The organism is Bradyrhizobium sp. Pha-3 (genome assembly GCF_042258325.1).
In the GTDB taxonomy this organism is placed as follows: domain Bacteria; phylum Pseudomonadota; class Alphaproteobacteria; order Rhizobiales; family Xanthobacteraceae; genus Bradyrhizobium; species Bradyrhizobium elkanii.
Map to the genome: position 1 here is coordinate 7,973,418 of NZ_CP170151.1, position 111,562 is coordinate 8,084,979.

The window sequence follows — 111,562 nt, forward strand, 5'->3', positions numbered from 1 at the left end:
GTAGAGCTCCTTGTGCCAGAGCGGATGCTGCTGCGCGCGCTCATAGGCGAAGCGGCCGGTGTCGAGCACGCGGTCGAACGGGACCTTGGCGAAAGTCGCCTCGACGATGTCGGCCTCGGGATTGAGCGCGCGCACGATGGTGCGGGCGGCCTCACGCTCTGCCTGCGTCGCGGCGTCGATCTTGTTCAGCACCACGACGTCGGCGAACTCGATCTGCTCGACCAGCAAATCGACCAGCGTGCGCTTGTCGCCGTCGAGCGCTTCGCCGCGCTGGCTGAGGAAGTCGGTCGAGGCGTAGTCCTTCAACAGATTGGCAACGTCGACCACCGTGACCATGGTGTCGAGCCGCGCGACGTCGGAGAGGCTCTGGCCATCTTCATCGCGAAACTCGAAGGTCGCGGCGACCGGTAGCGGCTCAGAGATGCCGGTCGATTCGATCAGCAGATAGTCGAAGCGGCCGCTCTCGGCGAGCGCGCGCACCTCCTTCAGCAGATCGTCGCGCAGGGTGCAGCAGATGCAGCCATTGCTCATCTCGACCAGTTTCTCGTCAGTCCGGGACAGGTTCGCACCGCCATCGCGCACGAGGTCGGCGTCGATGTTCACCTCGCTCATGTCGTTCACAATCACCGCAACCTTCAGGCCGCGGCGGTTGTTCAGGACGTGGTTCAGCAAAGTGGTCTTTCCAGCCCCGAGGAAGCCGGACAAGATGGTGACGGGGAGTTTTTGCATCGAGATCAAACAGTTGCTGGAGGGATGGGCGGCGGCGGGACATAGGGCATTCGCTTGATGTTATGTTATAACATAACATGAATGAACCATGGCGTGTCAAGCGCCGGAATGCGGCGCAGTCAGCCTGCCAGTTTTAGGAATGCGTAGCCCGGATGGAGCGCAGCGAAATCCGGGGCCGCGCTATCCACGGATGGATCTGTCCCGGATTACGCTTCGCTCCATCCGGGCTACGAGCTGCCTACTTCCCTAATCCACGCAGCACGAGCTGGTTCATGCGACCAGCGAACGCGGCGGGGTCGTCGGGCATCTCGCCGTCGAGGATCTGCGCCTGCTCGAACAGCAGCAGCGACAGGTCTTTCGCCTGCGCGGTATCGGTCGCGAGCGCCGCGACCAGCGGGTGGCGCAAATTGATCTCGAGCACCGGCTTGGTGATCGCGCCGCGGCTCTGCTGGGCGAGCAGCCGCTCCAGCGCGCGGTCGCGCGCATCGCCGCCGGCAACGAGGCACGACGCGCTCGCGGTCAGCCGCTGCGAGGCGCGGACGTCGGAGACGCGCTCGCCGAGCGCATCCTTGATCACGGCGATCGTGGTCGCGGCGTCGGCCGCAGGTTCGTCCTTCTTGTCGTCCTTGTCGTCGGCAAGCGGGATCAGGCCGAAATCGACATCGCCCTGGCTCAGCGACTTCAGCGGCTTGCCGCCGGAATCGAGCGGCGCCGACGTCCAGAACGCATCGACCGGATCGGTCAGGAGCAGCACCTCGATGCCGCGGGCGCGCGCCGATTCCAGCTTCGGGTTCGACTTCAGCCGCTCGACGCTGTCGCCGACCAGATAATAGATCTCGGTCTGGTTCGGCTTGAAGTCGTCGACAACCTGCTTCAGCGAGCGGTTCTCGCCCGACGTCGTGGTGAAGCGCGCCAGCGCCAGGAGCTTGTCGCGGCGCTCGAAGTCCTCCCACAGGCCTTCCTTGATCACCGGGCCGAACGCGTCCCAGATCTTTGCAAAGGTCTCCGGCTCCTTCTCGCCGAGCGTCTCCAATTCGCCGATCACGCGGCCGGTCACGGCCTTGCGGATCTGCGCGAGCTGCGGATTGTTCTGCAGCATCTCGCGCGAGATGTTGAGCGGCAGATCCTCGCTGTCGATCACGCCGCGGATGAAGCGCAAGTAAGCCGGCAGCAGCTCGGCGTCGTCGGCGATGAAGACGCGGCGGACATAGAGCTTGACCTTGCCCTTGCGCTCGACCTGAAACAGGTCGAACGGCTTTTGCGACGGCGCGAACAGCAGCACGGCGTAGGACTGCCGGCCCTCGGCGCGGTAATGCAGCGTCATCGCCGGCTCGTCGAAGGCACCGGCGATCTGCTTGTAGGCCTGCGCGTAATCCTCCGGCTTGAGCTCCGATTTCGAGCGCTGCCACAGCGCGCTCGCCGAGTTGATCTGGCGCGGCTCGCCCTCTTCCGGCACCAGGAGGATCGGAAACTGGATGTTGTCGGAATATTCGCGGACAATGCGCTCGATCTCGTAGGCCTCGAGATACTTGGCGGCGTCCTTCTTCAGATGCAGCACGATCTCGGTGCCGCGCGCGACGCGCTGGGCGGCCTCCTCGCTCGCCGGTGCGATCTCGAAGCCGCTGCCGCCTTCCGACGTCCACACCCACACCTCGCCCGAGCCGGCGCGGCGGCTGGTGACGACGATCTTCTCGGCGACCATGAAGGCGGCATAGAAGCCGACGCCGAACTGGCCGATCAGATTGGCGCCGTCCTTGGCCTCGGTAAGCTTCGACAGGAACGATCTGGTGCCGGAGCGCGCGATGGTGCCGAGATTGTCGATCAGCTCCTGGCGCTCCATGCCGATGCCGGTATCGACCACGGCAAGCGTGTCGGCCGCCTTGCTCGGGACGATCCTGATCTCCGGCGGCGTGCCGTCCGTGATCAGGGACGGATTGGCGATCGCCTCGTAGCGCAGCTTGTCGCAGGCGTCCGACGCGTTCGAGATCAACTCGCGCAGGAAGATATCGGTCTCGGAATAGACCGAATGCACCATCAGGTGCAGCAATTCGGCAACCTCGGCCTGGAACGGCTGGGATTCGGCAGCGGCAGTTGTGGTCATGCGGAAACTCGGACAATCGGTAAGTGGCGGGAAAGCCCTGATATAGCGCGATCGCGCCGCGTGGCAAGATTGCCAAAAGCGGCCGGAACCGTCAGTCCGAGATCGCCGCGATATAGCGCTGCACCGAACGTTCGAACGCCGCCTTGGCATCGGAGGCGATGTTCTTGCCCCACCAGGCGCCATAGATCCGATCATAGGCCAGCGGCTCGACCGCCCGCGCGACGCGGCGGACCGCCGGTGCATTGAGCGGGATATAGTTCGGGTAAGAATACATGAAGCTGACCGAGCGGCGGTCCATCGCCACCATCGCGATATCCCCGGTCAAGAGCGCGCCGCGCCCGTCGGCGCCCTTGCGCCAATGCAGCATGGTGGCGCCGGCGAAATGCCCGCCGCCGCGCACCAGCAGGATGTCGTCGGAGATGCGATGGCTGTCGCCCTGCCACGGCACGATCGACGGATAGGGCCGCGTCACCCATTGCGCGTCGTCGCCGTGCAGATAGACCGGAGCATTGTCGAACGCCGCGCTCCAGTCGGCCACCGCGCCATAATAATGCGGATGCGAGACCGCGATCGCCTTCAGCCCGCCGAGCGATCTGACATGCGCGATCGCCTCCGCCGTCGCCAGCGGCACGCAGTCCCACATCACGCAGCCGCCGCGGTCCGGCACCAGCAGCGCGCGCTGCCCGATTGCAAAGGACGGTTCGAGCGCGATCCCGACGAGACCGAGATCGTCGCGCCAGACCAGCTTGTGGCGCTGTGCGAGTTCCTCGCGCGTCAGCCACGCCTGCCCCTTCCAGTTCACATATTGCCGCTCGTCCTCGCAGATCGGGCAAGCCGGCGGCGGCGCTGCGGTTTCAGGAAATTGCGCGCCGCATTGTTCGCAGGTCCACAGAGGCATTGGCAGCGCCCTCGTTTCGATGAAGCCGGTCTGCTGATCTAGCGCCACGACAGCAGGTGTTCAATGCTTGCGACCCAGTTCCATCTGCATCTCCGCTGGCGCTATGCCGAACTTCCGGCGGAACGTGCGATGGAAATAGGACAGGTCGTTGAAGCCAGCGGTGTAGGCGATGTCGCTGACCTTGCGGCCGGCGCCCTCTTCGTGCAGCAGCAACCGGCGCGCCAGCAGCAGGCGCTGATCGAGGACGAACTCCGAGAATGTCGTTCCTGCGGACGCGAACAGGCGTTGCGCCTGGCGGGTGCTGAGCGCATTCGCCTTTGCAACGGCCTCGATCGTCAGGTTGCCGTTGTCGAGATTCTTCAGGACATCGGCCTTCATCAGATCGAGCCGCGCCTTCGCCACGCCGTCCCGCGCCGCCAGTTCCTTCGTCTCGGCGCTGTTGCCGAGCACGAGACCGACCAAGTCGACGAGATGATGCGCCGCCGCCTGCTGGCCGGGCACGTCCAGATCGCCGGCAAGCTCGGTGCAGAGCGCGGAATAGCGCTCGATCATCGCGCTCAAAGCCGGATCACGCCCGAGCGGGCGCGCCAGCCGCGTCTCCGCCGAGGGTGCGATCTGGAGCAGCAGGCGCCGCGGAAACCGCGTCGTCGTAAAGCTGCCCGACCGGGTGAGATCGGCCGTGCCGACGATATTCATCTCGGTGAGGCACATCTGGCCGCGCTGAAGCTCAATCGCCTTGTCTGCCTGCGTGACTTGCACCGTGCCCCGCGTCGCGAAGATCAGGACAAGGTCGTCGCAGCCGTCATTCAGAAGCGCGCGGGTGCGGGCGAAGCGGGCCGAGCCGCCGCGTGGCGTCGCGATGGCGACCGAATGCAGCAGCGTGAACTCGTTGTGGCAGTCGATGCGGTTGTCGTCGGTCGGTCCGACGTCGAGCCGGCAGAAGCCGCGGCAAATCCCTTCGCGCCATGCCTCATAGGCCGGCCCTTTCGCCAGCCCGTGATGGAAGATCGAGAACCGGTTGGTCACCTGTGTCTCGGACATGATCCGTGCTCCGAACGCCCGATCGATCAAGAGGCGGCATGATCGATCGCTTGCTGCCCGATATGCGCATGTCGTGTGCGCACGTCGTTCCTGTCCCTACGCTTGGCGCGACGGTCCACGACTCCGGCGAGGAGCCTGATACCACTGCGCCGATTGCCGGTAAAGCTATTCACGAGATGCAACCCTATGATGCGAAGTGCGAAAGCCGGGAATAAAACGGCGCAGCAGTTTCGCGACGCGGCGCTGCCGTGTCTCGACGATGCCTATGCGTTCGCCCAAGTGCTGATGCGGACCGAGGCGGACGCCGAACTGGCCGTGCAGGACTGTTATCTGCGCGCATCGCGTGAGTTCGACAGCTTTCGCGGCCCGGCCGTCAGGCCATGGCTGCTCGCGATCCTCAAAGCCGTCTGCCAGGAGAGACTTGGCCCGAAGCTCGCCGGCGAAAATGCAACGCCAGAACGGCGTGACGGCGCAACAATCCGGCAACTGGTCGACGACCTGCCCACCCCGCTCGGCGAAGTCATCGCCCTGCGCGAAATGATCGATCTGTCCTACAAGGAGATCGCCGAGGTCACCGGCGTCCCCGTCACCACCGTGATGTCGCGCATCGCGGGGGCGCGCGCCCTGCTACTCGCGGCGCGGCGCGCGGCGAATAAGACGACGCAGACGCTACCGGAGCCGAGGCCCGCCGGCGGCGCCTCAAAACCGCCGGTCTACCGCGCGAACGCCTGTTGAACCGCCGACGGCTCGGTGATGCCGTTCGCGATCAGGAGCTCAAGCAACACGCGCGCCTTCTGCGGGTTGAGATCGAGCGAGACCGCAAAGCCGAGCTTGTCGTCCTCGACCTCGACGTTGCGGTTCACCAAGCCTGAGCCGACCCGGGTCGAACGCACTACCACGACGCCTTGCTTCGCCGCGGCGGCCAGCGCATCGATCGCGCCCTTCGATGAATTGCCGTCGCCGACGCCGGCCAGTACGATGCCCTTGGCGCCGCGCTTGACCGCATCCTCGACCTCAGCGGCGTCCATGTTGGCGTGCGAATAGATGATGTCGACCCGCGGCAATGGCGGCGCATCCGGCAATTTCAGCTTCGCACCCTTGGCCGGAACAGCCGGCTGCAGGAAGCGCAGCGCGCCGGTGTCGACATAGCCGACCGGCCCAGCGTCGGGCGAGCGGAAGGTCTCGACGCTGGTGGTATTGGTCTTCTGCACCCAGCGCGCGGCATGGACGGTGTCATTGAGCACCACGAGCACGCCGCGGCCGCGGGATTCCGGCGCGGAGGCGACCCGCATCGCCTCGTAAAGATTGGCCGGGCCATCGGCGCCGATCGCGGTCGAGGGCCGCATCGATCCAACCACCACCACAGGGATGTCGGTATCCAGCACGTTTTGCAGGAAGAACGCTGTCTCCTCCATGGTGTCGGTGCCGTGCGTGATGACGACACCGTCGACCTCCTTGTTGTCGATCGCGGTGCGGATGCGCTTGACGAGGTCGAACCAGACCTTGTCGTTCATGTCCTGCGAGCCAATCGACGAGATCTGCTCGGCCGAGATCTGGGAGAGCTTGTCGATGCCCGGAATCGCCGCGATCAGGTTTGCCGCGCTGACCTTGCCTGAATCATAGGCGTTGCCGGCGCGGGCATTGGCCTGCCCCGCGATGGTGCCGCCGGTACCGAGCACGAGCACACGGGCCAGCGTGGTGCCGGTGGCCTGTTGTGCTGATACCGGCGAGGCAAGCCCGATCGTGAGGGCTGCAGCGAGGCCGAGGAAGAGCCGAACGGAATAATTGGATTGAAACGAACGTGGCATGATCTTCTCCCCAAAGCGACAGGTCGCCAGTCCACAACTCGTGGTTTTGTCCCGTAACAAGTGGACAAAGTTGCGGCGGAAGATGCGATGGTCGGAAGCCGGGTTGAAGTGTTTAGTGAGCTCCAAACGCGTTGCGCAGATCGATCTCCGTTCCGACGGTTCGCCAGATCGAACGATCGACGAACAGCACCCGATCCTCTGCATGGGCGAGCAGTCTTGCAATATCCAGCGCGTGCAGGCGCGCATTGATGGTGTGCAGCACCGCGCCCATGCAGGGCACGGCGAGATAAAGCTCGAGGTGACGGTGCGAGTTCCAGGCCAGCGTGGCGACGCGTTTGCCGCGCTCGATGCCGATCCCGGCGAGGAAGTTGGCGAGCCGGCTCGGCGTCCGAGCATCTCCGCGTAGCCAATGACGTGGATGCGGTCGCAATACCGCGTCGTCACGGTCTTGTTCGGATAGAGATCCGCGACCCGTTCCCTCACCAGATTGAGGGTGAGCGGGACCTGCTGCATCAAGCCTGCGAGCATGCGTGTTCTCCGGAACTTCCGCAAAACCTTGACATCTGCCGGGAGGCGGCGCAACATTTTTCGAAGATTATTCGACTTTTGGTGCGTCATGCATTTTGAGCTTCCCGACGATCTCCGCGTTCTGCAGGGCCGGGTGCGCGAATTCGTGCGTAGCGAGCTGCAGCCGCACGATGCCGCCATCGAGGCGACCGGCGAGGTGCCGGACAGCGCCATGGCCGGCCTGCGCAGGATGGGATTGTTCGGCACCAACACGCCGAAGCAATTCGGCGGCCTCGGGCTCTCGATGCTGGGCAGCTGCATCGCGATCGAGGAGCTCGCGAAGGCGCACACCGCCTTCTACTATCTGAGCGGGGTCAACGTTCACATCGGCTCAAAGGCGATCGAGTTCTTCGCGCTGCCGGCGGTTCGCGACCGATGGCTGCCGGAGCTCGCCAGCGGACGGGTGATCGGCGCGTTCGCACTGACCGAGCCGAATGCCGGATCCGATGCCGCCCGGATCCAGACCCGGGCGCGGCGGGACGGCGATCATTACGTGCTCGACGGCCGCAAGACGTACATCACCAATGCGCCCGCGGCCGGCGTTTTCACGGTGTTCGCCACGCTCGATCCGTCCGCCGGCGCCAAGGGCATCGCGGCCTTTGTCGTCGACGCAAAGACGCCGGGCCTTGCCATCGGCCGCCTGGTCGAGATGGCCGCCGGACGCGGCTCGGAGCACGCCGAAGTGACCTTCGAGGATTGCCGTGTTCCGCGCGAGAATCTGCTGGGACAGGAGGGCGAAGGATTCGCCATCGCGATGCGGTGCCTGGATGCCGGGCGCACCCATTGGGGCGCCTATTGCGTCGGCGCGGCGAGCCAGCTGCTGGACTACGCCCTCGACCATGTCTCGGAGCGCGAGGCATTCGGACGCAAGCTGCGCGACCATCAGGGCATCGAGTGGCAGATCGCCGACATGGCGAGTTCGCTGCATGCCGCGCGCCTTGTCGCCTATGAGGCGGCCTGGCGTTACGACCAGGGCGATGCCGCCGCCCGCACCGCCGCGGCGGCGCTCTCCAAATTTACCGGCGCCGACATGGTGCAGCGCAGCTGTTCGGTGGTGCCGGTTATTCCAAGGACCTGCCGATCGAGCGCATCTGGCGGGAAACACGGGTGGTCCGCATTCTGGACGGCACCTCCGAGATCATGCGTCAGATCATTGCCCGCGATGCATTCCGTCACCATGAACGGCGGAACACGCCGGTGTGATGGCAATCCTACGCTGTATCCCGTTGCAATAGCGCTTGTGTTCCGGTCCCGCTGCCTTACTGTTTTTTCCCGGACGCGTGGAGACGAAAGTGGCTTCGGGGACGACACTCAAGCTCAAGCAGCAACGCAGCCGCGACCGGCGCGAGCAGATCCTCACGGCGGCCACCAAGCTGTTCGGCCAAAAAGGCATCGACGGCACCTCGCTCACCGAGATCGCCGCCGCGGCGAAAGTGCCGCTCTCCAGCATCTACGATTATTTCGAGGACAAGCGCGCGCTGGTGCTCGATGTGCCCGAGGGCAATTTCGAGGCGCTGTATCAGAAGACCGAGCCGCTGCTGGCCAAGGGTGGCGATCCCGTCGAGCAGCTCCGCATCATCTTCCTGACCAACTTCCAGTACATCAAGGACAACCCGAGCTGGGGCCGGGTGTTCTTCCTCGAGATCTGGCCGAGCGTGCTTGCCGCCGAGCCGCGGATCAAGAAGGCGGTCGACAGATACGCGCTGCGCTATGTGCAGCTGATCAGGCAGGCGAGCCGTGCCGGCACCTATCGCCGCAACCTCGATCCCTACACCGCGATGTCGCTGATGATGGGCGGGATGTGCCACCTCACCGCGGTCTGGCTGCTCTACGGCCGCAAATACGATCTGGTGAAGAAGGGCAAGGCGCTATTCACCACGCTGCATAACGGGTTCGTGCAGCGTTAGCTGCGCCGGTTCGCGGCGCGAACGATTTGATCCAAATTCATCGTGGTTCGGCAGTGTTGCCTGCCACCTTTTCCGAAAACCAATACACAGCCGTCGAAATCCTGTTCTAGTATGACGCGGAGGGCGACCCGCGACCGGACATGCGGGCACTGGGATGGGAGCGAACCGATGGACGTCAAGGCTGTTCTGCCGCCCCGTGGCCGCGACTATCGCCTGGATCTGCTGCGCGGTTTCGCCAACTGGGCGATCTATCTCGATCACATTCCGAACAACGCGGTGAACTGGATCACGCAGAAGAATTTCGGCTTCAGCGACGCGGCCGATCTGTTCGTGTTCATCTCCGGCTACACCGCATCCTTCGTCTATGCGCGCATGATGCTCGAGCGCGGCACCGTGATCGGCGCCACCCGCCTGATCAAGCGCGCCTGGCAGATCTATGTCGCGCATGTCCTGCTGTTCGTGATCTACGTTGCCGAGATCGGCTATCTCTCCCAGCGCTATCACGACCCCAACCTGCAGAATGAATTCAACGTCGCGGGCTTCATGCACAATCCGGCCGAGACGCTCTATCAGGGCCTGATCCTGGCGTTCAAGCCGGTCAACATGGACGTGCTGCCGCTCTACATCGCGCTGATGCTGTGCTATCCGCTGGTGCTGTGGGCGATGCTGCGCAAGCTCAATCTGACGCTGCTGGCCTCGTTCCTGCTCTATCTCGCGGCGCGGCAATTCGGCTGGAACCTGCCGGCCTATCCGTCCGGCTCATGGTATTTCAATCCGTTCTGCTGGCAGTTCCTGTTCGTGTTCGGCGGCTGGTTCGCGCTCGGCGGCGCGAGTGAATCGATCACATTCATCCGCTCGCGCGCCTTCCTTTGGCTCGGCGGCGCCTATCTGCTGTTCGCACTGATCATGACCTTGGCGGGCCGCTTCCCGGAGCTCGGACAGGCGATGCCGGCCTGGCTCTATGACGCCTTCAATCCGAACGACAAGACCAACCTCGCGCCCTATCGCGTCCTGCACTTCATCGTCCTCGCCTTCTTCGTCACCCGCTTCCTGCCGCGCGAATGGCCCGGATATGAATGGCCGATCTTCCAGCCGATGCTAAAATGCGGCCAGCAGTCGCTCGAAGTGTTCTGCACCGGCGTTTTCCTCGCGGTCATCGCGCATGTGCTGCTGGTCGAGGTCTCCGGCAGCATATGGATGCAGATCGCGGTCAGCATTGTCGGCATCGTGCTGATGACCGCACTCGCCTACTACCGCTCCTGGTCGAAGAAGGTCGACAAGGCGCCCGCGAAGGCACCCGTAGCCGCGCAGACGCCAGCGACCGCGAAGCCGGCGGAGTAAGCCACCGCTTGACGCGACGGCGCGCGGCCGAAGCCGGGCTCAACGCGCAAAGTAGCGTGCTATTTCGCCAGCGGCTTGCCGGCCGTCTCCGGCGCCAGGGCGATCAGCGGCAGGCCGACCACATAGATCAGCGACAGCATCGAAATCGCCAGCGGGAAGCTGCCGGTGCGGGCGGCGAGTGCGCCGATCAGGGTCGGGCCGGCGGCGCCGAGCACACGGCCCATGCTGAAGGCGAAGCCGGAGCCCGAGCCGCGCAGCGCCGAAGGAAACATCTCCGGCAGCCAGATCGTGAACAGGCCGAACACGCCATTGGTGAAGAAGCCGAGCACCGGCAGCAGCACCATGAACAGCGTCAGGCTGTCGAGCCATTCGATCGCGACCTCATAGGAGACCACGACGGAGATCAGCCCGCCGATGAAGAACAGCACCGCGGTGCGGCGCCGGCTGCCGAGCCAGGTAGTGAGCCATGGCACAAGGAGGCAGCCGATCAGCGTGCCGACATTGGTGATCAGCCCGGCCACCGCGCCCATCTCCTGCGCATGCGCCGGCGTCGCGCCCGCGGCGACCAGCTTGGTCGAAATCACGGTCGGGGCCCAGAAGTTCGACGACCACAGGCCGAAGATGATGCAGGCCATCATCAGCGCCGCGGCCCAGGTGGTGCGCGCCTGGTCGCCGGCAAACAAGGCCGCGACCGACGGCTGCTCGCGCGCGGCGCTTCGCTCGGGTTCGGGAATGTTGCTGCGCAGATACGCGATCAGGAGCGCGGGCAGAATGCCGAGCAGGAACATGCCGCGCCAGCCGAGCGTGCTGCCGATCGCAAGCGTCACGGCGGCGGCGAGGAACAGCCCGGTCGGCGTCGCCGTGTGCAGCCATCCGGCGAGCCGCACCCGCGTATTCTCGGGCACGGATTCCTGCAGCAGCGGCGTGCCCGCGGCCCATTCGCCGCCGATGCCGAAGCCGGCAACAAAGCGAAACAATGCGAACATCACGATCCCGGTCGCAAGCCCGCACAGCGCCGTGAACAGCGAGTAGACCAGCACCGTCCAGCACATGATCCGGACCCGCCCGTAACGGTCCGCGGCCCAGCCCCAGACCATCGAGCAGGCCCAACCCAGCATGAAGATCGAGAACAACAGCCCGCCATAGATGCCGATATTGGCCTTGCTCGGCTCGATGCCGCTGGCCGGCAGCAATTCGCTCAGCGCGCCGACCAGGATGTAGGCGTACATCGAGGAATCGAAGCCATCGAGCATCCAGCCGAACCAGGTCGCCCAAAACACTTTTCGCGGTGACACTGCACCAGGCGCCGCGACCGACGGCGCAAGTGTATCGACGGTACTCTCAGTCATGTTCCCTCGCACGTTTCTTTTGTGCGCGGACTATGCCGAGGTTTGCGCGACGGGACATCTCCGGCAAACGGGACGGAGGTATCCGGCACAAGAATAGCGACGCCGATCACATCGGCGTCACCGCGAGAGCGCGAACGTGTGTTGCCCTAGGACGAACGCGCGGCGGCTGCGCCGTTGCAACCGGCGGACGCGCCGGCGCCTTGCGCAGCTTCGCCGCCCAGAGATAGAGCATTCCCGGCGTGGTTCACGGCGGCATCTGCCAATGCGCACGCCACGCCACGCCGCGCGCGCGTGTTTCGGCATGTGTCCGGGAACGTTTCACCTTTGATAGATCTTGAGCGTTTCAATCATCTGCTTGAGCTCGGCAACATATTTATCGGCGTAATCCTTGTGGACCGACAAGGTGACGAGAATGCCGAGCTCGGATGTATTCGTGGCGAGATAGTAGGTGTCGAAGTTTGCCAGTTCGGAGCCGGAATGCAGCGCCTCGACCCATTGGTGCGAACCGATCACGTTGCGCTTTACAAACCGGATGTCGGACAGCTTGCCCGTGCCTTCGTCGCCGATCCGTTGCCGCTGCTTCAGATAGTCTTCGTAGGTCTGCAGATTGTCTTGCTCGTTGCGTTCCTTCATGGCGATGATCGCGATTGCCGCACGGGGAGGCTTGCCGGGCGGGGAGCAGACGAACTCAGTGTCGTCTTGTTCGCACCACCAGCCGTGTGCCAGCTCCATGTCGAACGCCGCGGCCCGGAAGACGTCTCGCTGCGGCGCGACCAGGATACGCGACGCTGAATATCCGGCGCCACCGAGCACGACCGCGCTCACCACAAACGATGCCAGCATTGCGGTGACAAGGCGCGCGCTGCCGGGGATATCCATCGTCAGCTCCCCTGCTGCTCGATCCAGCGCTTGAGATCGGCCGCACGCTGCTTGAGGCCGGCTCCCGCCTTGGAGCCGGCGACCGCATCGATGGTGTTGAGGGCCGCCTGTTTGGCATCTGCGGCAGCGGCGGTATTTCCGCGCTTGCGCTCAACCAGGACAAGGTATGCCTGCACGATCGCCACCTCGTACGCGACAGATGCGTCCGCGGGCTTGCCGTCACCGGATGAGCCGGCACCGACCGCAAGCTTGAACTGCTCGGCCGCGGGATCGAGCCGGTCCAGCGCGGCATATTGCTGACCCGCCAGCCGGAACAGACGCACCCGCCATCCGACGATCTGATAATCCTCGATACGACCGTCGGACTTGCGGGCGTCGAGCAAGCGCTTCAACGCGTCGGCACCTGCGTCGTAGCTGTCCGCCGCCTCCTGACGGCGATTTGCGGCGACGTGCAGGTCGCCCGTCTGGCCCAGCGCCTCTGCCTCGAACCGGATGAACTGAGCGCGCCCATCATGCTCCTTGCCGAGCCGCCTGCTGTCATCGAGCAGATCGGCAAATGCGCGGCCGGCGCCGTCCTTATCCTTTTGCCGCACCAGATATTCGGCATAGGCTTGCCGGGCCTGCAGGAGCGCCAGCGCCGCGTCGACGCGTGCGCGGCCCTGATGACTGAGCGCCGCGCGCTCGATGGCGTCGCCGAATTCCTTCCGCGCCTCCTTGTCTTCGTGAAGCGCTTCACGGTGGGCGCCGCGCTCGAGCCGACAGGTCACGATCCCGTTGATCGGAGGATCGCTCGCTGTCCCTTGATCCGCCTTGTCGAGCAGATCGCAACCGCGGCCGATGATGAGCCGGCGTGTCCGCAAGGTGTCGGCATCGTCGGCTCTCAGATTGGCCGCCTCGCCAATCATGCTGGAAGCCGCGAACATGCTGTCATCGTTGGCGCGGATGGCCTTGTACTGATTGATCAAGGTCAGCACGCTAAGACCACCCACGGCGACAAGCGTTCCCAGGGTTGCGCCCGCGACCGCGCCCAACTGCGTCTGCTGCCGCCTCTCCTCTTCTTGCCGCAGCCGGGGCATCTCCTCCGGCGGTATGTTGAGCAGGGGCGCGACGATCTTCAGCTTTTCCGCGCTCAGGCGGACCACCCGCGAGAAGCTCAGGAACCACAATGGTCCCGCGCCTCTCAGATCGACGATCTCGATGTTCGGGAAGGTTTCCTTCAAGCCTCCGGGCAGCGGGCCGTCGAAGTCGCCTGCGCCCCTCGCCACGATGACATTGCCGGCGCCAGGACTAGCGGTGAAATCCCTGATCTCGCGCTCGATCCAGTCTTCGGCGCCGCCCGGCCGCCGCATCGCATCCGGCGTCGCCACCACGATCAGGTATCGCGAGGAAAGCAGCGCCGGCTTGATGCTTTGCTGGTAGAAGTCGCTGGTGCCGCGCTCATAGGCCGTATCGAGATAGACACGCAACTTCTTCGCATAGGCGCCGCGCAGCACTGCGGGAAGGCGAAAGCCGACAAGCGTGCGCCTGAGCCACCGTGCAACGGCAATTCCGTCGGAGCGGCGGTAGGAAATGAATGCGTCGTAGTTGAACTCAGACATCGAGTTCGACGGGCTGATTGAATGGGAGCGGGTCCGAACCGGGCCGGATCGCGCAGCTGAGCAGGAACTTGTTCGAAAAAATCTACATCAGACACGCAAGCTAAACACGTTGTAGTGGCTCGATCAATCTCCATCTCGTCAAGCGAGCATCAGCATTATCCGCCTCCCGGCCGTGCCTGGGGATGATGGTGCGGTTCGCTCGACGCGGCGCGATCAGCTTGTTAAGCCGCCTCTCCGCAAGGACAATTTGAGTCGGGACATGACCGTAGCGATCGAGATGGGACAAACGACGGCCGGCGCTTCGGCGGCCATCGACCTCGAGGAGCTATTGGCGACACGCCTCCTGGTGCAGGGCAATTCGGGTTCCGGCAAATCCCATCTGCTGCGCCGGCTGCTGGAACAGAGCGCTCCCTGGGTGCAGCAGACCATTATCGATCCCGAAGGTGATTTCGTCACCCTGGCCGAACGATTCGGCCACCTCGTCATCGACGCCGAGGACCACACCGAGCGCAGCCTGCAGGTCGCCGGCGAGCGCGTGCGCATCCATCGCGTCTCTACGGTGCTCAATCTCGAAGGGCTCGACGCCGAGAACCAGATGCGGCGCGCCGCAGCCTTCCTCGGCGGGCTGTTCGACGTCGCCCGCGACCACTGGTATCCGATGCTGGTGGTGGTGGACGAGGCGCAGCTGTTCGCGCCGGCGGTCGCGGGCGAGGTGTCCGACGAGGCGCGCAAGCTTTCGCTCGGCGCGATGACCAATTTGATGTGCCGCGGCCGCAAGCGCGGGCTAGCCGGGATCATCGCCACCCAGCGGCTGGCGAAGCTCGCCAAGAATGTCGCGGCCGAGGCGTCAAACTTCCTGATGGGCCGCACCTTCCTTGATATCGACATGGCGCGCGCCGCCGACCTGCTCGGCATGGAACGACGGCAGGCGGAAGCCTTTCGCGACCTCGAGCGCGGGCAATTCATGGCGCTGGGACCTGCGCTGTCCCGCCGTCCGCTGGGCCTGCGCATCGGTCCGACCGACACCCAGCCGCGCAACGCGGCGCCGCGGCTGATGCCGCTGCCTGAAGCGGCACTGGAGGACGCACGCGCGATCATCCTGGCCGCTCCGCCGCCGGAAACGGTGCGGCCGCAGCGCCGGGCGCCGTCGCCGGATCTGCTCAGCCAGTTGATGGCCGCCAAACAGCCGGCACCGGAGCCAGATCCCGAAGCTGCGGAGCCACCGCCGAGCGCCGAGCAATTGGCCGAGCGGCGTGAGCGGCTGGACCGTATCCTGCGCGCCATCCTCGCCGAGCCCGACGCCGGCTTCCGCGCCATCGGCGTGCTCTATCAGGAGTTCGTGGTCCGCTGCCGGATCGAGGGTCTCGGTGCCGTTGTGCCGGAGCTGACCGATTTCCGCCGGATGCTGACGCGCGCCCGCGCCGGGCTCGGCACCGAGATGGCGGAGGACGATGTCTGGCAGGATGTCTCGCTGCGTGCTTCGCTCCTGCCCGAGGACATGCAGGGCGTATTCATGATGATCGCCCGCGCCGCGAAGGAGGGCTGGCCTTGCCCGAGCGATGCCGCGATCGCTCGCGCCTACGGCACGCATTCGCTGCGCCGCGCCCGGCATCTTCTGACCTATATCGAGGAACAAGGCCTGATCGTCTGCCAGCTCGACGGTGCCGGCCGGCGGATCGTGACCCTGGTCGAGCTCGCCTGGGCCACGGCCGCGGCCGACCCGAATGTGGACGACGTGGCGACGGAGGCGGCTTGCAGCAACTCGTCGCCGTGATCAGGCGCCGGGCAACCAGGCGTTCGGTGTTGCGCGGCATCACGGAAGCGTTGCAAGACAAGAAAAAGGCCCGCCAGGAGGCGGGCCTTTTCATCTTTGCCGGTTGATCGATTTTGGTTGCGGAGGGCCCGTAACAGGCCCTCCACAGCCGCCCTATCTCAAGCCCTTACGCATGCTGCGGCTGCGCAAGCTGACTGACTTGCATCGCCGGCGGATCGACAACCGAGGTACCGCCATGGCCGTCGCTCGAGGCCGTGAACGTGGAGGCCATGTAGTTGCCCAGCAGCGCAATACTGGCGGTGACAGTGCCGTCCGTCACCGTGAGCGTTCCGTGCGTGCTGTCACCGCTGAAGGTCGGCGTCTGAACGGTCGCGAAATTGATGTTCGCGAAATCGATCGCGTCCGAACCGGTCATCCCGGCGACGGTTCCGGTGAAGCTCGCGGAATTGTCGAGCTTCAGCGTCCCCGTGCTGCCCAGGAACGTAACGGCGGCGTTCGAAGCCCCCGTCAATTCCAGGGTGGTTCCCGCTGCGATGGTGGCGCTGCTGGGGCTCTCTCCCGTTACGTTGAAAGGCTGCCAGACACCCCACGCGCTGCCATCATACGCCCGGATCCAGAGTTGGTCGGTGCCGGAGCCGGCCTGATAGGTCGTCTGGGCAAGTTGTGCCGAAGTGACGTCGATCTCCGTATTCGCAGACTGGTTCACGCCGTTGACGTTCCAGCGCCCGTTCGTGTTGGAATCCCACAACGCATATTTCGTTATGGTATCGCCATCCGCGTCCGTCGCGCTGACCAGGCTCGAAGCTGCGAAGACCTGCCCCGAGACAGTCGTGACGTTCGAGACCGAGACCGTCGGCGCCTGGTTCGTTGCGGTGGCCGTGAAGCTCTTCCAGGAACTCCACATGCTGCCGTCATTGGCCCGCACCCAGAGCGTATCCGATGGCGAGCCACCGGGTCCGAAGACGTAGCTCACCTGTGACAGGTTCGCCGCGCTCACATCGATCTCGGTGTTGGCGGCCTGGGCGACGCCATTCACAACCCAATGGCCGTTTCCTCCGGTATCCCAGAAGGCGTACTGGGTGATCGTATCGTTGCGGACACCATCACGAACTATCAGGTGTGGGATTCGACGGCGGATGCGAGCAGCGGGCACTGGGTGGTCGGGGGAGTCGCCCAAGGCACCAATGCCGCCATCAATGTCACGGCAGCTCAGCTCTCGAGCACAAGCTTTCAAAGCGGCTCGGGTTCGGACGATCTCTGGGTGAGGGCTTACGACGGCTTTGCCTGGGGGGCCTGGAAGGAATTTCACGTCACCGCGCCGGTTGACAGCGCTCCCGTCGTGACGGCGTCCGACTTCCACGCGACGGCCAATCAGAGCGTGGCCGCATTGAGCCTGTTTTCAGTCACGGATGCCGATGGCGACAGTATGGCACAATACCAACTCTGGGATTCGACGCCGTCGGCAAGCAGCGGCCACTGGAGCATTGGCGGGACTGCGCAGCCCACCGGCATCGCCATCAACGTCAGCGCGGCTCAAATTGCCAGCACGACATTCCAGGGCGGCACCGTGCCTGACGACCTCTGGGTTCGCGCCAGCGATGGCATCAGCTGGAGTGCGTGGCACGAATTCCATTTCATCGTCTAGAGCATTTTCGGTTCTGATTGAATCAGAACCGAAGCTCTAGATTCTTGTTTTGACGCGTTTTCTTCACGCGAACCGGTATCCACTTCGCTCGAAAACGCTCTAGGGAGCGGCCCGCGTTGCGGAAACGCCGCGATCTGCGCCCAATCAGTCGACGACACGAGGCCCGATTGTCTCCCAAAGCAAAAATGGCCCGCAAAATGCGGGCCATTTTATCGGAACCGGTTGGTTCGGATTTTGGTTGCGGGAGCTGCAAACGCCGATTCCGGTGTGCGTAGTGATCTGACGAAGCCGCGGGTGGAATTCGCTAGTCCGGACCCCGGGGAAGGCTTGCTAGTGCGCGACTCTGAATGGCGAGGTAAGCGCGGGCCGTCCCTGCCCCGTCACCCAGCGAAGACGACGACCATGACCGATCCCCAGGTTGTCAGCAGAATATTGGAGATCGGATAGGCGGGCGTGTAGCCAAGCACCACCACAGAGCTGCCCGAGCGCTCCTGAATGGCAGCCATCGCGGCCGTGACCGTCTGTGCTCCGGTCAATGCACCGAGCAAGAGGATCGGGTTCATGCGCAACACGAAATGGCCGAAGCAGAAGCCGACGATCTGCGGCAACAGGGTGACGATCATGCCGCCCAGCAGCAGCCCGATGCCGGACTCGCGTATCGCGGAAAGGAAGATCGGCCCGGCATGAATCCCGGTCAGGCCGACGAACGCAGCCAGTCCGAGTGACGTCATCAGGCTGATGGCGCCATCGGGGATCCGGCCGAAATACGGCAGACGTGTGCGGAGATAGCCGACCAGAAGTCCGGCGAGCAGCGTACCGACGCTGGTGCTCAGCGAGATCGTGACGCCGCCAACCGAAAAACTCACGAGAACGCCGAGCAGGCCGCCGAGGAAAATCGCGAGCCCGAGCACCACGAAATCGATCGTGGTACTCGGCGCAACGATGACGCCGATGCTCCTGGCGGCATTCTGCACCACGGCTTCAGGACCCACGATACGCAGCATATCGCCGCGCTCCAGAACCGTGCCGGCAGCGATCGGAAGCGCTTCATCGCCCCGGCTCACCGAGCGCAGATAAAGGCCGCGCGTCCAGTCTTGTTCCGACGCCTGCTGGAGATTGGTGCCGGAGAGCTTGGGGTCGATCAGGAATACGTCTGCCGAGATCAGTGGGATATCGAGGAGCTCCCGGTCCTCGACCTCTTCGCCGCGCGGTTCGATCAGCTCGACGATGATCTGGCGCGGCGCCGACGGCGCGATCACGTCGCCTGCCGCGAGCACCGTTGCAGGCTCCGCCTCGAGGATGCGCTCGCCGCGACGGATACGGTGGATGAATACACGTTGCCCGGGCACGCGAGCTTCGGCCGCCGCAACTGTCAGTCCGACGATCGCAGCGTGAGCATCCAGCCGGTAGGCGCGCAGTTCAAACTTGCGCCAGGCCGACGCCAGGCCGGGCTTGGCGCGCGTGATGCCCAAGGCCTGTTCCAGCTTGAGCGCTTCCGTCTTCAGATCGATCTTCAGCAGCGCCGGAACGACAATCGTGCAGAACGTGATCACGCCGGCATAGCCGAAGATGTAGCAGACCGCATCCGCCACCGCGATGTGCGAGACAAACAACGCGCGCTGTGCCTCGGACACTGGCAGGGAATTGACCGCGTCGGTCGCCGTACCCATTGCAGCGCTCTGGCTGAGCGCGCCCGACATGAGCCCGGCGGCAAAGCCGGGGTCGAGCCGCAGCACGCGTGCCACGACGATCGCTGCCGCAAGGCCGGTGAGGCTCACGACAACGGCCATCAGCATCGGCTTCAGCCCGTCGCGCTTCATCGCCAGTACGAATTGCGGACCGACCGAATAACCGACCCCGAACAGGAACAGCAGGAACAGGAACGATTTGGTCATGCTTGAGACGGGTACATGCGCGAAATCGCCGACCGCGAGTCCTGCGAACAGCGCGCCCGTCACCGGGCCAAGGCTGAAAGCGCCGATCCTGAAGCTCCCGATCCAGTAGCCCGCCGCGATCACCAGGAACAGCGCGAGCTCCGGATAACGAACGAGAAATTGCGCCAGCCAGCTCAACATCGTCTCAACACGGTCCCGCGCCGCGGCTATGTCATCATCATCACCAGCACCATGCCCCAGATCGTCAGCAGCGTGTTTCCGACCGCGTAGGTGACGGTGTAGCCAAGACCGGGAATCTGGCTCTTCGCGCGGTCGTTGATCATGCCCAGCGAGGCGGTCGTGGTGCGCGCGCCGGAGCAGCATCCGAGCAGGATCGCGTCGTGGAAGCGGAACACGTATTTGCCGACAAACATCGCCAGGATCAGCGGCACGGTGGTCACGACGACGCCCCAGAGGAACAGGCTGAAGCCTAGCTTTTGCAGGCCGGCGACAAATCCCGGGCCCGAGGAGATTCCGACCACGGCAATGAAGACGTTCAGGCCGACCGAGTTCATGAACCACACGGTGGGTGACGGGATGCGGCCGAAGGTCGGATGCACGGACCGGAGCCAGCCGAAGAACAAACCGGATATCAGCGCGCCGCCAGAGGTGGACAGCGTCAGCGGCACGCTTCCGATCTTGTAGACGAAGGCGCCGACCAGGGCGCCGATCGCGATGGCGGCGCCGATGAACGCGACGTCGGCAACGTCTGTCGCCCGATCCGGCCGGCCCAGCAGCTTCGTGGTGGCGGCGACATCGGACGTGCGGCCGACCAAGGTGAGGATGTCGCCCCGATTGATCTTGGTGTTCGGCAGGATCGGAATCTCGGTCGCGATCGCGCCCCGGGCGATCCTGCGCAGGAATACGCCGCGAGCGCCCGGCTCCTTCGCCAGCTGCTCCAGCGTCTTGCCGTCGACGTCCTTGCTGGTCACGTAGACATCGACGCCCTCGATCGGAACTGCCAGCAGCTCGCGGTCGTCAACCTCCTCGGCCTGTTCGCCGATCAGCTGCACCAGCACATCGCGGCGCCCGGCGACGGCGACGACATCGCCGGCATGAATCACGGCATCGGAGGTTGCCTCCACGATCTTTCCGCCCCGCCGAAGCCGGAGGACGAAGACGCGATGATCGGGAATCAGCGCCTCGGCCTGCTCGACCGTCTTGCCGACGACCGGCCCACGCTCGCTGACGCGGTAGGCACGCAAATCGAACTGGTGCCAAGCCGTGCCCGGGCCGCCCAGCTCCTTCTTGCCGCCATGCTCCTCCTCGTATTTCTTGCATGCGGTCTCGAGATCGATCCCGAGCAGCGCGGGCCCGAGCAGCGCCAGCACGATCGCCGACCCAACCGTGCCGAAAATATAGGTCACGGCATAGGCGACCGGCATGGCATCGAGCAGCTTCTTGGCTTCGTCTGCGGGCAGACCAAGGCGATTGATGGCGTCGGTTGCGAGGCCCATCGACGCGGAAATCGTCTGCGAGCCGGCATAGAGCCCGATGGCCGATCCGACGTCGTAACCGGCGAGCTTGGCGCCGAGATACGCGGACAGCAGACAGAAGACACAGACCACCGCCGCGAAAACGGCCTGCGGGACGCCGTCCTGCGCGATGCCGCGCACGAATTGCGGTCCGACACCGTAACCGATTGCAAACAGGAACATCAGAAAGAAGAACGGCTTAAGCGGCCCTGATATGGTGATTCCGATCTGGCCGATGATGACAGCGGCGACCAGTGTCGCGGTGACCGCGCCCAGTCCAAGACCCTTGTAGGTGAAGGAACCGAAATAGTAGCCCAGGGCCAGCGAGAGGAAGATCGCAATTTCGGGATAGGTGCGGAGCGTCTGGAAGAGCCAATCGATCATGATGTCACCCGTTCATGCTGTCCCGGGACTTCGGCGTGCGCCCGCTTCGATCTCGTGCAGGGGTGGCCGAAAAGGGCGAGCAACCGTATCGGTCGACATCAGATGGCGGTTGGCGAGCAGGATGTTGATCTATGTCAACCGCAGCTGCGAGAGCCTTGCGATTTCATGATCTTGCCGACACCACGCGCGTGCCGCGCACATTGCATCGTAAGCGGCAATCCGTCGCAGCGATCGCATCGCCTGCGCGCGACCGTTGACATAGATCAAGGCTCGTCACCGGCCGCCGATCATGCTGCGCGCGATTGCGCAGGCAACAGAGCCTGTCGCCTCCATTCCAACAGCTTGCATCGCCCCGGGAGTGTCAAATGGCCGATCTACTGACCCTGAAGAAATTCGAGGCGCTGAGCCCCTTCGAGATCAAGGACGAGCTGATCAACCTCGCGAAGAGCAATTCGAAGCGGAGCCAGATGCCCTTCCTGAACGCCGGGCGGGGCAATCCGAACTGGGTGGCGACGACGCCGCGCGAAGGTTTCTTCCTGCTCGGACAGTTCGCCATCACCGAGAGCAAGCGGGTGATGGAGCATCCGGCGGGAATCGGCGGCATGCCCCAGGCAAACGGCATCGCCGGCCGGTTCGAGGCCTGGCTCAAACAGCACAAGGACATGCCGGGCGCGAGCTTCCTGACCGAGATGCTGCCGTTTGCGGTCAAGAAGTTCGGCTTCGACCCGGACGCCTTCGTCCACGAGCTGGTGGATTCGATCATCGGCGACAACTACCCGGTGCCGGACCGCATGCTGGTGCACAACGAGAAGATCGTGCACGAATACCTGATGTGGGCGGTTTGCGGCGAGCCCCGGCCGGCCGGGAAGTTCGACATCTATGCGGTCGAGGGCGGCACGGCGGCGATGTGCTACCTGTTCAAGTCGCTGAAAGCCAACCGGCTGCTGGTGCCTGGCGATACGATCGCGCTGGCGACGCCAATTTTCACGCCCTACATCGAGATGACGCACCTGGAAGACTACGACCTGAAGGTCGTTCAGATCAGGGCTCCGCAAGAGAACAAATTCCAGTTCACCGACGAGGAAATCAAGAAGCTGGAGGATCCGAAGATCAAGGCCTTCTTCGTGGTCAATCCGTCCAACCCTCCGGGGATGGCGTTGAGCAAGGAGACGGTTGCCAAGTTGGCCAATCTGGTCAAGACCAAGCGCCCCGACCTGATGATCCTCACCGACGATGTCTATGGCACCTTCGTGCACGGCTTCCGTTCGCTGCTCGGCGAGCTGCCGCACAACACCATCGGCGTCTACTCCTATTCGAAGTATTTCGGCTGCACGGGATGGCGGCTGGGGGCTATCGCCATCAACGAGGACAACATCTTCGACAAGATGATCGCCAAGCTTCCGGACGACGCCGTGAAGGCGCTCGACAAGCGCTACGGGCCGCTCACGCTCGAACCGCGCAAGCTCAAGCTGATCGACCGCATCGTCGCCGACAGCCGCGACGTGGCGCTCAATCACACCGCGGGATTGTCGTTGCCGCAGCAGGTGATGATGAGCCTGTTCTCGCTCGCGGAGATGATGGACGTGAAAAAGGCCTATCAGGCGGCCTGCATGGAGATCGTCAACAAGCGCCTATGGTCGATGCTCGACGGCCTCGGGCTGGCCGACAAGCTAAGCCCGAATCCGAACTACGACGCCTACTACGCCCTGATCGATTTCGAGTTCTGGGCCCGGAAGAACATCGGCGACGATGCGGTTGAATACCTCAAGAAGAACGTCCATCCGCTGGACCTCGCGTTCAGGCTGGCCGAAGCCCACGGGATCGTGCTGTTGAACGGCGGCGGATTCGATGCCCCCGAATGGTCGCTTCGCGTGTCGCTCGCGAACCTCGCTGACGATGTCTATGACGACATCGGACGCGGCGTTCGGACGATCGCCAGAGGCTATCGCGACGCCTACGAAGCAGCGAAGGGCGGAGCCGCAAAGCGCTGACAGCGGCGCTTGCCGCGCATCGAGCGTCTGATCCGGCAGGGCTGAAGCAAAAGAAGAGCCCCGGCGATGGTGCCGGGGCTCAATTTACATGGGATCATGAAGATCAGTATCTCGCGACGACCGGCCCGCCGAACCGATAGTTCAGGCGTATCGTCAAGAGATCCACGTCTTGTCCGATCCGGTTGGCAGCGCCGGCCACGATGGGATTGACGACCGAGAACGTGTTGTTCGCATCGCCCATGAAAAGGCGGTCATATTCGAGCCCGACGGACCAGTTCGGAGTGAAGCCGTATTCGAAGCCCACGCCGACGGTGCCGCCCCAACGGGTCGACGTCGCCGACGCCACCCCAATTCCCCCGACCGTGGTCCAGATGTCATAGCGATTGCTGGTGACCGCAGCACCGCCCTTCACGTAGAACAGCGCGGCATCCCAGGCCCAACCGAGCTGGCCGGTGAACAGACCCAGTCCGTCGGTCTTCGTTGTCGTCGAGAACCTCGGATCGATCAGGCTGAGGCGCGAGCTCTTCAGGTCCGCCCAATCACCCTGTCCTTCCAGGCCGAACACAAACTGGCCTGCCTGCCAGCGATAGCCGAGTTGTCCGCCGAAAACGCCACCGGAGCGCGAGCTGCACCCGTCGGCCACGACACCTCCGAGGGCGGGGATGAAATCCCAGCAGGTGCGGCTCTCACCCCAGCCGCCATTCGCACCGATATAGAAGCCGGTCCAGTTGTAGACCGGCGGAGGGACCGGCACAGGCGCCGCCTTGACGGCCATGTCAGCCGACAACGCCGGCGTGGCCATGCCGACAATCGCGGCGACAGAAAGCAAAAATCTCTTCATGGAATGATCTCCGGGTCTCTTCGCGTTAATCGAGAAAAGCAGTCCTTGCGCTCGCCCAATCGGGACGGTGGTCGAAGCCTAGATGTGAGTTACGAATAAGCGCGTGCCAAAATGGCAACACTCAAGGGCAAACGAAACACCGTGCTCAGGCTCTGCTTTCAACTTCGGTGCAGCACGAAGCTCGTCGTGCCGGAGAGGCAGCGCCGAGCCGGCTCACTGTTCGACGAGCCAATCGGCAATGTTCTGCGAGGGGATCAATTGCCTGGGGAGGTGCGGATTGATGGTGCCGGCAAACACGACCAGCCCTTCGTCCAGTTTTGATCGCGCGAACGCCTTGGCGTCCGATTCGCTTGCAAATGTCCTGGTCTCGCGAGGGCTGCGCGCCCTTCGAGCCAGCAGACCACGTCGGCGAATTTCATAAGTGACATACCAGATGGCCGACACCGCGACACCGGGCGAGAGCGAACAGCCCTAGCGACACACCATCTGGCCGGCGGCCGCGCCTTGACCTTGGTCAAGGGCGCGGACCGTAAAAATACGGGCGCCGCAGCCCGAGTTGAGGGAGAAGCGGTTCGATCAGAAGCGCGAGTGGACCGCGACGAGCCTGCCGACCGTAGGCATCGCCGGCTTCACCCTCGACCCGAGAAGGACAAGGATGCCGTCCGATGCCTGCGCGTTCGCAACAACGATGATCAGCGCCAGTTCCTTTGCATCGCATTCATTACGGTGTCTGCCTTGTGCGACTTGCAGTACTTGCCGATTACCTTGCCGTTTCGCTCGACGTAGCGAAAATCGACGACGGTCAAGTTCTTCGATGCGCTGAAATAGCCCGACATCCAGGAGCTGATCAGCGTTTGTCTTTCCTGGTCGGCCTCCAGCAGCTGCTTGCAGGTAATGAGAGACAGATCGACGACGACTTGCGCTTTGGCCACGACGTTCGTGGCGAGGAGCGTAACGGTCGCAATTGCAAGAATCGATGGTTTCATTGTTATCTTCCAACCCTGTTTGATCACTGGCCGGCCGTAGAGCGCTCAAGGCCGGCCATCACGGTCTGAGTGGGATTGGTCGCGCACCACGCCTTCACGCTTGCGACATTTCGCGCATACGCGTTGAGATCGACAAAGACGTATCCCTTCTTTTGATTGAACCAGCCGCTCATCCAGGCAGAAAATACGGAAGAATCGCCCGGGGACATGGCGAGGTACTGCGAGCAAGTTATCCGCGCCATATCGACGCTCGTCTGCGCTTGCAGCGGGCCCGACAACGCCGCGCCGGCAAGACCCAGGCACACAGTGATTTTGTTCATTCGATTTCTCCCAAGCTCCGTGCACAGTGATTTCTATCCGGCGATCTGCGCCCTCACTGACAGACAAGGACCGGAGTCTTTGCTTGCGCCAGCACCTTGTTTGTCACACTGCCGATGAGAAGCTTGGAGAGTCCGCTGCGCCCGTGCGATGACATAACGATGAGATCGCAACCCTTGTCCTCGGCTGCTGCGATGATGGCTTGATGAGGTTGCCCGCTCTCGACTTGGCTTGTCTCGCAGGGAACGCCGGCCTCCCTGGCCGCGTGTGCGGCGCGATCCAGCGCGCTCGTGGCCTCTTCCTTGCGTATCTCGGCAAATCTCGCGAGCAGATCACGGTACCGCCCTCCTATTTCCGAGAGCGGCTCAACGACGAAGATGACCGATACTTTGGCTCCGACGGATTTCGCCAGCGCCAACCCCTGCTTCACCCCTTGCTCCGCCAGTTCCGACCCATCTGTCGGAATGAGAATATGCCGGTACATGCCTTCACCTCCCGGTTATCTGGATGACGTATCGCCGCCCGCCAAATGCAAGCTGAACCTGAGCCCTCGGGCCTGGCCTTGAGATAGATCAATCCATCGCTCAGCGCCGCACCCCGGACGCTGATCGTCGCTCGGCGGAGGCACCTTCCACCTTCGGCCCATCTGAGGCAGGACGAATCGAGCGCGAGTTCACCGCAGCGAAATCGTCAGTCCGCCCAGATTGGCGGCGAATTCCAATCCTGCTTTCGGTCCCTTGAGCATGAGCACAACGCCCTGTTCATTTCGCAGGCTCACCCCGCCCACGCCACCGGCCCATGCGCCACCGGCTCCGACCAGCGTGTAGCTGCCGGCGAAATCGTTGACGTCCTTGATGCCTGAGGCGGTACCTTCCAGCCAGGTCACCGACGCACCGGCAGTCACGCCGAGGCTGAAGCCGGACGCGATGAACCGATAGTGCCGCCCGCGGTAGGTCAACGTGCCGCTGCCACCGCCGCCGCCCACGACGAGCGCCGCCTTCACGAACTTGACCTGGACGTGGCCCACGGCCTGCGCGAAGCATGGCACGACCAACAGGACCATCGCCGCAAGCGCCAGTATGACGGAACGGATCATGGATCGCGTCACTGCGGTCCCCTCCTCGCTCAGGGATTTGTCGGGTCCACTTTCTTCCAGGTGTGATCCGGATCGAAAACGATCATGCGCTTGGCGAGGAAATCGGTGCGTGGGCCGAGATCCTTTTGATAGACCGTGCCTGCGTGGTTGACCAGGAAGGTCATGACGCCGGAATTGCCGTACTCGGCGGGATAGGCGACCAGCGCGAATCCACCGATCATCTTGCCCTTCACAACGTAGTTCAGCGCGCCGCCCGGGGCGTCGGAGCCCTGTGCCTTCAGGATCCGATAGTAGTAGCCGTGGTACGGCATGCTCTGCTCGCCGACCTTGTAGCCTTCCGCAGCGGCCTGGGCCGCCAGCTCGCCGAGCGGGCTTGGATCCTTGTCGTCGCGCCAGAACAACCCGTCCGTCTTGCCCGGCCGGCTGACGATGCGCTGCGCATAGGCGCCCACACCCTCGCCGCGATCCTTCTCTGCGTATTCGTTCTGTGCGTCGACATAGGCAAGACTGGTCTGGATCGCGGCCAGCTCATTGCGGCCGATCCTGCGGTAGAGGACTTCGCGCCGCCCCGCGGCCGCGTCGAAACTCCAGCCGTCCTTGTTGTTGACGATCGGGATCGGGAACGGGAAATCGTCCCTCCCCAGAATCAAGGTGGCTTTCTTGTTGTCGTCAGCCTTGATCGAATGCTTGGCGTCGTAGGCAGAAAGAAAGCTCTCTCGCGCATTGGCGTCGGCGACATCGTCGCCCGACTCGATGATGTCGGCGGCATCGCGGCCCAGCACCTTCAGCATCGCCCGACTGGTGCCGGCCTTGACCGCGGTTGCCAAGGCAGACGCCGCGTCTTCCGGATTGGGAAAGCCTTGCTGCGCGCGCGCAGGAGACAGCAGCAAGGCGAGTGCTGTTGCCGCGGCCACGCCGATGGCGGCAATACGATCCGGTCGCGAGTATGAGGGGCCTGTCATCGTGATGCCTCCGACGGGGATGGAATCTTCGCGCCGGCGGCAAGCCAGTCGTGGTAGCTGCGGAACTTGAATCCGAGCTTGTCGTAATAGACCCTGAGATAGCCGTCGGCGCCGCGCGTCACCGCCGCCGGCATGACCTGCTCGACCTCCTGCGCCATCACGCCGACATAGCTCTTGTCGCTGCCGAGATAGCTGAAGCGATAGTAGCCGAGGCCGTTGGCGAGATGTCCAAGCAGTTCGATATCGTGCTTGAGCGCGATGTCGGAGCGTCGTCCACCGCCGCCGCCGCCGCGGAAGCCGCCACCTCCGCCACCGCCGCGGAAGCCGCCTCCGCCGCCGCCATGGAAGCCGCCCCCGCCACGGCCAGCAAAACTTGCACCGCCGCCGCCGCGCGGCATGCTGGCCATGCTCGATCGCCCGCGCGCCGATGCCGCCGCAGCTGCCCGTCCGGACGATACGTTCATGGCGCCACCGCGACTGCCACCGCCACGATTCGCGGCGGCTGCGCGGTTACCGGCATTGCCGCGGTTGGCGGCCTTTGCGCGATCGCCGCCGCCCTTGGCCTTGTTGCCGGCACCGGCGCGGTCGCCGCCCTTGGCGCGATCGGCGGCACCGGCACGGTCACCGCCTTTGCCGCGATCACCCGCACGGTCTCCGCCGCGGTCGCCTCCACGGTCTCCCGCCCGATCTCCGGCGCGATCACCGCGGTCTCCTGCCCGGTCACCGGCGCGATCTGCGCCCGGGCGATCGCCGCCGGGCTTGAGAACCTGCTGACCATCGCGGCCGCGAAAATCCATCCGATCGCCGGCACCGGCCCGATTGGCGTTGCCGCCGAAGCGCTGCTGGACATTGCTGTTGTTGTAGCGGACGCCCTGGCGATGCGCCGGATTGTGCTGCCAGCTGTTCCCGATATTATTGACCCTGTTGAAATTGTTCACATAGACGTTGCGATTACCCCAGTTGAAGCCGCCGCCCCAATAATTACCCCAGCGTCCGATCGCCCATCCGGCGCCGAAGGCAAGACCTGCCGCGATCACCCCGGCGCCGATATAGGACGGATAGCCGAAATAATACGGCGGATAGTCTGCATAGGGCCACGCGCCATAGACCGTCGCGGGATCGTAATAGGGCACGTAGACCGTGTTCGGATCGGTCTGCTCGATGACGATGACCTGCTTGCTCTCCTGGGTCTGGACGCTGACCTTCTGCTGCTTGGTCGTCACCAGCTTGTTGTTGGCCTGCGCCTTGCTGCGCAGCCGCTGGATCGCATCCATGACGTCGGGTTGCTGCGCCAGCACGGCATCGCCCAGATTCTTCGTCCAATCGATCTTGTCGCTCATCATCGCGAGCACGTCGGCGGTGCTCGCGAGCGCCTTCACGCTATCATCCCAGGCCTGCTTGTCGACCTCGGCCTTCAGCGCATCTCCTTTCAAGCTCTTGCGCTCCTTGAGCCAGCGATCGGCCTGCACGACCTCGAGCGGATAGGTCGATGCCGCCAGCACGTTGGCGAGCAGCGAGTCAGGATAAAGCGCGATCGGCGCCACCAGGGCTTCCAGCTGTTCCGGCTTCAGGAGCTGATCGGCAGGCTGCGTTGTTGCCGCGGCCGGCTGGCTGGCCTGGGCCGGCGGCTTGTCAGCCGTCTGCGCGGTTGCGGCAACGGACGTCACCGACACCAGTACAACCGCAAGCAGAGTCTTGCCCCAACGGAACATCGCGACCTCCATCGACACCAACGGTCGACAGCATCGGCCACGGTCCCGTCCCCTCCTTGATCAAGATCAAGGAAACAGCCCCTCCGTTCGGCTTTCGGCTCAGCTTTCGGCTTGGTGGCTTTCGACATGGCTTTCGGCTTGGCCCGGCTGTCGCGACGCAAGGTGGATGCGGCGATCGTGAATCAGGTTCTCGAGCCGATGGGCCGCAACGTTCACCGCCGTGACGGCGCGTTCGGCCTTGTCGTCCTCCACAGGCTGCGCGCGCTGCGTTCGCAGCACCTGGTCGATTTCGCGCTCGATCTCTTCCAGCTCCGACTCACGTCCGGCCGCGCGGACCCGAGGCCCCAGCGCGTAAAGCGTGTCGAGCGCCTCCTCGCGGCTCGGTGTCTCGACCGGTCGGAGGAATTTCCACGCTGCCGCAAGCACGGACGCAAGTCCGCCGGCGATCATCGGCGCCAGGAAGATCGCATTGCCCCACTGGTCGAGAAAACTCTCCCTGGTCCCCTCATAGACCGCTGCCGCCCCCGGATGCACCGGGATGTAGGCGCTTGCGTCGGTATCGGGCGTAGCGATCTGGGAAAGTGCCGGCAGCTCGGCAAGCAAATCCCGTCGCGCATTCATGATCGACTGCGTCAGGTCGCCGATCAGGTCATTCCCGAGCTTCTTCTGCGCCACCAGATAGAATGACGTCTGCAGCGTCGTCAGGTCGTCGGCAGGAATAGGCGGCGAGCCGCGCAAGGTCCCCTTCGGTACGTCGAAGCTTTCATAGGCGCGCTCTTTTTCGGCGATCGCTCCGGCGGACTCGATGGCGATGATCACCGGGCCGGCTCGTGTGGTGCGCGAGAAGACGTTGCGCAGCAGCGAAAGATACTTTTCGGTCAGAGGCATGACGAGCAGGATCGCCCGGACTTCCTTGGCATCGAGGGCCCGGCGCGCGTCCGCGGGGGCGAGCGGCTTGAACGTCACGTCCGCGCGCGTCAGATCGTACTCGTCGGTCAGCACCTTGATCAGCTTCTGATTGGCTTCGGCGCCGATCACGCCGATGGTGGCGCGCTTCAACTCCGATACGTCGGATATCGCCGCGCCGGGCGGCGCGACCAGCAGGACGGTGGCGTGGGCCAACACGATAACGGCCTGGGCCTGCGAGAGATCGCCGACATCGCCGCGCACGACGGCGAGGTCGACCTTTCCGGACGCGAATGCGTTGGCGGACTCAAGCGGTCCCGGCGTCTGGACCAGGCTGAGCCGGACCGGCGCTTTCGACTGAGCGAGCTTTCCGGCGATCGCCGAGACCAGCCTGCCGGCCTCGCCGTCCAACGAGCCAACCGCAATCGTCAAGGTCGTCGGCCGCTCATACCATCGATACGCCAGCAAGCCGGCGCCCGCCGCCAGAAGGGCAATACCCACCACCAGGGCGATGCGGAATGACCTCGGCAACCTGCTCGGATCCACGGCGCGCTACCCAATCGGTCCGGCGTCAGCCGACAACGGTCTGGCGGCGCTGAGCCAGCGCGGGGAGCGGACGCCTCTAGATCTTGCAACGATGATAGTTGACCTCCATCCCCTCGATGCCCGGGAACTGGCGCGTAATGGTATCGTCGTCGACGGCCTTAAGGAAGAACTGCACATTCGATACCATGATTCCCGATGCGCAGCCGACGATGATGTTGATGTTCTGGCCGTCGTCCTTGCGCGATTTGATCTTGCAGTTCTCGAACTTGCTCCGGAGGCGATCGGGCTCGGCGATGAATCCGCCGCCATAGACGCCGGAGAAGTTCGTGAAGGTCAACTGGTTCGCCCTGCCCTTGTGGGCGAACACCTTTCGGCATTGCTCGGCGCTCGTGGCCCAGGCGCCCGTGAGATCGAAAGCGTGCGCGTAACCCGGTAGTCCGAAGATCATGCCCGTCACCACGATAGCGCGAAGCTTACGGTCCGGTTTCATATGCTGTCTCCCTGTTCGCGCCCGTCAGTGACCGCTGAGCACCAGCGTCTGAATCGGCAGCAGCAGAGCCTGAATCCGAAGCAGCAAGGCATGAACGACTGCAGTCGCGTCGACGGCGTGCAGGGCAAAGCCTTTCAACGCGCCGGTTTTCGGATCGGCAATCACGTCATGATTGCTGGTGTAGGCATTGACGATGCAACTGCTGCCTGGTGTCACGCCGTCAAGTCCGCCCTTGTAAAGCGGCTCCAGGAACACGAGGATCGAACCTGGCTTTTGCAGACTCTGCGGGTCGATCAACAGCTCGCTGGTCCGAAACTGGCCGGCGGCGATGAAATCCTGCACGCTGGTGACAACCAGAGGAATGATTACCCAAGGTTTCGACATACAGGTGGCTTCCGCGACCATGCCGGGCTTCATCACCTGGGCCTCGATCTGCCCGAATCCCGCCTGCAACCTGTTGCGGCCCGCTTCGTTCGGTATCAGGATTCCGGCCGGCCGCATGATCTGGGCGACGAGGTCCCCGGGGCGAACCAGGAATTGCTCGACGCGGCCATCGACGCCGGCACGGACGAAGGTCTTGTCGAGGTCCACTTGCGCCTGCGCCCGCGCGGCCTCGGCGCTCGCCTTCTCGGCCGGCAACAGCGTGGAGACCCGCAACGCCGCCGATTCCCTGGCGGCGCTGGCGGCATCGACGCCGGACTGCCGCTGGTCAACCAGCACCTGCAGCTTCTCGATGTCACGTTGCGGCACAATGCCGGGATTGCGGCGCTGCAACTCGCTCTTCACCTCCAGCTCGTCCTTCGCCTGCTGCAAGGAGGCTTTCGCCTCCCCGATCTGAGCGTCCGCCTTGACGACGTCGGCCTGCGCCGCGATCAACGACGCATCGACCTCGGCGATCTTTCGCTTGGCGGTCTCGAGCGCGGCCTCCTGCTTCGAACTGTCGAGCCGGAACAGAACGTCACCCTTCTTCACCGGCGCGGTGAAGTCGACATTGACCTCGACGACACGTCCGGAGCCTTCGGGCAGGATCGGCACGGTCCTGAAGTAGATCGCCGCGGAGGTTGTCGAGGGATGAAAGTAGAAGATCATCGTGATCAGCGAGATCGTGAGCATCAGGCAGCCGGTGATCCCCCATCTCAGTTCGTACCAGACAGAGAAGAACGTGATCTCCTTGCCGAACCGCTTGCCTTGCCGATAGCGGCGGTAGAGGTAATCCGGCAGGATCGTCACCAGCGAGCAGATCATCAGCTCAAGCATGGTTGTGCACCTCTTGCTTCCCGGGCGTCCGGATCTCGGGACTGCCGTCAGGTACGGATTCGGCTTCCGCTTCGGCGGCGCCCGGCGTGGCGTCTGCTATGCGCTCGACGGAATCGGCGATGCTGCGCATCGGCGTGCCGAAATCCGGCAGGTCGATGAGTGCCAGCAACAGGCCGGCGACCCAGAAGATATGCATGTGGGTGAAAAGCGATATCAGGCCGAGGACGGCGACGATCTCAAATTGAAGTTTCTGGCTCTTGTGCGCCATGCGCTCCGGCAGGCTGTGCAGCTTCCAGTATAGAGTGCCAACCCACAAGACTGTGGCTACGAGGAAAATGCCCATCACCACCATCAGGGTATCCGACCCGTCGGCGCCGGGAATGAAAAACGGCAAATGATGGGGGGCCGCCGGATGCATCTGCTCGCTCAAGCCAAGTCTCCCGGTCGCAATAAAACCGCAAGCGAATCTTGATCGACACTGCTGACGATCCTATCGCGCTTGCTTGATCTGGATCAAGGAAGCCGGTCGGCTCATCCCTACCGTTCTGGGGGCAAGGTGGAAGATCGGGCTTAGGAGTCCCCAGCCATGCGAGACAAGATCGATGACCTGATCCCCAAGGCACACGAGATCCAGAAGCAGGCAGCGCTCAAGGAAGCGGAGAAAGCCGAGGAGCATGCCAAGCGTGCGGCTGCCATCGAAGCCGAGAAGCGCGCGTTGATCGAGCGGCTGAGCAAGCCCTCCGGACTCAGCGAGGACGAGAAGGTCAAGCTGGCGTCGACGGTGATCCAGCGGGCGGTGCGCAACGGGTTGAGCGAAGTGCAGGTCTATCGCTTTCCCAATACGCTGTGCACCGACAAGGGGCGAGCCATCAATCAGATGGAGTCCGGCTGGGAGCAGACGCTGACGGGTATCCCTAAGGAAATATACCAGCTTTGGGCTGACTACTTGCAGCCGCGCGGCTACCGCATCCGCTATCAGATCGTTGATTACCCCGGCGGCATGCCCGGCGATATCGGAATCGTCATTGCCTGGGGCGACTAGTCGAAACGATGGACGGATATCCATGGCGAAAGACAAGCCCGCTGGGAAGATGAAGCGCAAGGACTATGAGGAAGAACTGCACAAGCTGCAGATCCAGCTCTGCCATCTCCAGGAATGGGTGAAAGCGAACAATCTCAGGGTCATCATCCTGTTCGAGGGACGCGATGCGGCCGGCAAGGGCGGAACGATCAAGGCCTTGACCGAGAAGGTCAGCCCGCGCGTGTTTCGCGTGGTCGCCCTGCCCGCGCCCTCGGATCGTGAGAAGTCCCAGCTCTTTATCCAGCGCTACATGCAGCAGTTTCCGGCGGCCGGCGAGATCGTGATCTTCGATCGCAGCTGGTACAATCGCGCAGGCGTCGAATATGTGATGGGGTTCTGCACGCCGGCGGAGCACAAGCGATTCCTCTCGCTCTGCCCGCAGATGGAGCAATACATCATCGAGGGCGGCATCATCCTGATCAAGCTGTGGCTCGAGGTCGGGATGGATGAGCAGGAGCGCCGCTTCAGGGCCCGGATCGACGATCCGCTGCGGCAGTGGAAGCTGAGCCCGATGGACACGGAATCCTACCGCCGCTGGTATGATTACTCCCGCGCGCGCGACCTGATGTTCAAGGCGACGAGTTCGAAGCACGCGCCCTGGAACGTCATCCGTTCCGACGACAAGCGGCGGGCGCGGCTGAACTGCATCTCGTTCCTGCTGAAGACAATTCCTCACGGACGGGTCAGGCGCGACAAGGTCAAGCTACCCAAGCGCTCCAACAAGGGTCGCTACAATGATCAGGCCGGACTGCGCGGAATGAAGTTCGTCGAGGAACGCTACTAGAGGTCCAGGCCGCGCCGGGCACGGCCTGGATCACTCCGGACCTATTTCAAGCGGATGGAAACCCCGCCCACGGCGGCCGAAACCTCGGCGCCGACCTTCGGGCCGCTGAGCTGCAGGATCACGCCATTGGCGTTCTGCAGTTGCACGCCGCCGGCGCCCGCGGCGATCGCCCCACCGGCGCCTGCAGCGCTGTAGGAGCCTTCGATCGAGGCAGGCCCTCTGAGATTGAGGGCGCGCCCGACCAGCTTGGTGGTCGAAGCGCCGATCGTGAAGCCGACGCTCATGCCCGACACCGTGAACGGATAGTGCTTGCCGCGCAGCGTCAATACGCCCTCGCCGCCTCCGACACCAACGATGAATCCACCCTTGGTGAAGATGACGGCGACCGAGCCGGTTTCAGCCAGCGACGGCGTGCTGAAGCCGGCCAACCCAATCGCCAGCGTCGCAAGAATTCCGATCAAACTCACTTTCCTCATGGTGTCCCTCCGGAAACCGGTTGCGTTACGACTTGTTGCGCAAGACTCATCGCCGCAAAGAATGCGATGACGCCTTGCGGGCTCTCCTTCGTCTATGATGCAGCCTTGAACTTCGTCGCGGCCGCTCGCGGCTTGCCCCTCCTGGCCAGTGCCTCGGTCGTCACGAGCTTCAGGCCCTCGGCCGCGTCGTAGCCATGGATCTCCTTCACATCCAGCTTGCGCATGAAATCGATGGTCTCCTGCGTGATGACCTGGCCAGGGACCATGATCGGGAAGCCCGGCGGATAGGGAATCACGAAGTTGGCGGAGACGAGATCGGGCCCGTTCTTCAGGCGCCTGTCGATCTCGGGATCGTTCAGGCGAATATATTCGCATCCCGCGGCGTCATAAGCCGAATAGAACCCGCCGCGGATGTCGCCCTCATTCGTCTTCGTGCCGGCATCGCCGCGATAGGCGTCGTGGAAATGCGAGAAGTTCGGCAGGTCGGGTACGTCCTTCATCAGGCTGTTGACCCGCATGTCGAAGTCGATCCTGGCGTTCGCGCCGCCCTTGGCCAGGCCGCGATCGATTTCACCGGAGATTTCGGCCAGCACGCGGACGAGATGCGCGACGTCGCTCCGCGTATTGTTGATGTTGGACTGGATCAGGACCGAGTTGCGCGAGGTCTTGTTGACCTGGATGTTGTAGCGGCTGGCGAGCAGTCCCTTGAACGACGTTCCGTCGTACCCGGCCGTGCCGCAGACCAGCGTCATGCGGGTCGGATCGAGGCAGAACTCGTCGTCGTTCAGGCTCTTCAAGGCGCTCGCCCAGTTGGTCCCGGCCGCCAGATAGTCGGTGAATCCGCTCTGGCGGTATTGTTTCGGCACCATGGCATCCGCGCCGAGAACGCGGAAATATCTCGAAATCAACGGATTGGTGTTGACCGCGTTGCGGATGGCGAACGCGATCTCCATGGCATTGGCCACCAAACCGTAACCCTCGAGCTCCATCTGCCGGCGCGAGACGTCGAGGCTCGCGATCAGCTGCTGGTTCGGGCTGGTCGAGGCGTGCGTGAATACGGCCTCCTTGAACTGCGCTTCGACGGTGTGGAATTCGATGTCCTTGACCGCCAGCATCGAGCCCTGGCGGATCGCCGACATCGACTTGTGCGTCGAGTTGGTCTGGTAGACGCGCAGCCGGATCCGGCGCGGATCGGGGATCAGCCTGGTCTTGAGCAGAACCTCGTCGGAAGGATCCTTGCCTAGCTCGGCCTGCTGTTTCTCATAGGCCGCAACCGACTTGGGATCGCGCATCCAGGCTTCGATCTCGTTCGCCGCGCCCATCGCGGTTCGCCGCCTCAGGAACGGTGAAAACCGCGCGAATCCGAACCAGGCCTCGTCCCAGAGGAAGATCAGGTCAGGCTTGATCGCGAGGCATTCCTCCATCACCCGCCGAGTGTTGTAGATGTGGCCGTCGAAGGTGCAGTTGGTCAGGTCGATCATCTTGACCCGGTCGAGCCGGCCATCGGCCTTCGCGTTCAGAAGCGCCTGCTTGATCGTCTGCAACGGCACCGCGCCGTACATCGAGTATTCCGTCATCGGGAATGCCTCGACGTAGAGCGGCTGCGCGCCGGCCAGCACCATGCCGTAATGGTGCGACTTGTGGCAATTGCGGTCGACGATGGCGATGTCGCCGGGGCCCAGCAGCGCCTGCACGGCCATCTTGTTGGACGTCGAGGTGCCGTTGGTCACGAAGTAGACGCGGTCGGCGCCGAGCGCGCGCGCGGCCTTCTCCTGCGCCTTCTTGATGTTGCCGGTCGGCTCCAGCATGCTGTCGAGGCCGCCGGTGGTTGCGCTGCTCTCGGCAAGGAACAGGTTCAGCCCGTAGAACTCGCCCATGTCGCGGATCCAGTCCGACTTGAACACGGACTTGCCGCGCGCGATCGGCAGCGCGTGGAAGGTGCCGATCGGCCGCTGCGCATATTTCTTCAGATTGTCGAAGAACGGCGTGTCGAAGCGATCCTGCACGCCCTCCAGAATTGAAAGGTGCAATTCGAGGATATCCTCGACCGAGTAGAACACCCGGCGCACCACATCGGCTTCGGGATTGCCGGCCAACTCCTCGACGTCGCGATTGGACATGAGATAGAGGTCAAGCTCGGGACGCACCCGCTTCAGGATATGGGCCAACCGCAGCGCGGACGCATCGGACTCATCGCTGAGCCCCATGGCGCCGGTCATAGCGCGAAGCACGGGCGCATCGTGGCGCGAGCGCAGCCCGAAGCCTTCATTGATCACCACCGCCGCAATGTTGGGGTTCAGCATTGCCGCACAGAAGGCGTCCTCGAGGTTGCCCACGACCACGGGCTCATAGATGAAGGCGTCGACCGGACGCCGCAGCTTGCGCCATTCCGCCAGGAGCCCGGGCCAGTTGCTGGCCGGCACCCCGGTCAATCAGGGTCTCGAAGTAAGGACGGCGCGCCGCCGATTGCCCCAGGGTTGGCGGAAGCAGATCGGGAACATCGCCATTGCCATCGTCCTGCGTGCTCCAGTCACCTGCATGCTGGCGGAAGGATTTTGTCTGAAGTGCCTGCGCGATCCGCGTCGCAAGCGTATGCGAGGTGGCGGCGTCGCCCGCCGCTGCGGCTTCCTTCAGCGCCGCCATCAAACGAAGGCCCGGGTAGCCGTGGAACTCCTCCGTCACCGCAAGCGCGGACAGCGCCGCGTCATATGCCGCACGGTCGCCGCCCCTGCTCCATACCTTCGCCGCCTCAACCAGATCGCGCCAATTGTCGGCTCGTCCACCGGGCCCGGAGAAGAACTGGTCGATGCGCTGCTGTGCCGGCTTCGCGTCGTTGGCCATGAGAGTCTCCCGATCTCGTGATCTCAGCGCTGGTTCTGTTCAATCGTACAAACTGGGCCCGCTGCGCCCTTTGATCCAAGTCAAGCTGCAAGCTGGATTGAGACAGCCCCCAAGCGCGCGTGATCGCGACGTCTTGCGACGCAACAAGGGCTGGAATGTCGCAGCAGTCCGCACGGCCGCACACGCTAGACGCTTGCCTGCGGCTTCCTGTTGCTCAATACGCTGTCGAGCGTACGCATCCAGTCGCCGCTATCGGTCTTGTCGGCAAGACCATCCGCCTGAAGCAGATCCCGCAACTGCGCGTGCGCGCCCACGATGCAGAATGTGATCTGGCGCGCTGCGAGCTCCTGGTGAAGGTCGTGCAGCATGCGCGAGCCCGCAAGGTCGATGAACGGCGAGGCCGACAGGTCACAGGCCACCAGCTTGACGTCGGGCGACACCCGGAGCGCCGCCAGCACCGTTTCGAAGATCGTCTCGGCATTGACATAAAGGAGCGAGGTCTCCGGGCGGAACGCGATGATCCCGGTCAAGGGCTCGACGTCATCGTGTCGCGCCCGGTCGGAATAGCGCCCACTGCCGGCTTGACGGCCCAAAAACGCGATATTGGGCTGGGACGCCCGCAACAACAGCAGGAAGATCGAGGCGACGGCCGCCAGCAGCACGCCCTGCAATATCCCGAGGAACAGCACGGACACCAGCGCGATGATAGCGGCATAGAAATCGATCCGGCTGATCCGCCACATTCTGGCCAGCGCCGAAATATCGACCAGTTTGTAGACGGCTGAGAAAACGATCGCGGCGAGCACGGTCTTCGGCAGATTGGTCAGCAGGCCGGTAAAGAACAGCAGGCAGAGTGCGAGGGTTGCCGAACAGAACACCAGCGCCAGCGGCGTGCGTGCGCCGGCGGCGTCATTCACGGCCGACTGCGACAACCCGCCGGCGACGGGATAGCCATGCCCGAAGGCTGCGGCTAGATTGGCCGCGCCGAGTCCCAGAAACTCTTGCCTGACATCCAGCGGGTAGCCGTGCTTTGCCGCAAAGCTTCGTGCGGCGGACACCCCTTCCACATAGGCCAGCACGAGGCATCCGGCGGCGATCGGAAAGAGATCGTCAAATTCGAGCAGACCAAATGTCGGTAGCGAAAGTGTCGGCAAGCCGGTTGGGATCGCTCCGGTCACCGGCAAGCCCAGTTCTGCCAGCCCGAATGCGCTGGCCGCGAGGATCGACAGCGCGACCACCGCCAGCCCAACGGGCTTTCCGGGCAGTCTCTTCTCGCCGAGCAGGAGCAGCACCGTCGCAGCCGCACCAATGCCGAGCACCAGCGGCCTGGTATCGCCGAGCTGGCCGACAAGCTTGATCACGCGGTCGAAGAAGTTATGGCCGCCTCCAGCGACGCCGAACAGGCTGGGCAGCTGGCTCATGATGATGGTGAGGCCCGCTCCGGCCTTGAAGCCCACCAAAATACTATCGCTGATCAACCGCACCAGCAGGCTGAGCTTGAACAGCCAGGCGATCAGGCAGAGCACTGCGACGCTGAAGGCCACGAGACTGGCAATCTGTCCATAACGCGTGGCATCGCCGCCGGCCAATATGCCGACGGCGCCGGCGATCATCAGCGAGATCGCCGAGGTGGGTCCGACCGCGAGTTGCCGGGACGAGCCCAGCAGGGCGTATCCCACGCCGCCGAGCAGATAGCCATAGACGCCGATCTGCGGCGGCAGACCCGCGAGCCCCGCATAGGCCAGCGACACCGGGATCGCGTAGGCCGCCAGCGTGATCCCGGCGATTGCGTCCGCCCCAAGCCAGGATGCGCGGTAGTCGGCGAGCCAGTTCGCCGGCGGAAACCAGCGCATCCAACTCGTCTCCACCTGGATCGACATCAAGCCCGCCGTATGACGCCACAATGGTCGCATGTGGTTGCGCCGGCGGGTCCGATGGGCGTTGATTCAGATCAAGCCTTGCAGCCCTCAATGTGCTTCAGATCTTGCGCGGCTCGATCGTCGTGGCCTGCACATTTGCCAGATGACTGCCGGAGCGCATGGCATGCGTCAGCACCGCTTACGGACCCTCGCAACCGCAGCGCTGCTGTTGCTTGGCCTGACCGCTCCAGCACGCGCCGATGACCAACAGTCACCCCAGCGCATCCAGGAAGAGATCTGGGTGTTGCCGACGCCGCTGCCAATGTTCGCTTATCTGGTCCGTCCGCTCGGCGATGGTCCTTTCCCGCTGGTCATTATGAACCATGGCGTGTCACTGAACGCCAGGGATCGCAGCTTTTTCCCGCTGGTCGAATTCCGCGATGCCGCAATGTGGTTCGCGCGGCGCGGCCACCTCGTGGTGGCGCCGGTCGGGACCGGCTATGGCGCGGCAGCCATCGATGTTCCCGAACGCGGTCTTTATGGCCCGTTCTTTTCCAAGATCGGGAAATGCACCAATCCGAATTTCCTCGATCCGGGCCTCGCCGTCGCGCAGGTCGATCTTTGGATCATTGATTACATGGCCGCCGAAAAGCGCACCTTGCCGAAGGACGTCATCGTCGTCGGACAGTCGGCCGGCGGCTGGGCGGCGATCGCCCTGTCGAGCCTCAATCCGCCGCAGGTCAAGGCCATCATCACCTTCGCGGCGGGCCGCGGCGGCCGTGTCGACGGCAAGCCCAACAAAAATTGCGCTCCCGACAGACTGGTCGAAGCGACCGGCGCGTTTGGCCACACCTCGCGGGTGCCGATGCTGTGGCTCTACATCGAGAACGACACGTTCTTCGGCCCGGCCCTGTCAAAGCGAATGCACGAGGCCTTCTCGCGCGCCGGCGGTCGTGCCGAGTACCATCTGTTGCCGCCGTTCGGCGACGAAGGGCATTTCCTGATCGGCTCTCCCGATTCCATTCCCACATGGTCGCCTTTGGTCGAACGATTTCTAGTCAAGGTTCGCTAGGCGGCCGTTCCCGCTGGAGGAGCATCCATGGTCCGACTTGGTGCCTTGGCGAAGTTGGTGCTGCTTGCGGCCAGCATCAGTGCTGCCCACGGTCAACAGACGCCCTCACTGCCGGCAGCGGTGAAGGACGGTGGCGAGGTGGCTCCGCGGGGTACACGCGCGCCGGTGCGAGACATCAAATATGGCGAGTGGCGAAAGCTCTGCTTCAATGCCGCCGGCGCCAAGACATTATGCCGGACGACGATCACCGGCACCTTCCCAACCGGGCAGACGGCCGTTCGCGTCGATCTGATCGAGCGAGAGGACGGCAGCAACCGCGTCCAGCTGTTCCTGCCGGTCGGGATGTATCTGCAGGCTGGCGTCAAGCTATCGGTCGACCAGAAGGCCGTTCATCGGCTTCCCTACACCTGGTGCGCGACCAACATGTGCATCGCGGCCGATGTTGCCGATCCCAAGCTTCTCGAGGACATGGATGGCGGAAAGACGCTCTCGATCGAGGTGGTCGACACCAGCATTCTGACGATGACGACATCGGTGCCGCTCGACCGATTTGCGACCGTGCGCAAGGGGGCGCCCGCGTTGACTCTCGATCAAGCCATCGATGAATGATCGAGACCGGCAGCCGCTAGACCACACCAGCCAACAGCCGTTCAATCGGTTGGATCAGCGAATTGGCAGTGAATGGCTTGGTCAGATAGGCCGCGCATCCCGATGCCATTGCAGCCATGCGTGTCGCCGGGTTGTCATTGCCGGTGATATAGATGACGGGGATTTCGATGCCCTGATCCGCCAGGCGGTGCCGCAGTTCGATCCCGGACCCATCGCTGAGATTGATGTCCAATATCAGACAAACCGCGCTGTCAAAGCTGCCATGTCTCAGCAACGCGCTTCCGGTCTCGAATAGCCTGGATGCAAATCCACACTCCCGTAGAAGCCGTCCGATTCCACGGAGCATGGAGGGATTATCATCCACGACGAAAACGAGTTTCGCGGTCGGCAAATCCTGAAGCCTCTACCTATCGCTGAATGACCTTCGCCCGCGTATGGAAAAAGGGCATGTCAAGCGGCTACCGGCGCGCAATATTCTCGCGGCCAATATCGGAGATACGCCGCGTCACAGAGCTTTCATATTGTACCATGGGACAGGAGGGCAGAGCTGCCCGGCAGATCAAGCCTTGACTTCGCCCCCGGACGCGCGCGTGCCGAGCTGCTCCGCGATCGAAACCAGCTCGGCAAGTGACTGCACCTGCATTTTATCCATGACCTGGTGACGATGCGCCTTGATCGTGCGTTCGGTCGTGCCAAGCTCGTGGGCAATCTGCTTGTTGATCCGACCGCACACAATCAGGTCGAACACCTGCCGCTCGCGTGGGGTCAACTTCGCCAGCAGCGCACGCAGTGAGTCGAGCCTGGTTCGCTGGCCACGGGCCAGTTCGTGCCGCGCAACGGCGCGATTGATCGCCTCGATCAGCTGTTCCGACGCGATCGGCTTGGTCAAAAAATCTTCGGCACCTGCCTTGATCGCCTGGACGGTCGTCGCTGTGTCGGCATATCCGGTCAGGAAAACGATCGGCAGTGTCGACCCCAGCTCGTTGAGGCGACGCTGCAGCTCCGGACCACTCATTCCGGGAATGCGTACGTCCAGCAGGATACAGCCGGTCTCCTCGTCGTCGGGCAATTGGTCGAGCAATTCCCGGGCCGATGCATACGTAGCAACCCGATAGCCTGCAAGTTTGAGCCGGCGCTCGAGCGCTGTACGAAACGAGGCATCGTCGTCAACTATGTGCACGTAAGCGTGCATTATTGCTCCACCGCCTGCCGATCGCCGCTACTCATTGAATGACCATCAGCCGTGGCTGAAAATACTGCGTTGGTCGTAAATCGAACCTTGCACCTCGGCAAGCAAGACCCAAACGCGCTACGCCGCCAGTGGCAGTGAGAGGTGGAATACCGCGCCTCCTCCGGACTGGTTCTCGGCCCAGAGCTGACCGCTATGCGCCAGAACGATCGTCCGCGCGATGGACAGGCCGATGCCCATGCCCTGCTCTTTTGTGGTGAAGAACGGATCGAAGATGTCGTTCAGCCTGTCCTGCGGAATTCCCGGACCGGAATCGCTGATGGAAATCACCGCCGACGCGTCCCCATTGACCTCCGTACGACCGATGATGGTGCGCCCGTAGGGCATTTTGGCCATCGCGTCCATGCTGTTGACCACGAGGTTAAGAATGACCTGCTGCAACTGGACGGGGTCGCCTTTCACCCGTAGGGTCTGCGGTGAGGTCTGCAGGTAGATTGCGACGTTGCGCGCCGAGGCCTGCAGCTTGAGGAAATCGAATGCTTCCCGCATGGTCTGGTTGAGGTCGATCTCCTTCTTCTCAAATGGCGCACGCTTCAGCAGGCTGCGCATCCTGCGGATCACCTCGCTTGCACGCAGATCATCGCGCTTGATGTCGGAAATGATTTCCCGCACCTCCTGAAGGTCGGGCGTCGGCGAACCGAGGATCAGCTCCGCGCTCTCGGCATTGGTCAGGATCGAGCCCAGCGGCTGGTTAAGCTCATGAGCAATCGAGGACGAGAGTTCTCCGGCAGTCGCCTGCCGATTGATATGGGCGAGCTGAGACAGGCGATTGCGGGCTTCGACTTCGGCACTCCGCCGCATGTGACGCTCATGTAGCAGAAACGCAATCAGAGTTGTTTGAACCAATAATGCCGTGGCCAGGGCGACGGCCCGCCAACGATATTTTTCCAGGAAGGTCGGTTCGCGGAAGCGAATCTCGCTGCCTGGTGGCAGGTTGGCTTCGCTGACGTTCCAGCGATGCATCTGCCGCCAGTTGAAAATGGGCTTCACGGTATCGACAGCCGACGGCGGCAAGCTTTCCGGCGTCTCGCCATCCAGAATCCGCAGTGCCCTCCGCGCTGCGTCGGCGCCGATCGCGGACGGAACAATTACGAAACCGCCGATCCCGCCCGGATCGAGGAAAGTCTCCGCTGCGACGACGATGGGGCGATTGGCTCTTGCGGCGACAAAAGCGAGGGCATCCGAGGGCGGATAGTAGTTGCCCTTCCCGTCACTATAGAGGCCGGTGTAGATGATCGCGCTATGGTCGGGAAGCGCTGCGACCTGCTCGACGATATCAGGCATCGGACGCCCGATGATCTCGATGATGTCGAGGCCCGGAATGCCCGCCGCGGCCTGGTCCTTCCAATTGCGAAACAGAACCTGCCGCTCCCAGTCCGCACCGACGAGCACGACAGTCTTGAGCTCCGGCACGACGGCGCGAGCAGCCGTGACGGCATCCTTGAGCTTCGACGTCACGACGCCGCCGGTGACATTGGCAGGCGGCCGCAATCGCTTGAAATCGGCCTCTTCGACCAGCGCAAACACGATTGGCGTATCGGGCCAGAGCTGCGGACGCCAGCGGAGCGCAAGTTCAAGCGCAGCCGCTCCAATGGTGACCACCACGCCGATCGGCCGATCGCGATATTTTGCCTCGAGGAACCGCCGGAAATCCTCCTGATAGGCTTCGCCACCGAAGCGATTGAGATCGAGGCTCTCCGTGTAGACGGTGGTCGGTGCGTGACCGTGGGCGCTCACCGCATCCCTCAAGCCAACGAACACCTGGTAGTAAAAGGGGCCACGCCGATCAGACTGGTCCAGCACCAGCATGGAATGCGGGCGCATCTCCTGCGCCCGGAGCACAGCCGGCGCCAACAGCGCAGCCAGCAGGATGACCAGTCCAGAGAGCCGAATTGCCTTGCCCATAGCGTTCGGAGCCGGAGACCAACGGGTTCAAAAAATAGCACCCGGTTATCGGCGTGAATATTGAAAAGTAATCTAAGATGGTGCGCATCAATTACGAACAAATTGCCGCATTTGGCGCACCCTGTCCTTTAGGACAATGACCTCAAGACCAATAGAGACTGGCCGGGCCCTGTCGTAGTGATTGCGCGCGGACAAGCAATTTCGAGCCGCCGCGGACGCTGCAACAGTCGTTACCCAAGAGAGTTAGTCCATGTTCGCTCGCGTCAATGTCAGACCGGCCAATGTACCGAGCATCCTCGGTGGGCTGACCGCCCGGCACGCCAACTGCACCACCAGCGAATTCCACTACAGGAAAGGCACCGAGATCTACGGGGAGAAGGAGCCGGCGGAGTACGTCTACCAGGTCGTTTCGGGGGCGGTCCGCAGCTACAAGCTGCTCTCCGACGGACGCCGGCAGATCGGCGCCTTTCACCTCGTCGGGGACATCTTCGGCCTCGAGAATGCCGAAACCCACCGCTTCACCGCCGAAGCCATCGTCGACACGAACGTGCACCTGATCAGGCGGATGAGCCTCGAACGCGTGGCCGATTCCGATTTCGCGCTGGCTCGCAACCTGCTGGTCATGACCACCAGCAACCTGCGGCATGCCGAAGAGCACATGCTGCTGCTCGGCCGCAAGACCGCATTGGAGCGGGTTGCCGCGTTTCTGCTCGAAATGGATCGCCGGCTGACCGGAGTCGGCGTCGTCGCCTTGCCGATGTGCCGGCGCGATATTGCCGACTATCTCGGGCTGACGCTCGAAACCGTGTCACGTGCGCTGTCCAAGCTGCACGCCTACGGCGCGCTCAACTTCCTTGGCTCGAACCAGCGCGAAATCATGCTGGTTGACCGCGACCAGCTGTCCAGGCTGGACAACTGACCGCGCGGTCAGGGGGATTTCGTGAGCGCCGTCTGGCGCTCGATGGTCTTTTGCAACACTTCGAACAAGACCGCGGTCGACCACCCGAACATGAGAATGCCGTTCATGGCCGCCATCGGTCCGATCAACAGCCACTGCTTGACCGGGATAACATCGCCATAGCCGAGCGTGGTGTAGTTCACGAACGCGAAATAGAGCAGATTGCTGCCGGCGGGCGCGGCGCCGAGCACCCAATAGGCCAAGCTCCACACCACGATCTCGAGCGTGTGAGCCAGCATCAGCGCAAGCGCGGTGGCGACCATCACGCCGCTGAGCTGTAGCCCGGCCCGGCCAGCCGCGCTCAAGGCGACGTTGCGAAGCAACCCGATGGCCGCGACTGTCCAGAGCGAATGGATCGCGATGTTGATCGCGCTCACCGCCGATCCCACGAGGAGCTGAAACAGCATCATCGCTCTCCCGCCAGCCGGGCGCGGTCGTCCCGGATCCATGCCGTGATCAATTCCCAGGCGACCGCGAGAATGATTGGACCGATGAACAGGCCCACGATGCCGTGGGCAAGCGTGCCGCCGATCACGCCGACGAAGATGACGAGCGCCGGCGTGGTCAGGCCCCGCCCCATCACCAGCGGCTTCAGCACATTGTCGAGGACGCCGACGACCAGGAAGAAGAACGTGAGGGCGAGCGCCGTCGGGAAGTCCTTGGCCGACCATAGCCAGATGATGACCGGAAACAGCACGATTGCCGCCCCGATCTGAACGATCGCGAGCAGCATCACGACAAACGCCAGCAGCCCTGCGCTCGGGATCCCCGCCAGCTTGAAGCCAATGCCGGCCAGCAGCGATTGCAGGACGGCGACACCGATCACGCCGCGGGAGACCGCCCGGATGGTCGCACCCGCAAGATCGAGGAAGTGCTCGCTCTGCTCCGGCACGATGCGGGACAGGAAGCTCCGGCACGCCGCTGCAAGCTGCGAGCCGTACGGAAACAGAAACCCTGCCACGACGACCGCCAGCAGAAACTTCACCATCCCGATCCCGGCATTGCTGGCAAACGCAAACAGGGTCCCGGCCAACGGCTTCAGATGCGGCACGACCTCGCGCAGCACGGCGCGCAAATTGGTCGACGCCCGATCCCAGATCTCATGGAGTGGGCCGCCGATCAGCGGCCAATCCTTGACCTCCGGCGGCGGCGACGGCACGACAACGTTGCCGGCGCCCAGTTGTTCGGCGAGCTCCTTCATCCCCTCTACAGCTCCGATTCCGAGCCAGGTCGCCGGCCCGATGACGACTCCCAGAGAGATCAAGGTCAGCACGAGCGCCGCGATGCCGGCATGGCCGCCGAGCATTGCTGCGAGCCAGGTGAAGACGGGATAGAGCGCGACCGCGAGCACTACGCTCCAGGCCAGGATCGGCACGAACGGGCTGACCAGGACGAACGACCAGTAGATCAGCAGCGCCAGCAATCCGAAGCGAATTGCGAGCTGGATGAACTCGTCTCCAGTCACGAGCTGGCGCTGGGTTTTCAAGAGCGTGCTTTCGATTGAGCATCAGCTGCTACGCGGGAAGCGGTGCCATCGCCTTGCTGCGCACAACTTGATTCAGATCAAGCGCGACGCCTCCGAACTTTCGCCGAAGAAGCGGCCCCGGTTCGGGGCAGGAATCGGGCCACTCCAACTTCGCCGGGATGCGTTCGCGGTCGGGATCACGAGCGCGATCGCGCCCCCATAAGGCGGCGGCCTGCCTATCCGCGGCAATTGTCCCACGGCGAAGGATCAATCGTCCGCACCGCCCCCTCGCCACATTGATTCAAATCAAGCTTTGGCCGGCCGCGGCTGACAGGCTCGGCATGCTCATGGACCGGAAAGCCGCTCTCGATTTGGCTGGCTTTCGATCACGACTGCCTGTGTCACCCCGATGTGGAGGACGTCATGACGAATGCCAAGACCCTGCTGGCCTTGATCCTGCTTGCGAGCATGGCCGGCATTGGCGCGAGCCAGGCGGCGCCGCTGCCGACGAACGTCGCGGCCATGAAGGGCATGGTCGAGAACAATACCGCCCTTCAGGTGCGCTGGGGCGGTTGGGGCGGCTGGCGCGGCGGCGGCTGGGGCTATCGCGGTTGGCGAGGCTACGGCGGCTGGGGAGGTTATCGTGGCTGGGGCTATCGAGGCTGGGGCGCCGCGGCCGCCGGTGCGATCGTTGGCGGAGCCATCGCGAGCTCGGCCTACTATGGCGGGTATCCCTACTATGGCGGTGGATACGGCTATGGCGGCGGCTATGGCTACGACTATTGCGCGCCGGGCGGCGGCTATGGCTATGCGCCGGCTTATTACGCTCGGCCGCGCTACTATGGATGGTAGTCTGGACATCGGATGCCAGGGCGGCCTTCAGTGATGTCACCGAAGGCCGAGCAGCGAACGCCGGTAGCCGCTCTCGCGCGCTTCATTCCTGCACACGAAGCCGCCATCGAAGCCCCTGGCATAGCGGCTTTGCCCTTTGAGGTAGTAGCGTCCGCGCCGAAAATCGAGCCAAACCACGCTATCGCCGGGGCAATGCCGCTGAGCCTGGGCTTCATAGCGGAACGGCGTCAGCGGCAGCGCAGCCGTCTGTTGCGCGCAGCAAAACAGGAAGATCGCGGCGCAGGCCCCGACGCCCAACCTGGCCGCCTGACGGTCTCTGCGTCCGTTCGACTTTTCAGCCAATTTGAAGTGCATTCATTGCCGCTGGGAATGATCCGTGTCGCGCTGAAGACGATAGCTCATATTGTCAGAGCTTCGCGGGCGAAGCACCTCAGAACGACGAATTCGGCATCACGCACGGCAAACAAGAGGCGCGCTCAGGACGACAGCAATCCAAAGGCGATCGCCGCGCTCGACAGCATCCCGGCCGTCACGACCACGACCCTGAAGGCAATATCGCCGTCGGCCGCTTCAAGCCAGCGACGCAGCCAATTGCGAACGCCAGCCGGCTGGCTTGCGCCACGCACTCGCCGAAATCTGTCGCTGGCATACTCCATGACTGCCATTGTAGATCGCGGTGGAATGGAGAGACCAGTGCAGCTTGTGCCAAGCAGTCAGGATCACGTGCGACGGCTTGACTGACCCAATTGGGCCATACGAGCCGGTTCGGCCGAAGGCCCGCTCAACCAGCGTCCTAGCTTCCCTTCGAGCCGGTGGCGTTCCGCATCGGACGTTCCTGCTCCGACGCGCTCTTCGAGGGCGCCGCGCCGCACATGGAGCTACTCCTTGACTCCGCGGTCGCCGTGCGCGCGGTGCGGTCAAACGGATTCCGCTCCATGACCTTCAGCGAAGCGAGCTCCTCCTTGTTCAAAAAGGAGATCTTTCCCGGCGGGGTCATCACCATCTTGCCGATGGCCGCCGGAGAAATACGGAGCTTGGCCGACAACCTCGCAAGCTTGATCGTGTCACGAATCGTTCGACTGTCCTCGTTGCCGTGTAGATTGGAAACCGAGTGGACGCCGATCTTGGCATTTGGCGCCACATAACGCTTCCTGCTCGCCAGGAAAATAAAAGCGCATGCCGAGTCGCATTCTCCGGAAACGTAACTGGCGATTTGCCTCTGGTGCGCGAGCATGGCGATTCGGAAGCCTTCGTAGAGAGACCCGCCTCGGGAATCGAGATCGAGGCCAACGATCCGGCGCTCAGTCGCCATGTATCCGCGAAAGCGGACAAAGTCCCCATCCCTGATATCTCCACTGAGCTTCAGGACATCTCCAAAGCACCCCGGGACACGGGAAAATTCCATCGCGAGACAACTCGTCGACGTCAGCCCGACCGCGATGCTCAAAACGCATCCTGCAATTCGCATCGAGCGAACTGCAGGCGCTCGAGAATGAAGCTGACCCGTTGCGACATCGCTCCGGGGTGACCGCACCCCATGCGCGGCGCTCCGGCTCTTTGCGTGGGCGTCGATAAATGTCGCGCGGAGGACCCTCAAAGCGTGCTTCCTGGCTGCCACGACGCTCCCCATCTGACCCGGGACCTCACACGATTGAGAGAGCATCGAAGCGCATCGTGGGTTGATCTGAATCAAACCCAGTTCAGCAAGCGCGCAGGCAAGAGCGACGTTGACTTCTAGAGAGGGACACAGGCCCTCACGCGCACGCGCGTGTTGATGATGGTCAAGCTGCAAGACCGGATGAGAATTGCTGGCCGGCGAAACGGATCAAATCTCCGGCGCGACGACGATCGTCATGGCGCGCTCGCGCAGGCCGAGTTCGATTCGGAACACGTTACGCGCGACGAATTGTTCGTATGAGTGCCTCGCGCTGTGGAGTAGTAAGCTAGGCAGTTCGTCATCGAATGGTTGCGGGGTGATTGGGAACCAGCGAGCAAAGTGACTGATACTATCGTGCTCGACTTCGCCGCAAAACAAAGCCCCGGCAATCCATTGAGATTGCTGGGGCTTTTTTCTGACTTGGTTGCGGGGAGGCGCAACACCCGATTATTGCGATTGATTGAACAGGAGCTTCCTAAGCTTGCTGCATAACTGATTCGGACCGGGCCGCTGATTAAGAGGCCTATTGCAATCCCAATCATTTCAATGACTTGGCCTCTAAAGAGCGGATGGAGCAAAGAAGGAAGATCAATCACTTACGAACGGATTTCGAAATGAAATCGATCAACTTTACCGCTATTACTTTCGCGCTCACCACCTCGCGTCTTCTCACTATCAGCACCGGCGAGGAGGCGACATCAATCATTGCGTACGTCGAAATCTGAACCAATCGGGGGACTTTCAGGCGATACCAGCTTACCGCGATTTCTTCCCGGCAGCCTTCAAGGCTCTATTGCCCCAAGATTGGGCGGAGGTCGCTTCTGCCCTAACCGATCACAAAGATCAACTATTTAGCGACGCCGCCGAAGAGACCTTCGATGCCTTAAGAGCGCATATTCTGCGACTGGAGCAAGAGGCTGAAGCGGAACGGCACCGAGTCAAGCCTTGATCCGTCCTGCAACCGGGCACGCACGGCTACTTCGCCTATTGACGGTAAGAACGATCAAGAAGGTTGAACACGTCGAAACTTCAGTTTCGATTTGAGCGCGCCCTGAGTGCAGCCGGCACTACTACCGCCAAGTCGTGCAGTACACCTTGTTCCTTGCGGGGAACAATCGCCCGGTCGCTCCGACAGCTCGAAACGCCTTCGAGCCGGTCTCCCTCTGAAATCAATGCGCGTTCCGACTGCGAAAGTGCAGAAGCATCCGCTTCAACGTATTGTCTCCAAAAACCCAATGATGCAGCAGTGCCGCCATCATGTGAAACAGCGCCAGGATAACGAGCAGGTTGCCGAGAACTTCGTGAACTTCCTTTAGTTTCCGTGCGAGCGCTCGGTCGGCACTCCACGGTGACGGGATCTCCAGAAATCCAAACAGCGAGAGCGAATGTCCTCGCGCGAAGAGAAATGCGATCCCAACAAGCGGTACAGCCGCCAACAAGACGTAAAGGACGTAGTGCATAGTCCGCGCTGCCGGATCCGTCCATTCGATCAGCCATTTGCCGAATTCGGTAGGACTGGACTTCGGTGGCGGATTTGCAACGCGCCACGGTATCCGCACCGCGACCAGCAACAGTACGATAAGACCGGTCCAAACATGCGCGATCAGTCCGGTCGCCCGCGTTGATCCCTCGGACAATTCCTCTCCGAACGTTCCCAAGGCCCATGCGAGTGCGACGAAGAGAACGCTCAGCCAGTGCAGTGTCTTTGCAACTGGACCGTAGTCCCTTCCAACCGCATTCTTCATCACTGCCTCCTCCGCGCCCATAGTGAGCTTTCGACAGCCGGTGGACTCAGAACCTGCGTGCACGACACAGGGCCGGAGCATAGGCCAGCGCGAATCCCAGAAATGCACCCGTCCATGCGACACCCGCGATCACCAATAACGGAATCGAATAGGTCGGATCGACGGCCGCGCATATCCTCGCAAGCGCTGCGATGATGATCGAGGCGTAGACGGCCTGAGTGGCAGTGGATGCCGAGAGCTCCTGCCCCGTATGGCCGAGCGACGCTCGCGTCATCACTGCGATCGTCATCGAACCGATCGCACCACCGGTCCAGGCATGGATGCCGGCGCTGGGGGCGACGAGGTCTAGCGAAGATAGCGCCGCCAGGAAAAACCCGACAGGCACGAACGCGTAGGCAACGTGGAGGATCAGGACGAGCCGGTCCGATATCGTTCGATGGCCCGCCCAGCGAGCAAGGCGGATGATGTGGAGCCCCCCAGCAAATCCCAAGGCACCCGCGACCGCGCGACCGGAGGGAACCACCGCCCATGCACCCATGGCGCACGCACCGGCAACTATCGTCGCCGCGTCGAACCGACCGAAGGGAACAGGCAGCCGACCCGGCCTCTGACGCGAGAGCCAGTTGCGCGTGAAGCTCGGAACGATCCGCCCCCCGATCACACAGACCAGCGTAACGACGAGCGCAATACCCGCCCGCGCTGAATAGTCCGCGACACCGCTGAAATGTGCCTCCACATGGAAAGCGATGTTGGTCGTCGCAAGCAGCGACACGATGCCCACCAGTTTCAGATTGCCCCACTTTCGACCAGCGATGATCTCGCGCGCGGCAACGGCTGCGAGCGAGAGCAAGAACGCTGCGTCGATCGCAAGCGCGATTTGCCAGCCGATGATGCCTGAGAATGTCGCTGTCAGTCTTCCGGCAAGCCAGATGGCGAACAGAGCGACGAGCGGGCCGCCCTGAATTGGGAGGCGTCCTGTCCAGTTCGGAACGGCGGTGAGCAGGAAGCCTGCTATCACCGCACCCACGTAACCGAACAGCATCTCATGCACGTGCCAGTCCCGTGGCGCGAACGCGGTTGGAAGGCTGACATCCCCAACGAACACCGCCATCCACAATGGAACGATTGCGCCGGCGTAGATGGCGCCGAACAGAAAGAACGGCCGAAAGCCGTAGGAGAACAGTGCTGGGCCCCGATAACCCGTTAACCTCTGCATCGTCGCCATGGACGTCTTCCTTGTTCAGCGGCTGTCAGCGAAATCTGGCACGATACTGCGCGATGAGAGTTAATCGCGTCGCCGCGGGTCTTGAGTTGATCTGCGTCAACCCGGCCGGTAGCGCTCCGTGGCGTTTGCTCCGGATTTCCTTTGCCGTGGGCACCTCAAGAATGCAGCTCTCCCGCTTGGTGGATTGTGCTGCGTCAACGGCCCCCTCGCCGTCCGCACCGCAGACTTTGAGCCACGTCAATCGCGTGAACTGCTACACGTGCGACAAAGCTGAACATCGACCGGAGGCGATCTTGCGTGCGCCACACATTCACATCATGGTTTCGCCGGCTCCCCCTTTTGGGATGGCGCGACATCGCGTCGGCGCCATTCGGTTGCGTGATCGAACTTGCAATGATTGATGGCGAACGTCAGCCGCGCGGCGTCCCCTGCATCCGCCACACCGAGGGGTGGCTGGACGCCGCGACGATGCAACCCGTTACCGTGTCGGCAACACACTGGCGCTACTGGCGGCCTGACGTGCTGCCGATATGCTGCTGCTGACAATGGCGCGGTTTGGTGACATCAACCGGCTGGTCTCGGTCCTGCTCCTGCGGTCGCGGGTGCCGCAATCGCGGCGGACGGACTGGACACTGATGCTGGCGCTTGGCTGTACGGCGCTGACCATCGCATCGGCGATCTCACTGCTTTATTTTCACTACTTGGATCGGCCCTGATCGCTGGCCGGCTCGTCGTCGGCGATGGCGCGCCAGGCCGCGCCATCGAGGTCCTCATATTGTCCGCTCTTGAGTGACCAGAGAAAGCCGAGCAGGCCGGCAAAGCCAAGTGCGAGAGCCAGCGGCACCAATATGACTAGAACCTCCATCAGACCGTCTCCCTCGCACGCGCCCTCAGCGCATTGAGCATCACGATCACCGACGAACCCGACATCGCCGCCGCCGCGATCAGCGGCGTGACCAGGCCGGCGATCGCGATCGGCACCGCCAACACATTGTAGACGACGGCAAGCCAGAGATTCTGCCGCATCAGCCGCAACGCCTTGCGGGACACCTTAACCGCGACCACGACCGGCGTGAGCCGCTCACCCAGGAAGACAGCATCGGCGACTGCCTGGCTCATGTGGGTGGCGGTAACGGGCGACATCGAGGCGTGCGCCGCGGCCAAAGCCGGCGCGTCATTCAAGCCGTCGCCGACCATCAGTACCTTGCAGCCCTGGCGCGCCAGCTCCTCGATCCGCTCGATCTTGTCGACCGGAGAGACCTCCGCACGCCATTCATGCACGCCCAGCATCCTTGCCGCATGCCGGACCGCTGGCTCGCGATCCCCGGACACGATCTCGACGGCGATGCCCATGCGGGTCAATGCTGCGATCACCTCCGCCGCGTCCGGCCGCAGCCGCTGGCGAACCGCGAACGCATACCTGCTCTCGCCGTGACTGAATGCGACGACGGACGCCTCCGGATCGCGGCGCAGAATCTCGTTGGCGAGGTCGTCGGCACCGCAAAATGACGGGCGGCCCAGCCGGATCGGACGCCCATCACGAAAGCCGTGTACGCCCTGGCCAGGCTCTTCCTGAATGTCCGGAAGCGACGAAGCCGCGCCCGCCTTGCGCGCGACCGCCGCGGCGACCGGATGACGGCTTGAGAGGGCCAGCCGGCCCGCAAGCTTCACGACATCGTCCGGGACGTCCCCGAGATTGGCGACATCGAGCTCAGGCAGCGTCAGCGTGCCGGTCTTGTCGAAGATCACCCGGTCGATCTCGGCGATCCGTTCGATCGCATCGCCGGCGTTGAGCAGCACGCCCGAGCTGAACAGCGCCCCGGATGCAACGGTCTGCACGGCCGGAATGGCAAGCCCCAGCGCGCAGGGACAGGTGATGATCAGGACCGCAATCGCCGTCACGATCGAGTCATGAAAACTCGCGCCATAGGCCAGCCAGCCGAGCATCGTGAGCAACGCGGTCGCGTGCACGACCGGGGCATAGAGCCTCGAGGCCCGCTCCGCCAGACGCAGATAGCGCGAGCGCGCCTGCAGCGCGTGATCGAGCAGCCGGGATATTTCGTCGAGCAACGTGCCGCCCGAAGCCGCGGACGCGCGGATGCGCAATGTGCCTGAACGGACCAGAGTGCCGGCGAACACCGCAGTGCCGGGCGTGGCTATCGCCGGTAAGGTTTCGCCCGTGATCAGGCTCTGATCGACCTCCGAGCGGCCCTCGATCACATTGCCATCGACCGCGCAGCGCTCTCCGGGCCGCAGCAGAACGATGTCGCCGGCGCGGATCGCGGCTGCCGGGACTGTTTTGATCTCGGTCGGACCGACGAACTTCGTCGCCGTCTCCGCCTTGAGGGCAGCCAGGTTGCCGGCAAAGGCGCGAGTGCGCCGCCGCATGTTCTGGTCGAGATAACGACCGGCAAGCAGAAACGCGATCAGCATGATCGCGGCATCGAAATAGGCATGTTCGGCGTGGTTTACGGTCTCGATCACCGAGGTCGCCAGCGCGAGCACGATGCCGATGCTGATCGGCACGTCCATGTTGACGCCGCGCGCCCGCAGCGCTGACAACGCCGACGAGAAGAAGGGCTGCGCCGAGTAAGCGGCCGCCGGCAGCACGATCAGCGCCGACAGCCAGTGGAAGAAGTCGCGCTGCTCCGGCAGCATGTCGGAGACGTTGCCGGACCATACCGGGACCGACAGCATCATGACGTTCATCGCCGCAAAGGCGGCGACACCCAATCGGCGCAACAGGGCTTGCGCACGCCGGGCTTCCTGGGTTTCGGCATCATTCCGCTCGAAGGGATAGGCCTTGTAGCCGAGCTCCGCGAGACGGCTTACGAACAGCGCCGGGTCAAGAGCACCCGCCTTCCATTCCAGTGCAAGGCGACTGTTCGTCAGGTTCACGCGGGCCGAGGTGACGTCCGGTATGGTTGACAAATTGCGCTCGATCTTGGCCATGCAGCCCGCACAATTGATGCCTTCGACTGCGAGATCGAGATGGATGAGCCCGACGCCCGTGGTCTTCAGATAGTGAGAGAAGTCGATATCCGCCTGCATAGGATCCACCTTCAGTTCAGCAGGATTCGATTCTTCGACAGGAACATGCGGCCGCCGTCAGCGTCGCCCTCTATGACGAGGTCCCACTGCCCCGCGGCGACGCCCTCGGCGCGGCCGCTATAGCTCCCACCCTCGGCCTCGGTGATCTCGATCGCCCGGTCTGCGCGATGATCGATCGGCCGCTCGAGCCGAGCGAGGAAACTCAGTCCCGTCAGCGGCGCTCCGGCGTGGTCACGCGCCTCCAGCGCGATTGCAGCGCTGCCGTCAGGCCGCCGGTCGATATGCGCCCGGACCCGCCAGTCGCGCTCGTTCTGCTGTCTGGCCGCGTCGATCTCGCGCTGATAGGCGAGGCTGGCGCTGTATGCGCTGTCGACCTCGGTGCCCGGAAGAGTCGTAATGGCAAGGCGCATCATGACCATGTTCACGCTGATGACGACGGCAAAGAACGCGACCGTCGTGACCAGGACGAAACGTCCGGTGATAGGTCGCGCGGCTTGACTTGAGACTGCCATGATGAAATTCCGTGCTTAGGGAAGGACGAAGTGGTCGGTCGCGGAGGCGACCTCTCCGAGACCGATATCAGTGACGCGGAATGTGACCGGCACCGACTTTTCCGCTTTTTCATCGAACGGCGTCGTCACCAGCACGCGCAGTTCGGTGGTGGTGTCACGCGCAAGAACGATCATCGGCCGATCTGGCGTCACGGAGTCCGAACCGATGACGTGTAGCTTCGCTTCGGCGGGTCCATCGACATCGATCGCGATCACACGATCAAAACCGCGCTTGTTGAGGAAGCGCAGTGTGTATCCATTGCGGATCGCGCCGTCGCTGAGACGCACCGCGATCGGATTGCGGTCGTGCAGCACGTTGACGTCGAGCAGGGTTCGCGACATCAACGCGTAAAGCATCACGGCGCAGACTACGGTGATCAGGCTGGCGTAGACGACGGTACGGGCGCGAACGGGCTTGAAAATCTCCTGCTTGCCGGCGACGCGCCGCTGAACGTTGATATCGTTATCGTATCCGATCAAACCGGCCTTGCGGCTGACCTTGGTCATGACGGCGTCACAGGCATCGATGCACAGGCCGCACTGGATGCAGCCAAGCTGCGCACCATCGCGAATGTCGATCCCGGTCGGGCATACGGCAACGCACTGGTTGCAATCGATGCAATCGCCGGCCTTCTCGCCGAGCGAGCGAATGTCGAACGCCTTCTTCACGGAGCAACGCGGCTCACCACGATCGTATTTGTAAGTGACGTTGAGCGCCCATTCGTCGGTCAGCGCGGCCTGGATCCGCGGCCAAGGGCACATATAGACGCAGACCTGCTCGCGCACATAGCCGGCCAGCAGATAGGTCGATGCGGTCAGCATCGCGATCCAGACATAAGCGATCGCCGGCGCCTGAAAGGTCGCAAGGTCACGCACCAGGGTCGGCGCATCGGCGAAATAGAGCACCCAGGCGCCACCGGTCCACCAAGCGATCATCAGCCAGATCGCGTGCTTCAACGCACGGCGACCGGCGCGGTTTACGGTCATCGGGCCCGCATCGGCCTTCATCTGGGCGCGGCGGTCACCTTCTACCAGCCGCTCGACCGCATAGAAAAGATCCGTCCAGACCGTCTGCGGGCAGAGATAGCCGCACCAGATCCGGCCACCGAGCGCATTCATCAGGAACAGGGCGAACGCCGCGAGCACCAGAAGGCCAGTGAAGTAGTAGATTTCCTGCGGCCACAGCTCGATGAAGAAGAAATAGAAGCGTCGGTTTGGGAAGTCGATCAGGACCGCCTGGTCGGGCGCGCCGAGACCCCGATGCCAGCGTACGAAGGGCAGCAGATAGTAGACGCCGAGGCAGACGGCCATCAGCCGCCACTTGATCGAGCGGAACCGGCCGGATACGCTCTGCGGGTACACCTTCTTGCGAGGCGCGTAGAGCGGCCCGTCTTCGTCGGTCATGAGTTCAGCAGGCGGCACGGGCTTGTTCATGGGTTGCTCGAATGAGGCTGGTTGAAACCTACATCCCTGCACCAGGTCCGGGTTTGACCTCGGTCAATGATCCCGGACGGCCTCGCGGCGGCAGCTATTTGCCGCCGCCTAATGAGTGCACATAGACCGCCAGCGCCTTGACGGTGACCGGATCCAGACGGCCGACCCAGGCCGGCATCACGCCGGCGCGGCCGTTGGTGATCGTCTCGACCAGCGCCCCCTCGTCGGAGCCATAGAGCCAGATCTGGTCGGTCAGGTTCGGCGCGCCGAGCTCCGGGTTGCCCTTGCCGTTGTCGCCGTGGCAGCTGGTGCAGTTTTCGGTGAATAGCTTCTTGCCGGCGGCGGCATCGAACTTCGGCGCGGTGGAAAGGCCGGAAAGCGAGCGCACATAGTTGGCGACGGTCACGATCTCGTCCTTCTTGAGGACGCCGTCGCGGCCGAATGCGAGCATCTGGCCTTCATGGGTCTTTGCGTGTCCGGAGCGCGCGCCGAACTGGATCGTCTGCATGATCTGGTCAAGCGAGCCGCCCCACAGCCAGTCGTCGTCGTTCAGGTTCGGATAGCCCTTTGCACCCGCGCCGCCGCTGCCGTGGCAGGGCGCGCAATTGTCGGCGAACACGGTCTTGCCGCGGGCGCGCGCCAGCGCCAGCAGAGCAGGATCCTTCTCGATGTCGGCCAGCGACGCATTGCCGAGCACCGCCATCTTCTCGCCACGCAGCTTCTCGAGATCGGCCAGGTCGGTCGCGACACTGGCGCGGGTGGAATACTGGAACAGACCGGTGGTGTAGCCCGAGACCAGCGGCCAGGCCGGATAGACGACCCAGTAACCGATCGCCCAGACGATCGTTGCATAGAAAGTCAGGACCCACCACCGCGGCAGCGGCGTGTTCAGTTCCTTGATGCCGTCCCAGTCATGACCGGTCGTGCTGCGGCCGGAAACGCGGTCGATCTCATTATGCTCGCTCATGATCGGTCAGTCCTCCCGCAGCGGCATCCGGGCTGCGGCGTCGAAGAGAGATTTGTTGCGGGGCCACAGTGCGTAGGCGACGATGGCGATGAAGATTCCAACGAAGATCGGCGTCCAGAGCGTGCCGACCAGGCTTGATGCGAAATTCTCGACGTGAATGATCGCTTTCATGCTCGTGCCCTCAGCGCAGATTGGCTTTTTCGTTGTAGAGCTTGAAGTCGACGAGCGTGCCGAGCATCTGAAGATAGGCGATCAGGGCGTCGAGCTCGGTCGGATTGCCGGCCTTGCCGTCGAAGTTGCGGACCAGGGCCTTCGGATAGCGCTTCTGAAACGGATCGGAGCCGGGGCTGTCGGGATCGACCTGCGCTTTGAGATCGGCGACCGCGTTGGCGATTTGCTCGTCGGTATAGGGTACGCCGACCGCGCGATTCGTCCGCAGATGAGCCGCGACGTCGGACGGATCGAGTTCCGTCTTCGCGAGCGACGGGTACCCGGGCATCACCGACTGCGGAACGATCGAGCGCGGATTGATCAGGTGAGTGACGTGCCAATCATCGGAGTACTTGCCGCCGACCCGCGCAAGATCCGGTCCGGTGCGCTTGGAGCCCCACTGGAATGGATGGTCGTACATGCTCTCGGCCGCCAGCGAATAGTGGCCATAGCGCTCGACCTCGTCACGCAACGGGCGGATCATCTGCGAGTGGCAGAGATAGCAGCCCTCGCGGACATAGATGTTGCGGCCGGCGAGCTCGAGCGGCGTATAGGGCCGCACGCCGTCGACCGCCTCGATCGTGCTCTTCAGATAGAACAGCGGCGTGATCTCGACCAGCCCGCCGATCGCAATGACGACGAGAATGCCGGCGATCAGGATGATAGAGTTCTTCTCAAAGATCTTGTGTCGATTCCAGATGGACATTGCGTGACCTATTCGGCAGGCTGGAGAGCGCCGGCGCCCTCGATTTCGCTGGCCTGGCCAGCATTGACCGTCATCCAGAGATTGAAGGCCATGATCAGGGCGCCGACCAGGAACAGCGCGCCGCCCGCTGCGCGAATGATGTAGAAGGGGTGCATGGCCTCGACGGATTCGATGAAGGAGTATTCGAGGAAGCCGAGCGAGGTGTAGGCACGCCACATCAGGCCTTGCAGGATTCCCGACACCCACATCGCGGAAATGTAGAGCACGATGCCGATGGTTGAGATCCAGAAGTGCCAGTTGACCAGCTTCAGGCTGTAGAGCTGGCGATTCCACAGCCAGGGGATCAGGCAGTAGAGCGCGCCGAAGGAGACGAATCCGACCCAGCCCAACGCGCCGGAATGCACATGGCCGATGGTCCAGTCGGTATAGTGGCTCAACGAGTTGACCACCTTGATCGACATCATCGGGCCTTCGAAGGTCGACATGCCGTAGAAGGCGACCGACACCACCATCATGCGCAGCACGGGATCGGTGCGCAGCTTGTCCCACGCTCCCGACAGCGTCATCAGGCCGTTGATCATGCCGCCCCAGGACGGCATCCAGAGCATGATCGAGAACGTCATGCCGAGCGTCTGCGCCCAGTCCGGCAGCGCCGTGTAGTGCAGATGATGCGGGCCGGCCCAAATGTAGAGGAAGATCAACGCCCAGAAATGGATGATCGAAAGCCGGTATGAATAGACCGGACGCTCCGCCCGCTTCGGAATGAAGTAGTACATGATCGCCAGGAAGCCGGCGGTCAGGAAGAACCCGACCGCATTGTGGCCGTACCACCACTGGAACATCGCATCCTGCACACCGCCCCAGGCGATGTAGGACTTCGAGCCGAGGAAGGAAACCGGCAGCGCGGGATTGTTGCCGAGATGCAGCACCGCGATCGTGATGATGAACGCCAGGTAGAACCAGTTGGCGACGAAGATATGCGGCTCCTTGCGCCTCACCAGCGTCATCAGGAACACGAGCAGATACGTCACCCAGACGATCGTCAGCCAGAAGTCGGCGTACCATTCCGGCTCGGCGTATTCCTTCGACTGGGTCACGCCGAGCAGGTAGCCGGTGCCGGCGACCAGGATGAAGAAGTTGTAGCCGACCACGACGAACCAGGGCGACAGGTCGCCTGCAAGGCGAGTGCGGCAGGTCTTTTGCACGACATAAAACGACGTTGCGATCAGGACGTTGCCGCCGAACGCGAAGATCACGGCCGACGTATGCAGCGGCCGCAGGCGGCCGAATGTCGTCCAGGGCAGATCGAAATTAAGCGCCGGCCAGGCCAGCTGCATGGCGATGATCAGACCCACAGTGAAACCCGCGATGCCCCAGAACATCGCCATGGCGGACGCGAACTTGATCGGGCCAAGGTTGTAGTTGGGGCGCCCGCCGATCTCCGCCGGTGGCAATTCTGCAGGACGGTCAAGGTAGCGATTGCCGATCATGACCACGGAGATCAGGCTGGCGGCACAAGCAAGCGACGCGTGAAAACTGAACGCCGCATCGTGCCCCATCGCCGCGCCCAGAAAGCTAACGAAGGCAAAAACCGCAAGTGAAGACGTCAAGCCGGCTTCGCCCATCGTCATCGACTTTGAAACGGAAGATGGACTTGTCATGTGGAAGCTTTCTTTGGATGCGGTGGCGTCATGGAGACTACAATCTCGCCGCCAGCTACTTGATCGGCATCAATTCCTGCGCCATGCCGAGCGCCGCTGGCGCCGCGGCTCAGCGCCGTCAGGGTTAGTTCATTCGGACAGTATCGTGCCGGACTGGCCCGCCTTTCCCGCGCGAGATCCGCGGCGCAGCGAGCCTTCTCACGGCATAGACCGCACACTCGCTGCAGATCACGCAACACATCGCAATGGGACGACGCGAGCGTCTGCTCGGACAACCCTGCATGCTCGAGACGCTTGCTGAGCAACTCCGGCGAACCTTGCTCGCGGGCAAGCGCACGAAGGTCCGACGTCGGCAGATTCAGCTCGTGCGCGATCTCGTCGATCTCCCTAGCGGTCAACAGATCGAATTCGTGTCGACGCGCAAGAAACGCTCGCAAGCGCGCGAGAAGATTCTTGAACTGCGGCGAGCTATTGCCAGCTGATCGGTCGATCATTTCTCACCCCCTTTTGGCTCTCCATCTCTAGCCGAAGGACCCGATTGTCGATTTGATACCGATCAAGCACGCGATAGCGCGGCAATCGATCGCGACGGCCGCCCAAGGGGCGCTAGCCGCCCCAGGCCGACGGCAAAGCCGGCGGCGTTCGAAGCTCCATGGAATCGGCAAAGATCGTCCAGTCGCGGACACCCTTCTGCCTACAGAAGTCGGCCTCGGCCAGCTGTGCGGCCGCGGAAAGCGAGGCAGCGTCGACCTTGAACACTGCCTGGCAGGCGCGATGCTCGTGGCCGGTGTCGTCGCAAACGGTTTTGATGAAGCGAACATCGAATGATGGCATGGCACCCTCGCATGGGCTGATTCCCGTTGCTGACGCTGCCATCAGTGCGAGGCGCCCGTATTGATCTGTCGCAACGGCTTGCTCTGTATTGCAAGGCGAGCAGAGCTTGAACGATCTCGACCGCGCGGACCACGCGCATTTCGCGACGTGCGGCTCACGTGACCAGGAACGACAACCGGACCGGACGAGGTACTATTTGTGGCGAGATTTCCAGTCTGCGGATGAGGGCTGGACCGCCGGTATTGACGTCGTCTTGCCGTTGACGGTCCATCCAGCGGCAGCAATCGCGAAACCAACGATCGCACAGATCACAAGCAACGTTGCGGCGAATCCCACGACATCGGCGCTGACCACTGCGGTCGCGATCAACGGCGTCAGTATGATTGCTGGGCGAACGATCATTCTGCGGCCTCGTCCGCTTTGGCGGCAGCTGCTCGCTCGTCTTCCGCGGATTGGATATAGAAGCCGGAATAGGTATCGACGTAGCACAGATGATCGTGCACTTCCTTGACGCCAACAGCATTCTCCGCGGCGACGATCGCCGCCCGCCTCGCCCGTTCGTCCATGATGACCCCACGAAGGTGCACCACGCCGTCGCGCACCGAGACCTGCAGCCCGAGCGGACACCAGTTTGCACCGTCGAGCACCCGCACGATGCGATCGTGGATATGGTTGTCGTCCGCCGTGGGATCCGGGATCTGGTGCGCGATGGACGCGACAGTACGCAGCAGGTCCGCCCGCGTCACGAGGCCAACGAGGCGCCCGTCGCGCATCACCGGCAGCCGCTTGATGCCCTTCTTCTCCATGAGATCGACCAGGTCAGGCAAAGGCGTTTCTTCCGTCACGGTGACGGGGTCGCACGACATGATCTCTCCGACCTTCCGCCCGCGCTCGTGGACAAAGTCCGCGGCTGCGTAGCCGGGGCCGAGAAGAAACTTGAACCAGCCGCTACGACGGCGCTGCGTATCGATCTCGCTTCGTCGCAGAAAGTCGCTCTCCGACAGGATCCCGACCAATCTTCCAGCCGCATCGACCACCGGCAGGCCGCTGATATGGTGATCCATCATCAGCTTGGCGGCTTCGATAATGGATGTTTCGGTTCCAACAGTGACGAGATGTCTCGCCATGATCTGATGTGCGCGCATTGCCGCTCTCCCTTCGACACTTGCAGCAAGCTCACACATGACCGGCCCATTCGTCTTGATCTCCCTCAATGGCTGCACTTGACGGGAATCAAGGCGCCACAGCCGGTGATCGAAGATGTTGCCAGTCGGTCAGGAGAACCGAATCATGTTGCAGAACCTGCTCGCCTCGATTGGCGCGCTCGCGATCGCTGTCGTGGCCTTCGTCCGGATGATGTTGCAGGCAAAGCGGCCTTCGCTAAGCCAGCCGGCCAAGTCAAGCCCTGTCCGGCCCCGTCGCCGCCGCCCGTTCTAGGCTGTCGGCGCCGTCTCGACCGTTCTTCCGGAATTTTGACGTGCGTCAATGCGGCACGACGCGTGCGGCTGGAAGATGTTGTTCCGTCAGGATTGTGCAAATGGCAGACCGAAGGGCTTGGCGCCCGATTATCTTCTCGTGTCCAACCACCGGTGATCGCGTCCAAGCTCTGCTTCCCGGTGAGGCGTCCGAGTCTCTGGCTGACAATCTGTACTCGATCTCCTGCGCCGCCTGTGACGGCATCCACTTCATCAACCTGCGAACCGACGCAGTCGTCGATCCCAAGCGGAGCTAGATTGATCGCCAGGATCGGTGCAGGCTGGAAGCCATCGAGTTGACGCATGTCAACACACAAGCGCCGCCCATATGGGAAGCAAGGCCTCCCCCTACGAAGGATTTTGAACATGACAGAGCGAAACGAAGTCCGTCCCGTCTCCGACGCCATCCAGGGCTACGCAAAGCGCGCGATGACCGTCCAGTCGGAATTCGCGGAGAAGCTGATTGAAGCGAACCGGCACTGGTTCGAGCAGATCCAGGTCGAATCAAACGAGGCCTGGGAGCTCTTCCGCAGGTTCAATTCCACAGCCTCGGTCGCCGAGAAGATCACGGCGTTGCAGGATTGGGCCAAGGGCGTCACGGCGCGTAGCGCGAGCGACGCGACGTACGCGATCGAAACCGCGCGTTCGCTGGGTACGATCGAGCTGAATCTGTTTGCACGAAAGACCGGCAGTGTCGACGAGGCTACTCAGAAGGCCGCCTGACGTGCCAGGACGGGACGCTCCACAGCGCCCAGGGGCCGGCGTCAGCGAAACATGGGAGGGGGTCACGACGGCCCCCTTCGGTCGAGACCTAGAGCTCGCCGTGATCGAGGGCAACGCCATTCACCAGCTCGTCTTTCCTTGTCGCCGCATCCCGGGCGGCTGGGTGAGGGCGGAGACCGCCCAACGCATCGTGGTACAACCCACACATTGGCGAGCCTGGGTCAAATAGGTCATCTGCCCACTGTCTTGGACAGGGCAGCCGGTAGCACCAGCCGTCCGGACGTTGTAACATCAAGCAGACTGAGGGCTTTGCCGGGGGAATATGTCCGACCGCATCTGGTACCGCTATGGCACTGCCGCGGCAGCGGCCGCGCTCGTATTCGCGGTGCGCGCGGGGCTCGATAACTATTTCGAAGACCGGACGTTCACGATCATCTTTGTCCCCGCCGTGCTGTTTGCCGCGTTCGCCGGCGGTCGCGGTCCGGCGATCCTCACCACCCTGCTCTGCCTCGTCATCAGCGCCAAATTCCTCGGCAGGAGCCTGGTCACTGAACCTGCGAATCTGATCGATATCGCCTGTTTTGCTGTCCTCGGTCCGATCCTTGGCTTTATGGGTGACCGGCTACTGAAGGAGAGCGATCAAGCGCGAAATCGCCAGGCCCATCTGCAATCAATCCTCGACACGGTCCCTGATGCGATGATCGTCATCGACGACCACGGCATTATTCGCTCCTTCAGCGCGGCAGCCGAGCGCCTGTTTGGCTGGAAAGCGGACCAAGTCGTCGGAAAGAACGTTTCGAGCCTGATGCCCCAGCCGTATCGCGGCGAGCACGACCGGTATCTCGAGCGATACCTTACGACCGGCGAACGGCGCATCATCGGCATCGGCCGCATCGTGGTCGGAGAACGAAGTGACGGCTCGACGTTTCCGATGGAACTCGCCGTCGGCGAGGCTAAGGTACGTGGAGAACGCTTCTTCACCGGCTTTATCCGCGATCTCACCGAACGTCGAGCGCAAGAACGGCGGCTGCAGGAGCTGCAGTCCGAGCTGGTTCATGTGTCGCGATTGACCGCCATGGGTGAGATGGCGTCCTCAATCGCGCATGAGATCAACCAGCCGCTGTCAGCCATCACGAACTACATGCGCGGTGCGAAGGCGCTGCTGGCGTCGGAGATACCGGATGCTACCCGCATTCGGGATGCGCTCGAGCGGGCCGCGCAGCAAGCCCTACGGGCCGGCGACATCATCAAGCGCCTGCGCGAATTTGTCGCCAAGGGCGAGACCCAACAGTCCCTGGAGAGCCCGGCAACCCTGCTCGAAGAGGCTGTCGCACTAGCGCTGCTCGGCGCCAAGGAGCAGGGCGTCCGGGTGACGATCCGCAGCGACCGCGACATGCCCTCGATCATCGTCGATAAAATCCAGATTCAGCAGGTCGTGCTCAACCTGGTTCGCAACGCGATCGAGGCGATGGCCTCGGGCCCGCGCCGCGAATTGACCGTCGGCGTCACCAAGACTAACGGTGTTGCGACGTTCACTATCGCCGATACCGGCCCGGGCATCAGCCCCGATATCGCCGACCGCTTATTTCAGCCCTTTATCACGACCAAGGAGCATGGCATGGGCGTCGGCCTCTCGATCTGCCGGACCATCATCGAATCCCATGGCGGACGCATCGATGTGATGCCAAACGCTGGTGGCGGCACGGTTTTTCAGTTCATCCTCCCGTTCGCGGAGGACGGAGAAGAAGCATGACAACGCGGCGTACAATTCTCGTGATCGACGATGATCCAGCTATGCGGGACTCACTGGCCTTTCTTCTTGACGTCAACGGCTTTGCCGTAACCTCTTATGAGACGGCAACCGATTTTCTCGATCATCTCGCCGGCAGCACAGTCGACTGCATTGTATCTGATATCCGTATGCCCGGCATGAGCGGCCTCGAATTGGTCCGCAAACTCAAGGTCGACGCGGTCGCATGCCCGGTCATTCTGATGACTGGCCATGGAGACGTCGCACTCGCGGTCGAGGCGATGAAGGCAGGTGCGGTTGACTTCATTGAAAAGCCGTTCGAGGACGAGGCGCTGTTGCGCGCAATCGGCGAAGCCCTGCGGACACAGTCCGCGGCCCCGGCCGACGGCACGGTCAAGCGCGAGGCTGAAGCTCGCCTCGTGGATCTCTCGCCGCGCGAACGTGACGTTCTGCGGGGGCTCGTGGCGGGCAAGATCAACAAGGTGATTGCGCACGACCTTGGCATCAGCCCACGCACGGTCGAGGTCTACCGTGCCAACCTGATGGCCAAGACCAATGTGCGCAGCATGTCGGAATTGATGCGGATCGCGATCGCTGCCGGGCTCTAGCCTCAAGCTGCGAGCAACAGTTGGCGGACGGAATGGCGAATGTCCGCTCCTGACGCCACCTGTTCCTGTTCGCAGTTCGCGCGACGCGGTGCCGGAAAGTGCACGAGGTTTCCCATTGCCCTGGCCAGCCCATATTCGAGAGGAGGAAGCTCAATGGCAAGCAAGCTCCCTTTCGACCCCACCAACAGCAACGAAATGCGCCATTCCGCCTTGATCCGGATCAAGCGAAATGGGCCGAGGGAGATCAAGATAGCCCCTCCGAACCATCATTTTCTGGGTGAAGTCGACCGAACGAGAAAGGGCCATCGATGGACGAGATCGCGCACTTCATTGCCCTGCCGTACGATCGGACCGATGGCGAACTCGTTCCAGGCCAGCAAGCCAAATGCGCCAGCCCCGCCGCGGCGATTGAGCACGCCAAGCATTTATGGAAGACGTTCGGCCACGCGGGTGCCGCGGCAGTCGTCCGTACTGGCCATCCGGGGACGAAAATGACCGTGCTGAGGACATATGGCATGGTGCCAAGTGACCTGGAGCAGGAACGGTCTCGTCCTGACTCCTGGTAAAGACTAATCTACTATTTATTGCGCTAGCTCAAATCGTCGCCCGGCATCGCATGCTTGAATGGAGCTGTTAGGACGAGTGACCTATTCTCCCTGGGGTTGTCTCGATATTCAATGCCCGGCTCTGCCGGGCATTCTTTTTGTCTCGCCGCATGATGCTGAGAAATTGGCAGAACCCCGGCAGGCGCGCGGCGCTACTGCGGGTCAGCGTGAGGCCTCCAGAGATGGCCCTGAGATAACCGCCGCCGGAACTCGTGGGAGCGCGAGCAAACCTTGCCTCGAAGGAGCCGGTTCCGCTTTCGAACGATTGAACCTTCCGTTCCTTGGACGCCAGGATTGGATGGACGTTGGCAGCAACGTTGCGGTTTCGGCTCGAATTGGCGTGCATCTTTGAGCTGGCTCAAGCCATTCCCGTCACATTCGCCCTCTAACGTGGAACCGATAGCGGCGTCCGAGGTCATCTTTGAATCCCGGGAGAACGACATGCAATCTGCGACCACTCCAAACGAGCAAGCGCGGGCGGACGATCTTGTGCTGCTCGACCGCTATTGGCGAGCCGCCAATTATCTCTCCGTTGGACAGATCTACCTGCTCGCGAATCCGCTTCTGAGAGAGCCGCTGAAGCTGGAGCACATCAAGCCGCGCCTGCTTGGACATTGGGGCACCACGCCCGGGCTCAACTTCATCTATGCTCACCTCAATCGTGCAATCCGCACTTCCCACCTCAACGTCATCTATATCTGCGGTCCCGGCCATGGCGGCCCCGGCATGGTCGCGAACACCTATCTCGAAGGAACCTACACGGAGCTCTATCCGGAGGTGACGCGCGATTTGGACGGCTTGCGCAAGCTGTTCCGTCAATTCTCCTTCCCCGGCGGCATTCCAAGCCACGCCGCGCCGGAAACACCCGGCTCGATCCACGAAGGCGGTGAACTCGGCTATGCGTTGGTTCACGCATATGGCGCAGTGTTCGACAACCCCGATTTGATCGCCGTTTGCGTCGTCGGCGACGGCGAGGCAGAGACCGGCCCGCTCGCGGCCTCCTGGCATTCCAACAAGTTCTTGAACCCGAAGCATGACGGCGCAGTGCTGCCAATCCTGCACCTCAATGGCTACAAGATTGCCAATCCCACCGTGCTGGGGCGGATGGATGACGAGGACGTCCGTAGCCTCTTCACTGGCTACGGCTACGAGCCGCTGTTCGTCGAAGGCGACGATCCGCATGCGATGCATCGCTCGATGGCCAGCACGCTCGACACTGCGCTCGGCAGCATCCGCGCAATCCAGCAAGCCGCGCGGCAGCAGCCCGGCGACCTTAAGCGGCCGCGATGGCCGATGATCGTGCTGCGCAGCCCGAAGGGCTGGACCGGACCAAAGGAGGTCGATGGGTTGAAGGTCGAAGGATTCTGGCGTGCACATCAGGTGCCGATCGCCAACCCGCGCGGCAACCCCGAGCATCTGAAGCTGCTCGAGCATTGGATGAGGAGCTACGAGCCTGAAAGCCTGTTCGATGCAAACGGGCGGCTGGTAGCTGAATTGCAAGCCCTTGCGCCCGCAGGCGCCCGTCGGATGGGTGCCAACCCGCACGCCAATGGCGGCCTCCTGAAGCGGGAGCTGAAGCTGCCGGATTTCCGTGCGTATGCGGTCGAGGTCACCGCTCCGGGCGAGGTCGTCGCCGAAGCCACGCGGGAACTCGGCAAGTTCTTGCGCGAGGTCGTGGAGTTGAATGCGGAAGCCCGCAATTTCCGCATCATGGGTCCGGACGAAACCGCGTCGAACCGGCTCGACGCGGTATTCGAGGCCACCGACCGGGTCTGGATGGAAGGCATCGAGCCTTACGACGTCCACCTCGCCCATGACGGCCGCGTGATGGAAGTCCTGAGCGAGCATCTCTGCCATGGCTGGCTCGAAGGCTATCTGCTCACGGGCCGGCACGGCTTCTTCTCCTGCTATGAAGCCTTCATCCACATCGTGGATTCAATGTTCAACCAGCACGCCAAATGGCTGAAGGTCTCGCGCGCGCTGCCTTGGCGACGACCGATCGCGTCGCTGAACTATCTCCTCACCTCGCATGTCTGGCGTCAGGACCACAACGGATTCAGTCATCAGGATCCCGGCTTCGTCGATCTCGTCACCAACAAGAAGGCCGACATTGTCCGCGTCTACTTTCCGCCCGATGCCAACACCCTGCTCTGGGTCGGCGATCACTGCTTGCGCACCTATGACCGCATCAATGTGATCGTGGCGGGCAAGCAACCTGCCCCGCAATGGCTTTCGATGCGTGCGGCAATCACCCATTGCGAAGCCGGCATCGGGATATGGGATTGGGCCGGCACCGAGCCCCCCAATGCTGAGCCCGACGTGGTGATGGCCTGCGCCGGCGACGTTCCGACGCTGGAGACGCTCGCCGCCGTCGACCTGCTCCGCAAGGCGCTGCCGGAACTAAGGATCCGCGTCGTCAACGTGGTTGACTTGATGACGCTGCAGCCGATGGAGCAGCATCCGCACGGCCTGTCCGACCGCGACTTCGACAGCCTGTTCACCCGCGACAAGCCTGTCGTCTTCGCCTATCACGGCTATCCCTATCTGATCCATCGCTTGACCTACCGCCGCACCAATCACGACGGAATGCACGTGCGGGGCTTCGCGGAGGAAGGCACCACCACGACCCCGTTCGACATGGTAGTGTTGAACGGCCTCGACCGCTTCCATCTCGCCATCGAGGCAATCGAGCGCATGCCGGGGCTCGGCATCGCGGCAGCCCACGTCAAGCGGCGATTCCGTGACGCCCTGACCGAGCACACCCGCTACGTGCGCGAGCATGGCGAGGACATGCCGCAGATCCGTGACTGGGTCTGGCCCTACGGTACGACAGACCACAAATGCGTTGACTGAGGCAGCGAACACGCGAGAAAGACGGTCCATGTCCGACAGCGTCCTGGTGCTCAACGCCGGCTCGTCCAGCATCAAGTTCGGCCTGTTCGACATCGCACCGGCCGAGCCAAAGCTGCAATGCAGGGGCTTGCTCGATGAGCAGGAGAAGGTCCCGCGCATCGTGATGAGCGATGCCTCGGGCAGGCAGCTGTTCGAGAGGCGTCGCCCGAGCGGCACGTCGGAGGACAACGGCCTGTTCAGCGACGTATTTGCCTGGATCGAGGACTATCTCGCCGGCGGCAAGCTCGCCGCCGTCGGGCATCGTATCGTCCATGGCGGGCGTGCGTTCTATCGACCGGTCGTCATCACAGGGCAGGCTATCGCCGCGCTGGAGGCCTTGACGCCGCTTGCGCCGCTGCACCAGCCGCGCTGCCTGGCGCCGGTCCGCGCCGTGCAATCGCTGCGGCCGCAGCTGACGCAGATCGCCTGCTTCGACACGGCCTTCCATCACGGCCTGGCGCCGCCGGCCAGCCGCTTTGCCATCCCGCGGCACTTTGAGGAGCGCGGCATCCGTCGCTACGGCTTCCACGGCCTCTCCTTCGAATACGTCGCGAGCCAACTCGCCGCGATCGCGCCGCAATGGGCGGACAAGCGCGTCGTCGTGGCGCATCTCGGCAACGGCGCGAGCCTCTGTGCCCTGCAGAAGGGCAACAGCGTCGACACCACCATGGGATTGACCCCGCTCGACGGTCTCGTCATGGGGACCCGCTGTGGAACGATAGATCCCGGCGTACTGCTTTATCTCTTGCAGGAAGAAAGGATGTCGGTCGATGACGTACAACATTTGCTGTACGAAGGTTCGGGCCTGCTCGGCGTCTCAGGGCTGTCAGCCGACATGCGCGCCCTACTGGCGAGCCAAAAGCCCGAGGCCCGCGAAGCCGTCGATCTCTTCACATTTCGTGTCGCCGCAGAAGTCGCCGTGATGGCAAATACCCTTGCGGGCCTCGACGGCCTGGTGTTCACCGGCGGCATAGGCGAGCATGCCGCGGACATCCGGCAACGCGTCTGCGATCGCCTCTCCTGGCTCGGCGTCAGCATCGATACGGCTGCAAATGCGCAGGGCGAACAACGCATCGCCGCGAAGGGCAGCCCGGTCGATGTACTTGTCATTCCGACCAATGAGGAAGTCAGTATTGCGCGGCACTGCCGCAGCCTGCTGCGCACAGGTCGCTAGTCCGTCGATGCAACCCACATCACAAGCTCCCTTGCGAGAGACCCGAAGGCCCGATCGAATGCGGCTGCCGCCTCGGATGGTGTGAGCGAGTTTATTCCTTCGGATCCCTCAAGAAGCTTGGCGGCCTTTACCTGCCCATTTCGATCGACGATTTTCGCGGACAGGGAGATCGTCGCGCGCGGTTGGGCTCCCTGCACAATTTCGAACCGACGCAGGTCGATCAGCAGGCGCGGCGTACCCTCTACACCGCTGTCGGCCCGCAGTGGCGCATGGTCGACGTCGTAATTCTCGAAGCTCTGCAGCAACCGCGCCTGCACCAGCACCGGGAGACTATCGCCCCACTGCGCACCTTCGAACCGCTGACTTTCTTCATCCGGCGAAAACAGGAAGCGCTGGGTCTGCAAGCGTGCGATCGCGGTCGGCTCCGCCATGACCAGTTGCTCGGGCAGATTGGCATGGCGCTGCGCTCCGAAGTCGTCCACCGCGTGAAGGTCGTACACTACCTTGCGCGGCGCGGGCGCACCACCGGCGGTCATGCGTTCCAGCCCGGCCACGATACCGTCGAGCTTCGGCGTGTTGCGCGCGAGCCCTTCGGCGAACGTGCTGAGATTGTCGATCGTGCTGTGCAGCGGCGCGGCGTTCTCGGACAGGACGGCATCGACCCGGCGTAGTGCATCGCGGGCGGCCTGCGTCATGCTCCGCCCGGCCCCCTTTTCGGCCACCAGCGGTTCGCGCGCCGGCGGCGCCTGGGGATCATCGCCGCCTTCGAGCGCGATCACCGGAACACCAGTCAGTCCCTGGAAATCGAGGCCGACGCGCGTATCGCTATGCACCGGCGTACGCTCGGCGACTGCGATCGTGGCGTGAACCTCGCGCGGACGGTCCGGATCCAGCTCAAGCGCGGTCACTTCGCCGACGCGGATGCCATTGAAGAGGACGCCCGCCCCGACCAGCAGTCCGGGCACCGGATCGGCGAAAACCAGCTGATATGTCTGCCGTTTCCCAATCCCCCCGACATTGTTCAGCCAGTAGACGAAGCCGAACACGGCGACGATCGCCGATAACACGAATGCACCAACGACGATATAGGGCGCGCGGATTTCCATATGCGTCTCTCTCTGCCTAATTGCCGAGGCCCAGCTTCTGCGCCCGGGCGCCATGAAAGTAGGCCTGGACCCAGGGATGATCGGACTTGAGCACCGATGACAGCCGGCCGATTGCGGCGATCCGGCCGTCGGCAAGCGCGGCGACGCGGTCGCAAATGGCCTGCAGACTGTTCAGGTCGTGCGTCACCATGAACACGGTAAAGCGCAACGTCCGGTGCAGCGTCCGGATCAGGGCGTCGAATTCGCCCGCAGCGATCGGATCGAGACCGGAGGTTGGCTCATCGAGAAACAGGAGCGAGGGGTCAAGCGCCAGTGCCCGCGCCAGCGCCACACGCTTGGTCATGCCGCCCGAAAGCTCGGACGGAAACTTGTCGCCGTCTTCGCGCGTCAAGCCAACCATCTCGAGCTTCGCATCCGCGACTTCGTCCAGCAGCCTTGGTGAAAGCCGCGCCTGCTCGCGCAACGGAAACTGAATGTTCTGCCGAGCCGTCAAGGCCGAGAACAGCGCTCCCTGCTGGAACAGGACACCCCAGTGGCGTTCGTTATCGCTGGCGCCCGCGAAATCGATCTCCCCGCTCCGCTTCGGCAGCAGGCCGACCAATGTCCGCATCAGTACCGACTTTCCGCCCCCGGACGCGCCCACGAGGCCGAGAATTTCGCCGTCGTTCACGTCGAGGTCGAGGTGATCGAGGACGATCTTCTTGCCGAAGCCGACCACCAGGTTGCTAATATGGATGGCTGGAGTGTCGGTCATGGCTACATCCCGATCGACGCGAAGAAAATCGCAAACAGGCCGTCGAGCACGATCACCAGGAAGATCGATTTCACGACGGACGCCGTCGTCTGCTGTCCGAGCGACTCCGCACTGCCCTTCACGCTCAATCCCTCCACGGCCGCGACCAGCCCGATCACGAGCGCCATGAATGGTGCCTTGATGATGCCGACCTCGAAATGAGCGACTGAAACCGCGTCGTAAAGGCGTGCGATGAAGATCGCCGGGCTCATGTCGCCATAGAGCCAGGCGATGAGGCCGCCGCCATAGAGCGCAGCGAGCGAGCCGAGAAAGGCAAGGATCGGCAGCGCGACCACCAGCGCCAGGATTCGCGGCAGGATCAGGACTGCGACAGGATCGAGCCCCATGGTGCTGAGCGCGTCGATCTCCTCGCGCATCTTCATTGCGCCGATCTCGGCCGTATAGGCGCTGCCGGATCGTCCGGCCACCATGATGGCAACGATCAGCACGCCAATCTCGCGCAACACGAGGATGCCAACCATGTCCACGACATAGGATTCCGCGCCAAAGCGGCGGAAATGGAAGATGCCTTGCTGAGCAATGATGGCGCCGATCAGGAACGTGATCAGCACCATGATCGGCACCGCCTGCCAGCCCACCCGGCCGAGCTGATAGACGGTCGACGTCAATCGGAACGATCGCGGATGCTTGAAGATGCCAAGCAGCGCTGCGCTGAAGGCGCCGAGCATATGCAGGAATGCCGCCGAATCGGTCGCCAGCCGCCTGCTGCCGCGGCCGAGCTGATCAAGCCTCTGCAGCACGGGGTTGACCGATCTCCGTTCGGCGGGGCCGGAACGGTTCAGCCCCCGCACCTCTTCCAGCAGGTCGCCGTACGGACCGTCGGCACCGGTGAGCACTGCCCTGGTTGCACCGCCACGGGCCAGCCTTTCAAGCAGCCAGGCCCCGACGGTGTCGAGCGCGGTGACACGCCGTACATCGATCGAGCCAATATCGGTGCGCGCGGCGTGCGCGCACAGCCGCTCCAGCGCCTCGACATTGGCAACGTTCCAGGCCCCACATGCGGCAAGCATGCGCGGATCATCCGCATTCGCTATCAGGGCTGGGGCATTGAGCAAGATTCTGACTCCAATTTGCAACTCACCTTAGGGGCGCTGGAGACGCCTGTGTTTGACGCAGCGCAACCGGCCTCACCGTGCCCCGGAATGCGCTTGACCCAGATCAACGGCTTGGCAAGCGGTGGCCTTATGATTTGACAGATTGCCCGGCAGCCTCGGGCGTGCTCAGGAGATTTCAGATGAATCGCGCCGCCTTCAAACCTTTGCAAAACACCGCGTTGCCGCACTCGTTCAGGCAGGTCCGGCTCGAGCGCGCCCGCGAGCACGATCACCCCGAGGGTGCGTCCGCGATCGGCTATGTCATCGTCGCCCCGCTCGACACGACATCGCGGATCGATGTCGAGACCTGGAGAGCCCATCGCGACGCGTGCCGCGTCATCCGCCAACGGCCGGGCGAAGACGATCAGCTCGGCCACCTCGTGCATGGACCGGCCGACAGCTGGCGCTTTCACTATGACGTTGCCGGCGCCACCGCCGATGAAGCCGGGTTTCATTTCGGCAGTGAGCCCTTTCGGGTCGGCGAATATGTCTCCGTCCATGAGGTGGACGGCATGCATCCTTACCGGGTCGTCGCCGTCACGCCGCTCTGATTGCACTTTGCCGGATCAGGATGTCGACGCCCAAGGCATCCACCACCGGAAGGGAGAGATCGAGAACGACATTGACGATCCTGTGGTCGGTCGGCTCTGTGGCCGCCGTGAATCCGATCTCATGGCACATGCTCAACATGGTGCTGTTCTCGGCCAGCACTTCGCCAGACAGCCGCTTCAGCCCTTCCGACTTCGCATAACGGATCAGGAGCTGCATCAGCGCCCATCCAAGCCCTTTGCCCTTGAGATCAGACTGCAACAGGATAGCGTACTCGGCATTCTCATAGAGCGAGTCGGAATGAAGCTGGACCGCTCCAACCATGGCACCCGTAGCTGGATCCAGCGCCGCAAAGGCCATCGCACGCGCGTAGTCGAGTTGGGTCAACCGCGCAATGAACGCGTGCGAGAAATTCTTCATCGCCTGAAAGAAGCGAAGCCTGAGATCCTCGGCGGTCACTCGCTTGAAGAAGCTCTCCACCATGGGCTCATCTTCCGGCCGCAGCGGCCGCACCACGACGCGCGAGCCATCCCTTAGAGCAAGCTCGCCCTCCCACTGCGACGGGTAGGGCCGCACTGCAAGTCGTGTCTGACCGGCGAACAGCCGCGCCGGCTTGCGGACCGCCACCCGCGCGTCGAGCGCCATCACGCCGGTTTCGTCAGCCAGCAGCGGATTGATATCGAGCTCCGCGACTTCGGGAATATCGGCCGCCATCTGCGCCAGCTTGACGAGGGTGCGCGGAACGACATCTTCCGGAACGGCGGGTACGTCGCGGTAGGCGGCAAGCAACCGCGAGACCCGCGTGCGCCCGACGAGGTCGCGCGCCAGGTTCATGTCGAGGGGTGGCAGCGCCAACGCCTTGTCGTCGATCACCTCAACCGCGGTGCCGCCGCGGCCAAACACGATCACCGGGCCGAAGGTCGGATCGTCGGCAATGCCAAGGATCAGCTCACGTGCCGCCCGCCGCTCGATCATCGGCTGGATCGTCACGCCCTGCAGGGCGGCATCCGGACGCGCGGCACGAGCGCGCGCCAGCACCGTCCTGGCGGCCTGTGCGACGCTTTCGCGAGTCCGCAGGCCGAGAATGACACCGCCGATGTCCGACTTGTGCCTGATGTCGCGCGAGAACAGCTTCACCGCCACGGCAAGCCCTTGCGCCAGGAAGGGCGCTGCCTTGTCCACGGCATCGTCGGCATCACGGGCCACGACGGTCGGAACGATCGGAATATCATAAGCCTCGAACAGCGCGACGATCTCGATCGGGTCGAGCCATTCCCGCCTCTCGGACAGCGCCTTCGCGATCACGTGCCTCGCCGCCGCCGTCCGCGGCGCAAACGTCGAGGCGCTGCTGGGCGGCGTTGCGGCCAGCGCGATGGAAGCATCGCGGTATCTCACCAGATACATGAAGGCGCGCACTGCATCGTCCTCGGTCGGGAAATGCGGGACGCGCGCCCGCTCGAAGGTCGCCGCCGTGCGGGCGTCGGCACCATCCCACGACGCAAGCACCAGTGCGGCTACCTCGCTGTTCCTGGCTCGGCGGCCGTCAACGCACCGCGTGACCGCTTCGGCAATCCGTTCGGTCGGCGCAACAGCCGTTTCCACGTTCATGACCAGCACGGCGTCGCTGTTGGCGTCCTCGAGCAGCGGGCCGAGCGCGGCCACGTAGCGGGCAGCGTCGGCATCGCCGGAGATATCGATGGGGTTGGCACGAGACCAGCCTTGCGGCAGGACCCGATCGAGCGCCGCAATCGTCTCCGTCGTCAGGCCTGCAGGAACGCCACCGAGCTCAACGAGCCGGTCGATCGCGAGGATGCCGAGCCCGCCGCCATTGGTCAGGATCGACAGGCGGTTGCCGCGCGGAACGAAGCCGCGGCCAAGCAACTCGGCGCAGTCGAACAGTTCCCGAAGGTCGTACACGCGCAGCATGCCGGCCCGGCGGAACGCCGCGTCATAGACGGCGTCCGAACCGGCGAGCGCTCCCGTATGGGTGGCTGCGGCCTTGGCGCCTTGCGCCACCCGGCCCGCTTTCACGACAATCAGGGGCTTGAGCCGTGCCGCGGCGCGCGCGGCCGACATGAACTTGCGCGCATCCCTGACGGCCTCGACGTAGAGCAGGATCGCGTTGGTATGATCGTCCTGCGCGAAATAATCGAGCAGATCGGCGACATCGACGTCGAGCTGATCTCCGATCGACACGATGCCGGAGAAGCCGAGCCGCCGCCGCTCTGCCGCCCATTCGATCATCGCGGCAGCGACGGCCCCGGACTGCGAGATCAGGGCAAGACAGCCTTCGGCGGGCTGATGCGCGGCAAAACTCGCATTGAGCTTCGCGCGCGGCACCATGACGCCGAGACAGTTCGGCCCGATCAGGCGCATGCCGTGCCGGCGCGCCGTCTGCGCGACCGTCTCGGCTAGCGAGCCGGCACCATGTCCGAGGCCGGCGGACAGGATGACCGCACCGGCGGCACCGACCGCGGCAGCGTCCGATATGATTCCGGGAATCGCGGCCGCAGGCGCCGTGATCGCAACGAGGTCGGGAACGAATGGAAGTGATTTGATATCCCGGGACGTAATCTCGCCATCGATCGCAGTGTATTTCGGATTGACTACGGCGATGCGGCCGGCAAAACCGCATGTCTTGAGGTTCATGAGTACCGCCAGACCGAGCGAAGACGGACGCGAACTGCCGCCGACAAGCGCGACCGATCGAGGCGAGAGAACCCGATCTAAACCAAACGTAGACATCGGACAGTCTCGCAGGGAACCAGCGGAGGCGCCTGCCGTTTCGTGCAGCGCGCCAGGGCCCGCATGACATCCTCGCGAGCAATAATCCCGACCAGGTGGTGATACTTGTCGATCACCGGTAGGCTCTTGAGCCGATGCGCGACCATTAGCTGAAGGACGCGCTGCAGATTTGTATCCGGCTCGACCGCGATCACATCGGACGACATGATCTCATCGACCGTCGTTCCCATGCGATCGTCGTAACGTGGCAGCATGTGATCTACCGGACAGGCGAACACCTTCAGGGCGTCCAGCTTCGTGACGAATCCGACCACAATATCGTCGCGGAGCACGGGATAGGCGTCATAGTCGTCTTTCGCGAACAACCGGTACAAGTCGCCGACGGTCATTTCGGGAGCGACGCTTCGTACCGATCTCGTCATGTTGCTCGCAACGGTCTCCTGAAGAAACTCGTACATGGCTGATCCCCTTTGATGGTTGCTTCGGGGACGCGTCGCTGCCTAACGGGCGACGCGCCTCGCAAGGCAGCTACGCCGCCGTCTTGATGTCGATCTGCCTGCTCTGCTTGGGAGCCGGCTTCTTGACGGTGACCTTGAGCACGCCCTTGGCGATCTCGGCACTGACGTCTTCCGCCTTGACGCCCTCGGGCAATGCAACGGACCGCGAGAACGCGCCGAAGCTGCGCTCGATCAGGTGATAGTCCTTGTCCTTCTCCTCGCGCTCGCTCTTCTTCTTGCCGCGGATCGTGAGCGTGTCGTCGGCGAGATTGAGCTGAATGTCCTTGGCCTCGAGGCCTGGCAGTTCGGCTGAGATCTCGACGGTCTTGTCGGTCTCGCTGACGTCCATGCGCGGCATCATCGCCTGCGGCGCGGCGAACGCCGGAAAATTGCGGCCGAAGCCGTCGAACAGCCGGTCGATCTCCTGCTGCAGAAATACGAAGGGATTGTTTTCGCGCCGCGCCAAGGCGCGCTCGCTTCCAACGGGAATCACGTTGTTAGCCATCAGTACCTCCTATTTGAATGTCGCTCGTGAAACAAAGCTAGTCAGGAACAGCCCCCCGGCCGTTGACCAGGATCAAAACCCAACCAATGTCATGTGATCAAAGGAGAGGCACAGACCGAAGCGAGTTCCGCCATGCACGCCATGATCCTGCCCGCGCGCGACGCGCGGCTGCAATATACGGAGCGGCCCGACCCACTTCCGGGACCAGGCGAGGTCCGCGTCAAGGTCGGCGCCTGTGGCGTTTGCCGCACCGACCTGCACGTCGTCGATGGAGAACTGCCCGGCATCGCCTATCCGATCGTTCCCGGCCATGAGGTGGTTGGCCGTATCGACGCGATCGGTGAAAGCGTGGATGGCCTGCATCTCGGTGCACGCGTCGGCGTTCCCTGGCTCGGATCCACCTGCGGGCATTGTTCCTACTGCCGGGAGGGCAAGGAAAACCTCTGCGACGCCCCCCTGTTCACCGGCTACACGCGGGACGGCGGCTTTGCCACGCACCTGGTGGCTGACGCGCGTTACTGCTTTCCGCTCGGCAGAGACGGCGAGGATGCGGAGCTGGCGCCCCTGCTGTGCGCCGGCCTGATCGGCTGGCGCTCCCTGGTGATGGCTGGCGACGGCCGCAAGCTCGGCATCTACGGTTTTGGCGCGGCGGGACATATCGTCGCGCAAGTGGCGCGCTGGCAAGGGCGGGATGTGTACGCTTTCACCCGCGCCGGCGACACCGAGGCCCAGCGCCTGGCATTGTCGCTCGGCGCATGCTGGACCGGTGCTTCGGAAGATCGGCCCCCGGCAGAACTTGATGCCGCGATCATCTATGCGCCGACCGGGCCCCTCGTCCCGCTTGCACTGCGCACGCTGCGCAAGGGCGGACGCGTGGTCTGTGCCGGCATTCACATGTCGGATATCCCGAGCTTTCCCTACGACATCCTTTGGGGTGAACGGCAGATCGTTTCCGTTGCCAACCTGACGCGACAAGATGGCGTCGATTTTCTCAAGACAGCGGCAAGGGCTGGAATCCGGACGCACGTCACCGTCTTTCCCCTGGACCAGGCGAACGAAGCACTTGCGCGCTTGCGGGACGGCAAGCTCGTCGGCGCAGCCGTCTTGAAGCCATGATGACGCCGGCATCATCAACTGCGACTGCCACAGGCGAGACCGGCCAGGCCGCCGTATTGTCGTTTCTGGCCGGATCTGGCGAGCCGAACACCCCGGTCAAGCGGATCGACACCCATTGTTCGATCGTCTTTCTCGAAGCTTCGCGCGTCCTGAAGATCAAGCGAGCGGTCAAGCTGCCCTATCTCGACTTCTCGACGTTGGAGAAGCGGCGGCGCGCTTGCGAGGATGAGATTGCCGTCAACAAGCGCCACGCCCCCGCGATCTATCGCGGGGTGGTTCCGATCACGCACGGGCGCGATGGACTTGCGGTCGGCGGGACCGGACCAGTCGTCGAATGGGCCGTCGAAATGGCCCGCTTCGACGAAAACAAGACACTCGATCATCTCGCCGAGCGGGATGCAATCCGGCCGGAGCTGGGCGAGAGACTGGCCGCCATCCTGCTCAAATCCCATCGAGAACTGATTGGGAGCGATGGATCGCACTGGCTTACGTCACTCCCCGTCATCATCGATCGCAACACCGAGCAGTTTCGCGCCGAGTCAACTCTTTCCTGCAGGAAGATCGATGAACTGCACGAGTTGAGCCATCGATCGCTCGCTCGGAATCTTGAGCTCCTGCGCCTCCGCGCCGCAGCTGGGCAAATCCGGCATTGTCACGGCGATGCACATCTCGGCAACATCGTCCTGCTCGACGGCGAGCCTGTTCTGTTCGATGCGATCGAGTTCGACCCCGATATCGCGACGACCGACGTCCTCTACGACCTCGCATTTCCACTGACGGATCTGCTGTACTTCGGACGCGAGACCGTCGCCAACAGGCTATTCAATAGCTACATGCAGAATGCCTGGGACACGCAATCGGGTGCGTTGTCTTTGCTGCCATTGTTTCTATCAATGCGAGCGGCGATCCGGGCTAACGTGCTCTTCACCAAGGCACGGCAACATCAACTCGATCAAGAGATCGCCGCCCAAGCGGGCCGCTATTTCGAGCTTGCACGTCGGCTGATTGAGCCGGAGCCACCCCGCCTAGTTGCAGTTGGCGGGAAGTCGGGTACCGGCAAGAGCGTGCTGGCGCGCGACATGGCGCGTCTGATCGCGCCGCCCCCGGGCGCCCTGGTTCTGCGATCGGATGTCATTCGCAAGCAACTCTCCCACGTCGCCGAACATGCCACGTTAGCGCCGGAGACCTACACTCCCGAAGCATCGGACCGCGTTTATCAAGCCATGCTCGACCGAGCCAAACGCGCCATGGCTCAGGGGATTTCCGTTGTTCTCGACGCGGCATTCTTGAAGCAGGCGGAGCGCGATGCCGCACGAGCCGCCGCCCGCAATGCCAAGGTGAAATTCAGTGGATTGTTCCTGACCGCCGAACAAGCCATTCGGCTGCGACGCGTCGCCTCACGGCAACACGACGCTTCGGATGCAACGGCTGGCGTCGTTCTGAGCCAGGAGAGCATCGATACTGGCCATATCGATTGGCAACTCATCGACGCATCAGGCTCACCTGCCGCCACTCTCCAGCGCAGCATGCCCTGCCTGCCAGACGCACCTTTCCATTCAAATCGGCGGAATATCACCTAAGGAAACATCCGGAATTGGTCGATCGACGGAAACCTGTCAGCATTCTCCCGCCCAGACAGGAGAATGTCATGAAACGCGCATTGAGCCTTCTTCTTGCCGGAAGCGTCATCTCAACGGTAGCGCTTGTTTTATTTTACAATTACTTCTTCCCCAATGCCATTCCGCTTGCCTCGACCGAGCCGCTTCTAGCCTGGCGCTTGGAGGCGGCGTTCGTAGTCACTGCGCTGACATGGACCGCAGCGTTCGTGGCGGCGGCATCCGGACTGTCATTGCTGCTGATGACCCTCACCAACCGAGATGTCACAGTCCGCTAGAACGCGCGCTGCTCGTGCCTGCCATACCTCGAAGGCCGGCTCTTCGGAGCCGGCCTTCGACGTAGGAACACCGCTACCGACGTGTTCCTCGTAAGGTAGGCACCCAGTTATCACCTTTCAGGCGCACTTCAACGTTTCCGCCGACTAGGATCTCAGTCGCCGGCGCCAGAGTGGCTTGAGCAGCTCAAGCACCACCAGCATCGCCACTCCCGGTCCGAGCGCGATCATCAGATCGTCCGGATGAAGGGGACCGAAACGAAACAAGCTGGACGCCGGAGGCCAGAGCAGTGCGGTCCCGAGAGCGCCTGCGATTGAAAGCAAGATTACCGCCAGCGCCAGATTCGGCCGGAAGAACGCCGATAGGAACGAAGAACTGAAAGATCGATTGACCAGGACGAGACCGACAATTGACCCGATGAGGGCGAAGAAGGCCAAGGCTCTGACCTCATCTGCAGGCATGCCGGCGTGAAGTGCAATGACGAACAGAACGGCGACAAGCACAAAAATCAGGGCACCTTGAAGAACGCTCCAGCTAACTAGCGTCCAGGTGAACAGAGGGCTGTCAGCTCGCCTGGGTGGACGCGCCATGACGTCGCGCTCCTCGCGCTCGGCCTCGAACACGAGTGAGCATACGGGATCGATGATTAGCTCCAGAAATGCGATGTGAACGGGGCCGAGAATCAAAGGTAATCCGAACACCAGGGGAAGCAGGGTGAGCCCCGCGATAGGAACGTGGACAGCGAAGATGAAGGCCATCGCCTTTCGCAGATTGTCGTAGATGCGTCGACCCAGGCGGATGGCCGAGATGATCGCGCTAAAATCGTCGTCTAGCAGAACGATAGAGGACGCCTCGCGCGCGACGTCCGTTCCGCGCCCGCCCATCGCGATACCGATGTGAGCCGCTTTCAGGGATGGAGCGTCGTTGACGCCATCGCCGGTCATCGCAACGATCTCGCCGTTCTGCTTCATTGCCTGCACGATGCGGAGCTTCTGCTCCGGTAATACGCGAGCAAACACGTTCACGCGTCTGACGAGTTCCGCAAGCTGCAGGTCACTCATGAGCTTGATCTGATTCCCCGTGATCACCTCATGGACATCCAGCCCCGCCTGCTTCGCAATTGCGGCCGCGGTTATCGGATAATCGCCTGTGATCATGGCGACGCCAATTCCCGCTGAGCGGCATTCACGCACCGCAGCAGGCACACCGGGGCGAAGCGGGTCGGCGAATCCCACCAGTCCGAGGAAGCGGAATGCGAAGGCTTCCTGCGAACAAGGAAGCTGGTTGCCTTTATGCACGGCCGCCGCGATCCCGAGCACACGGAGCCCTTGCTCCGCCATCAAGCCGACGGCACTTCTCATCGATTCCTGATCCAAACGGCTCAGCTGGCAGAGACGCGCAACCGCTTCAGGGGCTCCTTTGGCTGCAACAACGTATTCCTCGGCGGGGGATGACCGCCAGACCTGGGTCATGGCGAGGAGCTCGGGCCGGAGTCCATAGGTATGTATCAGTTGCCCATGAACATCCTGCCCGCTGGTTTCTTTCCGGACGTGGCCCGCAAGGGCGTGCAGCGCCCGCTCCATCGGATCCAGCGGCTGAGGCGAACTGGCAAGGACGCCGTAGCGCAGCATCTCCGGGAATTCGGGTCGTACGCAACCCGGATTCGAAGACTTGGGACGCATGCATGAACCGTCGAGCAACCGCAATTCTACAACTGACATTTCGTTCAGCGTCAGAGTACCGGTCTTGTCGGTGCATAAGACGGTGGCGGAGCCTAACGTCTCGATTGCGGCCGCCCGGCGCGTCAGCACGCGGACTTTCGAAATGCGCCACGCGCCCATGGCCATGAACACGGTGAGCACCACACCAAATTCTTCCGGCAGCATGGACATGCCGATTGCGACGCCGCTGAGCAACGCTTGCAGCCAGTCTCCGCGCAACGTCCCGTAAAGCAGCACGGCAACGATGCTGACCGCAGCGCCGCCGAAAAAGCAAAACCGCACCAGCCTCGCCGTCTGCTGTTGGAGACGTGGCGGCTCCGCTTGCAGCGTGCGTAGAGACGCTCCGATCTTTCCGATCTCGCTTCGCGGTCCGGTGGACGTGACCCGGGCGGCGCCCTCGCCCCGCACGACGAGCGAGCCGGAATACACGAACGGCTGATCGTCGCCGCCCGGCCGATGCTCGGCCACGGCGTCCGTCTCGACCACCTGCTTGCGAACGGGTACCGACTCGCCTGTCAGCAGGGACTCGTCGACCTGCAGATCATGACTGTCGAGGAGCACAGCGTCGGCTGGCACGCGATCACCGTCGCCAAGGATGATGAGGTCGCCTCGGACGACGTCCCGGCCGGCGATACGCCGGCGTACTCCATCCCGCATCACGAGGGCCCGCGGACTGGTCAGGTCGCGCAAGGCTTCTAACACGCGTTCAGTTCGTGTCTCCTGCACGATCGTGATCACGATCGACATGGCGCCGAAGCCAAGGAGCAGGAGTGCCTCCTGGAGATCACCAAGCAAAAGATAGATCACTCCGCCGCTCAGAAGCAGCGCGAGCATGGGCTCGCGCAGCACGTCCAACGCGATACGTATGGGAGTGCGCCGCTCAGGGCTCGGAAGCTCGTTGTGCCCCTCGACCCGAAGCCGGGCCGTCGCTTCGGCTTCGCTTAGTCCTGTGAGGTCTGTGGCGCTCACGTCTTCCGCCATAGGTTCCAGACGCTTCCACCCAGCAAGAGCGCGGTAACGAGCAGAATGGCCACAAATGTCTGTATGATGTCAAAGTTCAGAGAATCCCGCGCAACGAAGAACGCGGTGATAGATCCCACGAGGACGAAGAGGATGCGAAGGATGACGCTCATGGCTCTCTCCTGCTGGCACAACGCCGTTTGAAGCTTCCTAGGCAAGGGGTGCCCAGCTGGATACTCGATCCTGCTGGCGCGGCGCAGTTTACCGTAGCGGTTCGCACCGTTGAGAAGTTGCGGCAGATCAAGCTGCCCGAGCACCCGTGCCGGCGGCTCAATGCTGCAGGACATACCGGCCCGGCGCATCCTCGAGCGGCGATTCACCCTCGGGCGCGTGAAGCACCGGCTGCGCCGGCACCCACGCACCGGAATGCGCCGTGAGGAAACGAACCCACTCCAGCCACCAGGATCCGTCGCGATTCATCGCCTTGCGCAGCCACTCGTCGGGGCCGACATAGGGTTGATCCGCCATTTTCTCCAACAACTGATAGCTGTGCCGCTCCTCCGACGGCGGAGCAACGATGCCGGCGTTGTGGCCGCCGCTCGCCAGCACGAAGGCGATATCGGCATCCGCGAGCAAGTGAATCTTGTGAACCGACCGCCAGGGCGCGACGTGATCACGGACCGTGCCCACCACAAACATGGGGGCGCGAAGGTCGGAAAGTGCCACCGGCTGTCCGTCCGCCAGATAGCGGCCCTCGGCAAGGTCATTGTTGAGAAAAAGCTTGCGCAGATAGTCCGAATGCATCTGGTAGGGCATGCGGGTCGCGTCCGCGTTCCATGACATCAGGTCACTCGGTGCGGCGCGCTCACCCATCAGATAGTCGCGGACCAGGCGCGACCAGATCATGTCGTTCGACCGCAGCAACTGGAACGCACCGGCCATCTGCGCCGTCTCGAGCACGCCGCGCTGCCGCATCATGTCCTCCAGGAACGCAACCTGGCTCTCATTGATGAAGAGCGTCAGCTCGCCTGCATCGGTAAAATCGACCTGGGCCGCCAGCAGCGTCACCGACCGGAGGCAACCAGGCCGCTCCCTTTGCAATCGGGCCGCGGCAATCGCCAGCAGGGTGCCACCGAGGCAGTAGCCTGCCGCATGGATCGCGCGTTCAGGGGCAAGCTGATTGATCGCGTCGATCGCAGCGTCGACCCCAAGCTTGCGATAGTCCTCGAGACCAAGATCGCGGTCGGCTGGCCCCGGATTTCGCCATGAGATCATGAACACGGTGAAGCCGCGCTCGACCAGGAAGCGCACGAGCGAATTCTGCGGCGAGAGATCGAGGATGTAGTACTTCATGATCCACGCCGGCACGATCAGCACTGGCTCCGGGCAGACGTCGGCCGTCTCGGGCGCGTACTGGATGAGCTCGATCAGCTCATTCCGGTACACAACCTTGCCCTTGGTCACGGCAACGTCCTTGCCGACCACAAAGGGCGCGGATCCGGACGGCTCGGCGCTCAACAGATTCCTGCAATCTTCCAGCCAGTTATGCCAGCCCGAAACGAAGTTGCCGCCACCCGAATCCATTGCCTTGCGCAGCACCTCGGGGTTGCTGAACGCAAAGTTGGACGGCGCAACGACGTCGAGGCATTGCCGGACGGTGAAATCCACGACCGCTGCATTTGCTTTCGAGACGCCGTGCAGGCCGCTGGTCGCCGAATGCCACCAATGCTCCGCCAGCAGGAACGCCTGCGCAATGACGTTGAAGGCCGGCAACGTCCAATCCTGGCCCGCAAAACGGTTGTCACCCGGCTGAGGCTTAACCATGAACCAGGGTTGCCAGGCCGCATGCGGCGTCGACACCATGCGCGCGAAGCGCGAGCCGTCAGCAACTGCGTTCAACGCCAGCTCAAGCCGTCTACCGGGTGAGGCCGCCAGATGCAGTTGCCAATCGGCGAAGGCGAGCGCGAGGCCAGCCGGTGAAAGCCCGCCGGTCCATCGCGCCATCGCCGCGTGAACGAGCTGGTCGAGCGATTCCGTACCCGTCAATGGCTCCTTCTCGGGCTGCGCCGATGCAGGCGTTCCGGCACCCGTCACATCGTCGTTGGCAGGAGATCTGGGCTGGTCGAGAACTGCCTGGACTGTCATCGCCCGTCTCCGAGGTGGAACCGCTTCCGACCGAGCGCCACGATCTCGGCGTCCGTCGGATGATCGCTCGGCTCAACATGCAGGTTGAGGTCGGGCCGTTCCGCCGTGAGATATTGCATCAGCTCAACCTTCTCGACACCCGGACCGATGACGAGCAAATCGCTGCAACCGCTCACGGCCTCCCCTACCCGGGCAAGGAATGTCGCGTCGGCCTGGACGCGGCCATCGCCGATCGTATTCGTCTTGTGATGCAGATGCTGCGACGCCAAATGCGCATGGACGGCCGTCGCGCTGACGCCTGTCAACCCGATGCCGAAAACCTTCGCAACAAGGTGATCGATCCAAACGACCGCGTGCGCATGTGACTGCAGGGTCATCTCGCTCATGAAGCAACTCCGGTGCTTTCTTTCTCTGGCTCTCTCAATCGGCGCGCCAATGCCGCAAGCAGCTCCCTGCGACTGACAATACCAACGACGGTTCCGGCGCCAAGCACCGGAATCTGAGCGACATTGTAGACATCCATCTGCGCGACGACGTCCTCGATCGATGCCTCGACATCGACGGTGATCGGCGAGCCACTCATGAGCGAGCCGACCTGCAGCGTGCGCATGCGTTCGCGTTCAGGTGTATTCTCCGCAATGCCAAGCAGAGACTCCAGCCAGTTTCCTGACGGCGGGCTGATGTCAAGCTCATCGCGGTGAAGGAAATCCCCCTCCGAAACCATGCCGACGAGGTCGCCGGCGTCGTCGATCACCGGCAGGCCGCGCTGATCGGTCTCAAGCAGCAGCTCGACGGCATCGAGCACGGTGGCAGTCGGCTTGATCGTCGCGAACGAACTGCGCATCACATCGGTGGCGAGCATTGTCATCTCTCCTATTCAACACATGTGTTGGCCGCCATTGATCGACAGCGTCGATCCGGTGATGAACCCTGCTTCGTCGGCTGCAAGAAACGCGACGGCACGGGCAATCTCCTCCGGCTGCCCCAACCGCCCGACCGGGATCTGCGGCAGAATCGAGTTCTGCATGACATCGGCCGGCACCGCCGCCAGCATCTCAGTATTGATGTAACCCGGGCAGATCGCATTGACCGTGATACCGAACCGCGCGCTTTCGAGCGCCAATGCACGGGTGAAGCCGAGCTCGGCGGCCTTCGCCGCGGCGTAGTTCGTCTGGCCGATCTGGCCCTTCTGCCCGTTGATGGACGAGACGTTGATGATCCGCCCGAACCTGCGGGCCCGCATGCCCTCGATGAGGGGGCGGCACATGTTGAACAGCGAATCGAGATCGGTCCGGATGACCGCGTCCCATTGCAGCTTGGTCATTCGATGCAGTGTGGCGTCGCGCACGATACCGGCGTTGTTGACCAGGATGTCGATCGGGCCCAGCGCCGCCTCCACCTCGCGGACGCCGGCTGCACAGGCCTGAAAGTTCGCGACATCCCACTGGAATACGGGAATTCCCGTCTGATCCTGAAACGACCACGCGGCTCCCGCATTTCCAGCATAGCAGGCCGCAACCCGGCATCCGGCGGCAGCGAGGGCACGCGAAATCGCGGCGCCAATTCCCCTGCTTCCACCCGTAACCAATGCGACGCGCGCCATGCCGGCTCCTCCAAGCTGGGCACAACATTTGCGCGAATTACACGCTCGATGAATTGATCTCGCTCAATCTGAATCCCCGACCGCGCATGAGGCAGATCAAATTGGCCCGCCTCGATCCGTGCTTTGGTGGCACTTGCTCTTCCACCTCTTTGGAGAACGGCCATGTTCAAGAACATCCTGGTCCACATCCCGACGGAGCTGTCGCCACGTCCCGCGGTCGACGGATCGGTTTCGCTCGCGCTCGGCACCGGCGCGCACCTCGACGCAATGGCGATCGGCTACGAGACCGCCAGCGTACCGTTCGTCGTTGAAGGCGGCGCGGCGGTCGCCTCACTGTTCGAGGCTGAACATGAGCAGGCCCTCGAACGCGCCGAGGTTGCGCTGCGCGTCTTCGATATCGAGGCACGTAATGCGGGGATATCCTACGCGACCCGCGCCGTGGGTGCGCTCCCCATCGATGCTCGGGAGATGATCTGCGCGAGCGCGCGACTGCATGACCTGACCGTGGTGGTGCAGCCGCTGGGCGAATACAACAGCTACGACAACGTGATCCCGCGCGAGCTCTTGTTCCAAGCCGGGGGTCCTGTTCTGTTCATGCCCTATACATTCCACGGCGCGTTCTCGGCGAAGCGTATCGGGATTTGCTGGGATGGCAGCCGGCTTGCCGCCCGCGCCCTGCACGACGCAATGCCGCTGCTGCGCGCAGCCGATGCTCTCACCGTCATCACCATCGATGGCGCCGATCCGATCCCCTCAGAAAGCTCCAGCGACCACTTGGTGCGCTACCTTGCAAAGGAAGGGCTTCCGGCCAAGATCACGTCGTTGCCGGCGTCCAAGTCCGAGGTTCAGTCGATCCTGCTGTCGATCGCGGCGGATGAGAGCCTTGACCTTCTGGTGATGGGCGGATACGGCCACTCCCGCCTGCAGGAAACCCTGCTCGGCGGCGTGACGCGCGACATGCTGCGCGCGATGACCGTCCCGGTCCTGATGTCTCACTAAGCGCGAGTCGAACTGTGAAGCATCCAGCCGGGACATTTCAGAGCCATATCGCTCGTGGTTTCGTGGTCATCAGCGCGATCTGCGCCGCGCTGACTCCGGCCGCTGCGAACCAGGAGCAAGGCCGTCGCCTTGCGCAGCTCTACTGCGCCCGCTGCCATGCAATCGATCGGGTGAGCCCGAGCCCGCTGAGGATAGCACCTCCGTTCCGGACATTGCACGAACGCTATCCGGTCGAGATGCTGCAGGAATCGCTGGCGGAAGGGATCGTCACCGGCCATCCGACCATGCCCCAGTTCAGCTTCGAGCGGGATCAGGTGGGCGACTTCATTCTGTTCTTGAAATCTCTCGAGCGGGGCCAAGCGGACCGTTGAGCCAGGTCAATGCGCGGAACGCACAAAGCCTCATTGTTCAAGCTTCAACACGGAGGTCCGACATGCGTGCACATCAGATAATGACCAAGCATATCATCGCCGTCAGTCCGCACACAAAGATCCTGGATGCGGCCAATATCATGCTGCGATGTCACCTCAGTGGTCTGCCGGTGATGGACGAAGACGGCACGCTCAGGGGCATGGTGTCCGAGGGAGATTTCCTGGAGCGCGCCGAGATCGGCACAGGACACAAGCGCTCGGCATGGCTGGAACTGTTCACCGGCGTGGGTCGCGCTGCGACCGATTTCGTGCACGAACGCGGCCGCAAGGTTGAGGACGTCATGACCACGACCCCGATCACCGTCGATGAGCAAGCGCCGCTCGACGAGATCGTGCATCTGATGCACAAGCACGGCGTGAAGCGGGTGCCGGTTGTGAAGGGCAAGACCATGGTCGGAATCGTCACCCGGGCGGACATCCTGCAGGCCGTCGCATCGCTGGCGCGCGAAGTTCCCGATCCGACCGCCGACGACAGCCATATCCGTGAACGGATTCTGCGCGAAATCAACGCCACCGGCTGGCGGCCGGCCGGCTTCCAGGTCTGGGTACGCAACGGCGCCGTGCATCTGCACGGCCTGATCTTCGATGAACGAGCTCGCCAGGCCGCGATCGTCCTCGCTGAAAACACCTCGGGCGTCAGGGAAGTCCGCGATCATCTCTGCTTCGTCGACGGCTATTCGGGCTACTACGTCGAATCGCCGGAAGACATCAAGGCGGCCGGCTAGATCAGATCGAGGGGTCCAACATGGCAATCAGTACACTGCTTGTCGTCACAGCCGTCTGTCTCATCTTCGCGATCTTTGCGCTCGTGCTCGCCGTGACCGATCGCGGCACGACGCGCTGGCTTCGGGAACAGGACGGGAATGGAGCCAGCACACGCGCTGCCTATCCCGACAAGAACGGGAGCTAGCCTCGCCTCTCGACCAACGCGCCGAGCGACCCCTGGCGCGGCGGGATGCTCGTTGTCCGACACCTACGTATAGATACGTAAGTGGCTTCTACTTAGGGGAAATATCCAAATTTCCCGATCCAGAAGATGCGATCAATCTGGCTCCATCGATCTTCCCATCCATGGAGCGTCGCCATGCAGACCCAGAACGCCATTTCCCTCGAGAACAGCCGTCACCCGACCAGCATCCTCAGCCGGCAGGCGCGCGTTGAAGGGCCCTTCGGCATGATTGGGACACCGATGCGGTTCGCCCGCAACAGCGAAATTTACGGCGAGGACGAGGCCGCGGAATACCTCTATCAGGTCGTTTCCGGCGCGGTCCGAACCTACAAGATTCTGGAAGACGGACGTCGCCAGATCGGCGCATTCTATCTGCCCGGGGATATTTTCGGCTTCGAGGCCGGCGAAACCCATATCTCCTCGGCCGAGGCCGTCTCCGAGACGCGGGTCATCGTGGTCAAGCGCGCCGCGCTCATGGTCCGTGCGACACACGAAAAGGATCTGGCACGCCAACTCTGGGATGCGACGGCCCAGGAACTGCGTCGCTTCCAGGAGCATCTGATGCTGCTGATCTGCAGCGCCGAAGATCGTGTCGTCGGCTTCCTCCACGACATGGCGCGCCGCGCCGTCAAGAATGCGGCGATCGAGCTTCCGATGTCGCGGCAGGATATCGCCGACTATCTCGGTCTGACGATCGAAACGGTGTCACGCACCTTTACCCAGCTCGAGCAGAACGGCGTGATCTCCCTTCCGACCTCGCGTCGGGTGGAACTGCGCAACCGCGCGGTGTCGAACCGCATCATGGCGGCGTAAGCGAAGGGCGAGCCAGGCTCCGATAATTGGCCGCAAGCGAGAGGCAAGGAATAGGATGCGGTCGAACCTGGCGATCACCTATGGGCAGGACAAACTGCCGCGCTACACCAGCTACCCCACGGCTCCGCATTTTTCCGCGGCGGTCGGCGAGGCTGATTACCGGACATGGCTCAGGTCGATTCCAACGCGGCGGCCGGCCTCGATCTACCTGCATGTTCCGTTTTGCCGGTCGATGTGCTGGTACTGCGGGTGCCACACCTCCATCACCAGGCGCGACGAACCGGTCGCCATTTACGCCGCCGGCCTTCGCACCGAAGCGCATCTCGTTGCCGAAGCGGTCGGTGGGCGATTGCCCGTCTCCCACATCCATTTCGGCGGCGGCACTCCGACGATCATGACGCCCGAAACCTTTGCCGACCTCTTCAGCGCGCTACGCTACTCGTTCTTCGTGCAGCCCGACGCCGAGATCGCCGTCGAGATCGATCCACGCACCCTGACCGAGCCGATGGCGGAAGCAATGGGCTACAGCGGCGTCAACCGCGCGAGCCTTGGCATCCAGAGCTTCGATCCTGTCGTCCAGCACGCCATCAATCGGTCGCAGAGCCTTGAGCAGACCGCGGAAGCGGTCGAGCGGCTGCGCCGTGCCGGCGTCGGCCGCATCAACTTCGACCTGCTCTACGGCCTGCCCGCTCAGACTGTCGCTTCCTGCCTGGATACTGTCGACAGATGCATCGCGCTGCGGCCCGACCGGTTTTCCGTGTTCGGATACGCCCATATTCCCTCCTTCAAGAAGCACCAGCGCATGATCGACGAGGCGTCGCTGCCGGATAGCCTCGAGCGGCATCGTCAGTCCGAGGCAGTCGCGCAAGCGCTGACCCATGCCGGATACCTGCGCATCGGCCTCGACCATTTCGCGCTCCCCGGCGACAATCTGGCCATGGCAAAGCGCGAGGGCCGGCTGCGGCGTAACTTCCAGGGCTACACGGACGATTCTGCCGAGACCCTGATTGGTCTCGGCGCCAGCGCAATTGGCCGCGTGCCGCAGGGCTTCGTGCAGAATGCCGTCGCGACACGCGACTACCTTGCGCGCATTGCCGAGGACCGGCTTGCCACCGTCAGGGGCTACATGCTGACGGCGGAGGACCGCTTCCGAGCCGACATCATCGAGCGCATCATGTGCGACATGGCCGTCGACCTGCCGGGAATGTGCCGCCGGCACCGCTGGGATCCTGGTTCGGCCGTCGTCGATCGTTCCCGGCTCGACAGGCTGATCGCGGACGGCGCGGTGACGATGAGAGGTGACCGGCTCCTGATCAACGATGATGCGGAGTTCCTGGTCCGAAGCGTCGCCTCGGCGTTCGACGCTCACCTTGGTCGCGCCACGACCCGGCATAGCCGAGCGGTCTAGATTCGACCGGCGGAACCCGGTCCGCCGTCTACAGCAGTTTCGGATGTTGGCGGCTTCGTTTGCCGATCCAGGCCAGGCATGTCGCAAACAGGACGAGCGCCGCGATCCCTGCGGCGCTCGTCAGAAACTGCGCCGCAATGCTGTCGGACACTTCGATGAGATACAAACTCGCCAACAGGGAGAGCACGACGGCTGCACAATAGGTTTCGAGCGAACGCTCGCCGCAACGAATTGCGCCCCTCAGGCCGCCCCTGGCAAGTCCTCGCCAATTCGGCGGCACGAACCTCGCCACGACGACGGCAATTGCCAGAAAATGCAGGAGCCGCAGCGGGTCCAGATCCGGCTTGTCGATCGGATAGATCAACCGCGCAATATAGCTGGGGACCGCGGCCGCCAATGGCTCGATCTGCCAGCTCAATGTGATCACAAGACCAAAGCCGAGGTACGCTATCGCAGGTGCGACGACGGGCCACGATGCGATTTTCCGCCCAAACATTCGATAGCCCCGGATCGCCCACCACGCCCCGAGAACGACCAGAAGCTGCCAGGCAAACGGATTGAAGTACCACAGATTGACCGGCCACTGCGGCAAGTTCCAGCCGTACAATTGGACCAGCGCATAGAGGAACGCGGAGATCAGCAGGGACGCACCAGGAAACTTCAATATTCCCCAGAGGGCAGGCGCAAACGATAGATGAAACAGCACGAAGGTCGGCAGGACATCCGTATTTACGGGGCGATACATCAGGATGGCGGCATGGGCCAGCGCAGCACCCGGCTCTTGCAGCAGGATCTTCACGTTGGCTTCGTCCGCCAGCCGGTTACTGCCTGAGCTGTACGCAACGATGGCAAGCGCGATGGTCAGGATGAGAAAGGCCGCATAGATCTCCCAGCTTCGCAGCAGCGTATGTGCGAAGGCTGTAGCCCACCCATCGCGACGGCGGACGCTGCTGTAGCTCAGCGCACATGTCACGCCGGACACGAACATGAAGACTTCGGTCGCATCGCTGAAGCCATAATGGCGCAAGGTCAACCAGCTGAAGACATTGTTGGGGATGTGATCGAGGAAGACGCACCAGAGCGCAAGACCTCGGCATAGATCCAGCCGGAGATCGCGGTCCAAAGGCACGCTGTCGTCCTTCCCGGGATGAACGGTCAGGAGCGCGGGGTTCCGGTGAAGATTCTTTCCGTTCAAGCGACCGGTCGAACAGTCAGAAAGCATGAGACCATTACCAGCTGTCGGCTTGCCCATTGCCTGCCGCACTGTTTAACATATCAGCGCAGTTGCACGACCGTCCGATTGATAAGGATCAACACACGTTGTTCCTTCCGAGAGTTAGCTGGATCAGTTCGAGTCGGAGGATCTACGCTGTGCGCGTACGGGAGATCATGTCACGGAACGTCATCACAATCGATGGCGATGCATCGGTGATCGATGCCATCAAGACCATGCTGTCCCATCACATCAGTGGCCTTCCTGTCATCGATCAAGACGGAGCGCTCATCGGAATCCTGTCGGACGGAGATTTCATCCGGCGCGTGGAAGTTGGAACGGAGAAGCGCCGCGGCCGCTGGCTTGCGATGCTCGCGGGCACGAACCAGGTTGCACTCGACTTCGCGCGCCAACATGGCCGCAAGGTCAGTCAGATCATGTCGCCCGACCCAATCACCGTCGAGGAGGACACATCGCTCGAGCAGGTCGTCCAGCTCATGGAATCGCACGGCGTCACGCGATTCCCGGTCATGCGCGATAAGAAGCTGGTCGGGATGGTCACGCGCACGGATTTCATGACGGCAATCGCAAGGCTTCGCCTCGAATGGTCTTCCATTTCCGGCAATGACGATCAGATCCGTGCGTCGGTCATTGCGGCATTTGCGCATGCGCCTTGGCGACCCGCTGCACTGAACGTCAGCGTAAATGACGGGATCGTCAGCCTACGCGGCAGCATCCGGAGCGATAATGCGCACAAAGCAGCGATCGTTGCTGCGGAAAACGTCTCGGGCGTGAAGCGGGTCGAAGACCAACTGGTGAAAATGGCCTACCCGCCGGCGGAAGAGGACTATGGCGGCGGCGACTTTGTCTCGTTAGAGCAAGAACCTTCGACCGAAGACGATCAACCCTTGTAAGCATGCAAAGGCGCCGATGATCGCGCCAATGGCGCCTGCCTTGCATCGATAGACTATGCGCGAGTCCCTAGGCGAGATAGATCGCCTCCCGGTGAATTTCCTTGCCCGACCCGTCGATGACCACAACGTGACGATCGACGTTGCCAGCCGGCTCCTCGGTTCGAATCCTGCTTCCTGTGCGTGATCGCAGCGGCGGCGTTCAGAAACTCAAGTCCGATCCGATCACGGACCGGAACACCATCCTGCGGGTCTCCGATCGCGGCCCGCCCAAAGAAGCCGCCAGCTTAGGCCAGCCGGCAGCTTCAGTGGGGCTGCTCTACGCAGTTAGGGGATCTGCGCAATCCAAGCAAAGCAGATTGCCCGGGCATCGGACTTGATCTGCATCAATCCGGCTTGCGATCGTCTGCCGTGCCTTGAGAGGCAATCTGTCTCGCTTCTTCATCGGCCAACAGCTTGAGCACGACCTTGCGTTCCTCGTCCGTCAGCTGTGGATCTGCAAGCTTTTTCCTGAACAAGGCCAGGTTCTCGTCGTGAATAAATCGCTCCATGGGACAGCGTTTTCTACCCATTCGCGTGCTTTGAAAGAGTAATCCTAGCCGCGCACACGCTGGCCAGCAAGCAGCGGCTGTGGCTCGACCCGGCCCCGCCTGCCTTGGAGCGAGAATTTCCTCGCGTTGCCCGAGACTTACCTCACCAGGGAGACGGGTCGCACACCGCCCCGAGTCGCTTGAGCCGCATCAACCTCGCACCTACGAGGCTGCAATATGATTTGCTGCCAATTCTTTCCAGCAGCGCGAGATTCTCATGCCGCTCAAGCCGCCCGCGTATGGGCCTGCCGTTGAAGCGTTCTGGCGGGAGCCGGCCGATGCGCTGTTGTGCAGGCTCGACACCCAGCGGTGCGGTCTGCGCCAACAGGAGGCCGAAAAGCGGCTCGCCCGGATCGGCCCAAACCTCGCAGAGCCATCGGGCACGCGATCGATCCTGCAGAAGATCGTACATCGTCTGGTCAACCCGTTGATTGCCATCCTGATCGTGGCGGCGGCCGTGTCGGGCTTCAGCGGCGACCTCGCGAGCTTTGTGATCATCACGCTCGTGGTGGGCCTGTCACTGACGCTGGATATCGTGCAGGAGCACCGCGCGGAGGTCGCCGCCGATGCGTTGCGACGCTCGGTTGCCATCCAGGCCGATGTCATTCGCGATGGCGCAATCGTCGCGTTGCCGGTGAGCGAACTCGTGCCCGGAGACGTCGTGGAGCTGCGGACCGGCGACCTCGTGCCGGCCGACGGGGTCGCGCTCATGGCCCGCAATTTCCAGCTGAACGAGGCCCTGATGACCGGCGAGCCGTTTCCTGCCGCGAAGACGACGGAGCCATGCGTGACCAGTCAGCCTGCGGAAGCGAGCAATGCGCTGTTCGCCGGCACTAGCGTCGTTGGCGGCAACGGGGTCATGCTCGTCGTCGAGACTGGCCGCCGTACGCGCTTCGGCATGATCAGCGCCGAGCTACTGGCGAACGATCCCCCAAGCGCCCTTGAGCAAGGTGTACAGAAGCTTGGCTTGCTCATCCTCAAGCTGACGCTTTTTTTGACGCTGTTCGTGTTGCTCGCCCACCTCGTGGCACATCGGCCGGCAATGGAATCATTCCTGTTTGCCGTCGCGCTCGCCGTCGGTCTCACGCCCGAGCTCTTGCCGATGGTGATGACGGTGACATTGGCGCGCGGAGCGCAGCGGATGGCGAAGCGGCAGGTGATCGTCAAGAGGCTGTCTGCTATCCACGATCTCGGTGCGATGGACACGTTATGCGTCGACAAGACCGGCACGCTGACAGAAGCCAGGATCACACTCGCAGCACATTTCGATCCTGCGGGACGCCCCAGCGATCGGGTGCTCGAGCTGGCTCGATTGAACAGCGCCTTCCAGACCGGCATTCATAGCCCGCTGGATGAGGCGCTGCTTGCCGCAGACAGCCCGCCGGGCAGCAGCGCCTGGACCCGGCTCGCCGAGATTCCGTTTGACTTCGAGCGGCGCTGCCTCTCGGTCCTTGCGACGCGGGACAACGACCGGTTCCTGATCGTCAAGGGCGCGCCGGAAGCGATCATGGACCGCGCGGTTGCAGTCGAGGTCGATGGCTTGGCCCGGCCGCTGGATGACAGCCACCGTGCCGCGCTCGTTCGCCTGCAGGATGACCATGCCCGGCAGGGCTTTCGGCTGCTCGGCGTCGCCATCCGAACCATGGCGCCGGATCGGGCCAATGTTACGACCGCGGACGAAGCTGTCCTGACGGTGGTCGGTTTCTGCGCGTTCGCGGACCCTCCCAAGCGCGATGCGGCCGACTCGGTCCGAGACCTGAGGGCACGTGGCGTCGGCATCAAGGTGCTCTCCGGAGACCACGCTGCAGTGGTCGCGCATGTCGCGGATGCCGTCGGTCTTCCCTCCGGTCGTATCCTGACCGGCGGCGAGATCGCCAATCTGAGCGATCAGGCGCTCGCCGCGCAGATCGAGGATGTCGACCTGTTCGCCAGGATCGATCCCGAGCAGAAGAGGCGGATCATCCGGGCCTTGCGTCAACGCGGTCACGTCGTCGGCTTCATGGGCGACGGCGTGAACGACGCTCCGGCGATTCACGCCGCCCATGTCGGAATTTCCGTCGCCGGCGCGACCGAGGTGGCACGCGCCGCCGCGGACATGATCCTGCTGGCCCCGGACCTCTCGGTGCTGGGCCCTGGCGTGATCGAGGGGCGGCGAACGTTCGCAAACATCCTGAAATATGTCCGCATGGGCACCAGCTCGAATTTCGGCAACATGCTATCGATGGCGCTGGCATCCATTGCCCTGCCGTTCCTGCCGCTGTTGCCGCTGCAGATCCTCCTGAACAATTTGCTCTACGATCTCTCCGAGATCGGCATTCCGTTCGATGAAATCGACGAGGAGGATGCCGAGAGACCCCAATCATGGAATATGGCGGATATCCTGCGGTTCACGTTCGTCATGGGCTCGATTTCATCGCTATTCGACGTCGCGACTTTCACCATTCTCCTGAAAGTTTTCCATACCGATGCGGCCGCGTTCCAAACCGGCTGGTTCCTGGAATCGATCGCTACCCAGATCCTCGTGATCTTTCTGATCCGCTCGCGGCGGTCGCTATGGCGCGCCAGCCGCCCGCATCGCATTCTGGCATTGGGTTCGCTCGGCGCGCTTGCTTCAGGCATTTTCCTCGCGCTGGGACCGGCCGGTTCCTTGTTCGGTTTCGCGAGCCTGCCGCCCGTGCTGCTGGGCGCGATCACGCTGATAACGCTTGGCTACCTCGTCATGGCGGAGATGGGAAAGCGCCTTGCGCTTCCAGCCGCCACACATGAATCAAATCGCGCTGCGCTGGGACGACAATATCCTGCCAGCGATACCGCACTGAATGGATGACCTACAGACACTACCCATTAGCGGGAGCGCGGATCAGAGTTGATCCGCATCAAGGCCATTCTCCCCCCGAATGCGATCCTTGCACTGGTACGATAAATGGCTTTGGCCACAAATGGATCGATCACGGCAACGGAACGCACAGAGACTTGACGACACGAGCGATAGCAATGCTCGGGCCGCTACAACCTCTACACCGGCGCCAACATTCAACCAGCTGGTCCGACGCCGCCAGCGTCGAAACGGCCCGACCGTCTCATGGTACGGCCGTCTGCTGATCGTTGGAGCACTGCTGGTCGCCGCCGGCTGGCAGATCTTCCAGCTGCTTCTGACTATCATCACTCTCGACTGAAGGTTCGTTGAACGGATTTCGGGCTCAGCGGGACATCGGGGGCACGTCTTGCACCAACTCGACTGAACCATACGCGCCGGAGTTCGATTTTCGGAAGTACACCGAACCCTCTCCCGGAACGCTCACACAATGATGCTTCCTGGCAAATTGTGCGGCCTTGGCGGCAGCGACTTCGTTGATCCCAAATAACCGCTCATAATCGCGATCGGAGATTCTCAAAACAGCGCCGTTGCCGAGACGATCGAGCCGCGTTCGCAGCTCGGCAAGAGTAAGGCTTTCATTCATTACCGTTACCAGATCTCTAGACCGAGCTGGACTTCTGCCGAGTGTTGACTCCCAGCAACGTGTAGAGCGGACAGTACGAGAAGAATGCAGTCGCAATCAGAACAAATCCGAGGGTCCCGGCGACCAGCCAACCCGATCCAAGCGAGCCGTCCTTCAGGGTATATGCGATCAGGGCCAAGCCGACGATGATCCGGGCGTACTGATCAATGAGTCCGACGTTGCGTGTCATGGCAATCTGCCTCCTTTGGTGCAGCTCCATTTTGAACGCACCCCGGCTCACAGCCCTTGATCGTGATCAATTGACGCGGTGCAGATCACCAATCAGCGCCATGGGCATCTCACCGCTATTTTCGACTTGTCGGACCTCAGACGGCCGGGTTGCGTTGGCGCGCCGGTCGGCAACCGCACCAAACGGCAATGGCGCCCGCAAGACCGACATTCTCGGAGGCCACAGTCACCGCGTCCTGGGACGGCTGGTCTAATGCGACATCAGCAGGCAGATTGGTGCGTGCTGCAGCAAGCCGCGCGTCATGCCACCGAACATCCATTCACCGAGCCGGCTATGTCCATATCCTCCGGTGACGATGAGGTCGGCGCCTTCGTTCCTTGCCAATCTGACAAGATACTCTGCATCCGGCTCGGCCGTGTGAACGCGAACGTCGAACTGGCAATTGACGCTGTGCCGTTCGAGATAGCTCGCCACATCGCGCAAACGGCGGGTCGCTGCGTCCTGCTCGTCGGACGTGCAGATTTCGGCGACAGTCACCTTGATAGCTCGGCTCAGGAAGGGCAATGCGTCCCGGATCGCCAGACGGGCCTCGCGGGTATCCTTCCAGCCGACCACAATGTGGTCGGCCGACAAGCCGGTCACACCTTCCGGCACCGATAGCGTGGGACGCCCCATCCGCAGGATGGCTTCGGCCGAATCGAGGTAGTGGAAGTTGTCGGACTGGACTTTCCGGCGCTTGAAGACAACCAGATCTGCCGCTCTGGCCTGCTCAGCAAGGAACGCGGTCGGGGATTCCAGCGCCCACCGCCATTCCACCTTGTGACGCTCCCGCCCGGTGATCTTCCTGAACCACTCGCCCTTGGCCGCGAGATCAGCCCGCATCCGCTTGATATCATCTTCGGTGGTCTGCTCGATGATCACCCCCTCGGCGACAAAGGGCGGATCAATGGCGGAGGCTGAAACGCCGATCAACGATGCATGAAACTTGTCCGCAATGCCTTCAGCGACGCGAACCTGTCCCTCGTCCTGCTGCTGAGGGTTAACGTAAACCATGACATTGGCCAAATACATGTGTCTGCTCCACCGGGCCGAAATGATCATCTATTGTTGCGCATGGCAGCGCTGCCAACGTTGAGCTAGGTCAAGCTTGCCTCGATCCGCCTGAGCTCTTCGTCCGTCGCCTGCCTAATCTGGATCCCGTCCGATGCTGCGAGCCGAGCGCGCAAGGGCCTCATATCCGGCCGCGATCTTCATGAAGTGGTCGCGGGTCGCTTGGTCCTGATGTCGCGCGGCCTGGCGCTTCGTCCGCTCGGCGCGGGACGCCCAATATGAAGCGTCGTCCTGATGCTTTCAGGCACGCGTCTTCTTCTGCGCCACCTCATCGGCATTCTTCGCCGCTTGACGTGGCTGCGCAACGGTGACGGCTCCATTCCCGTGTTGCTGCGGCAGCCGCCGCTTGCCATCTCCAGAGCACATCGCACCAATCTCCCGGCTATCGAAGTAGGACAGCTCCGGTCCCTTCCAGCAGTTCGCCAACGCCTCGCGGCGCGTGGCGTCAATCGGATCAATCCATTGCCGGTTCGGCAACCACCGCGCGCTCCTGAAACAGGTCGTAAGCCCCGAGCGCGTCAGCGGCGTACATCAGGGACGGTCCACCGCCCATGTAGATCGCCAATCCGAGCGTCTCCTCGAGCTCCTTGCGGCCGACCCCAAGCTTGACCAGGGCCTCGGCGTGGAAGCCGATGCAGCCGTCGCAGTGGGCGGCAACGCCCAGCGCGAGCGCGATCAATTCCTTTGTTCGTGCATCAAGCGCGCCATTTCCGGTTGCCGCCTGCGCCATGGCCGAGAACGCTCGCATGGTTTCAGGAATGCCCTTGCGCAGCTGGCCCAGATTGTTGGAGATATGCTTGCAGACGTCGGCATAGTCCTTTTGCATGCGACCCTCGGTCTTCGCTATTGGAACGGTCCAGAGGAGGGCGGCTCCGCCGACGGGGGTGTAACGGCGAATGCCGCCCTTCATCCAACGCAGCCCGGCAACACGATCTGGCCTCTCTGCGTGTTCGGCCTGCAAGGACACGCACTTTGTAACGCAGCGATCGCGTGTGATATTTGCGCCAGATCAAACCGCACCCAATTTACCGCTTGCGTCAGATCAACGCGTCCCACCGCATCTGGAGTCAGGCACCACGTTCCAGAACGATGGGAGACATTCGGATGTACGCGCACCAGATCATGGCCCGCAAGGTGCTCTCGACAACGCCGGACTGCACCATCCTCGACGCGGCAAACATCATGCTTCGGTACCATGTCAGCGGGCTTCCGGTGGTCGATGACGACGGCGCGCTCGTAGGCATCATCACCGAAGGCGATTTTCTTCATCGCAGCGAGATCGGCACCGAAAGGAAGCGCAACTGGCTGATGACCTTCATTCTCGGACCGGGAAAGTGGGCCGAGGACTACGTATTCGAGCATGGACGAAAGGTATCGGAGACCATGACACGCGCGCTGGTCACCGTGGCCGAGGATGCACCGTTGGCGACGGTCGTCGAACTGATGGAGAAAAACAACGTCAAGCGGCTGCCGGTGGTTCGCGGTGGCAAGCTTGTCGGCATCATCACCCGCAGCAACTTGCTGCGAACGGTGGCAATCCTTGCACGCGACGTACCTGCGCCGACCGAGAACGACGACCAGATCCGGCGGCGCATTCTGGACGAGATAGAACGGAACGCCTGGTGCCCGCTTGGACTCAGCGTCGTCGTCCGGGACGGCATCGTCCACTTGAGCGGCGTGATTACCGAAAGCAGATTTCGCAAAGCCGCCATCGTCGCGGCCGAGAACGTTCCCGGCGTCCGCGAAGTGCATGATCACCTCTGCTGGGGCGATAGCTTCTCGGGCTTCTACCTGAAATCTCCGGACGATCAGGAGCTGGAGAAGCAGGCTCACTGAAAGCGACTAAGCGAGGAACATTTCCGGCGCTTCGTGATCGTTGATGGCGTGAGCAACTCGCCAAATTGCTCGCCGCTTTGTTGATCGAGAACAACGCTATCTCACTGCGATGCGCTCAATTTCAAGTCACCGCGCATTCGGAGTTTCTGCAATGGCCAGTGAAACAGCAAAGGCTATTATGATGATCTTCTTGTTCGGGTCGCTTCTGATCGCCATCCACCGATCGGAAAGCATCGCGACGAAGCGATTGAGAGCATTGGCGCTACAGGCGCTACGACGGACTCACCCGCGATAGGCTGGAGCAGTCACAACAATCCAGATCTTCCTGACACGCAGATCCAGATCTAGTTCGCGCCATTGCAGGCGGTTGAGCCTCGTCAAAGGAATGTCGCGCGAAAGCTACTACTTTGTAATCGACAGGCTCATCGGAGGCATTGATGGGCGCCCACCAGATCATGACCAACAATGTCATCACCGTTACGCCTCGGACCTCAATTGAGGATGCCGCCAACATTATGCTTCGAAACCACATCAGCGGCCTGCCAGTCGTCGACGACGGCAAATTGACGGGAATCGTCTCGGAAAGCGACTTCTTGCGCCGCGGCGAGATCGGGACCGGGCGCAAGCGTTCGGCCATCCTCCAGTTCCTATTCGGACTTGGCCGCGCAGCCGATGACTTCGTCCACGAGCGCGGTCGCAAGATCGAAGACGTGATGACACTGGATCCAGTCACAGTCGAAGAACAAACGCCGCTCGATGAGCTGGTGCATTTGATGGAGAAAAGCGATGTCAAGCGCCTCCCCGTGATGCGCGGCAAGGACCTTGTCGGCATCGTGACCCGGTCGAACTTGCTCCAGGCCGTGGCCAGTCTGGAGCACGAGATCCCAGATCCGACCGCAGACGACGATCATATCCGCAATCGTATCCTCCGGCAGATCGACGCCGTGAGCTGGCGCCCCATCGGGTTCGAGGTCACTGTCCGCAGCGGCGTTGTCCATATGCATGGCATCGTCACCAGCGACCATGCGCGCGAAGCGACCATCGTGGCCGCGGAGAACACTGCCGGCGTCAAGAAGGTGCACGACCACCTCTGCTTCGTGGATACCTATACCGGCTTCTACGTCGAATCTCCCGAGGACATGAAGGCTGCGAGCTGAAGCGACAAGTAGCTCAGCACGCTCGTTTGGCCGTATGTCCGGTTCGCCGTCTACAGATCAAAGACGTCGCCCAGACGCGGCAGCTCGACCCGCTGTCCCTCCAAGTGCGCAGCGAGCGCCTGCATCGCAGGCTCTTCGCCATGAACCAGGAACGTTGCCTCGCACCCCTCGATCGCGCGCCGCCACGCAAGCAGCTCCTGCTGGTCCGCGTGAGCTGAAAATCCGTTGATCGTGTAAATCGCGCTGCGAACCGCAATGTCTTCGCCGAACAGCCGCACGGACGTGGCTCCATCAATGATCTGCCGCGCAATCGTTCCCGAGGCAGCGTATCCAACGAACACGATAGCCGATTCCTTGCGCCAGATATTGTGTCGGAGATGATGGCGAATTCTGCTACCCGTACACATCCCGGATCCGGCCACGATGACAGCGCCACCGATTATCCTGTTGATGGCGACCGAATCGGCGCTCTCGCGGACCAGATGCAGGTTTGCCGGCTGCAGTGGATCCCGCCCTTCGCGAAACATGCAGGCAGCCTCGGGGCTGAGACATTCGAAATGCCGCCTGAATATCTCGGTCGCCGAGATCGCCATCGGCGAGTCCAGGAAGATTTGCATGGCCGGCGGCAGCCTGCTCCGCTCTATCCCCTGATGCAGGACATAGAGGATTTCCTGGGCACGCTCGAGCGCGAAGGTCGGAATGATGACGTTGCCGCCGCGCGCCAGCGTGCCGCTGATCGCGCCGTAAAGCTCCTCGATCGAGTCTTTCAACGAGCGATGGCACCTGTCTCCATACGTCGATTCCATGACGACAATGTCGGCGCGAGCGGGAGGGCTCGGCAGCCGCAGCAGCGGACGACCGGCGTTGCCGAGATCGCCCGAGAACAGGACCGAACGCGTGCGGCCGTGCTCGGCAGCCTCGATCAGAATGCTCGCAGAGCCCAGGATATGGCCGGCATCGAAGAACGTCGCACGAAGTCCCTCTGCGAGCTGCAGCGGTTGTCCATATTCAGCTGTCCTTCCAAATCGATCGAAGCAATCGAGCGCATCCACAACGGTGTAGAGCGGCGACGGCGCTTCTTCTTTGCCCCGCCTGCGCCATTGGCGGGCTCTCCGCTGCGCGTCTTCTTCCTGCAGATGCGCGGCGTCGACCAGCACGAGACGGGCCAGCTCGCGACTGGCCGCGGTCGTGATCACTTCACCCCTGAATCCTCGCTTCGCGAGCAATGGAATCCTGCCGCAGTGATCCAGGTGGGCATGGGTCAGCAGGACATAGTCGATGGTTGCAGCATCGAACCCGAAGGCGGCGACGTTCTCTTCCACCAGGTCGCGGCTTCCCTGAAAAAGACCGCAATCGATCAGAATGCGTCGGTTCAGGCACTCGACCAGGTGACAGGACCCGGTCACAGCGCGATCGGCGCCATGAAAGGATAACTTCACGATTCGACCTCTTGACTGATTGACTTGCCCCGTGAGACGTCGTCTCCGATCGGCAGAAGCGGCCGGCCGGCCGTCTCGTACCCTCTGCAAACCAAAACAGGTCCCTATCTTCCGGATCGATGACGCCCTCGTCGACTAGGAAATCCGGATCAAACGCGCGACGCCAGTACGACTCGCCGACCAGCACAACCGGCACCGGCGCGATCTTTCGGGTTTGCTCCAACGACAGCACTTCGAACAGCTCGTCCATCGTGCCAAAGCCGCCCGGGAATGCCGCCAGCGCGCGGGCGCGCATCAAAAGATGTAACTTGCGCATCGCAAAATAGTGGAACCTGAAGCAGAGCTCGGGCGTGACATATGGGTTAGGGGCCTGCTCCTTCGACAGGGTGATGTTCAGTCCGATCGATTGGGCCCCCGACATCGTGCGCGCCCCTGTTGGCTGCTTCCATGATGCCCGGCCCGCCGCCGGTCATGATCATGAGGCGGCCACCGATAGCCTTTTCGCTCGCGGCACCGACGATCTGTCCGAACTCGCGTGCGATTCTGTAGTACTTGGTCTTCGCCGCAAGGCTCCGTGCCGTCTTGAGACGGCGCTGCAAGCCGCCATCGTCGGGATTCAACGCGAGCGCATCGGCTATCGATGCGACGGTCCGGCGCGCCGCCCGCGCCTCGCAAATGCGAGTGCTGCCAAAGACAACGATCGTATGAGCGATCTGATGCTCCCGGAGCAGGGTCTCCGTCTTAAGGAAATCAAGTTGGAGGCGAATGCCGCGTGTGGCTTCGCTCTGTAGGAACTCTTCGTCCTGATCCGCCTCCCGATAGCTTGGCGATTGCAGGATGCTGCGCAGAGCGCCAAGCGCACGGCCGTCCTCTTCGGCGCCGTTGGGCTGCCCACCCGGGAGTACCACAGCCCTGTCGACATGGTGAGCCGGCTTCGGGCTCGGACGAGTCGGTGGCAGATCATTAGTCATGCGCCGGCCTGCCGTCCGCCTCGGAGGATGTGAGCGCCGCATCGTGCTTCAGGGCCTCACGAACCTCGTCATCCTCCAACGCATCCAGTAGCCAGCGGTGATCGGTCGGCTTCGACCTACCAATATCTGCTTCAAAATTCACCGATTGCTTGACGGCCGGCAACTTCATTCGGTCAGTCATGGCGAACCTCGTCGGCATTCGATGGGCATTGCCTAGCATTCGCAATCGGCTGCACGGGCGCCTCGAGCAAGGTCAATTCAGGGATTTCTTTGATGGCAAGGCGCCAACCTGAGCCTAGTTTCTCGCCGCTGTTACGCTCAACCGGAAGCGCGTCCGGATCAATCGCACGCTCCGCAATCGCCTGCCGGGGTCTTCCGCGTCAGTTACCCTCGGATCGCGCGAGTATCCGCTCAAGCGCGGTGATCAGCTGCACACGTCCAACGATGCCGACGACACGCATACCCCGGAGCACCATGACTTGCGATATCTGATGCTTGTCCATTTCGACCACGATCTCGTCCACAGTCGCGCATTCGTCGACGCAAACGGGCTTGCGGCTCATCACAGCGTCGACGCTCAGGGCCCGGGTCCGCTCTCGGACCAGCCGTCCCTCCTCTCTGCTCAACAGCCATTCGAGCCAAAATCCCTCTGGCCAATGCACGCCGAGTTCGCGACGGTGAAGGAAGTCTCCTTCAGAGATAACACCGATCAGCGCCCCTGAGCCATCGAGCACAGGCAAGCCGCGCTGGCCAGTTTCCAGCAAGAGACGAACGGCATCGAGCAATGGCGCGCCGGGTTTGATCGTCGAGAAAGACGTCCGCATGACATCCAAAGCCAACATGGCAACCTCCCCAGAGCTTCGTGTACGCGATGGTCTGCCAGCATCATTCAAAAATGGAAGGCCAGGCTGATCTGGATCAAAAAGCCGTGCAGCTTTTGTAACCGCTGGTTTTCGCCTCAGGATCATTCGGCGAGCTGTCAGCTCATGTGGGAATCGCCGTCGAGGATGGGGCCGCTACCCTGGTTGCCCACGTCGAATGCTACCTGCGGAAGCTCGCGGCCGTTGCGCCCTCTGTCGACTGCATTCATGTCAGCTCGGAATCGAGAGAGGCGGCATGACGCGGACAATTTGACCCAGATCAAGCCATCAGACCAACATCTAGGGCAACCCCGCCTCGGAAGCGCAGGGATCGATCCATGGGTAAAAACTCTCTCTTTGCTTTCGCACTCACGGTCACGCTCATCGAACTGACCCCGGGACCTAACATGGGCTATCTCGCGGTGCTGGCCGCGTCGGCCGGACGCAGGGCCGGTCTTGCCGCAACAGCCGGTGTTGCTTTCGGCTTGTTTGGAGTTGGGATCGCATCGTCGCTCGGCCTTGCAGCTATCGTGGCTGCCTCCAACCCGCTTTACGAAGCCCTTCGCTGGGTGGCGCGCTCTACCTTGCTTTGGCTTGCCTGGCAAGGATGGCGCGATGCGCCGCAAGAGATCACCAAGCCAGTCGAGGCGACGGCACATACCAAATTCTTCTTCAGGGGCTTGATTACCAATCTACTCAATCCCAAGGCCGGAGTTTTCTATCTATCGATTTTTCCGACTTTCATCGATCAAGCACGTCCACTGCTTCCGCAGATAGCGATCTTGCTGACGGTATACGTCACGATAGCGACTGCAATACATACGGCTGTCGTGATTTCAGCGAACGCCATCCGGTCAAGCATCGAAAAGCAGGCAAACACAATGCTCATCAGGCGGATAATGTCAGTGTTGCTGGCCGTCATTGCAATCTGGCTGTTCTATACGACGAGACGAACTTACTCTTGAACTTGCTCGTGGGACGCTGTCGACGGCACGTCGCCTATCGTGTGGGCGACGCAAGCGCCTCAACAATGTGCCGTTCAATTTCCCCGACGGGAAGCCTTGTCAGATCCTTGGGAATCTCCGCAATGATGTGACGCTTGACATCGGTAGCGAGCGTCGCCCGAAGCTGTGCCAGCGTTCGCGGCGGAGCGGCGATGACAAACGCCGTCGTCCTTCCACTCCGAACAATCTCCTCCGCAGCCCGCGCAATCCGCCTCGTGAACCGATACTCCTCGAGTTCGTGCCAGTTCGTCGGTTCGACGGCTCCCCGCTGACCGGAGACGATCCCTTTTATGAAGTGTCCTGGACGGTCCGTGCCTTGTAGGTGCGTTGGCGGATTCTGATCTTCGAACACCGCTTCCGCCTTCAGGTTGGGGAACTGATTGTCGCCTTCGTTGCGGAGCAACAGCGCCTTGCGCCCGTTTCCGACAAGCACGAGCGCGTTCTTTGGAATTCCCGCCATCCAAACATCCTCCGCTTCAAAAAATCCTGTCTAATGCCCGGAAGCTTTAGATCAATTGATCGGAGTCAAATCACGCATGCGCGCGATCCCACAGAATGGGGTATCTTTCCGTCCTACAGAGAGCACGATCATGCAAGCACGCGATGTCATGGTGTCACCCGTTATCACGGAGAACTCCAACGCAACGGTGCGGCAGGTTGCTTCCCTGCTGCTCCAGCACCGCATCAGCGCCGTTCCTGTGGTGGGCAAGGATGGCGAACTCGTCGGAATCGTCACGGAAAGCGACTTGATGCATCGGACTGAAGCCGGCACCGAGCGCCCGTATTCGTGGTGGCTCCGGCTTTTGGTCGGAGACGCGCAAATGGCGTCCGACTACGTGAAGTCCCATGCTGTCAAGATCGCCGACATCATGACCCGCAAGGTCGTGACCGCGGCGCCCGACACGCCTCTGCATGAAATTGCGATGCTGCTCGAGAAACATGGCATCAAGCGTGTCCCCATCGTCGATGAGGCCGGCCACCTCCTCGGCATCGTCAGCCGGGCCAACCTGCTCCAGGCCGTCGCGAGCGCCCGGCCGAAGCTGGAGATGTCACCCGCCGATTCCGTCATCAGGAAGAGATTACTCGGCGAGCTTCACGGGCAACCGTGGGCACACACGTTCAATCTGACTGCGACCGTACAGAACGGCATCGTCGACCTGTGGGGATATGCGCCATCCGCCGCCGAGCGCACAGCGATCCGGATTGCCGCGGAGGCAATTCCCGGTGTCGTTGCTGTGAACGATCACCTGCTGGAAACGCCGATCATGGCCTACTGATCCGGGTGCACGATCATCAAGCAATCACCATTAGGTAGTCAAATCGGTCGCACTTCGAAACGATCCGCGATCCCGCGGAATACCTAATTCATTCTGATGTAGAGGCGATCGATGGCATCCGAGGGAATCGCAAAGGCGCGCTCGGATTCGGTCTCGCCGGTGCTGGCGGCAACAATGCCGATCACTTCGCCCCGCAGATTGAACAGCGGCCCACCTGCGCTGCCGCGATCCAGCAAGGCATCGGTCTGAATGAGATCCCGGCAAGGGCTTCCGGGCCGCGAACGATGCAGAGCGCTGACGATGCCAAAGCTGACGCTCGGAGTGGATTTCAAGGAGCCACCGGCCGCAAGGACGAAATCGCCAGGCTCGGCGTCGACCGATCGGCCGATGCGGGCCGCGGTCAGGCCGGAGGCCGAAATCCTCAGCATCGCCAGATCGTATCGCTCGTCGGCCGCAACGAACCTAGCGTCAAGCTGGCGCCCATCCGACAATCGGACCGAGAGTGTCTTGGCGCCGCTGACCACATGATTGCTCGTCACGATCAATCCGGACTCTGCCTTGATGATGACGCCTGCGCCGTAAACATCTTTCGTCGCGGGACGCGGGTCGCTGGGCAGTTCGGGACCGGAATTCCCTGACCGGGAGGCTGCCGCCGTCTCCGTGCTGGCCGTTATGCCGACGACACTTTGGATAACCTTCCCGACCAGGGGCGCAAGAGTTTGCACATCCCGGATTTCCCCTGCTTGCACCAGTCTAGGCCAGAGCAGGAGCATGCACGTCACGGCGACGATGAATGACAACGGACGTTCCGACCATTTCCGCGCCGACTTGCGGCATGATCTTTTCGGGCTCATCTCGCGCCCGCCCCGTCTACTCGGCAGCGGCGATCGGCAGCACGCCGGGCCGCTCCGCCGCAATGATCGCCTTCCACAATGCGGCGATGCTGCACTGAGTGGCTGGCAGAAGCGAGCAATGCCCTGCGGCGTCAAAGTCACAGAAACGCGTTGCCGGATCACCACATATTTCCGCAAATGACCGGTTGATGAGGTCGAGACATTCCAGGAGCTTGGCGATGTTCTGCATGCCGGCGCGACGCTGAAGATCGAGAAGCCGGAACGTCACGACCGGCGGGTCACCGAACGAGATCTCAGGATGGGCGAGTCCGAAGAACACTTCTACCGCAGATGGCGCTTGCCTGATTCGATTGAGGAGGTTCGCTGCCTGGGCTTCCGTGCAGGCAACCAGGCGGGGCGACGACGCTCCGGGTGCCGGCCTCGGACCGAGAGCGGCCGAAATCTGCTGCTCAAGCCAGAGGCGAACGGGCGCTTGGGCGTTCTGAATTTGCTGGGCGTCGAGCACTATGCCGGTCATCGTCGATCCTCCGTTTCCGTATGACCATTACCGGCTTTGCTCGCAGCCGCCTTGATGGGGATCAATGATGGGAGCGCCTGGACGCGCGTGCGGTTGCCGCCCATCTATTGCGGCAGATTGCGTAGCCGGGGGACCCCATGGAGCTTTCGCGGCGCGCTACTTCTGCTGAATGCGGTTCAGATAATCGATAATGGCAAGGATTCGTGTTCGCACGACGACCTCCCGCAAATCCCGGGAAGGATCGAGCGCGTCGTAGGCCGGATCGACAATGTGAGGCAAGTTCTTGACGGGGTTGAACCGTTCCCCCCAAATCGGCATTTCGTGGGTGCCGTGCGCGGATATTGTTCTCCGCCCGTCGATGGCTTCGTAGACGGCGGTAATAGGAAAGACCCCGTTGTTGTTCTTGGCCAAGGCCGTCAAATCGGCAGGCGGCACACTCAGCTGCCCAGCAACGGGTCCTTTGCCCTTTCCATCCACGCCATGACAGCTTGCGCACGAAGCTTGAAATTCCGCCTTGCCAACATCGGCGTCTTCAGCGTGAGCGGCCGCGGCGAAACCAGCGGTCAGACCAGCAATCATGAAAGACTTCAGGCCACAGATAATCATATCATGCCCCAGTTTTTCGGATACGCGCTTTTAGCAGTATTGGATCGCCCTTGGTTTGACGCGGGTCAATGCATCACGCCCGCCCAGTCCAACGGCGCACTATCACTCGGGCCAAACAGTAAACAGACATAGGCTTGCCGCTTCCATCCCCACGCTGAGCCGGAAGCGGCACGCTAGCTTGTCGTCCGTTAAGAAGCCGATTGCAGCGGTGAGCGGTCGCTGATGGCTGCGATGAGGGTGGCCAGGAAGAGGCGCCAAAGACCCCTCAGCCAGGCGAGGATGCGGCGGAAGTTGTGGCCGACGGCTGAGAGGATGACGTTGGCGGCGTCTCCGGCGCGGCCTTTGAGGTAGCAGCGGCCGAGGTGACCATCGGTCTTCAGGTGTCCGATGATGGGTTCGATGGCGGAGCGGCGGCGCAGCTCGCGCCTGATGATACCGAAGACCCCGCGCTTCTGGCCGGAGATGAAGACACGGCGCGGGTTCTGTGCGTCGTGGCCGCGATATCCCTTGTCGGCATAGGCCCGCTCGATCGCGCAGCCGGTGAGTGTCTCGGTGCGGTCGATGACGTCGCGCAAGGTATGACCGTCGTAGGGGTTATCGGGCAGCGCCCTGGCGTGCAGCACGAACAGGCCACCGGGAGCACGGCGGTTGTTGGTGACGATGGAGGCTTTGACACCGAACTCGTAAGGCGCGGCTGCTTTGCCCTTGCCGATGCACTCCACCTCCGGGGCGTGGAAGGAATAGAGCTTCCAGCCGCGCTGGCGCTGCTGCTGCGAGCGGATCTGCGAGGCCCGGCCGAGCGGGAGGGCGAACGCGTTCTCGAGCACGGCCTGACCTTCGATCTTGCGGCGGATATCGCGGATGATCCGGCCCAGCCGGCTGCGCAGGATACGCAACTGCCGCTGATGCCGCTTGAATTGCTTGGCATGGGCGTAGCGTCCCGCCATCATGGCCGCGGTCTTGGCAATGCGAAGATAGGACTGCCGCAGCCTGACCCCGTGCTTCCTCGCCAGGCGGTTGAGCCCCCTGATCGCCGCGTGCAGCAGCTTGGCATCGGTCGGGAAGGTGATGGCCTTCGGCTGCACGGTGGTATCGACCGTGACCCGCTTGAGGTCCTGGCTGCGTAACGCGCCGGCCTCGTGCGCCACCCGCAGGCTCTCGGCCAGCAACAGCTCCAGCTTGTCGCCGAGCCGCTTGCGCCAGTGGCTCAGGTCCGAGCGCTCGTG

At 62.7% G+C, this 111,562-nt stretch carries 115 protein-coding genes and 3 pseudogenes (2 of these 118 only partly in view); 40 read left to right on the top strand and 78 right to left on the bottom strand.

The features are described from left to right. From zigA to ACE10X_RS38075, 4 genes are all read right to left on the bottom strand, one after another. On the bottom strand, positions 1-729 hold the 5' portion of the coding sequence (gene zigA, locus ACE10X_RS38060) for a zinc metallochaperone GTPase ZigA (RefSeq protein WP_375763664.1). Its footprint begins 477 nt before the window's first position; only the first 729 of its 1,206 coding nucleotides appear in the window; its start codon is at positions 727-729; its stop codon lies beyond the left edge, outside the window. 238 nt (positions 730-967) lie between these two features. Next, on the bottom strand, positions 968-2,830 hold the full coding sequence (gene htpG, locus ACE10X_RS38065; protein ID WP_375763665.1) for a molecular chaperone HtpG: 1,863 nt from the start codon (positions 2,828-2,830) through the stop codon (positions 968-970). 91 nt (positions 2,831-2,921) lie between these two features. Then, complete coding sequence (locus ACE10X_RS38070; protein WP_038385260.1) at positions 2,922-3,728, bottom strand: MBL fold metallo-hydrolase; 807 nt, start codon at positions 3,726-3,728, stop codon at positions 2,922-2,924. A 60-nt stretch (positions 3,729-3,788) separates the two neighbouring features. Continuing rightward, positions 3,789-4,769 carry an AraC family transcriptional regulator gene (locus tag ACE10X_RS38075; protein ID WP_375763666.1) on the bottom strand — a complete coding sequence of 327 codons (981 nt, stop codon included), beginning with the start codon at positions 4,767-4,769 and terminating at the stop codon, positions 3,789-3,791. Positions 4,770-4,955: 186 nt separating this feature from the next. Here ACE10X_RS38075 and ACE10X_RS38080 point away from each other — a divergent pair, with 186 nt between their 5' ends. Beyond that, entirely contained in the window at positions 4,956-5,504 is a 549-nt protein-coding gene (locus ACE10X_RS38080) for a sigma factor-like helix-turn-helix DNA-binding protein (protein WP_038385222.1), read from the top strand. Here the strand turns inward: ACE10X_RS38080 and ACE10X_RS38085 are convergent. Together ACE10X_RS38085 and ACE10X_RS38090 are read right to left on the bottom strand one after the other, a co-directional pair. Beyond that, positions 5,483-6,577, bottom strand: a complete 1,095-nt coding sequence (locus tag ACE10X_RS38085; RefSeq protein ID WP_193375420.1) for an asparaginase — start codon at positions 6,575-6,577, stop codon at positions 5,483-5,485. The genes ACE10X_RS38080 and ACE10X_RS38085 overlap by 22 nt on opposite strands. Positions 6,578-6,689: 112 nt before the next feature. Next, positions 6,690-7,007, bottom strand: a complete 318-nt coding sequence (locus tag ACE10X_RS38090; RefSeq protein WP_038385223.1) for an AMP-binding protein — start codon at positions 7,005-7,007, stop codon at positions 6,690-6,692. A 186-nt stretch (positions 7,008-7,193) separates the two neighbouring features. Between ACE10X_RS38090 and ACE10X_RS38095 the strand changes: the two are divergent. The 3 genes and pseudogenes from ACE10X_RS38095 (at position 7,194) to ACE10X_RS38105 (ending at position 10,392) form a co-directional block, all read left to right on the top strand. Beyond that, positions 7,194-8,347, top strand: a pseudogene (locus ACE10X_RS38095) (acyl-CoA dehydrogenase family protein). A gap of 89 nt (positions 8,348-8,436) precedes the next feature. Then, positions 8,437-9,051, top strand: coding sequence for a TetR/AcrR family transcriptional regulator (locus ACE10X_RS38100; RefSeq protein WP_051003028.1), 615 nt, complete (start codon positions 8,437-8,439; stop codon positions 9,049-9,051). A 168-nt stretch (positions 9,052-9,219) separates the two neighbouring features. Further along, complete coding sequence (locus tag ACE10X_RS38105) at positions 9,220-10,392, top strand: OpgC domain-containing protein (RefSeq protein WP_038385225.1); 1,173 nt, start codon at positions 9,220-9,222, stop codon at positions 10,390-10,392. A 59-nt stretch (positions 10,393-10,451) separates the two neighbouring features. Here the strand turns inward: ACE10X_RS38105 and ACE10X_RS38110 are convergent, their stop codons facing one another. The 3 genes from ACE10X_RS38110 to ACE10X_RS38120 form a co-directional block, all read right to left on the bottom strand. Beyond that, the gene (locus tag ACE10X_RS38110; RefSeq protein WP_038385226.1) at positions 10,452-11,741 is read right to left on the bottom strand and encodes an MFS transporter; all 1,290 of its coding nucleotides are present in this window, start codon (positions 11,739-11,741) and stop codon (positions 10,452-10,454) included. A gap of 318 nt (positions 11,742-12,059) precedes the next feature. Beyond that, positions 12,060-12,620 (bottom strand): hypothetical protein, encoded by a 561-nt coding sequence (locus ACE10X_RS38115; protein WP_038385227.1) that lies wholly within the window; start codon positions 12,618-12,620, stop codon positions 12,060-12,062. Between the two features lie 2 nt (positions 12,621-12,622). Continuing rightward, positions 12,623-13,840: a hypothetical protein gene (locus tag ACE10X_RS38120; protein WP_244435816.1), complete on the bottom strand. Its 1,218-nt coding sequence runs from the start codon at positions 13,838-13,840 to the stop codon at positions 12,623-12,625. 73 nt (positions 13,841-13,913) lie between these two features. On the opposite strand from ACE10X_RS38120, the gene ACE10X_RS38125 reads away from it, so the two are divergent. The 3 genes from ACE10X_RS38125 to ACE10X_RS38135 all read left to right on the top strand — a co-directional run bounded on the left by ACE10X_RS38125 (position 13,914) and on the right by ACE10X_RS38135 (position 16,099). Beyond that, positions 13,914-14,039 carry a hypothetical protein gene (locus tag ACE10X_RS38125; protein WP_276325861.1) on the top strand — a complete coding sequence of 42 codons (126 nt, stop codon included), beginning with the start codon at positions 13,914-13,916 and terminating at the stop codon, positions 14,037-14,039. A gap of 438 nt (positions 14,040-14,477) precedes the next feature. Next, complete coding sequence (locus ACE10X_RS38130; RefSeq protein ID WP_038385229.1) at positions 14,478-15,992, top strand: ATP-binding protein; 1,515 nt, start codon at positions 14,478-14,480, stop codon at positions 15,990-15,992. Next, positions 15,971-16,099 (top strand): hypothetical protein, encoded by a 129-nt coding sequence (locus ACE10X_RS38135; RefSeq protein WP_276325862.1) that lies wholly within the window; start codon positions 15,971-15,973, stop codon positions 16,097-16,099. The genes ACE10X_RS38130 and ACE10X_RS38135 overlap by 22 nt, the downstream gene beginning before the upstream one ends. Before the next feature lie 59 nt (positions 16,100-16,158). Here the strand turns inward: ACE10X_RS38135 and ACE10X_RS38140 are convergent, their stop codons facing one another. Further along, positions 16,159-17,028, bottom strand: coding sequence for a hypothetical protein (locus tag ACE10X_RS38140; protein WP_038385230.1), 870 nt, complete (start codon positions 17,026-17,028; stop codon positions 16,159-16,161). Positions 17,029-17,034: 6 nt separating this feature from the next. Between ACE10X_RS38140 and ACE10X_RS38145 the strand changes: the two genes are divergently transcribed. After that, positions 17,035-17,637 (top strand): hypothetical protein, encoded by a 603-nt coding sequence (locus ACE10X_RS38145; RefSeq protein ID WP_038385231.1) that lies wholly within the window; start codon positions 17,035-17,037, stop codon positions 17,635-17,637. 380 nt (positions 17,638-18,017) lie between these two features. Here ACE10X_RS38145 and aspT (ACE10X_RS38150) read toward each other — a convergent pair whose 3' ends face one another. Both aspT (ACE10X_RS38150) and aspT (ACE10X_RS38155) read right to left on the bottom strand, forming a co-directional pair. Beyond that, positions 18,018-19,712, bottom strand: a complete 1,695-nt coding sequence (gene aspT / locus ACE10X_RS38150) for an aspartate-alanine antiporter (protein WP_375763667.1) — start codon at positions 19,710-19,712, stop codon at positions 18,018-18,020. Between the two features lie 26 nt (positions 19,713-19,738). Beyond that, entirely contained in the window at positions 19,739-21,430 is a 1,692-nt protein-coding gene (gene aspT / locus ACE10X_RS38155; RefSeq protein WP_038385233.1) for an aspartate-alanine antiporter, read from the bottom strand. Between the two features lie 365 nt (positions 21,431-21,795). On the opposite strand from aspT (ACE10X_RS38155), the gene aspD reads away from it, so the two are divergent. Next, positions 21,796-23,421 (top strand): aspartate 4-decarboxylase, encoded by a 1,626-nt coding sequence (gene aspD / locus ACE10X_RS38160; RefSeq protein ID WP_038385234.1) that lies wholly within the window; start codon positions 21,796-21,798, stop codon positions 23,419-23,421. Positions 23,422-23,524: 103 nt separating this feature from the next. On the opposite strand, the gene ACE10X_RS38165 is transcribed toward aspD, so the two are convergent. The 12 genes from ACE10X_RS38165 to ACE10X_RS38220 all read right to left on the bottom strand — a co-directional run bounded on the left by ACE10X_RS38165 (position 23,525) and on the right by ACE10X_RS38220 (position 32,965). Beyond that, a complete protein-coding gene (locus ACE10X_RS38165) occupies positions 23,525-24,262 on the bottom strand; it encodes an outer membrane protein (protein ID WP_038385235.1) in 738 nt (245 codons plus the stop codon). A gap of 213 nt (positions 24,263-24,475) precedes the next feature. Then, positions 24,476-24,706, bottom strand: coding sequence for a hypothetical protein (locus ACE10X_RS38170; protein ID WP_038385236.1), 231 nt, complete (start codon positions 24,704-24,706; stop codon positions 24,476-24,478). Between the two features lie 248 nt (positions 24,707-24,954). Next, positions 24,955-25,248: an HdeA/HdeB family chaperone gene (locus ACE10X_RS38175; RefSeq protein ID WP_038385237.1), complete on the bottom strand. Its 294-nt coding sequence runs from the start codon at positions 25,246-25,248 to the stop codon at positions 24,955-24,957. Between the two features lie 23 nt (positions 25,249-25,271). Next, positions 25,272-25,568: an HdeA/HdeB family chaperone gene (locus ACE10X_RS38180; protein ID WP_038385238.1), complete on the bottom strand. Its 297-nt coding sequence runs from the start codon at positions 25,566-25,568 to the stop codon at positions 25,272-25,274. Between the two features lie 53 nt (positions 25,569-25,621). Beyond that, entirely contained in the window at positions 25,622-26,050 is a 429-nt protein-coding gene (locus ACE10X_RS38185) for a universal stress protein (protein ID WP_038385239.1), read from the bottom strand. A 189-nt stretch (positions 26,051-26,239) separates the two neighbouring features. After that, the gene (locus tag ACE10X_RS38190; protein WP_038385240.1) at positions 26,240-26,662 is read right to left on the bottom strand and encodes a hypothetical protein; all 423 of its coding nucleotides are present in this window, start codon (positions 26,660-26,662) and stop codon (positions 26,240-26,242) included. 29 nt (positions 26,663-26,691) lie between these two features. Continuing rightward, positions 26,692-27,624, bottom strand: coding sequence for a DUF2950 domain-containing protein (locus tag ACE10X_RS38195; protein ID WP_038385241.1), 933 nt, complete (start codon positions 27,622-27,624; stop codon positions 26,692-26,694). After that, positions 27,621-29,336, bottom strand: a complete 1,716-nt coding sequence (locus ACE10X_RS38200) for a DUF3300 domain-containing protein (RefSeq protein ID WP_038385263.1) — start codon at positions 29,334-29,336, stop codon at positions 27,621-27,623. The genes ACE10X_RS38195 and ACE10X_RS38200 overlap by 4 nt, the downstream gene beginning before the upstream one ends. Positions 29,337-29,435: 99 nt before the next feature. Continuing rightward, positions 29,436-30,773 (bottom strand): TAXI family TRAP transporter solute-binding subunit, encoded by a 1,338-nt coding sequence (locus tag ACE10X_RS38205; protein WP_375763668.1) that lies wholly within the window; start codon positions 30,771-30,773, stop codon positions 29,436-29,438. 91 nt (positions 30,774-30,864) lie between these two features. Then, positions 30,865-31,278, bottom strand: coding sequence for a hypothetical protein (locus ACE10X_RS38210; protein WP_244435817.1), 414 nt, complete (start codon positions 31,276-31,278; stop codon positions 30,865-30,867). Positions 31,279-31,302: 24 nt separating this feature from the next. Then, positions 31,303-32,535 carry an HlyD family secretion protein gene (locus tag ACE10X_RS38215; RefSeq protein WP_038385243.1) on the bottom strand — a complete coding sequence of 411 codons (1,233 nt, stop codon included), beginning with the start codon at positions 32,533-32,535 and terminating at the stop codon, positions 31,303-31,305. Next, the gene (locus tag ACE10X_RS38220) at positions 32,528-32,965 is read right to left on the bottom strand and encodes a hypothetical protein (protein ID WP_085970638.1); all 438 of its coding nucleotides are present in this window, start codon (positions 32,963-32,965) and stop codon (positions 32,528-32,530) included. Before ACE10X_RS38220 ends, ACE10X_RS38215 begins: the two co-directional genes overlap by 8 nt. A gap of 156 nt (positions 32,966-33,121) precedes the next feature. On the opposite strand from ACE10X_RS38220, the gene ACE10X_RS38225 reads away from it, so the two are divergent. After that, positions 33,122-33,577 carry a hypothetical protein gene (locus ACE10X_RS38225; RefSeq protein WP_038385244.1) on the top strand — a complete coding sequence of 152 codons (456 nt, stop codon included), beginning with the start codon at positions 33,122-33,124 and terminating at the stop codon, positions 33,575-33,577. A gap of 22 nt (positions 33,578-33,599) precedes the next feature. Next, on the top strand, positions 33,600-34,400 hold the full coding sequence (gene ppk2 / locus ACE10X_RS38230) for a polyphosphate kinase 2 (protein ID WP_038385245.1): 801 nt from the start codon (positions 33,600-33,602) through the stop codon (positions 34,398-34,400). 41 nt (positions 34,401-34,441) lie between these two features. Here the strand turns inward: ppk2 and ACE10X_RS38235 are convergent, their stop codons facing one another. The 3 genes and pseudogenes from ACE10X_RS38235 to ACE10X_RS38245 all read right to left on the bottom strand — a co-directional run bounded on the left by ACE10X_RS38235 (position 34,442) and on the right by ACE10X_RS38245 (position 39,597). Then, entirely contained in the window at positions 34,442-34,876 is a 435-nt protein-coding gene (locus ACE10X_RS38235; RefSeq protein WP_038385246.1) for a hypothetical protein, read from the bottom strand. Between the two features lie 92 nt (positions 34,877-34,968). Beyond that, positions 34,969-37,717: pseudogene (locus ACE10X_RS38240) on the bottom strand (decarboxylase). 185 nt (positions 37,718-37,902) lie between these two features. Continuing rightward, positions 37,903-39,597, bottom strand: coding sequence for a SulP family inorganic anion transporter (locus ACE10X_RS38245; protein ID WP_038385248.1), 1,695 nt, complete (start codon positions 39,595-39,597; stop codon positions 37,903-37,905). Positions 39,598-39,760: 163 nt separating this feature from the next. Here ACE10X_RS38245 and ACE10X_RS38250 point away from each other — a divergent pair, with 163 nt between their 5' ends. Next, entirely contained in the window at positions 39,761-40,648 is an 888-nt protein-coding gene (locus tag ACE10X_RS38250) for a dienelactone hydrolase family protein (RefSeq protein WP_375763669.1), read from the top strand. Positions 40,649-40,675: 27 nt separating this feature from the next. Further along, positions 40,676-41,257 carry an invasion associated locus B family protein gene (locus tag ACE10X_RS38255; RefSeq protein WP_038385249.1) on the top strand — a complete coding sequence of 194 codons (582 nt, stop codon included), beginning with the start codon at positions 40,676-40,678 and terminating at the stop codon, positions 41,255-41,257. A 16-nt stretch (positions 41,258-41,273) separates the two neighbouring features. Here the strand turns inward: ACE10X_RS38255 and ACE10X_RS38260 are convergent, their stop codons facing one another. The 3 genes from ACE10X_RS38260 to ACE10X_RS38270 form a co-directional block, all read right to left on the bottom strand. Next, a complete protein-coding gene (locus ACE10X_RS38260) occupies positions 41,274-41,603 on the bottom strand; it encodes a response regulator (protein ID WP_369529687.1) in 330 nt (109 codons plus the stop codon). Positions 41,604-41,816: 213 nt separating this feature from the next. Continuing rightward, the gene (locus ACE10X_RS38265; RefSeq protein ID WP_080583374.1) at positions 41,817-42,449 is read right to left on the bottom strand and encodes a response regulator transcription factor; all 633 of its coding nucleotides are present in this window, start codon (positions 42,447-42,449) and stop codon (positions 41,817-41,819) included. 117 nt (positions 42,450-42,566) lie between these two features. Beyond that, positions 42,567-44,411 carry a sensor histidine kinase gene (locus ACE10X_RS38270; protein ID WP_038385251.1) on the bottom strand — a complete coding sequence of 615 codons (1,845 nt, stop codon included), beginning with the start codon at positions 44,409-44,411 and terminating at the stop codon, positions 42,567-42,569. 250 nt (positions 44,412-44,661) lie between these two features. Between ACE10X_RS38270 and ACE10X_RS38275 the strand changes: the two genes are divergently transcribed. Further along, positions 44,662-45,330 (top strand): helix-turn-helix domain-containing protein, encoded by a 669-nt coding sequence (locus tag ACE10X_RS38275; RefSeq protein WP_038385252.1) that lies wholly within the window; start codon positions 44,662-44,664, stop codon positions 45,328-45,330. Between the two features lie 8 nt (positions 45,331-45,338). Here ACE10X_RS38275 and ACE10X_RS38280 read toward each other — a convergent pair whose 3' ends face one another. Beyond that, positions 45,339-45,776 carry a potassium channel family protein gene (locus ACE10X_RS38280; protein WP_038385267.1) on the bottom strand — a complete coding sequence of 146 codons (438 nt, stop codon included), beginning with the start codon at positions 45,774-45,776 and terminating at the stop codon, positions 45,339-45,341. Beyond that, a complete protein-coding gene (locus ACE10X_RS38285) occupies positions 45,776-46,855 on the bottom strand; it encodes an AI-2E family transporter (protein WP_038385253.1) in 1,080 nt (359 codons plus the stop codon). The genes ACE10X_RS38280 and ACE10X_RS38285 overlap by 1 nt, the downstream gene beginning before the upstream one ends. Positions 46,856-47,257: 402 nt before the next feature. Here ACE10X_RS38285 and ACE10X_RS38290 point away from each other — a divergent pair, with 402 nt between their 5' ends. Further along, entirely contained in the window at positions 47,258-47,686 is a 429-nt protein-coding gene (locus ACE10X_RS38290; RefSeq protein ID WP_038385268.1) for a hypothetical protein, read from the top strand. Positions 47,687-47,722: 36 nt separating this feature from the next. Here ACE10X_RS38290 and ACE10X_RS38295 read toward each other — a convergent pair whose 3' ends face one another. Next, complete coding sequence (locus ACE10X_RS38295) at positions 47,723-48,040, bottom strand: hypothetical protein (RefSeq protein WP_038385254.1); 318 nt, start codon at positions 48,038-48,040, stop codon at positions 47,723-47,725. A gap of 439 nt (positions 48,041-48,479) precedes the next feature. Then, complete coding sequence (locus ACE10X_RS38300) at positions 48,480-49,133, bottom strand: ATP-dependent Clp protease proteolytic subunit (RefSeq protein ID WP_375763670.1); 654 nt, start codon at positions 49,131-49,133, stop codon at positions 48,480-48,482. A gap of 327 nt (positions 49,134-49,460) precedes the next feature. On the opposite strand from ACE10X_RS38300, the gene ACE10X_RS38305 reads away from it, so the two are divergent. Next, a complete protein-coding gene (locus ACE10X_RS38305; RefSeq protein ID WP_375763671.1) occupies positions 49,461-49,604 on the top strand; it encodes a hypothetical protein in 144 nt (47 codons plus the stop codon). A 908-nt stretch (positions 49,605-50,512) separates the two neighbouring features. Here the strand turns inward: ACE10X_RS38305 and ACE10X_RS38310 are convergent. Further along, positions 50,513-51,088, bottom strand: coding sequence for a cytochrome b (locus tag ACE10X_RS38310; protein WP_370144067.1), 576 nt, complete (start codon positions 51,086-51,088; stop codon positions 50,513-50,515). A gap of 46 nt (positions 51,089-51,134) precedes the next feature. After that, a complete protein-coding gene (locus tag ACE10X_RS38315; protein WP_018268761.1) occupies positions 51,135-52,313 on the bottom strand; it encodes an NnrS family protein in 1,179 nt (392 codons plus the stop codon). Between the two features lie 530 nt (positions 52,314-52,843). Here ACE10X_RS38315 and ACE10X_RS38320 point away from each other — a divergent pair. After that, positions 52,844-53,029, top strand: a complete 186-nt coding sequence (locus ACE10X_RS38320; protein WP_375763672.1) for a hypothetical protein — start codon at positions 52,844-52,846, stop codon at positions 53,027-53,029. Here ACE10X_RS38320 and ccoS read toward each other — a convergent pair. The 12 genes from ccoS to ACE10X_RS38380 form a co-directional block, all read right to left on the bottom strand. After that, positions 53,011-53,178, bottom strand: coding sequence for a cbb3-type cytochrome oxidase assembly protein CcoS (ccoS, locus tag ACE10X_RS38325; RefSeq protein WP_026191809.1), 168 nt, complete (start codon positions 53,176-53,178; stop codon positions 53,011-53,013). The genes ACE10X_RS38320 and ccoS overlap by 19 nt on opposite strands. Then, positions 53,178-55,364: a heavy metal translocating P-type ATPase gene (locus ACE10X_RS38330; protein WP_018268763.1), complete on the bottom strand. Its 2,187-nt coding sequence runs from the start codon at positions 55,362-55,364 to the stop codon at positions 53,178-53,180. Before ACE10X_RS38330 ends, ccoS begins: the two co-directional genes overlap by 1 nt. 11 nt (positions 55,365-55,375) lie before the next feature. After that, complete coding sequence (locus tag ACE10X_RS38335) at positions 55,376-55,876, bottom strand: FixH family protein (protein ID WP_018268764.1); 501 nt, start codon at positions 55,874-55,876, stop codon at positions 55,376-55,378. A 15-nt stretch (positions 55,877-55,891) separates the two neighbouring features. After that, positions 55,892-57,349, bottom strand: coding sequence for a cytochrome c oxidase accessory protein CcoG (gene ccoG, locus ACE10X_RS38340; RefSeq protein ID WP_018268765.1), 1,458 nt, complete (start codon positions 57,347-57,349; stop codon positions 55,892-55,894). A gap of 94 nt (positions 57,350-57,443) precedes the next feature. Continuing rightward, positions 57,444-58,316 carry a cytochrome-c oxidase, cbb3-type subunit III gene (ccoP, locus tag ACE10X_RS38345; RefSeq protein ID WP_018268766.1) on the bottom strand — a complete coding sequence of 291 codons (873 nt, stop codon included), beginning with the start codon at positions 58,314-58,316 and terminating at the stop codon, positions 57,444-57,446. Positions 58,317-58,322: 6 nt separating this feature from the next. Beyond that, a complete protein-coding gene (locus ACE10X_RS38350; protein WP_016845468.1) occupies positions 58,323-58,487 on the bottom strand; it encodes a cbb3-type cytochrome c oxidase subunit 3 in 165 nt (54 codons plus the stop codon). 10 nt (positions 58,488-58,497) lie between these two features. After that, positions 58,498-59,232 (bottom strand): cytochrome-c oxidase, cbb3-type subunit II, encoded by a 735-nt coding sequence (gene ccoO / locus ACE10X_RS38355; protein ID WP_018268767.1) that lies wholly within the window; start codon positions 59,230-59,232, stop codon positions 58,498-58,500. Positions 59,233-59,240: 8 nt separating this feature from the next. Then, the gene (gene ccoN / locus ACE10X_RS38360; protein WP_162136674.1) at positions 59,241-60,863 is read right to left on the bottom strand and encodes a cytochrome-c oxidase, cbb3-type subunit I; all 1,623 of its coding nucleotides are present in this window, start codon (positions 60,861-60,863) and stop codon (positions 59,241-59,243) included. A gap of 26 nt (positions 60,864-60,889) precedes the next feature. Beyond that, the gene (locus ACE10X_RS38365; protein ID WP_157183394.1) at positions 60,890-61,387 is read right to left on the bottom strand and encodes a hypothetical protein; all 498 of its coding nucleotides are present in this window, start codon (positions 61,385-61,387) and stop codon (positions 60,890-60,892) included. A 112-nt stretch (positions 61,388-61,499) separates the two neighbouring features. Continuing rightward, positions 61,500-61,727 (bottom strand): hypothetical protein, encoded by a 228-nt coding sequence (locus tag ACE10X_RS38370; protein WP_018268770.1) that lies wholly within the window; start codon positions 61,725-61,727, stop codon positions 61,500-61,502. Positions 61,728-61,919: 192 nt separating this feature from the next. Further along, positions 61,920-62,129 carry a hypothetical protein gene (locus ACE10X_RS38375; protein WP_100213611.1) on the bottom strand — a complete coding sequence of 70 codons (210 nt, stop codon included), beginning with the start codon at positions 62,127-62,129 and terminating at the stop codon, positions 61,920-61,922. After that, the gene (locus tag ACE10X_RS38380; protein ID WP_018268771.1) at positions 62,126-62,872 is read right to left on the bottom strand and encodes a CBS domain-containing protein; all 747 of its coding nucleotides are present in this window, start codon (positions 62,870-62,872) and stop codon (positions 62,126-62,128) included. Before ACE10X_RS38380 ends, ACE10X_RS38375 begins: the two co-directional genes overlap by 4 nt. A 145-nt stretch (positions 62,873-63,017) precedes the next feature. Here ACE10X_RS38380 and ACE10X_RS38385 point away from each other — a divergent pair, with 145 nt between their 5' ends. The 4 genes from ACE10X_RS38385 to fixJ all read left to right on the top strand — a co-directional run bounded on the left by ACE10X_RS38385 (position 63,018) and on the right by fixJ (position 66,283). Further along, positions 63,018-63,164, top strand: coding sequence for a hypothetical protein (locus ACE10X_RS38385; RefSeq protein ID WP_157183395.1), 147 nt, complete (start codon positions 63,018-63,020; stop codon positions 63,162-63,164). 404 nt (positions 63,165-63,568) lie between these two features. Next, the gene (locus ACE10X_RS38390; RefSeq protein ID WP_018268774.1) at positions 63,569-63,925 is read left to right on the top strand and encodes a hypothetical protein; all 357 of its coding nucleotides are present in this window, start codon (positions 63,569-63,571) and stop codon (positions 63,923-63,925) included. A 322-nt stretch (positions 63,926-64,247) separates the two neighbouring features. Further along, positions 64,248-65,678 (top strand): PAS domain S-box protein, encoded by a 1,431-nt coding sequence (locus ACE10X_RS38395; RefSeq protein WP_018268775.1) that lies wholly within the window; start codon positions 64,248-64,250, stop codon positions 65,676-65,678. Further along, positions 65,675-66,283 (top strand): response regulator FixJ, encoded by a 609-nt coding sequence (fixJ, locus tag ACE10X_RS38400; protein WP_026191810.1) that lies wholly within the window; start codon positions 65,675-65,677, stop codon positions 66,281-66,283. The genes ACE10X_RS38395 and fixJ overlap by 4 nt, the downstream gene beginning before the upstream one ends. Before the next feature lie 2 nt (positions 66,284-66,285). Here the strand turns inward: fixJ and ACE10X_RS38405 are convergent, their stop codons facing one another. After that, on the bottom strand, positions 66,286-66,531 hold the full coding sequence (locus tag ACE10X_RS38405) for a hypothetical protein (RefSeq protein ID WP_075969251.1): 246 nt from the start codon (positions 66,529-66,531) through the stop codon (positions 66,286-66,288). A 60-nt stretch (positions 66,532-66,591) separates the two neighbouring features. On the opposite strand from ACE10X_RS38405, the gene ACE10X_RS38410 reads away from it, so the two are divergent. The 3 genes from ACE10X_RS38410 to ACE10X_RS38420 all read left to right on the top strand — a co-directional run bounded on the left by ACE10X_RS38410 (position 66,592) and on the right by ACE10X_RS38420 (position 70,954). Continuing rightward, on the top strand, positions 66,592-66,849 hold the full coding sequence (locus ACE10X_RS38410; RefSeq protein WP_018268778.1) for a hypothetical protein: 258 nt from the start codon (positions 66,592-66,594) through the stop codon (positions 66,847-66,849). 480 nt (positions 66,850-67,329) lie between these two features. Next, positions 67,330-69,741, top strand: coding sequence for a phosphoketolase (locus ACE10X_RS38415; protein ID WP_041482694.1), 2,412 nt, complete (start codon positions 67,330-67,332; stop codon positions 69,739-69,741). Between the two features lie 28 nt (positions 69,742-69,769). Continuing rightward, the gene (locus ACE10X_RS38420) at positions 69,770-70,954 is read left to right on the top strand and encodes an acetate/propionate family kinase (RefSeq protein ID WP_038386896.1); all 1,185 of its coding nucleotides are present in this window, start codon (positions 69,770-69,772) and stop codon (positions 70,952-70,954) included. Here ACE10X_RS38420 and ACE10X_RS38425 read toward each other — a convergent pair. From ACE10X_RS38425 to ACE10X_RS38435, 3 genes are read right to left on the bottom strand one after another with little or no spacing between them, the layout of a single operon-like run. Then, the gene (locus ACE10X_RS38425) at positions 70,951-72,060 is read right to left on the bottom strand and encodes an MlaD family protein (protein ID WP_038386897.1); all 1,110 of its coding nucleotides are present in this window, start codon (positions 72,058-72,060) and stop codon (positions 70,951-70,953) included. The two genes, ACE10X_RS38420 and ACE10X_RS38425, sit on opposite strands and share 4 nt — an antisense overlap. A 16-nt stretch (positions 72,061-72,076) precedes the next feature. Next, positions 72,077-72,814, bottom strand: coding sequence for an ABC transporter ATP-binding protein (locus ACE10X_RS38430; RefSeq protein WP_018268782.1), 738 nt, complete (start codon positions 72,812-72,814; stop codon positions 72,077-72,079). A 2-nt stretch (positions 72,815-72,816) separates the two neighbouring features. Then, positions 72,817-73,929, bottom strand: a complete 1,113-nt coding sequence (locus ACE10X_RS38435; protein ID WP_026193361.1) for an ABC transporter permease — start codon at positions 73,927-73,929, stop codon at positions 72,817-72,819. Between the two features lie 179 nt (positions 73,930-74,108). On the opposite strand from ACE10X_RS38435, the gene ACE10X_RS38440 reads away from it, so the two are divergent. Beyond that, positions 74,109-74,519, top strand: coding sequence for a hypothetical protein (locus ACE10X_RS38440; protein WP_018273619.1), 411 nt, complete (start codon positions 74,109-74,111; stop codon positions 74,517-74,519). On the opposite strand, the gene ACE10X_RS38445 is transcribed toward ACE10X_RS38440, so the two are convergent. The 3 genes from ACE10X_RS38445 to ACE10X_RS38455 all read right to left on the bottom strand — a co-directional run bounded on the left by ACE10X_RS38445 (position 74,506) and on the right by ACE10X_RS38455 (position 78,264). Continuing rightward, on the bottom strand, positions 74,506-77,262 hold the full coding sequence (locus ACE10X_RS38445; RefSeq protein ID WP_041482693.1) for a bifunctional acetate--CoA ligase family protein/GNAT family N-acetyltransferase: 2,757 nt from the start codon (positions 77,260-77,262) through the stop codon (positions 74,506-74,508). The genes ACE10X_RS38440 and ACE10X_RS38445 overlap by 14 nt on opposite strands. Next, the gene (locus tag ACE10X_RS38450) at positions 77,244-77,720 is read right to left on the bottom strand and encodes an HPP family protein (RefSeq protein WP_018273621.1); all 477 of its coding nucleotides are present in this window, start codon (positions 77,718-77,720) and stop codon (positions 77,244-77,246) included. The genes ACE10X_RS38445 and ACE10X_RS38450 overlap by 19 nt, the downstream gene beginning before the upstream one ends. A 70-nt stretch (positions 77,721-77,790) precedes the next feature. Continuing rightward, a complete protein-coding gene (locus ACE10X_RS38455) occupies positions 77,791-78,264 on the bottom strand; it encodes an Hsp20/alpha crystallin family protein (protein WP_018273622.1) in 474 nt (157 codons plus the stop codon). Between the two features lie 132 nt (positions 78,265-78,396). Between ACE10X_RS38455 and ACE10X_RS38460 the strand changes: the two genes are divergently transcribed. The 3 genes from ACE10X_RS38460 (at position 78,397) to ACE10X_RS38470 (ending at position 81,274) form a co-directional block, all read left to right on the top strand. After that, complete coding sequence (locus tag ACE10X_RS38460) at positions 78,397-79,380, top strand: zinc-dependent alcohol dehydrogenase family protein (protein ID WP_018273623.1); 984 nt, start codon at positions 78,397-78,399, stop codon at positions 79,378-79,380. Further along, positions 79,377-80,960 carry an AAA family ATPase gene (locus ACE10X_RS38465; RefSeq protein WP_018273624.1) on the top strand — a complete coding sequence of 528 codons (1,584 nt, stop codon included), beginning with the start codon at positions 79,377-79,379 and terminating at the stop codon, positions 80,958-80,960. Before ACE10X_RS38460 ends, ACE10X_RS38465 begins: the two co-directional genes overlap by 4 nt. 68 nt (positions 80,961-81,028) lie before the next feature. After that, entirely contained in the window at positions 81,029-81,274 is a 246-nt protein-coding gene (locus tag ACE10X_RS38470) for a hypothetical protein (protein ID WP_018273625.1), read from the top strand. Between the two features lie 144 nt (positions 81,275-81,418). Here the strand turns inward: ACE10X_RS38470 and ACE10X_RS38475 are convergent, their stop codons facing one another. From ACE10X_RS38475 to phbB, 6 genes are all read right to left on the bottom strand, one after another. After that, positions 81,419-83,974: a cation-translocating P-type ATPase gene (locus ACE10X_RS38475; RefSeq protein ID WP_018268791.1), complete on the bottom strand. Its 2,556-nt coding sequence runs from the start codon at positions 83,972-83,974 to the stop codon at positions 81,419-81,421. Further along, positions 83,959-84,126 carry a hypothetical protein gene (locus ACE10X_RS38480; RefSeq protein ID WP_162832437.1) on the bottom strand — a complete coding sequence of 56 codons (168 nt, stop codon included), beginning with the start codon at positions 84,124-84,126 and terminating at the stop codon, positions 83,959-83,961. Before ACE10X_RS38480 ends, ACE10X_RS38475 begins: the two co-directional genes overlap by 16 nt. A gap of 157 nt (positions 84,127-84,283) precedes the next feature. Continuing rightward, entirely contained in the window at positions 84,284-86,098 is a 1,815-nt protein-coding gene (locus ACE10X_RS38485) for an alpha/beta hydrolase (RefSeq protein ID WP_100213613.1), read from the bottom strand. Beyond that, entirely contained in the window at positions 86,095-86,484 is a 390-nt protein-coding gene (locus tag ACE10X_RS38490) for a hypothetical protein (protein WP_018268794.1), read from the bottom strand. Before ACE10X_RS38490 ends, ACE10X_RS38485 begins: the two co-directional genes overlap by 4 nt. Then, complete coding sequence (locus ACE10X_RS38495) at positions 86,481-86,960, bottom strand: CBS domain-containing protein (RefSeq protein ID WP_244435918.1); 480 nt, start codon at positions 86,958-86,960, stop codon at positions 86,481-86,483. Before ACE10X_RS38495 ends, ACE10X_RS38490 begins: the two co-directional genes overlap by 4 nt. A 15-nt stretch (positions 86,961-86,975) precedes the next feature. Next, the gene (gene phbB, locus ACE10X_RS38500; RefSeq protein ID WP_026191814.1) at positions 86,976-87,701 is read right to left on the bottom strand and encodes an acetoacetyl-CoA reductase; all 726 of its coding nucleotides are present in this window, start codon (positions 87,699-87,701) and stop codon (positions 86,976-86,978) included. A 162-nt stretch (positions 87,702-87,863) separates the two neighbouring features. On the opposite strand from phbB, the gene ACE10X_RS38505 reads away from it, so the two are divergent. The 6 genes from ACE10X_RS38505 (at position 87,864) to hemN (ending at position 92,301) form a co-directional block, all read left to right on the top strand. After that, complete coding sequence (locus tag ACE10X_RS38505) at positions 87,864-88,700, top strand: universal stress protein (RefSeq protein WP_018268797.1); 837 nt, start codon at positions 87,864-87,866, stop codon at positions 88,698-88,700. A gap of 62 nt (positions 88,701-88,762) precedes the next feature. Then, on the top strand, positions 88,763-89,071 hold the full coding sequence (locus tag ACE10X_RS38510; protein ID WP_018268798.1) for a c-type cytochrome: 309 nt from the start codon (positions 88,763-88,765) through the stop codon (positions 89,069-89,071). Between the two features lie 62 nt (positions 89,072-89,133). After that, positions 89,134-89,856: a CBS domain-containing protein gene (locus tag ACE10X_RS38515; protein ID WP_026191816.1), complete on the top strand. Its 723-nt coding sequence runs from the start codon at positions 89,134-89,136 to the stop codon at positions 89,854-89,856. Between the two features lie 20 nt (positions 89,857-89,876). Next, entirely contained in the window at positions 89,877-90,041 is a 165-nt protein-coding gene (locus ACE10X_RS38520) for a hypothetical protein (RefSeq protein WP_018268800.1), read from the top strand. Between the two features lie 174 nt (positions 90,042-90,215). Beyond that, positions 90,216-90,893, top strand: a complete 678-nt coding sequence (locus ACE10X_RS38525) for a helix-turn-helix domain-containing protein (protein WP_018268801.1) — start codon at positions 90,216-90,218, stop codon at positions 90,891-90,893. Between the two features lie 55 nt (positions 90,894-90,948). Continuing rightward, a complete protein-coding gene (gene hemN, locus ACE10X_RS38530; protein WP_018268802.1) occupies positions 90,949-92,301 on the top strand; it encodes an oxygen-independent coproporphyrinogen III oxidase in 1,353 nt (450 codons plus the stop codon). Positions 92,302-92,329: 28 nt separating this feature from the next. Here the strand turns inward: hemN and ACE10X_RS38535 are convergent, their stop codons facing one another. Next, the gene (locus tag ACE10X_RS38535; protein ID WP_244435919.1) at positions 92,330-93,553 is read right to left on the bottom strand and encodes an OpgC domain-containing protein; all 1,224 of its coding nucleotides are present in this window, start codon (positions 93,551-93,553) and stop codon (positions 92,330-92,332) included. Positions 93,554-93,690: 137 nt separating this feature from the next. Here ACE10X_RS38535 and ACE10X_RS38540 point away from each other — a divergent pair, with 137 nt between their 5' ends. Then, entirely contained in the window at positions 93,691-94,428 is a 738-nt protein-coding gene (locus ACE10X_RS38540) for a CBS domain-containing protein (protein WP_018268804.1), read from the top strand. 383 nt (positions 94,429-94,811) lie between these two features. Here the strand turns inward: ACE10X_RS38540 and ACE10X_RS38545 are convergent, their stop codons facing one another. After that, positions 94,812-94,976 (bottom strand): hypothetical protein, encoded by a 165-nt coding sequence (locus ACE10X_RS38545; protein WP_016847819.1) that lies wholly within the window; start codon positions 94,974-94,976, stop codon positions 94,812-94,814. Positions 94,977-95,232: 256 nt separating this feature from the next. On the opposite strand from ACE10X_RS38545, the gene mgtA reads away from it, so the two are divergent. Continuing rightward, positions 95,233-97,842 carry a magnesium-translocating P-type ATPase gene (mgtA, locus tag ACE10X_RS38550; RefSeq protein ID WP_018268805.1) on the top strand — a complete coding sequence of 870 codons (2,610 nt, stop codon included), beginning with the start codon at positions 95,233-95,235 and terminating at the stop codon, positions 97,840-97,842. Between the two features lie 373 nt (positions 97,843-98,215). Here the strand turns inward: mgtA and ACE10X_RS38555 are convergent, their stop codons facing one another. From ACE10X_RS38555 to ACE10X_RS38575, 5 genes are all read right to left on the bottom strand, one after another. Continuing rightward, positions 98,216-98,476 (bottom strand): hypothetical protein, encoded by a 261-nt coding sequence (locus tag ACE10X_RS38555; RefSeq protein WP_018268806.1) that lies wholly within the window; start codon positions 98,474-98,476, stop codon positions 98,216-98,218. Between the two features lie 16 nt (positions 98,477-98,492). Further along, complete coding sequence (locus tag ACE10X_RS38560) at positions 98,493-98,705, bottom strand: DUF2892 domain-containing protein (RefSeq protein WP_026191818.1); 213 nt, start codon at positions 98,703-98,705, stop codon at positions 98,493-98,495. Positions 98,706-98,954: 249 nt separating this feature from the next. Then, complete coding sequence (locus ACE10X_RS38565) at positions 98,955-99,776, bottom strand: universal stress protein (RefSeq protein ID WP_018268808.1); 822 nt, start codon at positions 99,774-99,776, stop codon at positions 98,955-98,957. Positions 99,777-100,055: 279 nt separating this feature from the next. Continuing rightward, positions 100,056-100,292, bottom strand: coding sequence for a hypothetical protein (locus ACE10X_RS38570; RefSeq protein WP_018268809.1), 237 nt, complete (start codon positions 100,290-100,292; stop codon positions 100,056-100,058). After that, positions 100,270-100,641 (bottom strand): carboxymuconolactone decarboxylase family protein, encoded by a 372-nt coding sequence (locus ACE10X_RS38575; RefSeq protein WP_026191820.1) that lies wholly within the window; start codon positions 100,639-100,641, stop codon positions 100,270-100,272. The genes ACE10X_RS38570 and ACE10X_RS38575 overlap by 23 nt, the downstream gene beginning before the upstream one ends. 278 nt (positions 100,642-100,919) lie before the next feature. Between ACE10X_RS38575 and ACE10X_RS38580 the strand changes: the two genes are divergently transcribed. After that, the gene (locus tag ACE10X_RS38580; RefSeq protein ID WP_018268811.1) at positions 100,920-101,651 is read left to right on the top strand and encodes a CBS domain-containing protein; all 732 of its coding nucleotides are present in this window, start codon (positions 100,920-100,922) and stop codon (positions 101,649-101,651) included. Positions 101,652-102,088: 437 nt separating this feature from the next. Then, positions 102,089-102,808: a CBS domain-containing protein gene (locus tag ACE10X_RS38585; protein WP_018268812.1), complete on the top strand. Its 720-nt coding sequence runs from the start codon at positions 102,089-102,091 to the stop codon at positions 102,806-102,808. A 50-nt stretch (positions 102,809-102,858) separates the two neighbouring features. Here the strand turns inward: ACE10X_RS38585 and ACE10X_RS38590 are convergent, their stop codons facing one another. The 5 genes and pseudogenes from ACE10X_RS38590 to ACE10X_RS38610 form a co-directional block, all read right to left on the bottom strand. Then, positions 102,859-104,247 (bottom strand): MBL fold metallo-hydrolase RNA specificity domain-containing protein, encoded by a 1,389-nt coding sequence (locus ACE10X_RS38590; protein WP_026191821.1) that lies wholly within the window; start codon positions 104,245-104,247, stop codon positions 102,859-102,861. Positions 104,248-104,389: 142 nt separating this feature from the next. After that, positions 104,390-104,668, bottom strand: a pseudogene (locus ACE10X_RS38595) (LOG family protein); the annotation flags it as partial. Further along, positions 104,610-105,218: a hypothetical protein gene (locus ACE10X_RS38600; RefSeq protein ID WP_244435920.1), complete on the bottom strand. Its 609-nt coding sequence runs from the start codon at positions 105,216-105,218 to the stop codon at positions 104,610-104,612. The pseudogene ACE10X_RS38595 and the gene ACE10X_RS38600, both read right to left, overlap by 59 nt. Beyond that, entirely contained in the window at positions 105,211-105,399 is a 189-nt protein-coding gene (locus ACE10X_RS38605; RefSeq protein WP_125459450.1) for a hypothetical protein, read from the bottom strand. Before ACE10X_RS38605 ends, ACE10X_RS38600 begins: the two co-directional genes overlap by 8 nt. A gap of 199 nt (positions 105,400-105,598) precedes the next feature. Continuing rightward, complete coding sequence (locus tag ACE10X_RS38610; protein WP_018268815.1) at positions 105,599-106,060, bottom strand: CBS domain-containing protein; 462 nt, start codon at positions 106,058-106,060, stop codon at positions 105,599-105,601. 356 nt (positions 106,061-106,416) lie between these two features. Between ACE10X_RS38610 and ACE10X_RS38615 the strand changes: the two genes are divergently transcribed. Then, positions 106,417-107,043 (top strand): LysE family translocator, encoded by a 627-nt coding sequence (locus ACE10X_RS38615; protein WP_018268693.1) that lies wholly within the window; start codon positions 106,417-106,419, stop codon positions 107,041-107,043. A 34-nt stretch (positions 107,044-107,077) separates the two neighbouring features. On the opposite strand, the gene ACE10X_RS38620 is transcribed toward ACE10X_RS38615, so the two are convergent. Then, positions 107,078-107,542: a host attachment protein gene (locus ACE10X_RS38620; protein ID WP_038386902.1), complete on the bottom strand. Its 465-nt coding sequence runs from the start codon at positions 107,540-107,542 to the stop codon at positions 107,078-107,080. A 130-nt stretch (positions 107,543-107,672) separates the two neighbouring features. Here ACE10X_RS38620 and ACE10X_RS38625 point away from each other — a divergent pair, with 130 nt between their 5' ends. Next, a complete protein-coding gene (locus ACE10X_RS38625) occupies positions 107,673-108,359 on the top strand; it encodes a CBS domain-containing protein (protein WP_026191822.1) in 687 nt (228 codons plus the stop codon). A gap of 83 nt (positions 108,360-108,442) precedes the next feature. On the opposite strand, the gene ACE10X_RS38630 is transcribed toward ACE10X_RS38625, so the two are convergent. The 4 genes from ACE10X_RS38630 to ACE10X_RS38645 form a co-directional block, all read right to left on the bottom strand. Beyond that, positions 108,443-109,159 (bottom strand): S1C family serine protease, encoded by a 717-nt coding sequence (locus tag ACE10X_RS38630; RefSeq protein WP_244435921.1) that lies wholly within the window; start codon positions 109,157-109,159, stop codon positions 108,443-108,445. A 70-nt stretch (positions 109,160-109,229) separates the two neighbouring features. Then, on the bottom strand, positions 109,230-109,730 hold the full coding sequence (locus ACE10X_RS38635; RefSeq protein ID WP_018268820.1) for a hypothetical protein: 501 nt from the start codon (positions 109,728-109,730) through the stop codon (positions 109,230-109,232). 156 nt (positions 109,731-109,886) lie between these two features. After that, positions 109,887-110,309, bottom strand: coding sequence for a cytochrome c (locus tag ACE10X_RS38640; protein ID WP_244435922.1), 423 nt, complete (start codon positions 110,307-110,309; stop codon positions 109,887-109,889). Positions 110,310-110,524: 215 nt separating this feature from the next. Then, positions 110,525-111,562 carry the 3' portion of an IS5 family transposase gene (locus ACE10X_RS38645; protein ID WP_026191823.1) on the bottom strand. 309 nt of this gene lie beyond the right edge of the window, so 1,038 of the gene's 1,347 nt are visible here — the last part of the coding sequence; the start codon falls outside the window, past its right edge; it ends in the stop codon at positions 110,525-110,527.

Excerpts from the sequence above, each read along its gene's own strand:
- htpG (WP_375763665.1), bottom strand. The coding sequence starts at position 2,830 with ATGACCACAACTGCCGCTGCCGAATCCCAGCCGTTCCAGGCCGAGGTT.
- ACE10X_RS38070 (WP_038385260.1), bottom strand. The coding sequence starts at position 3,728 with ATGCCTCTGTGGACCTGCGAACAATGCGGCGCGCAATTTCCTGAAACC.
- ACE10X_RS38075 (WP_375763666.1), bottom strand. The coding sequence starts at position 4,769 with ATGTCCGAGACACAGGTGACCAACCGGTTCTCGATCTTCCATCACGGG.
- ACE10X_RS38080 (WP_038385222.1), top strand. The coding sequence starts at position 4,956 with ATGATGCGAAGTGCGAAAGCCGGGAATAAAACGGCGCAGCAGTTTCGC.
- ACE10X_RS38085 (WP_193375420.1), bottom strand. The coding sequence starts at position 6,577 with ATGCCACGTTCGTTTCAATCCAATTATTCCGTTCGGCTCTTCCTCGGC.
- ACE10X_RS38105 (WP_038385225.1), top strand. The coding sequence starts at position 9,220 with ATGGACGTCAAGGCTGTTCTGCCGCCCCGTGGCCGCGACTATCGCCTG.
- ACE10X_RS38110 (WP_038385226.1), bottom strand. The coding sequence starts at position 11,741 with ATGACTGAGAGTACCGTCGATACACTTGCGCCGTCGGTCGCGGCGCCT.
- ACE10X_RS38115 (WP_038385227.1), bottom strand. The coding sequence starts at position 12,620 with ATGGATATCCCCGGCAGCGCGCGCCTTGTCACCGCAATGCTGGCATCG.
- ACE10X_RS38130 (WP_038385229.1), top strand. The coding sequence starts at position 14,478 with ATGACCGTAGCGATCGAGATGGGACAAACGACGGCCGGCGCTTCGGCG.
- ACE10X_RS38145 (WP_038385231.1), top strand. The coding sequence starts at position 17,035 with ATGGCCGTTTCCTCCGGTATCCCAGAAGGCGTACTGGGTGATCGTATC.
- aspT (WP_375763667.1), bottom strand. The coding sequence starts at position 19,712 with ATGTTGAGCTGGCTGGCGCAATTTCTCGTTCGTTATCCGGAGCTCGCG.
- aspT (WP_038385233.1), bottom strand. The coding sequence starts at position 21,430 with ATGATCGATTGGCTCTTCCAGACGCTCCGCACCTATCCCGAAATTGCG.
- aspD (WP_038385234.1), top strand. The coding sequence starts at position 21,796 with ATGGCCGATCTACTGACCCTGAAGAAATTCGAGGCGCTGAGCCCCTTC.
- ACE10X_RS38165 (WP_038385235.1), bottom strand. The coding sequence starts at position 24,262 with ATGAAGAGATTTTTGCTTTCTGTCGCCGCGATTGTCGGCATGGCCACG.
- ACE10X_RS38175 (WP_038385237.1), bottom strand. The coding sequence starts at position 25,248 with ATGAAACCATCGATTCTTGCAATTGCGACCGTTACGCTCCTCGCCACG.
- ACE10X_RS38180 (WP_038385238.1), bottom strand. The coding sequence starts at position 25,568 with ATGAACAAAATCACTGTGTGCCTGGGTCTTGCCGGCGCGGCGTTGTCG.
- ACE10X_RS38185 (WP_038385239.1), bottom strand. The coding sequence starts at position 26,050 with ATGTACCGGCATATTCTCATTCCGACAGATGGGTCGGAACTGGCGGAG.
- ACE10X_RS38190 (WP_038385240.1), bottom strand. The coding sequence starts at position 26,662 with ATGATCCGTTCCGTCATACTGGCGCTTGCGGCGATGGTCCTGTTGGTC.
- ACE10X_RS38195 (WP_038385241.1), bottom strand. The coding sequence starts at position 27,624 with ATGACAGGCCCCTCATACTCGCGACCGGATCGTATTGCCGCCATCGGC.
- ACE10X_RS38200 (WP_038385263.1), bottom strand. The coding sequence starts at position 29,336 with ATGTTCCGTTGGGGCAAGACTCTGCTTGCGGTTGTACTGGTGTCGGTG.
- ACE10X_RS38210 (WP_244435817.1), bottom strand. The coding sequence starts at position 31,278 with ATGAAACCGGACCGTAAGCTTCGCGCTATCGTGGTGACGGGCATGATC.
- ACE10X_RS38215 (WP_038385243.1), bottom strand. The coding sequence starts at position 32,535 with ATGCTTGAGCTGATGATCTGCTCGCTGGTGACGATCCTGCCGGATTAC.
- ACE10X_RS38225 (WP_038385244.1), top strand. The coding sequence starts at position 33,122 with ATGCGAGACAAGATCGATGACCTGATCCCCAAGGCACACGAGATCCAG.
- ppk2 (WP_038385245.1), top strand. The coding sequence starts at position 33,600 with ATGGCGAAAGACAAGCCCGCTGGGAAGATGAAGCGCAAGGACTATGAG.
- ACE10X_RS38235 (WP_038385246.1), bottom strand. The coding sequence starts at position 34,876 with ATGAGGAAAGTGAGTTTGATCGGAATTCTTGCGACGCTGGCGATTGGG.
- ACE10X_RS38245 (WP_038385248.1), bottom strand. The coding sequence starts at position 39,597 with ATGTCGATCCAGGTGGAGACGAGTTGGATGCGCTGGTTTCCGCCGGCG.
- ACE10X_RS38250 (WP_375763669.1), top strand. The coding sequence starts at position 39,761 with ATGCGTCAGCACCGCTTACGGACCCTCGCAACCGCAGCGCTGCTGTTG.
- ACE10X_RS38255 (WP_038385249.1), top strand. The coding sequence starts at position 40,676 with ATGGTCCGACTTGGTGCCTTGGCGAAGTTGGTGCTGCTTGCGGCCAGC.
- ACE10X_RS38260 (WP_369529687.1), bottom strand. The coding sequence starts at position 41,603 with ATGCTCCGTGGAATCGGACGGCTTCTACGGGAGTGTGGATTTGCATCC.
- ACE10X_RS38265 (WP_080583374.1), bottom strand. The coding sequence starts at position 42,449 with ATGCACGCTTACGTGCACATAGTTGACGACGATGCCTCGTTTCGTACA.
- ACE10X_RS38270 (WP_038385251.1), bottom strand. The coding sequence starts at position 44,411 with ATGGGCAAGGCAATTCGGCTCTCTGGACTGGTCATCCTGCTGGCTGCG.
- ACE10X_RS38275 (WP_038385252.1), top strand. The coding sequence starts at position 44,662 with ATGTTCGCTCGCGTCAATGTCAGACCGGCCAATGTACCGAGCATCCTC.
- ACE10X_RS38280 (WP_038385267.1), bottom strand. The coding sequence starts at position 45,776 with ATGCTGTTTCAGCTCCTCGTGGGATCGGCGGTGAGCGCGATCAACATC.
- ACE10X_RS38290 (WP_038385268.1), top strand. The coding sequence starts at position 47,258 with ATGACGAATGCCAAGACCCTGCTGGCCTTGATCCTGCTTGCGAGCATG.
- ACE10X_RS38295 (WP_038385254.1), bottom strand. The coding sequence starts at position 48,040 with ATGCACTTCAAATTGGCTGAAAAGTCGAACGGACGCAGAGACCGTCAG.
- ACE10X_RS38305 (WP_375763671.1), top strand. The coding sequence starts at position 49,461 with ATGATGGTCAAGCTGCAAGACCGGATGAGAATTGCTGGCCGGCGAAAC.
- ACE10X_RS38310 (WP_370144067.1), bottom strand. The coding sequence starts at position 51,088 with ATGAAGAATGCGGTTGGAAGGGACTACGGTCCAGTTGCAAAGACACTG.
- ACE10X_RS38315 (WP_018268761.1), bottom strand. The coding sequence starts at position 52,313 with ATGGCGACGATGCAGAGGTTAACGGGTTATCGGGGCCCAGCACTGTTC.
- ACE10X_RS38320 (WP_375763672.1), top strand. The coding sequence starts at position 52,844 with ATGCTGCTGCTGACAATGGCGCGGTTTGGTGACATCAACCGGCTGGTC.
- ccoS (WP_026191809.1), bottom strand. The coding sequence starts at position 53,178 with ATGGAGGTTCTAGTCATATTGGTGCCGCTGGCTCTCGCACTTGGCTTT.
- ACE10X_RS38330 (WP_018268763.1), bottom strand. The coding sequence starts at position 55,364 with ATGCAGGCGGATATCGACTTCTCTCACTATCTGAAGACCACGGGCGTC.
- ACE10X_RS38335 (WP_018268764.1), bottom strand. The coding sequence starts at position 55,876 with ATGGCAGTCTCAAGTCAAGCCGCGCGACCTATCACCGGACGTTTCGTC.
- ccoG (WP_018268765.1), bottom strand. The coding sequence starts at position 57,349 with ATGAACAAGCCCGTGCCGCCTGCTGAACTCATGACCGACGAAGACGGG.
- ccoP (WP_018268766.1), bottom strand. The coding sequence starts at position 58,316 with ATGAGCGAGCATAATGAGATCGACCGCGTTTCCGGCCGCAGCACGACC.
- ACE10X_RS38350 (WP_016845468.1), bottom strand. The coding sequence starts at position 58,487 with ATGAAAGCGATCATTCACGTCGAGAATTTCGCATCAAGCCTGGTCGGC.
- ccoO (WP_018268767.1), bottom strand. The coding sequence starts at position 59,232 with ATGTCCATCTGGAATCGACACAAGATCTTTGAGAAGAACTCTATCATC.
- ccoN (WP_162136674.1), bottom strand. The coding sequence starts at position 60,863 with ATGACGATGGGCGAAGCCGGCTTGACGTCTTCACTTGCGGTTTTTGCC.
- ACE10X_RS38365 (WP_157183394.1), bottom strand. The coding sequence starts at position 61,387 with ATGATCGACCGATCAGCTGGCAATAGCTCGCCGCAGTTCAAGAATCTT.
- ACE10X_RS38370 (WP_018268770.1), bottom strand. The coding sequence starts at position 61,727 with ATGCCATCATTCGATGTTCGCTTCATCAAAACCGTTTGCGACGACACC.
- ACE10X_RS38375 (WP_100213611.1), bottom strand. The coding sequence starts at position 62,129 with ATGATCGTTCGCCCAGCAATCATACTGACGCCGTTGATCGCGACCGCA.
- ACE10X_RS38380 (WP_018268771.1), bottom strand. The coding sequence starts at position 62,872 with ATGCGCGCACATCAGATCATGGCGAGACATCTCGTCACTGTTGGAACC.
- ACE10X_RS38385 (WP_157183395.1), top strand. The coding sequence starts at position 63,018 with ATGTTGCAGAACCTGCTCGCCTCGATTGGCGCGCTCGCGATCGCTGTC.
- ACE10X_RS38390 (WP_018268774.1), top strand. The coding sequence starts at position 63,569 with ATGACAGAGCGAAACGAAGTCCGTCCCGTCTCCGACGCCATCCAGGGC.
- ACE10X_RS38395 (WP_018268775.1), top strand. The coding sequence starts at position 64,248 with ATGTCCGACCGCATCTGGTACCGCTATGGCACTGCCGCGGCAGCGGCC.
- fixJ (WP_026191810.1), top strand. The coding sequence starts at position 65,675 with ATGACAACGCGGCGTACAATTCTCGTGATCGACGATGATCCAGCTATG.
- ACE10X_RS38410 (WP_018268778.1), top strand. The coding sequence starts at position 66,592 with ATGGACGAGATCGCGCACTTCATTGCCCTGCCGTACGATCGGACCGAT.
- ACE10X_RS38415 (WP_041482694.1), top strand. The coding sequence starts at position 67,330 with ATGCAATCTGCGACCACTCCAAACGAGCAAGCGCGGGCGGACGATCTT.
- ACE10X_RS38420 (WP_038386896.1), top strand. The coding sequence starts at position 69,770 with ATGTCCGACAGCGTCCTGGTGCTCAACGCCGGCTCGTCCAGCATCAAG.
- ACE10X_RS38425 (WP_038386897.1), bottom strand. The coding sequence starts at position 72,060 with ATGGAAATCCGCGCGCCCTATATCGTCGTTGGTGCATTCGTGTTATCG.
- ACE10X_RS38430 (WP_018268782.1), bottom strand. The coding sequence starts at position 72,814 with ATGACCGACACTCCAGCCATCCATATTAGCAACCTGGTGGTCGGCTTC.
- ACE10X_RS38440 (WP_018273619.1), top strand. The coding sequence starts at position 74,109 with ATGAATCGCGCCGCCTTCAAACCTTTGCAAAACACCGCGTTGCCGCAC.
- ACE10X_RS38445 (WP_041482693.1), bottom strand. The coding sequence starts at position 77,262 with ATGTCTACGTTTGGTTTAGATCGGGTTCTCTCGCCTCGATCGGTCGCG.
- ACE10X_RS38450 (WP_018273621.1), bottom strand. The coding sequence starts at position 77,720 with ATGTACGAGTTTCTTCAGGAGACCGTTGCGAGCAACATGACGAGATCG.
- ACE10X_RS38455 (WP_018273622.1), bottom strand. The coding sequence starts at position 78,264 with ATGGCTAACAACGTGATTCCCGTTGGAAGCGAGCGCGCCTTGGCGCGG.
- ACE10X_RS38460 (WP_018273623.1), top strand. The coding sequence starts at position 78,397 with ATGCACGCCATGATCCTGCCCGCGCGCGACGCGCGGCTGCAATATACG.
- ACE10X_RS38465 (WP_018273624.1), top strand. The coding sequence starts at position 79,377 with ATGATGACGCCGGCATCATCAACTGCGACTGCCACAGGCGAGACCGGC.
- ACE10X_RS38470 (WP_018273625.1), top strand. The coding sequence starts at position 81,029 with ATGAAACGCGCATTGAGCCTTCTTCTTGCCGGAAGCGTCATCTCAACG.
- ACE10X_RS38475 (WP_018268791.1), bottom strand. The coding sequence starts at position 83,974 with ATGGCGGAAGACGTGAGCGCCACAGACCTCACAGGACTAAGCGAAGCC.
- ACE10X_RS38480 (WP_162832437.1), bottom strand. The coding sequence starts at position 84,126 with ATGAGCGTCATCCTTCGCATCCTCTTCGTCCTCGTGGGATCTATCACC.
- ACE10X_RS38485 (WP_100213613.1), bottom strand. The coding sequence starts at position 86,098 with ATGACAGTCCAGGCAGTTCTCGACCAGCCCAGATCTCCTGCCAACGAC.
- ACE10X_RS38490 (WP_018268794.1), bottom strand. The coding sequence starts at position 86,484 with ATGAGCGAGATGACCCTGCAGTCACATGCGCACGCGGTCGTTTGGATC.
- ACE10X_RS38495 (WP_244435918.1), bottom strand. The coding sequence starts at position 86,960 with ATGCTCGCCACCGATGTGATGCGCAGTTCGTTCGCGACGATCAAGCCG.
- phbB (WP_026191814.1), bottom strand. The coding sequence starts at position 87,701 with ATGGCGCGCGTCGCATTGGTTACGGGTGGAAGCAGGGGAATTGGCGCC.
- ACE10X_RS38505 (WP_018268797.1), top strand. The coding sequence starts at position 87,864 with ATGTTCAAGAACATCCTGGTCCACATCCCGACGGAGCTGTCGCCACGT.
- ACE10X_RS38515 (WP_026191816.1), top strand. The coding sequence starts at position 89,134 with ATGCGTGCACATCAGATAATGACCAAGCATATCATCGCCGTCAGTCCG.
- ACE10X_RS38520 (WP_018268800.1), top strand. The coding sequence starts at position 89,877 with ATGGCAATCAGTACACTGCTTGTCGTCACAGCCGTCTGTCTCATCTTC.
- ACE10X_RS38525 (WP_018268801.1), top strand. The coding sequence starts at position 90,216 with ATGCAGACCCAGAACGCCATTTCCCTCGAGAACAGCCGTCACCCGACC.
- hemN (WP_018268802.1), top strand. The coding sequence starts at position 90,949 with ATGCGGTCGAACCTGGCGATCACCTATGGGCAGGACAAACTGCCGCGC.
- ACE10X_RS38535 (WP_244435919.1), bottom strand. The coding sequence starts at position 93,553 with ATGGGCAAGCCGACAGCTGGTAATGGTCTCATGCTTTCTGACTGTTCG.
- ACE10X_RS38540 (WP_018268804.1), top strand. The coding sequence starts at position 93,691 with ATGTCACGGAACGTCATCACAATCGATGGCGATGCATCGGTGATCGAT.
- ACE10X_RS38545 (WP_016847819.1), bottom strand. The coding sequence starts at position 94,976 with ATGGAGCGATTTATTCACGACGAGAACCTGGCCTTGTTCAGGAAAAAG.
- mgtA (WP_018268805.1), top strand. The coding sequence starts at position 95,233 with ATGCCGCTCAAGCCGCCCGCGTATGGGCCTGCCGTTGAAGCGTTCTGG.
- ACE10X_RS38555 (WP_018268806.1), bottom strand. The coding sequence starts at position 98,476 with ATGAATGAAAGCCTTACTCTTGCCGAGCTGCGAACGCGGCTCGATCGT.
- ACE10X_RS38560 (WP_026191818.1), bottom strand. The coding sequence starts at position 98,705 with ATGACACGCAACGTCGGACTCATTGATCAGTACGCCCGGATCATCGTC.
- ACE10X_RS38565 (WP_018268808.1), bottom strand. The coding sequence starts at position 99,776 with ATGTATTTGGCCAATGTCATGGTTTACGTTAACCCTCAGCAGCAGGAC.
- ACE10X_RS38575 (WP_026191820.1), bottom strand. The coding sequence starts at position 100,641 with ATGCAAAAGGACTATGCCGACGTCTGCAAGCATATCTCCAACAATCTG.
- ACE10X_RS38580 (WP_018268811.1), top strand. The coding sequence starts at position 100,920 with ATGTACGCGCACCAGATCATGGCCCGCAAGGTGCTCTCGACAACGCCG.
- ACE10X_RS38585 (WP_018268812.1), top strand. The coding sequence starts at position 102,089 with ATGGGCGCCCACCAGATCATGACCAACAATGTCATCACCGTTACGCCT.
- ACE10X_RS38600 (WP_244435920.1), bottom strand. The coding sequence starts at position 105,218 with ATGACTAATGATCTGCCACCGACTCGTCCGAGCCCGAAGCCGGCTCAC.
- ACE10X_RS38605 (WP_125459450.1), bottom strand. The coding sequence starts at position 105,399 with ATGACTGACCGAATGAAGTTGCCGGCCGTCAAGCAATCGGTGAATTTT.
- ACE10X_RS38610 (WP_018268815.1), bottom strand. The coding sequence starts at position 106,060 with ATGTTGGCTTTGGATGTCATGCGGACGTCTTTCTCGACGATCAAACCC.
- ACE10X_RS38615 (WP_018268693.1), top strand. The coding sequence starts at position 106,417 with ATGGGTAAAAACTCTCTCTTTGCTTTCGCACTCACGGTCACGCTCATC.
- ACE10X_RS38620 (WP_038386902.1), bottom strand. The coding sequence starts at position 107,542 with ATGGCGGGAATTCCAAAGAACGCGCTCGTGCTTGTCGGAAACGGGCGC.
- ACE10X_RS38625 (WP_026191822.1), top strand. The coding sequence starts at position 107,673 with ATGCAAGCACGCGATGTCATGGTGTCACCCGTTATCACGGAGAACTCC.
- ACE10X_RS38635 (WP_018268820.1), bottom strand. The coding sequence starts at position 109,730 with ATGACCGGCATAGTGCTCGACGCCCAGCAAATTCAGAACGCCCAAGCG.
- ACE10X_RS38640 (WP_244435922.1), bottom strand. The coding sequence starts at position 110,309 with ATGATTGCTGGTCTGACCGCTGGTTTCGCCGCGGCCGCTCACGCTGAA.